The sequence below is a fragment of the Acidovorax sp. FG42 genome (assembly GCF_057809195.1).
The window spans coordinates 1-111,524 of record NZ_JBMDJM010000004.1 but is presented as its reverse complement, the minus strand read 5'-3'; the positions used below and the strand labels follow the sequence as shown (position 1 = coordinate 111,524).

General features: G+C 66.0%; 110 protein-coding genes and 1 tRNA gene. 43 read left to right on the top strand and 68 right to left on the bottom strand.

Annotated elements, in window-relative coordinates; all coding sequences use genetic code 11:
* Nucleotides 1-122 precede the first annotated feature (122 nt).
* The 25 genes from ACODSM_RS06380 to ACODSM_RS06260 form a co-directional block, all read right to left on the bottom strand.
* Nucleotides 123-199, bottom strand: a tRNA-Met gene (locus ACODSM_RS06380).
* A gap of 22 nt (nt 200-221) precedes the next feature.
* On the bottom strand, nt 222-614 hold the full coding sequence (rplQ, locus tag ACODSM_RS06375; RefSeq protein ID WP_008906513.1) for a 50S ribosomal protein L17: 393 nt from the start codon (nt 612-614) through the stop codon (nt 222-224).
* Between the two features lie 154 nt (nt 615-768).
* On the bottom strand, nt 769-1,761 hold the full coding sequence (locus ACODSM_RS06370; RefSeq protein WP_005793666.1) for a DNA-directed RNA polymerase subunit alpha: 993 nt from the start codon (nt 1,759-1,761) through the stop codon (nt 769-771).
* Between the two features lie 117 nt (nt 1,762-1,878).
* Nucleotides 1,879-2,502, bottom strand: coding sequence for a 30S ribosomal protein S4 (gene rpsD / locus ACODSM_RS06365; protein ID WP_015016011.1), 624 nt, complete (start codon nt 2,500-2,502; stop codon nt 1,879-1,881).
* Between the two features lie 92 nt (nt 2,503-2,594).
* Nucleotides 2,595-2,999, bottom strand: a complete 405-nt coding sequence (gene rpsK, locus ACODSM_RS06360) for a 30S ribosomal protein S11 (protein ID WP_005793662.1) — start codon at nt 2,997-2,999, stop codon at nt 2,595-2,597.
* Between the two features lie 16 nt (nt 3,000-3,015).
* Entirely contained in the window at nt 3,016-3,381 is a 366-nt protein-coding gene (gene rpsM, locus ACODSM_RS06355) for a 30S ribosomal protein S13 (protein ID WP_008906516.1), read from the bottom strand.
* A gap of 23 nt (nt 3,382-3,404) precedes the next feature.
* Nucleotides 3,405-3,518, bottom strand: a complete 114-nt coding sequence (gene rpmJ, locus ACODSM_RS06350; RefSeq protein WP_005793651.1) for a 50S ribosomal protein L36 — start codon at nt 3,516-3,518, stop codon at nt 3,405-3,407.
* Between the two features lie 137 nt (nt 3,519-3,655).
* A complete protein-coding gene (gene secY / locus ACODSM_RS06345; RefSeq protein ID WP_015016012.1) occupies nt 3,656-4,975 on the bottom strand; it encodes a preprotein translocase subunit SecY in 1,320 nt (439 codons plus the stop codon).
* 24 nt (nt 4,976-4,999) lie between these two features.
* The gene (gene rplO, locus ACODSM_RS06340) at nt 5,000-5,431 is read right to left on the bottom strand and encodes a 50S ribosomal protein L15 (RefSeq protein ID WP_015016013.1); all 432 of its coding nucleotides are present in this window, start codon (nt 5,429-5,431) and stop codon (nt 5,000-5,002) included.
* Nucleotides 5,432-5,441: 10 nt separating this feature from the next.
* On the bottom strand, nt 5,442-5,624 hold the full coding sequence (gene rpmD, locus ACODSM_RS06335) for a 50S ribosomal protein L30 (RefSeq protein WP_005793644.1): 183 nt from the start codon (nt 5,622-5,624) through the stop codon (nt 5,442-5,444).
* A 14-nt stretch (nt 5,625-5,638) separates the two neighbouring features.
* Nucleotides 5,639-6,157: a 30S ribosomal protein S5 gene (gene rpsE / locus ACODSM_RS06330; protein WP_015016014.1), complete on the bottom strand. Its 519-nt coding sequence runs from the start codon at nt 6,155-6,157 to the stop codon at nt 5,639-5,641.
* A gap of 17 nt (nt 6,158-6,174) precedes the next feature.
* Nucleotides 6,175-6,540 carry a 50S ribosomal protein L18 gene (gene rplR / locus ACODSM_RS06325; protein WP_015016015.1) on the bottom strand — a complete coding sequence of 122 codons (366 nt, stop codon included), beginning with the start codon at nt 6,538-6,540 and terminating at the stop codon, nt 6,175-6,177.
* Nucleotides 6,541-6,551: 11 nt separating this feature from the next.
* Nucleotides 6,552-7,085 carry a 50S ribosomal protein L6 gene (gene rplF / locus ACODSM_RS06320; protein WP_015016016.1) on the bottom strand — a complete coding sequence of 178 codons (534 nt, stop codon included), beginning with the start codon at nt 7,083-7,085 and terminating at the stop codon, nt 6,552-6,554.
* Nucleotides 7,086-7,110: 25 nt separating this feature from the next.
* Nucleotides 7,111-7,506, bottom strand: coding sequence for a 30S ribosomal protein S8 (gene rpsH, locus ACODSM_RS06315; RefSeq protein ID WP_005793636.1), 396 nt, complete (start codon nt 7,504-7,506; stop codon nt 7,111-7,113).
* Between the two features lie 20 nt (nt 7,507-7,526).
* Complete coding sequence (gene rpsN / locus ACODSM_RS06310) at nt 7,527-7,832, bottom strand: 30S ribosomal protein S14 (protein WP_015016017.1); 306 nt, start codon at nt 7,830-7,832, stop codon at nt 7,527-7,529.
* A gap of 8 nt (nt 7,833-7,840) precedes the next feature.
* A complete protein-coding gene (gene rplE, locus ACODSM_RS06305) occupies nt 7,841-8,380 on the bottom strand; it encodes a 50S ribosomal protein L5 (protein WP_015016018.1) in 540 nt (179 codons plus the stop codon).
* Between the two features lie 9 nt (nt 8,381-8,389).
* A complete protein-coding gene (rplX, locus tag ACODSM_RS06300) occupies nt 8,390-8,710 on the bottom strand; it encodes a 50S ribosomal protein L24 (protein WP_060987447.1) in 321 nt (106 codons plus the stop codon).
* Nucleotides 8,711-8,719: 9 nt separating this feature from the next.
* Nucleotides 8,720-9,088 carry a 50S ribosomal protein L14 gene (gene rplN, locus ACODSM_RS06295; RefSeq protein ID WP_007861702.1) on the bottom strand — a complete coding sequence of 123 codons (369 nt, stop codon included), beginning with the start codon at nt 9,086-9,088 and terminating at the stop codon, nt 8,720-8,722.
* 194 nt (nt 9,089-9,282) lie between these two features.
* On the bottom strand, nt 9,283-10,875 hold the full coding sequence (locus tag ACODSM_RS06290) for a glycerol-3-phosphate dehydrogenase/oxidase (protein ID WP_291444286.1): 1,593 nt from the start codon (nt 10,873-10,875) through the stop codon (nt 9,283-9,285).
* A 186-nt stretch (nt 10,876-11,061) separates the two neighbouring features.
* On the bottom strand, nt 11,062-12,795 hold the full coding sequence (locus ACODSM_RS06285; protein WP_015016021.1) for an ABC transporter substrate-binding protein: 1,734 nt from the start codon (nt 12,793-12,795) through the stop codon (nt 11,062-11,064).
* A 135-nt stretch (nt 12,796-12,930) separates the two neighbouring features.
* Nucleotides 12,931-13,239 (bottom strand): DUF2160 domain-containing protein, encoded by a 309-nt coding sequence (locus tag ACODSM_RS06280; RefSeq protein ID WP_015016022.1) that lies wholly within the window; start codon nt 13,237-13,239, stop codon nt 12,931-12,933.
* Nucleotides 13,240-13,388: 149 nt separating this feature from the next.
* Nucleotides 13,389-14,201, bottom strand: a complete 813-nt coding sequence (locus ACODSM_RS06275; RefSeq protein WP_015016023.1) for a carbohydrate ABC transporter permease — start codon at nt 14,199-14,201, stop codon at nt 13,389-13,391.
* Nucleotides 14,194-15,090 (bottom strand): carbohydrate ABC transporter permease, encoded by an 897-nt coding sequence (locus ACODSM_RS06270; RefSeq protein ID WP_015016024.1) that lies wholly within the window; start codon nt 15,088-15,090, stop codon nt 14,194-14,196. The genes ACODSM_RS06275 and ACODSM_RS06270 overlap by 8 nt, the downstream gene beginning before the upstream one ends.
* Nucleotides 15,087-16,163, bottom strand: coding sequence for an ABC transporter ATP-binding protein (locus ACODSM_RS06265; RefSeq protein WP_488804698.1), 1,077 nt, complete (start codon nt 16,161-16,163; stop codon nt 15,087-15,089). Before ACODSM_RS06265 ends, ACODSM_RS06270 begins: the two co-directional genes overlap by 4 nt.
* Before the next feature lies 1 nt (nt 16,164).
* Nucleotides 16,165-17,256, bottom strand: coding sequence for an ABC transporter ATP-binding protein (locus tag ACODSM_RS06260; RefSeq protein WP_015016026.1), 1,092 nt, complete (start codon nt 17,254-17,256; stop codon nt 16,165-16,167).
* A gap of 235 nt (nt 17,257-17,491) precedes the next feature.
* Here ACODSM_RS06260 and ACODSM_RS06255 point away from each other — a divergent pair, with 235 nt between their 5' ends.
* The 3 genes from ACODSM_RS06255 (at nt 17,492) to proC (ending at nt 20,812) form a co-directional block, all read left to right on the top strand.
* Nucleotides 17,492-18,256: a DeoR/GlpR family DNA-binding transcription regulator gene (locus ACODSM_RS06255; RefSeq protein ID WP_056648352.1), complete on the top strand. Its 765-nt coding sequence runs from the start codon at nt 17,492-17,494 to the stop codon at nt 18,254-18,256.
* A gap of 20 nt (nt 18,257-18,276) precedes the next feature.
* A complete protein-coding gene (glpK, locus tag ACODSM_RS06250; protein ID WP_488804697.1) occupies nt 18,277-19,770 on the top strand; it encodes a glycerol kinase GlpK in 1,494 nt (497 codons plus the stop codon).
* A 196-nt stretch (nt 19,771-19,966) separates the two neighbouring features.
* A complete protein-coding gene (proC, locus tag ACODSM_RS06245) occupies nt 19,967-20,812 on the top strand; it encodes a pyrroline-5-carboxylate reductase (RefSeq protein ID WP_488804696.1) in 846 nt (281 codons plus the stop codon).
* 43 nt (nt 20,813-20,855) lie between these two features.
* Here the strand turns inward: proC and ubiA are convergent, their stop codons facing one another.
* The gene (ubiA, locus tag ACODSM_RS06240; RefSeq protein WP_488804695.1) at nt 20,856-21,749 is read right to left on the bottom strand and encodes a 4-hydroxybenzoate octaprenyltransferase; all 894 of its coding nucleotides are present in this window, start codon (nt 21,747-21,749) and stop codon (nt 20,856-20,858) included.
* Between the two features lie 206 nt (nt 21,750-21,955).
* Here ubiA and ACODSM_RS06235 point away from each other — a divergent pair, with 206 nt between their 5' ends.
* The 4 genes from ACODSM_RS06235 to ACODSM_RS06220 are packed head-to-tail and all read left to right on the top strand — an operon-like array spanning nt 21,956 to nt 28,041.
* A complete protein-coding gene (locus tag ACODSM_RS06235) occupies nt 21,956-25,399 on the top strand; it encodes a response regulator (protein ID WP_488804694.1) in 3,444 nt (1,147 codons plus the stop codon).
* 8 nt (nt 25,400-25,407) lie between these two features.
* Nucleotides 25,408-26,244 carry a CheR family methyltransferase gene (locus ACODSM_RS06230; RefSeq protein WP_116750181.1) on the top strand — a complete coding sequence of 279 codons (837 nt, stop codon included), beginning with the start codon at nt 25,408-25,410 and terminating at the stop codon, nt 26,242-26,244.
* The gene (locus ACODSM_RS06225) at nt 26,241-26,864 is read left to right on the top strand and encodes a chemotaxis protein CheB (protein WP_343735677.1); all 624 of its coding nucleotides are present in this window, start codon (nt 26,241-26,243) and stop codon (nt 26,862-26,864) included. Before ACODSM_RS06230 ends, ACODSM_RS06225 begins: the two co-directional genes overlap by 4 nt.
* Nucleotides 26,865-26,916: 52 nt before the next feature.
* On the top strand, nt 26,917-28,041 hold the full coding sequence (locus tag ACODSM_RS06220) for a hybrid sensor histidine kinase/response regulator (protein ID WP_343735678.1): 1,125 nt from the start codon (nt 26,917-26,919) through the stop codon (nt 28,039-28,041).
* Nucleotides 28,042-28,265: 224 nt separating this feature from the next.
* Here ACODSM_RS06220 and ACODSM_RS06215 read toward each other — a convergent pair whose 3' ends face one another.
* The 5 genes from ACODSM_RS06215 to recG form a co-directional block, all read right to left on the bottom strand.
* Nucleotides 28,266-28,634 (bottom strand): response regulator, encoded by a 369-nt coding sequence (locus ACODSM_RS06215; RefSeq protein WP_343735679.1) that lies wholly within the window; start codon nt 28,632-28,634, stop codon nt 28,266-28,268.
* Between the two features lie 190 nt (nt 28,635-28,824).
* Nucleotides 28,825-29,343 carry a Dps family protein gene (locus tag ACODSM_RS06210; RefSeq protein WP_488804693.1) on the bottom strand — a complete coding sequence of 173 codons (519 nt, stop codon included), beginning with the start codon at nt 29,341-29,343 and terminating at the stop codon, nt 28,825-28,827.
* 159 nt (nt 29,344-29,502) lie between these two features.
* Nucleotides 29,503-31,239, bottom strand: a complete 1,737-nt coding sequence (locus tag ACODSM_RS06205; RefSeq protein WP_488804692.1) for a dipeptidase — start codon at nt 31,237-31,239, stop codon at nt 29,503-29,505.
* Nucleotides 31,240-31,388: 149 nt separating this feature from the next.
* Nucleotides 31,389-32,354 carry a LysR substrate-binding domain-containing protein gene (locus ACODSM_RS06200; RefSeq protein ID WP_488804691.1) on the bottom strand — a complete coding sequence of 322 codons (966 nt, stop codon included), beginning with the start codon at nt 32,352-32,354 and terminating at the stop codon, nt 31,389-31,391.
* Between the two features lie 4 nt (nt 32,355-32,358).
* Nucleotides 32,359-34,518 (bottom strand): ATP-dependent DNA helicase RecG, encoded by a 2,160-nt coding sequence (gene recG, locus ACODSM_RS06195; protein WP_488804690.1) that lies wholly within the window; start codon nt 34,516-34,518, stop codon nt 32,359-32,361.
* A 111-nt stretch (nt 34,519-34,629) separates the two neighbouring features.
* On the opposite strand from recG, the gene ACODSM_RS06190 reads away from it, so the two are divergent.
* The 4 genes from ACODSM_RS06190 (at nt 34,630) to ACODSM_RS06175 (ending at nt 39,029) form a co-directional block, all read left to right on the top strand.
* A complete protein-coding gene (locus ACODSM_RS06190) occupies nt 34,630-35,910 on the top strand; it encodes a cyclic di-GMP phosphodiesterase (RefSeq protein ID WP_488804689.1) in 1,281 nt (426 codons plus the stop codon).
* A 3-nt stretch (nt 35,911-35,913) separates the two neighbouring features.
* Nucleotides 35,914-36,879: a 1-phosphofructokinase family hexose kinase gene (locus ACODSM_RS06185; RefSeq protein ID WP_488804688.1), complete on the top strand. Its 966-nt coding sequence runs from the start codon at nt 35,914-35,916 to the stop codon at nt 36,877-36,879.
* A gap of 90 nt (nt 36,880-36,969) precedes the next feature.
* The gene (queA, locus tag ACODSM_RS06180) at nt 36,970-38,127 is read left to right on the top strand and encodes a tRNA preQ1(34) S-adenosylmethionine ribosyltransferase-isomerase QueA (RefSeq protein WP_488804687.1); all 1,158 of its coding nucleotides are present in this window, start codon (nt 36,970-36,972) and stop codon (nt 38,125-38,127) included.
* Nucleotides 38,124-39,029, top strand: a complete 906-nt coding sequence (locus ACODSM_RS06175) for a DMT family transporter (protein WP_488804686.1) — start codon at nt 38,124-38,126, stop codon at nt 39,027-39,029. The genes queA and ACODSM_RS06175 overlap by 4 nt, the downstream gene beginning before the upstream one ends.
* Nucleotides 39,030-39,113: 84 nt before the next feature.
* On the opposite strand, the gene ACODSM_RS06170 is transcribed toward ACODSM_RS06175, so the two are convergent.
* Together ACODSM_RS06170 and ACODSM_RS06165 are read right to left on the bottom strand one after the other, a co-directional pair.
* Complete coding sequence (locus tag ACODSM_RS06170) at nt 39,114-40,715, bottom strand: gamma-glutamyltransferase family protein (RefSeq protein WP_488804685.1); 1,602 nt, start codon at nt 40,713-40,715, stop codon at nt 39,114-39,116.
* Between the two features lie 168 nt (nt 40,716-40,883).
* Nucleotides 40,884-41,867 carry a Bug family tripartite tricarboxylate transporter substrate binding protein gene (locus tag ACODSM_RS06165; RefSeq protein ID WP_488804684.1) on the bottom strand — a complete coding sequence of 328 codons (984 nt, stop codon included), beginning with the start codon at nt 41,865-41,867 and terminating at the stop codon, nt 40,884-40,886.
* Between the two features lie 152 nt (nt 41,868-42,019).
* Between ACODSM_RS06165 and ACODSM_RS06160 the strand changes: the two genes are divergently transcribed.
* Nucleotides 42,020-42,931 (top strand): LysR family transcriptional regulator, encoded by a 912-nt coding sequence (locus tag ACODSM_RS06160; RefSeq protein ID WP_015016046.1) that lies wholly within the window; start codon nt 42,020-42,022, stop codon nt 42,929-42,931.
* 13 nt (nt 42,932-42,944) lie between these two features.
* On the opposite strand, the gene ACODSM_RS06155 is transcribed toward ACODSM_RS06160, so the two are convergent.
* The 9 genes from ACODSM_RS06155 to trpE all read right to left on the bottom strand — a co-directional run bounded on the left by ACODSM_RS06155 (nt 42,945) and on the right by trpE (nt 49,146).
* Nucleotides 42,945-43,214, bottom strand: a complete 270-nt coding sequence (locus tag ACODSM_RS06155; RefSeq protein ID WP_488804683.1) for a DUF3253 domain-containing protein — start codon at nt 43,212-43,214, stop codon at nt 42,945-42,947.
* 28 nt (nt 43,215-43,242) lie between these two features.
* Nucleotides 43,243-43,959 (bottom strand): uracil-DNA glycosylase, encoded by a 717-nt coding sequence (locus ACODSM_RS06150; protein WP_108497474.1) that lies wholly within the window; start codon nt 43,957-43,959, stop codon nt 43,243-43,245.
* 70 nt (nt 43,960-44,029) lie between these two features.
* Nucleotides 44,030-44,833 carry an indole-3-glycerol phosphate synthase TrpC gene (trpC, locus tag ACODSM_RS06145; protein ID WP_099731942.1) on the bottom strand — a complete coding sequence of 268 codons (804 nt, stop codon included), beginning with the start codon at nt 44,831-44,833 and terminating at the stop codon, nt 44,030-44,032.
* The gene (locus tag ACODSM_RS06140; protein ID WP_488804682.1) at nt 44,826-44,975 is read right to left on the bottom strand and encodes a hypothetical protein; all 150 of its coding nucleotides are present in this window, start codon (nt 44,973-44,975) and stop codon (nt 44,826-44,828) included. The genes trpC and ACODSM_RS06140 overlap by 8 nt, the downstream gene beginning before the upstream one ends.
* Before the next feature lie 20 nt (nt 44,976-44,995).
* A complete protein-coding gene (trpD, locus tag ACODSM_RS06135) occupies nt 44,996-46,033 on the bottom strand; it encodes an anthranilate phosphoribosyltransferase (RefSeq protein ID WP_488804681.1) in 1,038 nt (345 codons plus the stop codon).
* 17 nt (nt 46,034-46,050) lie between these two features.
* Nucleotides 46,051-46,722 (bottom strand): LysE family translocator, encoded by a 672-nt coding sequence (locus ACODSM_RS06130; protein WP_488804680.1) that lies wholly within the window; start codon nt 46,720-46,722, stop codon nt 46,051-46,053.
* Nucleotides 46,719-47,306 carry an aminodeoxychorismate/anthranilate synthase component II gene (locus tag ACODSM_RS06125; protein WP_488804679.1) on the bottom strand — a complete coding sequence of 196 codons (588 nt, stop codon included), beginning with the start codon at nt 47,304-47,306 and terminating at the stop codon, nt 46,719-46,721. The genes ACODSM_RS06130 and ACODSM_RS06125 overlap by 4 nt, the downstream gene beginning before the upstream one ends.
* Complete coding sequence (locus ACODSM_RS06120) at nt 47,303-47,650, bottom strand: chorismate mutase (RefSeq protein ID WP_488804678.1); 348 nt, start codon at nt 47,648-47,650, stop codon at nt 47,303-47,305. Before ACODSM_RS06120 ends, ACODSM_RS06125 begins: the two co-directional genes overlap by 4 nt.
* Entirely contained in the window at nt 47,647-49,146 is a 1,500-nt protein-coding gene (trpE, locus tag ACODSM_RS06115) for an anthranilate synthase component I (RefSeq protein WP_488804677.1), read from the bottom strand. Before trpE ends, ACODSM_RS06120 begins: the two co-directional genes overlap by 4 nt.
* A gap of 361 nt (nt 49,147-49,507) precedes the next feature.
* Here trpE and ACODSM_RS06110 point away from each other — a divergent pair, with 361 nt between their 5' ends.
* Nucleotides 49,508-50,107 (top strand): chalcone isomerase family protein, encoded by a 600-nt coding sequence (locus ACODSM_RS06110; protein WP_060986298.1) that lies wholly within the window; start codon nt 49,508-49,510, stop codon nt 50,105-50,107.
* A gap of 289 nt (nt 50,108-50,396) precedes the next feature.
* Nucleotides 50,397-52,046 carry a methyl-accepting chemotaxis protein gene (locus ACODSM_RS06105; RefSeq protein WP_488804676.1) on the top strand — a complete coding sequence of 550 codons (1,650 nt, stop codon included), beginning with the start codon at nt 50,397-50,399 and terminating at the stop codon, nt 52,044-52,046.
* A 32-nt stretch (nt 52,047-52,078) separates the two neighbouring features.
* Here ACODSM_RS06105 and gph read toward each other — a convergent pair whose 3' ends face one another.
* The 3 genes from gph to ACODSM_RS06090 form a co-directional block, all read right to left on the bottom strand.
* The gene (gene gph, locus ACODSM_RS06100) at nt 52,079-52,789 is read right to left on the bottom strand and encodes a phosphoglycolate phosphatase (RefSeq protein WP_488804675.1); all 711 of its coding nucleotides are present in this window, start codon (nt 52,787-52,789) and stop codon (nt 52,079-52,081) included.
* A gap of 78 nt (nt 52,790-52,867) precedes the next feature.
* Nucleotides 52,868-54,388, bottom strand: coding sequence for a hypothetical protein (locus ACODSM_RS06095; RefSeq protein ID WP_488804674.1), 1,521 nt, complete (start codon nt 54,386-54,388; stop codon nt 52,868-52,870).
* A 2-nt stretch (nt 54,389-54,390) separates the two neighbouring features.
* Entirely contained in the window at nt 54,391-55,737 is a 1,347-nt protein-coding gene (locus ACODSM_RS06090; RefSeq protein ID WP_488804673.1) for an SPFH domain-containing protein, read from the bottom strand.
* 226 nt (nt 55,738-55,963) lie between these two features.
* Between ACODSM_RS06090 and ACODSM_RS06085 the strand changes: the two genes are divergently transcribed.
* The 3 genes from ACODSM_RS06085 (at nt 55,964) to ACODSM_RS06075 (ending at nt 59,569) form a co-directional block, all read left to right on the top strand.
* A complete protein-coding gene (locus ACODSM_RS06085) occupies nt 55,964-56,662 on the top strand; it encodes a response regulator transcription factor (RefSeq protein ID WP_488804672.1) in 699 nt (232 codons plus the stop codon).
* A 166-nt stretch (nt 56,663-56,828) separates the two neighbouring features.
* Nucleotides 56,829-59,042, top strand: a complete 2,214-nt coding sequence (locus tag ACODSM_RS06080; protein ID WP_488804671.1) for a sensor histidine kinase — start codon at nt 56,829-56,831, stop codon at nt 59,040-59,042.
* 128 nt (nt 59,043-59,170) lie between these two features.
* The gene (locus tag ACODSM_RS06075; RefSeq protein WP_488804670.1) at nt 59,171-59,569 is read left to right on the top strand and encodes a hypothetical protein; all 399 of its coding nucleotides are present in this window, start codon (nt 59,171-59,173) and stop codon (nt 59,567-59,569) included.
* Nucleotides 59,570-59,705: 136 nt separating this feature from the next.
* On the opposite strand, the gene rpe is transcribed toward ACODSM_RS06075, so the two are convergent.
* On the bottom strand, nt 59,706-60,386 hold the full coding sequence (gene rpe / locus ACODSM_RS06070) for a ribulose-phosphate 3-epimerase (RefSeq protein ID WP_295942999.1): 681 nt from the start codon (nt 60,384-60,386) through the stop codon (nt 59,706-59,708).
* An 89-nt stretch (nt 60,387-60,475) separates the two neighbouring features.
* Here rpe and apaG point away from each other — a divergent pair, with 89 nt between their 5' ends.
* The 4 genes from apaG to ACODSM_RS06050 all read left to right on the top strand — a co-directional run bounded on the left by apaG (nt 60,476) and on the right by ACODSM_RS06050 (nt 65,523).
* Complete coding sequence (gene apaG, locus ACODSM_RS06065) at nt 60,476-60,883, top strand: Co2+/Mg2+ efflux protein ApaG (RefSeq protein WP_015016065.1); 408 nt, start codon at nt 60,476-60,478, stop codon at nt 60,881-60,883.
* 88 nt (nt 60,884-60,971) lie between these two features.
* On the top strand, nt 60,972-62,990 hold the full coding sequence (locus ACODSM_RS06060) for a site-specific recombinase (RefSeq protein ID WP_488804669.1): 2,019 nt from the start codon (nt 60,972-60,974) through the stop codon (nt 62,988-62,990).
* A gap of 159 nt (nt 62,991-63,149) precedes the next feature.
* Nucleotides 63,150-64,409 carry a cation:proton antiporter gene (locus tag ACODSM_RS06055; RefSeq protein WP_488804668.1) on the top strand — a complete coding sequence of 420 codons (1,260 nt, stop codon included), beginning with the start codon at nt 63,150-63,152 and terminating at the stop codon, nt 64,407-64,409.
* The gene (locus ACODSM_RS06050) at nt 64,399-65,523 is read left to right on the top strand and encodes a YbdK family carboxylate-amine ligase (protein ID WP_488804667.1); all 1,125 of its coding nucleotides are present in this window, start codon (nt 64,399-64,401) and stop codon (nt 65,521-65,523) included. The genes ACODSM_RS06055 and ACODSM_RS06050 overlap by 11 nt, the downstream gene beginning before the upstream one ends.
* 40 nt (nt 65,524-65,563) lie before the next feature.
* Here ACODSM_RS06050 and ACODSM_RS06045 read toward each other — a convergent pair whose 3' ends face one another.
* Nucleotides 65,564-65,962: a tautomerase family protein gene (locus ACODSM_RS06045; RefSeq protein WP_488804666.1), complete on the bottom strand. Its 399-nt coding sequence runs from the start codon at nt 65,960-65,962 to the stop codon at nt 65,564-65,566.
* Between the two features lie 491 nt (nt 65,963-66,453).
* On the opposite strand from ACODSM_RS06045, the gene ACODSM_RS06040 reads away from it, so the two are divergent.
* The 4 genes from ACODSM_RS06040 (at nt 66,454) to ACODSM_RS06025 (ending at nt 69,267) form a co-directional block, all read left to right on the top strand.
* On the top strand, nt 66,454-67,371 hold the full coding sequence (locus ACODSM_RS06040) for a LysR family transcriptional regulator (RefSeq protein WP_488804665.1): 918 nt from the start codon (nt 66,454-66,456) through the stop codon (nt 67,369-67,371).
* Between the two features lie 36 nt (nt 67,372-67,407).
* Entirely contained in the window at nt 67,408-68,382 is a 975-nt protein-coding gene (thiL, locus tag ACODSM_RS06035; RefSeq protein WP_488804664.1) for a thiamine-phosphate kinase, read from the top strand.
* A gap of 119 nt (nt 68,383-68,501) precedes the next feature.
* Nucleotides 68,502-68,705, top strand: a complete 204-nt coding sequence (locus ACODSM_RS06030) for a YgaP family membrane protein (protein WP_015016070.1) — start codon at nt 68,502-68,504, stop codon at nt 68,703-68,705.
* A gap of 10 nt (nt 68,706-68,715) precedes the next feature.
* On the top strand, nt 68,716-69,267 hold the full coding sequence (locus ACODSM_RS06025) for an RNA polymerase sigma factor (protein ID WP_488804663.1): 552 nt from the start codon (nt 68,716-68,718) through the stop codon (nt 69,265-69,267).
* Nucleotides 69,268-69,295: 28 nt separating this feature from the next.
* On the opposite strand, the gene ACODSM_RS06020 is transcribed toward ACODSM_RS06025, so the two are convergent.
* From ACODSM_RS06020 to ACODSM_RS06010, 3 genes are all read right to left on the bottom strand, one after another.
* Nucleotides 69,296-70,558, bottom strand: a complete 1,263-nt coding sequence (locus ACODSM_RS06020) for a ferredoxin reductase family protein (protein WP_488804662.1) — start codon at nt 70,556-70,558, stop codon at nt 69,296-69,298.
* Nucleotides 70,559-70,764: 206 nt separating this feature from the next.
* A complete protein-coding gene (locus ACODSM_RS06015; RefSeq protein WP_488804661.1) occupies nt 70,765-71,952 on the bottom strand; it encodes an Acg family FMN-binding oxidoreductase in 1,188 nt (395 codons plus the stop codon).
* A gap of 17 nt (nt 71,953-71,969) precedes the next feature.
* Nucleotides 71,970-73,025 (bottom strand): NAD-dependent epimerase/dehydratase family protein, encoded by a 1,056-nt coding sequence (locus ACODSM_RS06010; RefSeq protein ID WP_488804660.1) that lies wholly within the window; start codon nt 73,023-73,025, stop codon nt 71,970-71,972.
* Between the two features lie 142 nt (nt 73,026-73,167).
* On the opposite strand from ACODSM_RS06010, the gene ACODSM_RS06005 reads away from it, so the two are divergent.
* The 8 genes from ACODSM_RS06005 to ACODSM_RS05970 all read left to right on the top strand — a co-directional run bounded on the left by ACODSM_RS06005 (nt 73,168) and on the right by ACODSM_RS05970 (nt 81,163).
* Nucleotides 73,168-74,052 carry a LysR family transcriptional regulator gene (locus ACODSM_RS06005; protein ID WP_488804659.1) on the top strand — a complete coding sequence of 295 codons (885 nt, stop codon included), beginning with the start codon at nt 73,168-73,170 and terminating at the stop codon, nt 74,050-74,052.
* 68 nt (nt 74,053-74,120) lie between these two features.
* The gene (locus tag ACODSM_RS06000) at nt 74,121-75,803 is read left to right on the top strand and encodes a DUF4139 domain-containing protein (protein ID WP_488804658.1); all 1,683 of its coding nucleotides are present in this window, start codon (nt 74,121-74,123) and stop codon (nt 75,801-75,803) included.
* Between the two features lie 110 nt (nt 75,804-75,913).
* The gene (locus ACODSM_RS05995) at nt 75,914-76,411 is read left to right on the top strand and encodes a universal stress protein (protein ID WP_488804657.1); all 498 of its coding nucleotides are present in this window, start codon (nt 75,914-75,916) and stop codon (nt 76,409-76,411) included.
* An 18-nt stretch (nt 76,412-76,429) separates the two neighbouring features.
* Nucleotides 76,430-76,954: a phosphatidylglycerophosphatase A family protein gene (locus ACODSM_RS05990; RefSeq protein ID WP_295943787.1), complete on the top strand. Its 525-nt coding sequence runs from the start codon at nt 76,430-76,432 to the stop codon at nt 76,952-76,954.
* Nucleotides 76,954-77,481 carry a CinA family protein gene (locus ACODSM_RS05985; protein ID WP_488804656.1) on the top strand — a complete coding sequence of 176 codons (528 nt, stop codon included), beginning with the start codon at nt 76,954-76,956 and terminating at the stop codon, nt 77,479-77,481. The genes ACODSM_RS05990 and ACODSM_RS05985 overlap by 1 nt, the downstream gene beginning before the upstream one ends.
* 92 nt (nt 77,482-77,573) lie before the next feature.
* A complete protein-coding gene (locus tag ACODSM_RS05980; protein ID WP_488804655.1) occupies nt 77,574-78,479 on the top strand; it encodes an alpha/beta fold hydrolase in 906 nt (301 codons plus the stop codon).
* 218 nt (nt 78,480-78,697) lie between these two features.
* Nucleotides 78,698-80,587, top strand: a complete 1,890-nt coding sequence (locus ACODSM_RS05975) for a cyclic nucleotide-binding and patatin-like phospholipase domain-containing protein (protein WP_488804654.1) — start codon at nt 78,698-78,700, stop codon at nt 80,585-80,587.
* Between the two features lie 84 nt (nt 80,588-80,671).
* Nucleotides 80,672-81,163, top strand: a complete 492-nt coding sequence (locus ACODSM_RS05970; protein ID WP_488804653.1) for a nuclear transport factor 2 family protein — start codon at nt 80,672-80,674, stop codon at nt 81,161-81,163.
* Between the two features lie 12 nt (nt 81,164-81,175).
* On the opposite strand, the gene ACODSM_RS05965 is transcribed toward ACODSM_RS05970, so the two are convergent.
* Nucleotides 81,176-82,672, bottom strand: coding sequence for a SulP family inorganic anion transporter (locus ACODSM_RS05965; protein ID WP_488804652.1), 1,497 nt, complete (start codon nt 82,670-82,672; stop codon nt 81,176-81,178).
* Nucleotides 82,673-82,978: 306 nt separating this feature from the next.
* Nucleotides 82,979-83,833 carry a YecA/YgfB family protein gene (locus tag ACODSM_RS05960; protein WP_110961742.1) on the bottom strand — a complete coding sequence of 285 codons (855 nt, stop codon included), beginning with the start codon at nt 83,831-83,833 and terminating at the stop codon, nt 82,979-82,981.
* A gap of 216 nt (nt 83,834-84,049) precedes the next feature.
* Between ACODSM_RS05960 and ACODSM_RS05955 the strand changes: the two genes are divergently transcribed.
* Nucleotides 84,050-85,792 carry an FMN-binding glutamate synthase family protein gene (locus ACODSM_RS05955; RefSeq protein WP_488804651.1) on the top strand — a complete coding sequence of 581 codons (1,743 nt, stop codon included), beginning with the start codon at nt 84,050-84,052 and terminating at the stop codon, nt 85,790-85,792.
* 8 nt (nt 85,793-85,800) lie between these two features.
* Entirely contained in the window at nt 85,801-86,607 is an 807-nt protein-coding gene (locus ACODSM_RS05950; RefSeq protein WP_488804650.1) for a hypothetical protein, read from the top strand.
* A 15-nt stretch (nt 86,608-86,622) separates the two neighbouring features.
* On the opposite strand, the gene ACODSM_RS05945 is transcribed toward ACODSM_RS05950, so the two are convergent.
* From ACODSM_RS05945 to argS, 11 genes are all read right to left on the bottom strand, one after another.
* Entirely contained in the window at nt 86,623-86,937 is a 315-nt protein-coding gene (locus ACODSM_RS05945; protein WP_488804649.1) for a CcdB family protein, read from the bottom strand.
* A gap of 3 nt (nt 86,938-86,940) precedes the next feature.
* Nucleotides 86,941-87,180, bottom strand: coding sequence for a type II toxin-antitoxin system CcdA family antitoxin (locus tag ACODSM_RS05940; protein ID WP_060986243.1), 240 nt, complete (start codon nt 87,178-87,180; stop codon nt 86,941-86,943).
* 33 nt (nt 87,181-87,213) lie between these two features.
* Nucleotides 87,214-87,693, bottom strand: a complete 480-nt coding sequence (locus ACODSM_RS05935) for a putative toxin-antitoxin system toxin component, PIN family (protein ID WP_488804648.1) — start codon at nt 87,691-87,693, stop codon at nt 87,214-87,216.
* The gene (locus ACODSM_RS05930; protein ID WP_488804647.1) at nt 87,683-88,975 is read right to left on the bottom strand and encodes a THUMP domain-containing class I SAM-dependent RNA methyltransferase; all 1,293 of its coding nucleotides are present in this window, start codon (nt 88,973-88,975) and stop codon (nt 87,683-87,685) included. The genes ACODSM_RS05935 and ACODSM_RS05930 overlap by 11 nt, the downstream gene beginning before the upstream one ends.
* Nucleotides 88,972-89,454 (bottom strand): acyl-CoA thioesterase, encoded by a 483-nt coding sequence (locus ACODSM_RS05925; protein WP_488804646.1) that lies wholly within the window; start codon nt 89,452-89,454, stop codon nt 88,972-88,974. The genes ACODSM_RS05930 and ACODSM_RS05925 overlap by 4 nt, the downstream gene beginning before the upstream one ends.
* A gap of 80 nt (nt 89,455-89,534) precedes the next feature.
* The gene (locus ACODSM_RS05920; RefSeq protein WP_488804645.1) at nt 89,535-91,133 is read right to left on the bottom strand and encodes an RNA polymerase factor sigma-54; all 1,599 of its coding nucleotides are present in this window, start codon (nt 91,131-91,133) and stop codon (nt 89,535-89,537) included.
* Nucleotides 91,133-91,894: an LPS export ABC transporter ATP-binding protein gene (gene lptB, locus ACODSM_RS05915; protein ID WP_110961889.1), complete on the bottom strand. Its 762-nt coding sequence runs from the start codon at nt 91,892-91,894 to the stop codon at nt 91,133-91,135. The genes ACODSM_RS05920 and lptB overlap by 1 nt, the downstream gene beginning before the upstream one ends.
* 56 nt (nt 91,895-91,950) lie before the next feature.
* On the bottom strand, nt 91,951-92,610 hold the full coding sequence (gene lptA, locus ACODSM_RS05910) for a lipopolysaccharide transport periplasmic protein LptA (protein WP_295943751.1): 660 nt from the start codon (nt 92,608-92,610) through the stop codon (nt 91,951-91,953).
* Between the two features lie 108 nt (nt 92,611-92,718).
* A complete protein-coding gene (locus ACODSM_RS05905) occupies nt 92,719-93,375 on the bottom strand; it encodes a thiol:disulfide interchange protein DsbA/DsbL (RefSeq protein ID WP_110961734.1) in 657 nt (218 codons plus the stop codon).
* 92 nt (nt 93,376-93,467) lie between these two features.
* Nucleotides 93,468-94,124, bottom strand: a complete 657-nt coding sequence (locus ACODSM_RS05900) for an SPOR domain-containing protein (RefSeq protein ID WP_192422344.1) — start codon at nt 94,122-94,124, stop codon at nt 93,468-93,470.
* Between the two features lie 15 nt (nt 94,125-94,139).
* Nucleotides 94,140-95,849, bottom strand: a complete 1,710-nt coding sequence (argS, locus tag ACODSM_RS05895) for an arginine--tRNA ligase (RefSeq protein ID WP_488804644.1) — start codon at nt 95,847-95,849, stop codon at nt 94,140-94,142.
* Nucleotides 95,850-95,960: 111 nt separating this feature from the next.
* Here argS and ACODSM_RS05890 point away from each other — a divergent pair, with 111 nt between their 5' ends.
* Nucleotides 95,961-96,488, top strand: coding sequence for a hypothetical protein (locus tag ACODSM_RS05890; RefSeq protein ID WP_343735728.1), 528 nt, complete (start codon nt 95,961-95,963; stop codon nt 96,486-96,488).
* A gap of 81 nt (nt 96,489-96,569) precedes the next feature.
* Complete coding sequence (locus ACODSM_RS05885) at nt 96,570-96,863, top strand: PsiF family protein (RefSeq protein ID WP_488804643.1); 294 nt, start codon at nt 96,570-96,572, stop codon at nt 96,861-96,863.
* Between the two features lie 96 nt (nt 96,864-96,959).
* Here ACODSM_RS05885 and ACODSM_RS05880 read toward each other — a convergent pair whose 3' ends face one another.
* A complete protein-coding gene (locus ACODSM_RS05880; RefSeq protein WP_015016099.1) occupies nt 96,960-97,406 on the bottom strand; it encodes a DUF2214 family protein in 447 nt (148 codons plus the stop codon).
* A 172-nt stretch (nt 97,407-97,578) separates the two neighbouring features.
* On the bottom strand, nt 97,579-98,949 hold the full coding sequence (locus ACODSM_RS05875) for a dicarboxylate/amino acid:cation symporter (RefSeq protein ID WP_488804642.1): 1,371 nt from the start codon (nt 98,947-98,949) through the stop codon (nt 97,579-97,581).
* A 239-nt stretch (nt 98,950-99,188) separates the two neighbouring features.
* On the opposite strand from ACODSM_RS05875, the gene ACODSM_RS05870 reads away from it, so the two are divergent.
* Nucleotides 99,189-101,861 carry a hybrid sensor histidine kinase/response regulator gene (locus tag ACODSM_RS05870; protein ID WP_488804641.1) on the top strand — a complete coding sequence of 891 codons (2,673 nt, stop codon included), beginning with the start codon at nt 99,189-99,191 and terminating at the stop codon, nt 101,859-101,861.
* A gap of 99 nt (nt 101,862-101,960) precedes the next feature.
* Here ACODSM_RS05870 and ACODSM_RS05865 read toward each other — a convergent pair whose 3' ends face one another.
* From ACODSM_RS05865 to ACODSM_RS05855, 3 genes are all read right to left on the bottom strand, one after another.
* The gene (locus tag ACODSM_RS05865) at nt 101,961-102,608 is read right to left on the bottom strand and encodes a LuxR C-terminal-related transcriptional regulator (RefSeq protein ID WP_056648324.1); all 648 of its coding nucleotides are present in this window, start codon (nt 102,606-102,608) and stop codon (nt 101,961-101,963) included.
* A gap of 29 nt (nt 102,609-102,637) precedes the next feature.
* Nucleotides 102,638-103,573 carry a LysR family transcriptional regulator gene (locus tag ACODSM_RS05860; RefSeq protein ID WP_015016104.1) on the bottom strand — a complete coding sequence of 312 codons (936 nt, stop codon included), beginning with the start codon at nt 103,571-103,573 and terminating at the stop codon, nt 102,638-102,640.
* A 152-nt stretch (nt 103,574-103,725) separates the two neighbouring features.
* Nucleotides 103,726-105,651: an acyl CoA:acetate/3-ketoacid CoA transferase gene (locus tag ACODSM_RS05855; RefSeq protein ID WP_488804640.1), complete on the bottom strand. Its 1,926-nt coding sequence runs from the start codon at nt 105,649-105,651 to the stop codon at nt 103,726-103,728.
* 230 nt (nt 105,652-105,881) lie between these two features.
* On the opposite strand from ACODSM_RS05855, the gene ACODSM_RS05850 reads away from it, so the two are divergent.
* The 5 genes from ACODSM_RS05850 (at nt 105,882) to ACODSM_RS05830 (ending at nt 111,153) form a co-directional block, all read left to right on the top strand.
* Nucleotides 105,882-108,092: a malate synthase G gene (locus ACODSM_RS05850; protein WP_488804639.1), complete on the top strand. Its 2,211-nt coding sequence runs from the start codon at nt 105,882-105,884 to the stop codon at nt 108,090-108,092.
* A gap of 21 nt (nt 108,093-108,113) precedes the next feature.
* A complete protein-coding gene (locus ACODSM_RS05845) occupies nt 108,114-108,545 on the top strand; it encodes a cysteine-rich CWC family protein (protein ID WP_488804638.1) in 432 nt (143 codons plus the stop codon).
* A gap of 13 nt (nt 108,546-108,558) precedes the next feature.
* The gene (locus tag ACODSM_RS05840) at nt 108,559-108,780 is read left to right on the top strand and encodes a 4-oxalocrotonate tautomerase (protein ID WP_255356291.1); all 222 of its coding nucleotides are present in this window, start codon (nt 108,559-108,561) and stop codon (nt 108,778-108,780) included.
* Nucleotides 108,781-108,836: 56 nt separating this feature from the next.
* Nucleotides 108,837-110,294: a DHA2 family efflux MFS transporter permease subunit gene (locus tag ACODSM_RS05835; RefSeq protein WP_488804637.1), complete on the top strand. Its 1,458-nt coding sequence runs from the start codon at nt 108,837-108,839 to the stop codon at nt 110,292-110,294.
* Between the two features lie 91 nt (nt 110,295-110,385).
* Complete coding sequence (locus ACODSM_RS05830; protein ID WP_291444450.1) at nt 110,386-111,153, top strand: class II glutamine amidotransferase; 768 nt, start codon at nt 110,386-110,388, stop codon at nt 111,151-111,153.
* Nucleotides 111,154-111,524 lie beyond the last annotated feature (371 nt).

Sequence of the window (111,524 nt, the reverse complement as noted above, 5' to 3'; positions counted from 1 at the left end):
TGAACAGGAGACCGCGAAGGCAATCCACCCTTGGCAGCGCCTAGCGCGTCAACCATCGGGCGCACAAACAAAAACGCCCACTGGGTAGTGGGCGTTTTGCTTTAGCAAGGATTGCTCTATTTTGGTTGCGCGAGAAGGATTTGAACCTCCGACCTTTGGGTTATGAGCCCAACGAGCTACCAGACTGCTCCATCGCGCGGTAAGAAATAAATTATACCCTATTATTCAGCTGCTGCCGAATTATTTTCGGTTTCTGCAGCACGGTCGACCAGTTCGACCAGGGCCATAGGCGCATTGTCGCCCACGCGGAAGCCCATCTTCAGGATGCGAGTGTAGCCACCAGGACGCACCTTGAAACGGGGGCCGAGGTCGTTGAACAGCTTGGTCACGCTGTCGCGGTCGCGCAGACGGTTGAAAGCCAGGCGGCGGTTGGCCACGGAGTCTTCCTTGGCCAGAGTGATCATGGGCTCGATCACGCGGCGCAGTTCCTTGGCCTTGGGAACGGTGGTCTTGATGACTTCGTGCTCGATGAGCGAGTTCATCATGTTCTGCAGCATCGCGAGGCGGTGCGAGCTGGTGCGGTTGAGTTTGCGAAGGCCGTGTCCGTGGCGCATGGTGCTTTCTTTCTACTGTCTATGTAATTAAATCGGGCAGCCGGATCAGGTACTGTCCGAGGCACTGTTCCCCGTGGGGAACGAAAAGTCCCCTTTGCGGGGGACATCAAACCGGGCGCCCAAACTTTGGGCAGCCTTCGATTATAGCTTTGGCTTAACGCTTGTCCAGACCTGCTGGAGGCCAGTTCTCAAGCTTCATGCCCAAGGTGAGGCCACGCGATGCCAGCACTTCCTTGATTTCGTTGAGCGACTTGCGGCCCAGGTTAGGCGTCTTGAGCAGCTCGTTCTCGGTGCGCTGGATCAGGTCACCGATGTAGTAAATGTTCTCCGCCTTCAGGCAGTTGGCAGAACGCACGGTCAGTTCCAGCTCGTCCACGGGACGCAGCAGGATCGGATCAAACGTCGCATTGCCACGTGGGCCTGCGGGTGCATCGAACGCAGCGAGTTCGCCGCCTTCGAGCTGCGCAAATACCGCCAGCTGTTCCACCAGGATTTTGGCCGATGCGCGCACAGCGTCTTCGGCAGTGATCGCACCGTTGGTTTCGATCTCGACCACCAGCTTGTCCAGGTCGGTACGCTGCTCCACACGGGCGCTTTCCACGGTGTAGCTCACGCGCTTCACAGGGGAGAACGAAGCGTCCAGCACAATGCGGCCAATCGACTTGGTCGATTCGTCGGCATAGCGGCGCAGGTTACCGGGCACGTAGCCGCGACCCTTCTCTACCTTGATCTGCATGTCCAGCTTCCCGCCGGCAGACAGGTTGGCGATCACGTGATCAGGGTTGACGATTTCCACGTCGTGAGGGGTCTGGATATCACGGGCAGTGACCACACCTTCGCCATCTTTGCGCAAGCTCAGTGTCACTTCGTCACGGTTGTGGAGCTTGAACACCACGCCCTTGAGGTTCAACAGGATGTTGACCACGTCCTCTTGAACGCCGTCGATGGACGAATACTCGTGCAGAACACCTGCAATCGTGACTTCCGTCGCTGCGTAACCCACCATGGACGAGAGCAGGACGCGCCGGATGGCATTGCCCAGCGTGTGGCCGTACCCACGCTCGAACGGCTCCAGTGCGACCTTGGCACGGTTGTGGCCAAGCTGCTCGACATTGATCGCCTTGGGTTTCAGCAAATTGGTTTGCATTCAGACTTCCTCTCAATACCCCCAGCTCGTTACACCGGTAAGGCTGGTGAAGCACCTAAACCGCGATGCCTCGCGGTTCAGGGACGGTTTGCTTGAAATACTTCCGTACTCTACGGATTAACGCGAGTACAACTCAACGATCAGCGATTCGTTGATGTCGGCGCCGAACTCGTCGCGGTCAGGCACCTTCTTGAACACGCCTTCAGCCTTGTCGGCGTTCACTTCCACCCAGGCAGGCATGCCCACTTGGGCTGCCAGTTGCAGAGCCTCGACCACGCGGGCTTGCTTCTTGGACTTTTCGCGGACAGCCACCACGTCGCCCACCTTGACAAGGTACGAAGCGATGTTCACCGACTTGCCGTTCACCGTGATCGCCTTGTGGGACACCAGCTGGCGCGCTTCAGCGCGGGTGGAGCCGAAACCCATGCGGTACACGACGTTGTCCAGACGCGATTCCAGCAGGAACAGCAGGTTGGCGCCGGTGTTGCCCTTCTTGCCGTCGGCAGCTTCGAAGTAACGGCGGAACTGCTTTTCCAGCACGCCGTACATGCGCTTGACCTTCTGCTTTTCACGCAGTTGCAGACCGTAGTCAGAGGTGCGGGCGCCCGAAGTGCGGCCGTGTTGGCCGGGCTTGGAGTCGAACTTGGACTTGTCCGCGATAGAGCGACGTGCGCTCTTCAAGAACAGGTCGGTGCCTTCACGGCGGGAGAGTTTGGCCTTGGGGCCGAGGTAACGTGCCACTTGAGCTTCCTTTGTGTCATCTGCCGCAAACCATTGCGGGAGCCGCCTGAGGCGCTTGCGCGTTCACAGGCGGCGGTGGGCTTAGAGAGAAATTAGATACGACGGCGCTTTTGAGGGCGGCAGCCGTTGTGAGGCACCGGGGTCACATCGGAGATCGACGTGATGCGGATGCCCAGTGCGCCCAGTGCGCGCACCGACGACTCACGGCCAGGACCTGGGCCCTTGATTTCCACGTCAAGATTCTTGATACCTTGATCGATGGCAGCGCGGCCAGCCACTTCGGAGGCCACCTGGGCTGCGAAGGGGGTGGACTTGCGCGAGCCCTTGAAACCTTGGCCACCGGAGGAAGCCCACGACAGAGCGTTGCCCTGGCGATCAGTGATCGTGATGATGGTGTTGTTGAACGAGGCGTGCACGTGGGCAATGCCGTCCGAAACGTTCTTCCGGACCTTCTTGCGGACGCGCTGAGCTGCGTTATTGGCAGGAGACTTAGCCATGATGATCTTTCAATCTTTATTTCTTCAGTGCAGCAGCACCCTTGCGCGGACCCTTGCGAGTGCGTGCATTGGTACGAGTGCGCTGACCACGCATTGGCAGACCGCGGCGATGGCGGAAGCCACGATAGCAGCCGATGTCCATCAAACGCTTGATGTTCATCGTGGTTTCGCGGCGCAGGTCACCTTCAATGGTGAACTGCTCGATTTGCTCGCGAATTTTTTCCAGATCGCCGTCCGTCAGATCTTTGATCTTCTTGGAGTAAGCGATACCAGTTGCTTCGCAGATCTTGCGAGCGCGGGTGCGACCAATGCCAAAAATGGCGGTCAAACCGATTTCCGCGTGCTTGTGCGGCGGAATGTTAATGCCAGCGATACGTGCCATATGCGTCCTCTAATACTTTCCAATCAACCTTGGCGCTGCTTGTGACGCAGATCCGTGCAGATCACACGCACCACACCCTTGCGGCGGATGATCTTGCAGTTGCGGCAGATTTTTTTGACCGAAGCCGAAACTCTCATTGCATTCTCCTAAAACTTTTCCATCCGTCCCGGCTGCTTCGCACGGAACACAATTTGTGCCCGCGAAAAATCGTGGGGCGCCAATTCAACCGATATCCAATTCTTTGCAGACAGCGCTGTGCGCTGCCTTGATGCTATCAACCGCCTGCACCGCCCTTGAAGTTCGCCTTCTTGAGCAGCGATTCGTACTGTTGCGACATCATGTAGTTCTGGACCTGGGCCATGAAGTCCATGGTCACCACCACAATGATCAGCAGCGAGGTTCCACCAAAGTAAAACGGAACGTTGTACTTCAGGATCAGGAACTCGGGCAGCAGACACACAAAAGTGATATATACCGCGCCCGCCAACGTCAGGCGAACCAGGATCTTGTCGATGTAGCGTGCAGTTTGCTCACCTGGACGAATGCCCGGAATGAACGCGCCGCTCTTTTTCAGGTTATCTGCTGTCTCGCGGCTGTTGAACACCAAAGCCGTGTAGAAGAAGCAGAAGAAGACGATCGCCGCAGCGTAGAACATCACATAGATCGGCTGACCTGGCGTCAGTGCACCCGAGATGTCCTTGAGCCAACGCATCGATTCGCCAGCGCTGAACCAGTTCACCACGGTCGCAGGCAGCAGGATGATCGACGATGCAAAGATCGGAGGAATCACACCCGCCATGTTCAGCTTCAAGGGCAAGTGCGACGACTGGCCGCCATACACCTTGTTACCGACTTGTCGTCGTGCGTAATTCACCAGGATCTTGCGCTGTCCACGCTCCACAAACACCACGAAGTAAGTCACGAGACCCACCACGATGACGATGAAGATCGCTGCGAGGATGCTCATTGCACCGGTGCGCACCAATTCCAGAAGACCACCGATCGAGCTGGGCAGACCGGCAGCGATGCCGCCGAAGATCAGGATCGAGATCCCGTTGCCCAGACCACGCTCCGTGATCTGCTCACCCAGCCACATCAGGAACATCGTTCCTGCTGTGAGGCTGACCACTGCCGTCAGGCGGAAGCCAAAACCGGGGCTCAGTACCAGACCTGCAGAGCTTTCAAGGGCTACTGCAATACCCAGCGATTGGAACAGGGCCAAGCCCAGGGTCCCATAGCGGGTGTACTGCGTGATCTTCCGGCGGCCGGCTTCGCCTTCCTTCTTCAACTGCTCGAAGGCGGGCAGCACGTACGTCATCAGCTGCATGATGATCGATGCCGAGATGTACGGCATGATCCCCAGAGCAAACACCGTGAAACGCGACAGCGCGCCACCCGAGAACATGTTGAACAGGTTCAGGATGCCGCCCTGCTGGCCACTGAACAGCTGCTGAAGTTGGGCTGGATCGATGCCCGGCACGGGGATATGCGCCCCGATGCGGTACACGACCAGCGCCAGCAACAGAAAAACCAGACGCCGACGCAGGTCGCCGAATTTTCCGGTCTTTGCAATTTGAGCCGCGCTAGTAGCCACAGATGCCTTCCTTCAGTGCCACACTCAGGCGACGCTGCCGCCAGCAGCTTCGATGGCTGCCTTGGCACCTGCCGTAGCGCCCACGCCAGACAGCTTGACTGCCTTGGTCAGGGAACCGCTCTTGATGACCTTGACCACCTTGGCCAGCTCGCCAACCAGACCAGCTTGCTTCAGTGCCAGAACGTCCACTTCAGCCAGACCCAGCTGGTCCAGGGCTGTCAGCGTGACTTCCGCATTGAACTTGAGCAGGTGCGACTTGAAGCCACGCTTGGGCAAGCGACGTTGCAGAGGCATTTGACCGCCTTCGAAGCCCACCTTGTGGTAGCCACCGGAGCGGGACTTTTGGCCCTTGTGACCACGGCCAGCGGTCTTGCCCAGGCCGGAGCCGATACCACGGCCTACGCGGCGCTTGGCATGCTTGGCGCCGTCTGCGGGCTTGATGCTATTGAGTTCCATGATCTATCTCTCAGACGATTTTGACCAGGTAGCTGATCTTGTTAATCATGCCGCGAACTTCGGGCGAATCCTTCAATTCGCTGACGCTGTTCAGCTTGCGCAGGCCCAGGCCACGAACGGTGGCGCGGTGCGATTCCTTGGTGCCAATCGGGCTGCGCACCAGTTGAATCTTGACGGTTTGTTGCGTTGTCATATTCAGGCTCCGGTTCAGGCGAAGATGTCTTCGACTGTCTTGCCGCGCTTGGCTGCAACGTTCGACGGAGTCGTCGAATTGACGAGCGCGTCAAAGGTAGCACGGACCATGTTGTAGGGGTTGGACGAACCATGGCTCTTGGCCACGATGTCGGTCACACCCAGCACTTCAAAGACTGCGCGCATCGGGCCGCCGGCGATGATACCGGTACCCTTGGGAGCGGGAGCCATCATCACGACAGCCGCGCCATGATGGCCGGTCACGTTGTGATAGATGGTGCCGTTCTTCAGAGACACCTTGACCATGTTGCGGCGAGCTTCTTCCATCGCCTTTTGCACGGCAGCAGGCACTTCCTTGGACTTGCCCTTGCCCATGCCCACGCGGCCGTCACCGTCGCCAACCACGGTCAGTGCAGCGAAACCGAGGATACGGCCACCCTTCACGACTTTGGTCACGCGGTTGACCGCGATCATTTTTTCGCGCAGACCGTCGTCACGACCTTCGTCTTGCACTTTGGGTTGAAATTTAGCCATTTTGTATTCCGCTCCGCTTAGAACTGCAGGCCGGCTTCACGGGCTGCGTCGGCCAGAGCCTTGACGCGACCGTGGTAGGCAAAGCCTGCGCGATCAAATGCAACCTTCTCGACACCTGCAGCCTTCGCCTTTTCAGCGATACGCTTGCCGATGACCTGGGCTGCAGCGGCGTTGCCACCCTTGCCCGAACCGCCGAGCGACTTGCGCACGTCGGCTTCTGCCGTCGAAGCGCTTGCCAGCACCTTGCTGCCGTCGCCGGAAATCACACTGGCGTAGATATGGAGGTTCGTACGGTTCACGGTGAGACGTGCCACGCCTTGCTGTGCAATGCGGATACGGGTCTGACGCGAACGACGAAGACGCTGCTCTTTCTTGGTCAACATGTTGCAGCTCCTTATTTCTTCTTGGTCTCTTTGATCGTGATCTTTTCGTCCGCATAGCGGATGCCCTTGCCCTTGTAGGGCTCGGGTGGACGAACAGCACGGATCTCAGCAGCGATCTGACCGACGCGTTGACGATCGGCACCCTTGATCACCACTTCTGTGGGCGTGGGGGTGGCAACCGTGATACCAGCGGGCATCTCGATGTTGACCGGGTGCGAATAACCGACGGCCAGATTGAGCTTGGAACCGGCTGCAGCAGCCTTGTAACCCACGCCCACCAGGCTCAGCTTCTTTTCAAAGCCCTTGCTGACACCGACCACCATGTTGTTGACCAACTGGCGAATCGTGCCGCTCATGGCATTGGCTTCGCGGGAATCATTGGCAGGCTCAAAGCTGAGCTTGCCGTCATTGCTGGACACCTTCACCAGCGCGTTTTGCGCCAGCGACAGGGTGCCGCCAGAACCCTTCACAGAGATCTGGTCGCTTTTCACGGACACATCCACACCTGCGGGGATGGTCACGGGCATTTTTCCTACTCGGGACATTTCAGTTTCTCCTCAATGCCGCGGGTTAGGCCACGTAGCAGAGCACTTCGCCACCGACACCGGTAGCACGCGCTTTGCGATCGGTCATCACGCCCTTGGGCGTCGTGACAATTGCCACACCCAGACCGTTCATGACTTGTGGAATGGAATCACGGCCTTTGTAGACACGCAGACCAGGGCGGCTGACGCGCTCGATGCGCTCAATCACGGGACGGCCTGCGTAGTACTTCAGGGCAATTTCGAGTTCGGACTTGCCAGCTTCGGTCTTGACCTGGAAGCCGTCGATATAACCTTCGTCCTTCAGCACTTGGGCGATGGCGATCTTCACTTTGGAAGAAGGCACCAGAACCGTGGCCTTGGAGACCATCTGTGCGTTACGGATGCGGGTCAGCAAGTCAGCGATGGGATCACTCATGCTCATGTTTAATCTCTCCTGCCTGCTTACCAGCTGGCCTTGGTGACACCGGGGATGTCGCCATTGAAAGCCAGTTCGCGGATCTTGGCGCGAGCCAGACCGAATTGACGGAAGGTGCCGCGTGGACGACCGGTGATTTCGCAACGGTTGCGCTGACGCGTGGGGTTGGCATTGCGGGGGAGCTTTTGCAGGCCCAGGCGGGCTGCATCACGCTCTTCGTCGCTGCGCTTGGCATCGCCAGCGATTGCCTTCAGTTCCGCATACTTGGTTGCGTACTTGGCTGCCAGTTTTTCGCGCTTCAGTTCGCGCTGGATCAAAGCTACTTTAGCCATGCTTCGCCTCAGTTCTTGAACGGGAAACGGAAACCAGCGAGAAGCGCCTTGGCTTCTTCGTCAGACTTGGCCGTCGTGGTGATGCTGATATTGAGACCGCGCAAAGCGTCAACCTTGTCGTACTCAATTTCAGGGAAGATGATCTGTTCTTTGACGCCGATGTTGTAGTTGCCACGGCCGTCGAAAGCGCGACCGGAGATACCACGGAAGTCACGAACGCGGGGCAGAGCCACGGTCACGAAACGGTCCAGGAACTCATACATCTGCACGCCACGCAGCGTGACCATGCAACCGATGGCCTGGCCTTCGCGGATCTTGAAACCGGCGATAGCCTTCTTGGCCTTGGTCACCACAGGCTTCTGACCGGCAATCTTGGTCAGGTCAGCCACGGCGTTGTCCATCACCTTCTTGTCCGAGACTGCTTCGCTCACGCCCATGTTCAGGGTGATCTTGGTCAGACGGGGAACCTGCATCGGCGAGGTGTAACCGAACTGCTTGGTCAGTTCGGGAGCGATCTTGTCGCGGTAAATGTCTTGGAGTCGTGCCATGTTTACCCCTTAGGCCGCCTTGATTTCAGCGCCGCTGGACTTGAACACGCGAACGCGTGTGCCGTCAGCCTGCACCTTGATGCCCACGCGATCAGCCTTGCCAGTAGCGGCATTGAAGATGGCCACGTTGGACTGGTGAATCGGCATGGCCTTTTCGATGATGCCGCCGGTCGTACCCTTCATGGGGTTCGGCTTGGCGTGCTTCTTGACCAGGTTGATACCGTCGATGACGAGGTGGGAGTCATCCTTGCGCAGCGTGACGGTGCCACGCTTGCCCTTGTCACGGCCGGTCAGCACGATGACTTCGTCGCCCTTGCGAATCTTGTTCATGGCGCGTCCTTAGAGAACTTCAGGAGCCAGGGACACGATCTTCATGAACTTTTCGGTACGCAGTTCACGCGTCACGGGTCCAAAGATGCGGGTGCCGATAGGCTCCAACTTTGCATTCAGCAACACTGCAGCATTGCCGTCGAATTTGACGAGCGAACCGTCGCCGCGACGAATACCCTTCGCCGTGCGAACCACCACTGCGCTGTAAACCTCGCCTTTTTTGACGCGGCCACGTGGAGCGGCTTCTTTGATGCTCACCTTGATGATGTCGCCAACGCTTGCATAGCGACGCTTCGAGCCACCCAGCACCTTGATGCAAAGGACGGACTTGGCGCCGGTATTGTCGGCAACCTCTAACCGAGATTCTGTCTGGATCATTTCAATATTCCCAACTTGCACCAGAAGACAACAGCCCCAGAGAACTTCTCAAGGGCTGCAAATCAGCCAGTCAGTCTTGGGCCCGTCGTCCGCACCGCAAACCATTTGCAGCACTTCCCGCTGGGCAGAAACTTCACGTAGGAAACGCGAAGCCCTCGATTATTGCAAAACACTTTCGGGAAGTCAAGCCCGTGTTATGCAGGTACATGCAGATACTGTGGCGCCAGCGCCAGGAAGGCGTCCAGTTGCGGGTCGGAGCCCAGCTCTTCGCGCAGGATGCGAGCGACGACGGGCGCCAACTCCAGGGCCTTGCGGGCGTCCAGGAACAGCAGGCGCGAACGGCGTGCCAGCACATCTTCCACCGTGCAGGCATATTCAAACCGGGCCGCAAAACGGACCATGGCCTCGGTCAGGCCGCCGCCCAAATCTGTTTGTGCGCCTGGCATCGCCCGCACCTCGGCCGCTTCGCTGCCATAGGAGTGCAACCCCTGGGCGTCGCTGATCCGGTGCTGGACCGGCTCCCGTGGCGTGCCTACCAGCGGCAGCTGGTTCGTCACGCCTGCCGGCTTTTCGGGCAGCAGGCCCGTGGTGAAGCATTTTTGCAACACATCTTCGGCCATGGCCCGGTAGGTGGTCCACTTTCCGCCGGTCACGGTGATCAGGCCGCTGCGGCTGGCCAGCACCGTGTGCTCCCGGCTGATCTTCTTGGTGTTGTCACCGTCGTCGTCTTGCGGCTTGACCAGCGGGCGCAAGCCCACCCAGATGCTGCGGATGTCCTCGACGCGGGGCGCGCGGGTCAGGTAGCGCGCGGACTCCTCCAGGATGAAGCGCACTTCCTCCCGAAACGGTTCGGGCTCCCGTACCACGTCCTGGCGCGGGCTGTCGGTGGTGCCAAGAATGAGTTTGCCCAGCCAGGGCACGGCAAACAGCACGCGGCCATCGGCCGTTTTGGGCACCATCAAGGCGTGGTCGGACGGCAAGAACTCCCGGTCCACCACAATGTGTACGCCCTGACTGGGCGCCACCATGGGCTTGACGGGCCGCCCGATGGCTTCGCCGTCCATCTGGCGCAGGGTGTCCACCCACACGCCCGTGGCGTTGACCACCGACCGGGCGCGCACGGTGAACTGTTGGCCGCTGTCCGCGTCCTCGCAGACAAAGCCCACGACCTTTCCGGCCTCGTGGACCAGCGACTTGGCCGGACAGTAATTGACCACCAAGGCGCCCAGGCTGGCCGCCGTGCGCGCCAGCGCCAGCGCCAGGCGCGCATCGTCAAACTGGCCATCCCAGTATTTGACCCCGCCTTTCAGGCCCTCGGTACGGGCGGTGGGCAAGCACCGCAGGGTGCTCTCGCGCCCCAGGAACTGGGTGGCGCCCAGGCCCGCCTTGCCTGCCAGCGCGTCGTACATCATCAGTCCGACGCCGTAAAAGGGGGTCTCCCAGAAACGGTACGACGGCATCACGAAAGGCAATGGCTGCGCCAGATGGGGCGCGTTGTGCAGCAGCGTGGTGCGCTCGTGCAGCGCCTCGCGCACCAGGGCGATATTGCCCTGCGCCAGGTAACGGACTCCGCCATGCACCAGCTTCGTGGCGCGGGACGACGTCCCTTTGGCGAAATCGTGGGAATCCACCAGCACCACGCTGAAGCCGCGTGCCGCAGCATCGAGCGCCACCCCCAGGCCCGTCGCGCCCCCGCCGATCACGGCGAGGTCATATTGGTGCGGCTGGGCCAGGCGGGCCAGGAGGTCGGCGCGCCGTGTGGGGAGGGGAGCGGTGGCAATGGTCATGGGGTGATTGTCCATGGGCGGAGTAAAAACCAAGGGTTTACCCTTGAATTCCTGACACTCCCGGGGTGAGAACCCGCCCCAAGCCCTATGGAGGCCGGGGCGGTATGGAGCAAAAAAGGCAGCCAGAGACCTTGTGAGCCCTGGCTGCCGATCAATGGTGGTTACAAGAACCCCTTGATCTGTGGGTCAGCGCGTCTTGCCGTCCTTCCACGCCTGCAGCAGCGTGTTGTAGGCAATCGTCTGGCCCTTGGGCTTCTCATTGGCGAGCTTGGCCCAAGGTGCCTGCTTGTCGCTCAGCCATTTGGAAGGATCGCTCTTGGGGTTCAGCTTGGGCGCGCAGTGGGCCATGCCGGCACGCTCCAGGCGGGCCATCACCTGGTCCATTTCGTCAGCCAGGGTGTCCATGGCGCCCTGGGGCGTCTTTTCACCCGTCACCGCCTGGGCCACGTTCTTCCACCACAGCTGGGCCAGCTTGGGGTAGTCAGGCACGTTGGTGCCGGTGGGCGACCATGCCACGCGGGCAGGGCTGCGGTAGAACTCCACCAGGCCACCCAGCTTGGGTGCCATGTCGGTCATGGCCTTGGACTGGATGTCCGACTCGCGGATCGGGGTCAGGCCCACCATGGTCTTCTTCAGCGACGTGGTCTTGGCGGTCACGAACTGGGCGTAGAGCCAGGCGGCAGCCGTCTTGTTGGCATCGTGGTCCTTGAAGAAGGTCCAGCTGCCCACGTCCTGGTAGCCGTTCTGCATGCCCTGCTTCCAATAGGGGCCGTTGGGGCCGGGGGCCATGCGCCACTTGGGCGTGCCGTCGGCGTTCACCACGGGCAGGCCGGGCTTGGTCATGTCGGCCGTGAAGGCGGTGTACCAGAAGATCTGCTGGGCGATCTGGCCCTGGGCGGGCACGGGGCCGGCTTCGCCGAAGGTCATGCCCGTGGCTTCCTTGGGCGCGTACTTCTTCATCCAGTCCACGTACTTGGTGAGGGCGTAGACGGCGGCGGGCGAGTTGGTCGCACCGCCACGGGCCACGCTGGCGCCCACGGGGGTGCACTTGTCGTCGGCCACGCGGATACCCCACTCGTCGATCGGCAGGCCGTTGGGCGTGCCAATGTCGGCAGAACCTGCCATGGACAGCCAGGCATCGGTAAAGCGCCAGCCCAGCGACGGATCCTTCTTGCCGTAGTCCATGTGACCATAGATCGGCTTGCCGTCGATGTTCTTCACGTCGTTGGTGAAGAACTCGGCGATGTCTTCATAGGCCGACCAGTTCAGTGGCACGCCCAGGTCGTAGCCGTACTTGGCCTTGAACTTGTCCTTCAGGTCCTTGCGGTCGAACAGGTCGGCGCGGAACCAGTACAGGTTGGCAAACTGCTGGTCGGGCAGCTGGTACAGCTTGCCATCGGGCGCCGTGGTGAACTTGGTGCCGATGTAGTCCTTGATGTCGATGCCGGGGTTGGTCCACTCCTTGCCTGCGCCGCCCATGTAGTCGGTCAGGTTCATGATCTTGCCGTAGCGGTAGTGCGTGCCGATCAGGTCCGAGTCCGAAATCCAGCCGTCATAGATGGACTTGCCCGACTGCATGGAGGTCTGCAGCTTCTCGACCACGTCACCTTCCTGGATCAGGTCGTGCTTGACCTTGATGCCGGTGATTTCTTCAAACGCCTTGGCGAGCGTCTTGGATTCGTACTCGTGCGTGGTGATGGTTTCGGAAACGACCGAAATCTCCTTCACGCCCTTGGCCTGGAGTTTTTTGGCTGCGTCGATGAACCACTTCATCTCGGCCATCTGCTGGTCTTTGCTCAGCGTGGATGGCTGAAATTCGCTGTCGATCCACTTCTTGGCCTCGGCCTCGCCGGCCCAGGCAGCCTGCCCCATCGCCAGAGCCGCGGCGGCGAAAGCGATCGCCTTGAACTGCATCTTCATTGCTGTCTCCTCTCAGATTGAGACCCCCATTGGTAGACCGGCACCAACCCGGGGGGGAACCAGGCCAGGCCTTCGACACTACAAAATCAATAGCTAGCAGCGCATATTTCTCTGGCGCTACCGGCTGTTTTTGCTTCAACCCTTGCGCAGGATCAGCACCAAGAGCGCCATCGACGCCACAAAGCTGATCCACACCGACGGCTCGGCCGACAGGCTGAACCACTGGACCAGCTTGCCGCTGATGCCCACAAAAATCAGGTTCACGTAGGCCGCTGACAGCAGGCCGATAAAGAGGCGGTCGCCGCGCGTGGTCTCCAGCGGCAAGAAGCCCTTGCGCATCGTCGTGGGCGACTTGATCTCCCACACCGTCATGCCGATCAGCATCAGCACGATGCACGTGAAGAACACCGCCACCGGCAACGTCCAGGCCATCCAGTCAAACATGGGTACCCCCCTGAGCGCCTGCGGCGCTTCCCCCCAGGGGGACGCAGCCCGCGGCCGGGCAAAGCCCGCTCCGCGGCTGCCGCTGGCTTGGGAAGCAGAGCGCGCTCTGCTGCGGGTTGTTGTGGTTCATTGGTCGGCTTCCCCTCATATCAAACCCGGCCCATCGCAAAGCCTTTTGCGATGTAGTGCCGCACAAACCAGATCACGATGGCGCCCGGCACAATGGTCAGCACCCCGGCAGCGGCCAGCGTCGCCCAGTCCATGCCGCTCGCGCTCACCGTGCGTGTCATCGTGGCCACGATGGGCTTGGCGTTCACGCTGGTCAGCGTGCGGGCCAGCAGCAGCTCCACCCAGCTGAACATGAAGCAGAAGAACGCCGCCACACCCACGCCCGCCTTGATCAGCGGCAGGAAGATGGTCACGAAAAAGCGCGGAAAGCTGTAGCCGTCGATGTAGGCCGTCTCGTCGATCTCGCGCGGGATGCCGCTCATGAAGCCTTCGAGAATCCACACCGCCAGCGGCACGTTGAAGAGCAGGTGCGCCAGCGCCACCGCGATGTGCGTGTCCATGAGCCCCACGGTGGTGTACAGCTGAAAGAACGGCAGCAAAAACACGGCCGGCGGCGTCATGCGGTTGGTCAGCAGCCAGAAGAACACATGCTTGTCGCCCAGGAACTGGTAGCGGCTGAAGGCATAGGCCGCAGGCAGCGCCACGGTGAGCGAAATCACCGTGTTGATGCCCACGTAGATCAGGCTGTTGATGTAGCCCGAGTACCAGGACTCGTCCGTGAAGATGGTCTTGTAGTTGGCCCAGGTGAAGTGCTGAGGGAAGAACGTGAAGGTCGACAGGATCTCCTCGTTCGTCTTGAAGCTCATGTTGACCATCCAGTAGATGGGCAACAGCGCGAACAGCAGGTAGACCACCAGAAAGATCGACCGCTTCTGGAAGCGCTTTTCATTCATGGCCGGCTCCTTCGTTGCTGGCGGTGCCCACGCGCTGCATCCAGTTGTAGAGGATGAAGCACAGCAGCAAGATGATGAAGAAATAGATCAGCGAGAACGCTGCGGCAGGCCCCAGGTCGAACTGGCCCACGGCCTTGGTCGTGAGGTACTGGCTCAGGAAAGTGGTGGCATTGCCCGGTCCGCCACCGGTGAGCACGAAGGGCTCGGTGTAGATCATGAAGCTGTCCATGAAGCGCAGCAGCACCGCAATCATCAGCACACCACGCATCTTGGGCAGCTGGATGTAGCGGAACACTGCGAACTTGCTCGCGCCGTCAATACGGGCCGCCTGGTAGTACGCGTCGGGGATGGAGCGCAGACCGGCAAACGCCAACAGCGCGACCAGCGGCGTCCAGTGCCACACGTCCATCAGCAGCACCGTGAGCCAGGCCTGCGTGGCGTTGCCGGTGTAGCTGTATTCGATGCCCATCTCCTGCAGCAGCCGGCCCATGAGGCCGATGTCGGCACGGCCATAGATCTGCCAGATGGTGCCCACCACGTTCCACGGAATCAGCAGCGACAGCGCCACCACCACCAGTACGGCGGACGACTTCCAGCCCTGCGCGGGCATGGACAGCGCCAGCAGGATGCCCAAGGGAATCTCCACCGCCAGCACGGCCAGCGAGAAGGTGAGCTGGCGCAACAGCGCGGCGTGCAGCTCCTCGTCGCGCATCACCTGCACGAACCACTCGGTACCCACAAACACGCGGCGCTCGGGGCTGATGATGTCCTGCACCGAGTAGTTCACCACCGTCATCAGCGGCAGGATGGCCGAGAAGGCCACACACAGAATCACGGGCAGGATCAGGAACCAGGCTTTCTGGTTGACGGGTTTGGTGGTTGCGCTCATGCCAGCAACTCCTCATTTTTGTAAAAGCAGGTGTGCTCACCCAGCACCTGCAGCCAGGCCGTGTCACCGGCCGATGGCAGGCGCGTCTCGGGCGTGAAACGCGCCTTGACGGTGTGCTCGCCCACCTTGGCGGTCAGCATCTGGTAGGTGCCAATGTCCTGCACCTGCACCACCGTGCCGGGCAGTGCACCGGCCTGTTGCGGCTGGGCCAGCGCCAGGTATTCGGGGCGAATGCCGACCTGAAGGGCGCCAGCGGGCAGCGCGCGGCCCACGGGGCTGACCAGGCGGTTGCCGGCCACGGTGAGGCTGTCACCCTCGCTGTGCGCCGGCAGGAAGTTCATGCCCGGCGAACCAATGAAGTGCCCCACAAAGGTGTGCGCAGGTCGCTCGAACAAGGCGTCTGCCGAGCCGACCTGCACGGCCTTGCCGCGCGTCATCACCACCACCTGGTCGGCAAAGGTCAGCGCCTCCACCTGGTCGTGGGTCACATAGATCAGCGTGAGCTTGAGTTCGTGGTGGATCTGCTTGAGCTTGCGCCGCAGCTGCCACTTGAGGTGCGGGTCGATCACCGTGAGCGGTTCGTCGAACAGCACGGCGGCCACGTCCGCGCGCACCAAGCCACGGCCCAGCGAGATCTTCTGCTTGGCATCGGCTGCCAGGCCTGCAGCGCGCTGGTTGAGCTGGCCGCTCATCTCCAGCATCTCGGCGATCACGCCCACACGCTGCTTGATCTGGTCCTCGGGCACCTTGCGGTTGCGCAGCGGAAAAGCCAGGTTCTCGGCCACCGTCATGGTGTCGTAGATCACGGGGAACTGGAACACCTGCGCAATGTTGCGCTCCTGCGGGCTGGCGCGCGTCACGTCGCGGCCGTCGAACAGCACCTTGCCATGCGAGGGCACAAGCAGGCCCGACATGATGTTGAGCATGGTGGTCTTGCCGCAGCCCGAGGGGCCGAGCAGCGCATAGGCGCCGCCGTCCTCGAACTCCATCTTGAGCGGCAGCAGCGCGTAGTCGCTGTCCTGCTGCGGGTTGGGCTTGTACGAATGCGCCAAGTCCAGGCTGATGCGGGCCATGTCAGCGCCCTCCTTGTGCGGTAGCAGGCCGGGCGGGCGCCCAGGCCAGTCGGCCGTCGGCACCAAACACGTAGGCCTGGGCGGGGTCCAGGTGCAGCGTGATGGGCGTGCCCAGTTCAAAGTAATGCACGCCGGTCAGCTGCGCCACCAGGTCGCCCCAGGGCGTGGCCGCGTGCACAAAGGTGTCGGAGCCCGAAATCTCGGCCAGCTCCACCACCCCCGCCACGCTGACGTCGCCCGGGCGGGCCGCAACCCGCAGCGCACTGGCGCGCACGCCCACGGTGAGGCCGGCGGCTGCCGCCACGCCTTGTGGCAGCGGCACGCTCAGCTCCAGGCCGCCCTGCAAGCGCACCCCGGCAGGGGTTGCCGAGGCGGCAATCAGATTCATCGGCGGGTCGCTGAAAGCGCGCGCCACGCGCAGCGAATTGGGCGCATGGAACACCTCGGCCGTGGGGCCGTACTGCAGCAGCTGGCCTTCGTCCAGCACCGCCGTGTAGCCGCCCAGCAGCAGGGCCTCGCCCGGCTCGGTGGTGGCGTAGACCACGGTGGACTGACCGGCAGCAAACAGCTGGGTCAGCTCCTCGCGCAGTTCTTCACGCAGCTTGTAGTCCAGGTTCACCAGGGGTTCGTCCAGCAGCATCAGCGGCGCACCCTTGGCCAGGGCGCGGGCCAAGGCCACGCGCTGCTGCTGCCCGCCAGACAGCTCGGCCGGGTAGCGGTCCAGGAACATGTCGATGTGCAGGCGGCTGGCGATTTCGCGCACACGGGCGTCAATGTTCTTTTCGCCGCGCAGCTTCAGGGGCGATGCGATGTTGGCCGCCACCTTCATCGAGGGGTAGTTGATGAACTGCTGGTAGACCATGGCCACATTGCGGTCGCGCACGGGGGTGCCCGTCACGTCCTTGCCATCCACCAACACGCGCCCGTGGGTGGGCACATCCAGCCCCGCCATGATGCGCATCAGGCTGGTCTTGCCCGCCTGGGTCGCCCCCAGCAACACCGTCACGGCATTGGGCTGCAGCGACAGGTTCATGTCGTACAGCCAGGTCTGCGCCCCGACTTTTTTGCTGATGCTGTCCAACGCCAGCTGCATGAAGCATCCTCTTCCGGCCCTGCGGCCTGTGTGAAAGGGCTGCACACACGCACGGCAGCCCTCAAATTTCGATCTTTTTCATTTTTGTTCCTTTTTGTTCGAATCGAATCAAGGTTTACCCTTAATCAATTCGTTTTTGTTCGATTTACAGTCTTTAGCGTGCCACCGGGCGCCCAAGCGGATGTTTCAGATTCGTTACGATTCGGTGACAAACCACTGCGCACCACACCCCACCGTGAACACCAATCCCCGCCAACTCCAACTCCTCGAAGAAGTGCGCGCGCGCAAGTCCGCCACGGTGGAACAACTTGCCGACACCCTGGGGGTCACGCTGCAGACGGTGCGCCGCGACGTGCAGCGCCTGGCGGAGTCGGGACTGCTCACGCGCTTTCATGGCGGCGTGCGCGTGCCCAGCTCTACGGTGGAGAACCTGGCACACACCCAGCGCGAAAACCTGCATGCCGAAGGCAAGGCACGCATTGCGCGCGCCGTGGCCGAACAGGTGCCCAACGACTGCTCGCTGATCCTGAACATCGGCACCACCACCGAGGCCATTGCCAAGGCGCTGCTGCACCACCGGGGCCTGCGCGTGATCACCAACAACCTGAATGTGGCCGCCATCCTGAGCGGCAACCCCGAGTGCGAGGTCATCGTGGCGGGCGGCGTGGTGCGCGCGCGCGACCGGGGCATCGTAGGCGAAGCGGCGGTGGATTTCATCCGCCAGTTCAAGGTGGACATTGCGCTCATCGGCATTTCGGGTATTGAGCCGGACGGGTCGCTGCGCGACTTCGACTACCGCGAGGTGAAGGTGGCGCAAACCATCATCGAACACGCGCGCGAGGTCTGGCTGGCAGCCGACTTCAGCAAGTTCAACCGCCCGGCCATGGTGCAACTGGCCACGCTGGCACAGATCGACCGCCTGTTCACCGATGCACCGCCGCCTGAGCCGTTTCCTGCCCTATTGCAAGACGCCGAAGTCCTCTGCACAGTCGCCGCCTGAATTCCTGAATCTTCCTCACCATGACCTACTTGCTCGCCCTCGACCAAGGCACCTCCAGCTCCCGCAGCATCGTTTTTGACGAAGGCGGCCACATCGTGGCGCAGGCGCAGCTGGAGCTGCCGCAGATCTACCCCCAGCCCGGCTGGGTGGAGCACGACCCGCTGGAGATCTGGCGCACCCAGCTCGCCACCGCGCGCGATGCGCTGGCCAAAGCGGGCATTGCGGCCCGCGACATCCGTGCCGTCGGCATCACCAACCAGCGCGAAACCACGGTGCTGTGGAACCGCAAAACCGGCCAGCCCGTGCACCACGCCATCGTGTGGCAAGACCGGCGCGCCGAGCCCGCCTGCGCCCAGCTGCGAAGCCAAGGCCACGCCGCCACCATCCAGGCCAAGACGGGGCTGCTGGTGGATGCGTATTTCTCGGGCACCAAGCTGCAATGGATGCTGGACCACGTGCCCGGCGCGCGCGATGCGGCCGAGCGCGGTGAGCTGGCCTTTGGCACGGTGGACAGCTGGCTGATGTGGAAGCTCACCCATGGCAAAGTGCATGTGACGGACGTGAGCAACGCCTCGCGCACCATGCTGTTCAATGTGCACACTAACCAGTGGGACGACGAGCTGCTGGCACTGCTGCGCATCCCCAAGGCACTGATGCCCGAGGTGTTGCCGTCCAGCGCCCACTTTGGCGACACGGCGGCCGACCTGCTGGGCCACGCCATCCGCATCGGCGGCGTGGCGGGCGACCAGCAAAGCGCGCTGTTCGGCCAGGCCTGCTTCACGGCCGGTATGGCCAAGAACACCTATGGCACCGGCTGCTTCATGCTCATGCACACGGGCGGCACGTTCCAGACCTCGCAGAACGGGCTGCTCACTACCAGTGCGGCACAGGCATCGACCCAGCCTGAATTCGCCATGGAAGGCTCGGTCTTTGTGGGCGGCGCCGTGGTGCAGTGGCTGCGCGACGGCCTGCGCGCCATCTCCACCAGCGGCGAGGTCGAGTCGCTGGCCCAAAGCGTGCCCGATTCGGGCGGCGTGATGATGGTGCCCGCCTTCACCGGTCTGGGCGCCCCGTATTGGAAGCCCGACGCACGCGGCACCATCACCGGCCTGACGCGCGGCACCACACTGGGCCACATTGCGCGCGCGGCGCTCGAAAGCATCGCCTACCAGAGCGCCGCCCTGCTGCTGGCCATGAGCCGCGACGCCGTGGCCGCCGGCGGCGCCCCGGTGAGCGAGCTGCGCGTGGACGGCGGCGCGTGCATCAACGACTTGCTGATGCAGTTCCAAGCCGACCTGCTGGGCATCCCAGTGGTCCGGCCCGCGGTCATCGAGACCACCGCTTTGGGCGCGGCCTACCTGGCAGGGCTGTCGAGCGGCGTGTACCGCAGCACGGATGAACTCTCGCGGCTGTGGCGCGCCGACCGCCGCTTTGTGCCCACGCTCAGCAGCGCGCGTGCACAGGAGCTGATGGCGAACTGGGAACACGCTGTTCGCCAAACTATTGCAGAGTAGCCCCCCTGAGTCGCCTTCGGCGCCTTCCCCCCGCTCTCGCATCGCTGCGCGTTGCGGGCGGGGGGACGCTCCCAGCGCGGCGGGGCGGCCCTTGCGCGGGAGCACTGGCATGGGCCGCGCCAGTTGCGCAGGCCATTCGGACAATCACAGGTCTCCGGCGCTACCATGGCGCCTCCCTTTCTCGCCTGACCGTAGCATGACCTCCTCCGCTTCCGCCGCAGCAAATTCCCAACTCCCCACCATCGCCTTCATCGGCGGCGGCAACATGGCCAGCGCCATCATTGGCGGGCTGATCCGCCAGGGCCACCCGGCCAGCCAGATCGAGGTGGTCGAGCCCTACGCCCCCACGCGCGAGGCGCTGCTCAAGAACTTCGGCCTCATCGCGCAACCCGAGGCTGGCCCCGCACTGCAGCGCGCCAGCATCGTGGTCTGGGCGGTCAAGCCCCAGACCTTCAAGGACGCTGCGGCACAGGCCAAGGCCCACACGCAGCAGGCCCTGCACCTGAGCGTGGCGGCGGGCATTCGCTCTGACAGCATCGCCCAGTGGCTCTCCACCGAGCGCATCGTGCGCACCATGCCCAACACGCCTGCGCTGGTGGGCAAGGGCATGAGCGCGATCTACGCGCGCCCCGCCGTGACCGCGGCCGAGCGCCAGAGCGTGGAGGCCATCATGGCGTCCACCGGCGAATTCCTGTGGGTGGAGAACGAGACCCAGCTCGACGCGGTCACCGCCCTGTCGGGCTCGGGCCCGGCCTATGTTTTCTACTTCCTTGAAGCCATGACACGCGCGGGCGTGGGCATGGGCCTGACCGAAGCGCAGGCGCACCAGCTGGCCGTGGGCACGTTTGTGGGCGCGTCCGAGCTGGCCCGCCGTTCCGACGAATCCCCCGCCGTGCTGCGCGAACGCGTCACCTCCAAGGGCGGCACGACCTATGCTGCCCTGCAGTCGATGGAAGCCAGCGGCGTATCGCAGGCGTTCGAGGCCGCCATGCGCGCGGCCGAAAAACGTGCCAACGAATTGGGCAACGAGTTCGGATCTTGATGTTTTGGGGCGGTAGCGCTAGTCGATCAAGCGCTGACCGCTATCAATTGGTGAGCATTGCGCGCACGAGGTAACTGCCCGCAATGCCCGCAAACACCGTGGCGCCCAGCCAGTGGTTGATGCGGAACGCCTTGAAGCAGCCCTCGCGGGTGCGGGTGCGGATGAGCGTGAAGTGCCACACGGCCTGGGCTAACGCCACCGCAAGCGCTACATAAAAAATAGCACCCAGGGCATATGGTTGTAGCGCTACCGCCCAAATTCCCAAAAAAAGCAGATAGAACACCACGATGGCGGCCACATCCAGCCGCCCCAGGGTGATGGCCGAGGTCTTGATGCCGATCTTGAGGTCGTCGTCGCGGTCCACCATCGCGTATTCGGTGTCGTAGGCCAGCACCCAGAACATGTTGCCCAGCCACATCCACCACGCGACTGCGGGCACGCTGCCCTGCACAGCGGCAAACGCGATGACGATGCCAAAGTTGAACGCAATGCCCAGCACTGCTTGCGGCATGGAGATGATGCGCTTGGTGAACGGGTAGGCAATGGCCACCAGCACGGCGGGTACCGACCACGCGATGGCGGCAGCGTTGGTAGTGAGCACCAGGCCAAAAGACACCAGCGCCAGCACCGCGCCCAGGCCCAGCGCCTCCTTCACCGACACCGCACCGGTGGTCACCGGGCGTTGCGCCGTGCGCTTGACGTGCTTGTCAAAGTCGCGGTCGGCCACGTCGTTCACGCAGCAGCCTGCGCTGCGCATAAGAAAGGTTCCAAGAACAAACACTGCCAGCAGGTGCCAGCCCGGAAACCCGTCGGCCGCAATCCACAACGCGCTCAGCGTGGGCCACAGGCACACCAGCCAGCCCGCAGGGCGGTCCCAGCGGATCAGGTCGAGGTAAAGCGAAAAACGGCTGCGGGCAGGGACAGATTGCGGCGACATGGCGGGACGATCAAATGCGAAAAAAGCAGGCCCGGCAGCAAGGCGCTGCGGCGGGTGGCAAACCACGGGCGCACCGAATGTAGCAGCTGCGCCGCAGCCCGCTGGCGCAGCGCGCGCAAGCCGCGTAACAGCGCCCTACTGGCGCGTAAAACCCGTTACAGTCTCCGGTCCTCCCCCAACGCACCCGCCCTTTGGGGCACCAACGCATGCCCCATACATCGACCTCCCAGGCCGCCACGCGTTTTGCTGTCCCCCGCGGAATGCTGGTGGGATTTGTGATTGCCGCCCTCGCCACCGTGCTCATCGCGCTGGTGAACTTCCGCACCGCCCAGGTGCGCGCGCAAGCGGTGGAAGCCATGGACGAGACCACGGTGACCATGCGCCACCTCAACCTTTTCGTGTCCTCACTGAAGGATGCCGAGACCGGGCAGCGCGGCTACCTGCTGACGGGGGACGACACCTACCTGCAGCCCTACAACCTGTCGCTGAGCGCCATGGAGCGCAACATGACGCGCCTGAAGGAACTGACGGACGACAGCGCCGTGCAGCGGCGCCTGGTGCTGCAGATCGACGACCTGCGCCACGAAAAGCTGCGCGAGCTGGGCGAGACCATTGAACTGCGCCGCTCCAAGGGCCAGGAAGCCGCCGTGGCCGTGACCCGCAATGATGCCGGCCGCGTGCTGATGGACCGCATCCGCGACCTGGCGTCGGACCTGTCCACGCTGCTGAACCAGCAGCTGGAGAGCGACCGCAAGCAATGGGTGGAGGCTGCGGCCATGTCCACCTACTACTCCTGGGGCGGCTCGTTCGTGCTGCTGGTGCTCATCTGCCTGTCGGCCGCCGCCAATACGCGGGAATACCGCCTCAAGGCGCAGCAGTCCTGGGTGGCGGCCGGCCTCAACGGGCTGAGCCAGCGCATCCAGGGCGACCACCGGCTGGAAGACCTGGGCCAGCTCACACTCGAATACCTGGCGCAGTACCTGCGCGCCGCCGTGGGGGCGGGCTACGTGGCCGACTGCAATGGCGCACTCACCCTGTTTGGGGGCTACGCCCTGCCCCGCGAGCGGCTGGAGCAGCGCCTGCTGCCGGGCGAGGGCCTGGTGGGACAGGTCGCGCGCTCGCGCCAGATACTGCATGTGCGCGATGTGCCCGCAGGGCACCTGATGGTGTCGTCCAGCACCGGCCAGTCCGCACCGACCGAACTGCTGCTGGCGCCCGCCATCGAAAACGGCGAAGTCTTTGCCGTGATCGAGCTGGGCTTTCATCGCCCGCTGACGGAGCCCGAGCGCACCCTGATGGAACGCGCCTCGGGCATCCTGGCGGTGGCGATTCGCGCGGGCATTGACCGCAACCGTCTGGAGGCCTTGCTCGAAGAAACCCAGCGCCAGTCCGAAGAGCTGCAGACCCAGCAAGAAGAACTGCGCGTGAGCAACGAGGAGCTAGAGCAGCAAAGCCGCATCCTGCAAGAGTCGCAGGCCCAGATGGAGGTGCAGCAGACCGAGCTGGAGCAGACCAACGCCCACCTGGAGGCGCAGACACAGCAACTGGAATACCAGCGCGAACAACTGCTTCGCGCCCAAAGTGCCATGACGGACAAGGCCCGCGAGCTGGAGCTAGCCAGCCAGTACAAGAGCGAGTTCCTGGCCAATATGAGCCACGAGCTGCGCACGCCGCTCAACTCCACCCTGATCCTGGCCAAGCTGCTGTCTGACAACAAGCCGGGCAACCTGAGCGCCGAGCAGGTGAAGTACGCGCAGACCATCTACGCGGCAGGCAACGACCTGCTGGCCCTCATCAACGACATCCTCGACCTGTCCAAGATCGAGGCCGGCCAGGCCACCGTGTCGGTGGAAACGGTGACGCTGTCCAAGGCCCTGCAAACCCTCATCGACCCGCTGCGCCCGCTGGCCCAGGAGAAGGGCCTGACGCTCACGGCCACCGTTGCGCCCGACGCCCCCGCCACGCTGGACACCGACCCGCAGCGCCTGGGCCAAGTGCTGAAGAACCTGCTGTCCAATGCGCTCAAGTTCACCGAGAAGGGCTCGGTGGCGCTGCATGTCTCGCGCAACCCGGACGACACCCTGTCGTTTGCCGTGAAGGACACGGGCATCGGCATCCCGGCGCACCAGCAGGAACTGATCTTCGAAGCCTTCCGCCAGGCCGATGGCAGCACGCACCGCAAATACGGCGGCACAGGCCTGGGCCTGTCGATCTCGCGCGACCTGGCGCAGCTGCTGGGCGGATCGATCCACGTGCACAGCACGCCGGGTGAAGGCAGCGTCTTCACCCTGGTGCTGCCCCAGAAGCTGGTGCCACCGTCGCCGGAAGCGGCGCCCGCAGCGCCGCTGGCGGCACCTGCTCCAGCCCACGCGGCGGCACCGGTCGTCGCACCGATTCCTACAGCCCCCGCGTTGCCACTCGTGGCGGCTCCAGTCGCACCCGCAGCCCCCCGCCGTGCGGGCGCGCGCAGCATTCTGGTGATCGAAGACGACGTGCGCTTTGCGCAGATCCTGAGCGACCTGGCGCGGGAGATGGACTTTGACTGCCACCTGGCCCACAACGCAGCCGACGGCCTGGCCTATGCGATACACAGCCTGCCCAGCGCCATCGTGCTAGACGTGAACCTGCCCGACTTCTCGGGCCTGGGCGTGCTCGACCAGCTCAAGCGCAACCCGGCCACGCGCCACATCCCGGTGCACGTGGTCTCGGTGGCCGACTACTCCCAAGAGGCCCTGGGCCGGGGCGCCGTGGGCTACGCCCTCAAGCCCGTCAAGCGCGACGAACTGGTGCATGCCCTGCAGCGGCTCGAAGCCAAGTTCACCCAGAACCTGCGGCGCGTGCTGGTGGTGGAAGACGACGAGCGCCAGCGCGAGAGCGTGCGCCACCTGCTCACCAACGACGACGTGGAGATCGTGGGCGCCGGCACGGCGGCTGAGGCGCTGGCGCACCTGCGCGGCTCCACCTTCGACTGCATGGTGATGGACCTGAACCTGCCCGACCTGAGCGGCTACGAGCTGCTGCAGCAGATGACGGAGCAGGACGGCGTCTCCTTCCCGCCCGTCATTGTGTACACGGGCCGTGCCCTGTCGCGCGACGAGGAGCAGCAACTGCGCCGGTTCTCCAAGTCCATCATCATCAAGGACGCGCGCTCCCCCGAGCGGCTGCTCGACGAAGTCACACTGTTCCTGCACCAGGTGGAGTCGGAGCTGTCGGCCGAGCACCGCCAGATGCTGCAGGTGGCCCGCAACCGCGAGACCGCCCTGGAAGGCCGCAACGTGCTGGTGGTGGAGGACGATGTGCGCAACGTGTTCGCGCTCTCCAGCATCCTGGAGCCCACCGGCATCCGCGTGGAGATTGCGCGCAACGGCCTGGAGGCACTGCAGGCGCTGGAGCGCGCAGGCAGCGGCGGCCAGCCCGCCATCGACCTGGTGCTGATGGACATCATGATGCCGGAGATGGATGGCTACACCGCCATGCGCGAGATCCGCAGCCGCCCCGAGTGGCGCCGCCTGCCCATCATTGCGCTAACCGCCAAGGCCATGAAGGACGACCAGGAAAAATGCCTGGCCGCCGGGGCCAATGACTACATCGCCAAGCCGCTGGACGTGGAAAAGCTGCTGTCCCTGGTGCGGGTGTGGATGCCCAAGTAGGCCCCGCCATGCCGCACCGCAAGGCCCGCACCGCCGACATCGAGCAGCGCCTGCTGATCGATGCGATCTACCACCGCTACCACTACGACTTCCGGGGCTACGCGCAGGCGTCGCTCAAGCGGCGGTTGGCGTCGGCGCTGGTGCAGTTTGACTGCAAGACGCTGTCGCAGCTGCAGGACCGCGTGCTGCACGAGCCCGCCGTGTTCCCTGCGCTGCTCGAATACCTCACCGTGCAGGTGAGCGACATGTTCCGCGACCCGAGTTACTTCCAGGCGCTGCGCCAGGAGGTGGTGCCGCTGCTGCGCACCTACCCATCGCTCAAGGTCTGGGTGGCCGGATGCAGCGCGGGGGAGGAGGTGTATTCGCTGGCCATCCTGCTGCAGGAAGAAGGCCTGCTGGACCGCACCCTGATCTACGCTACCGACATCAACCCGCACGCGCTGCGCGCCGCCGAGTCGGGCGTGTTCGACGTGTCGCGGGTGGCGGCGTTCACCGAGAACCATGCGCGCTCCGGCGCCCGCAGCTCGTTGTCGGACTACTACGCCGCTGCCTATGGCCGCGTGGTGTTCGACAAGGGTCTGCGTGAGCACATGGTGTTCTCCGACCACAGCCTGGCCACCGACAGCGTGTTTGCCGAAGTCCATCTGGTGTCGTGCCGCAATGTGCTCATCTACTTCGAGCGCGACCTGCAGGACCGCGCCCTGGGGCTGTTCCGCGAGTCGCTGTGCCACCGGGGGTTTCTGGGCCTGGGCTCCAAGGAGTCGCTGCGGTTTTCGGCGCACACCGACGCGTTCGACGACTTCGTGCTGCAGGACCGCATCTACCGCAAGAAGGCCGGGCTGTGAGCAGCGCCGACCGCGCACCCAGGCCAGTGCCCCCCGGGGGCTACGCCGCCATCGTGGTGGGCGGGTCTTCGGGCGGTATTGACGCCCTAATGGAACTGCTGCCCGCGCTGCCCGCCACGCTGCAGGCGGCGGTGCTGGTGGTGCTGCACCTGCCCCGGGACCGGCGCAGCCTGCTGGTGGAGATTTTTCAGCCCCGCTGCGCCCTGCCGCTGCGCGAGGCGCAGGACAAGGATGCCATCACGCCTGGATCGGCAAGCTTTGCGCCACCGGACTACCACCTGCTGGTTGATGCGGGGCCCCAGGGCCCGCATGTGGGGCTATCGGTGGACCCTCCCCTGCATTTTTCGCGCCCCGCCATCGACGTGCTGTTCGAGTCGGCGGCGGACCACTATGGCCCGCGGCTGGTGGGCATTCTGCTGTCGGGCGCCAACGAAGACGGCGTGCACGGACTGCAAGCCATTCAGGCGGCGGGCGGCCTCACCATCGTGCAAGACCCTGCCAGCGCCAGCATGCCCACCATGCCGCAGGCGGCCCTCGCGGCCGTGGCGGTGGACCACATCTTGCCCCCTGAAGGCATTGCAAGGCTGCTGGCGGACCTGCACCGGCGCCAGCAGCTTTGATCCGGGCGCATGCGTCCCTTTTTGAGAACCCCACCCACCCTCCCCACCGCCCATGCCCCAGACCGACCGCACCAAATGCCTGCTCGTTGACGATGTCGAGGAAAACCTCATCGCCCTGGAGGCGCTGCTGCAGCGTGACGGGGTGGACATCCTCAAGGCCCAGTCGGGCCCCGAGGCCCTGGAACTGCTGCTGGCCCACGACGATGTGGCCCTGGCCTTGCTGGACGTGCAGATGCCCGAGATGAACGGCTTTGAACTGGCGGAGCTGATCCGGGGCAGCGAACGCACCCGGCACATTCCGCTCATCTTCATGACGGCGGGATCGCGCGAGCAGAACTGGCAATTCCGGGGGTACGAGAGCGGTGCGGTGGACTTTCTGTACAAACCCATCGACCCGCACATGCTCACCAACAAGGCGAGCGTGTTCTTTGAACTGCACCGGCGTAAGCAGGCGCTGGCGCACGAGCTGCGCGCGCGCACCGAAGCGTTGCGCATCAACGAGATGTTCATGGCCGTGCTGAGCCATGACCTGCGCACCCCCCTGCAGTCCATCGTCGCAGCAGCCACCGTGCTCAAGCGCCAGCCGCCGCCCGACAAGGCCGCACTGATGGCCGACCGGGTGCTGGGCGCGAGCCAGCGCATGGGCCACATGATCGAAGACCTGCTGGACGTGACCCGCATCCGCCAGGCGGGCGGGCTGGCCCTGCAACTGGGCCCTGCCCACATGCAAACGCTGGTGCAGCGCACGCTGGACGAGGTGGCGACCAGCCACCCGGAGCGCCCCATCGACTCCACGCTCGCGGGGGACCTGGCCGGCACCTGGGACGCCGAGCGCCTGTGCCAGGTGGTCACCAACCTGGTGGGCAACGCCCTGCACCACGGCAGCGTCGACCACCCGGTGCGCATTGCGGTGGACGGCACCCGCCCCGAGGAGGTGAGCATCACGGTGTCCAACGGCGGCACCATTCCCGCCGGGCTGCTGCCACATCTGTTTGATCCGTTCCGGGGCGGAGAGCGCGAGCCGGGCCGCCACCAGGGGCTGGGGCTGGGATTGTTCATTGCGCACCAGATCGTGCGGGCCCACCATGGAACCATCGAGGCCCGGTCACACAACGATGTGACGAGCTTTCGGGTGACGTTGCCACGCCACGCGCCCGCACGCAGCCCCCGCAGTTGACGCAGCGCAGCCCCATCACACGCCCCAGACCCTCAGGGTCTAGGGAGGCGCGATGGGGAAAAAAGGAAAGAGGGAGGCAGGAAACGCGAGCGGGGGCCGCCCGCCAGACTTAGAGCGGCCAACAAAACGCAGCGAAGCGGTTCTGGCCAGGCGCTGTGTCGCAGGCAGTACGAGCAGTACGGCAAGACACAGCAACGACGCCAGAAGAGTTTTGTGAGCCGCTCTTAGCCGGCGGCTGCAGCCAGCGCGGTATGAATGGCGTTCAGGAGTTGCTCCAGCTCTTCGAGCTCAAAAGGCTTGAGCAAGACGCGCACATTCGGCCCCCATTGGGTTGGATGACTGCCAAGTTCGTAGCCGGAGCACAGCACTACCCAGCGCTGCGGGTCGTCTGCCAGCAGCTGGCGGGCCAAGTCCGTGCCCGAGAGGCCGGGCAGGCTGACATCGGTCACCAGCACGTCAAAGGGGTCGCCGGCATCCAGGGCCAGCGCCTCCTCGGCAGAGGCGCAGGGCGTGACCGTCCGGCCTTCACCTTCCATGAGCATGCCAATGGTCTCGCGCAGCTCCGGATGGTCTTCAACGTACAGGATTCGCATACATCAGAGGGGGGTTGAGCCGCCATGCCACCCAGCGAAGAGAGGACATGGCCCAAACCCGCATCATGCGCAGGCGGCCGTGCCGCGCCGTGTAGGACAAGGCGCCTTTTTTCACGCTTGAGCCCCTTGCGCCCGCGCTGGCCACGCCAGACTTCGGGCGACGCAGGCGGGTGCAACTGGCCTTTTCTTTTTATTCTTCCAGCAGCGAACGCAGCATCCATGCCGTCTGCTCGTGCACCGTGAGGCGCTGCGTCAGCAGGTCGGCCGTGGGCTCGTCGCTGGCCTTGTCGGCCAGGGGAAACAGGCTGCGCGCCGTGCGGGCCACGGCCTCATGGCCCTCGACCAGCACGCGCACCATGTCCATCGCCTTGGGCGGCTTGGCGGGGGCGTCAGGCACGGTGGTCAGCTTGCCAAACTCGGCATAAGAGCCCGGGGCCACATGGCCCAGCGAGCGGATGCGCTCGGCAATCGGGTCCACCGCGTTCCACAGTTCGGTGTACTGCGCCATGAACATGGTGTGCAGGGTGTTGAACATCGGACCCGTCACGTTCCAGTGGAAGTTGTGGGTCGTCAAGTACAGCGTGTAGGTGTCGGCCAGCAGGCGCGACAGGCCTTGGGCGATGGCAGCGCGGTCTTTGTCGCTGATGCCGATGTTGATGCTGGGGGCAGAGGTTTTGCCGGATGCGGCTTTGCCAGGAGCTTTGGCCATGGGGGAGGTTCCTTCCGTGCGGAAAACATGAAACACCCCGCGCCGTGCGGGGTCCTCAAACACTGTAGCGCAAGCCGCAGCGCCCCTGTGTCAGCCAAGGCCGATGCCTTGGACCAGGGTCAAGAAACCAGCGCGGGCGCCCCCCCCCGGTCGGCTGGTTTATTGCATCTTCGGCAAGTTGCCGATGCGCACCAGCATCTCGGTGAACATCTGTATGTCGGCATCCAGGTCCACCACTTCCTTGAACTCCTTGGCGTTGTGGGCCGTGTACTTCTTGCCAGGCATGGCAGGGCCGAAGTTGATGGCGTTAGGCATCAGCTTGGCGGTGGTGCTGCCGGCCGTGGGCACGGGCTTGGCTTCGAGCCCGGTGGTGTCGCCAAAGGTGTTGAGCAGCGTGGCCAGCCAGGCGCCCTTGGGGTCGCGCGCCATCCAGTTGCCCTGCTGGTGGTCCACTTCCACCGCCACACCGGCCTGGGCGCCCCAGGCCTTGATCTTGGCCGACGTGGCCTGCGTGAGCGCCTCGGGCGTGCTGCCACGGGGCATGCGCACGTTCACCAGCACATCGACCTTGCCGTCCTTTTCACGGATGAGGTTGGGCGACATCGTGAGCGGGCCCATGAAGTCATCGCTGTAGGCCAGGCCCAGCGTGCGGCCCAGGTAGTCCACGCCGTACAGGTCGGTGAGGTAACGCACGGCCTGCGCGTAGCCGTTGGGTGCCAGCGCAAGGCCCGACTCCTTCAGGAACAGCGCCAGGCGCGGCAGGGGGTTCACGCCTTCTTCGGGGCGCGATCCGTGGGCCGAAGCGCCCGTGACCTTCACCACCACCGCGCCGCCGTCCTGCGCCACGTCGATGCTGAATGCGCCGCCTTGCGGCTGGTACTTGGCGACAAAGGCGCCCTTCGCCGCGTTCAGCCGCGCAGCCACGTCGGCCAGGTTGCCGCCCTGCAGGCGGGCGGTGGCCGTCTGGGGCACAGCGTTGGCCGATGCAGCACCCGCCATGGCGGTGATGGCCGTAGCGCCCGGGTTGGCAGTCGGTGGCAGCGGGAAGGAGGCGCGCAGTGCGCCCGATCCCTTTTCGGCCACGACGGCAGGGTACTTGCTGTCGAGCACGATGTTGTACTCGGGCAGCGCGGTCTTGGCGCGGTAGTACTTCATCGCGTCGCCGCCGGTTTCCTCGGTGGTCTCGATCATCAGGCGGATGGTGCGCGCCAGCGGCAGGCCACTGTCCTTCACGGCCTTCATCGCAAACAGCACGGTGGCGATGGAGCCTTTGTCGTCGATGGAGCCCCGGCCATACAAGTTACCGCCCACGCGGGTCAGCTTGAAGGGGTCGAGCCGGGTGCCGTCGTCCAGCACCCATTCGTCGGCCGCCACGGGCACCACGTCGGCGTGCGTGAGGATGCCGAACTCCTCAGGGCCGCTTCCGGGCAGCTTCACTTCAAAGATGCGGTTGTCCACGTTGCGGTACTGCAGGCCAAAGTCCTTGGCCATGCCCTCTACCAGGGCACCAAACGCAATGATGTGTTTGTCTTCGTGCGGCGGCACCTTGTCGGCGCGCACGGTGGGAATGGCCACCATCTTCGCCGTGGCGTCGATCACCGCCGCCTGGTTGCGCAGCCGGTTGTGCAGGCCCAGCAGGCGGCTGATGTTGACCAGGTCATCGCCCGCCAGGGGCTTGTGGGCCAGATACGCCGACACGCCAGTTTGCAACTGCGGCTGCATCTGCGCGGCCCGCGCCAGGAACTGGCGGAAGTCCGCCGCAGTTGCTGCCGCAGGCGCCGCCGCAATGCGGTCGAGTGCGGGTTTCTTCAGCGTCTGAGTGGCAGGCGGAGTGGCGGGGGTGGAGCATGCCGTCAGGGCAGCGGCCAGCGTGGCGGTGAGCCAAAGCGTCTTCATGGGAACCTCTTGTGGGGGCAAAGGCACCGACCGCCGATGGGCGGAGGGTGCCGTGGAGGGAGCATCGCCTGCCCAGGCCGGGTGGACCTGCGCAGGGGCGGCGCGAGTGTAGCGCCGATCCCCCGCCGCGAATTGGAGTCCTGACGCGGTCAGGACAGTCGGGTCACGCCCGGAAGTTCACACGCATAGATGGCATTGCGCAGGGCCGCAATGGCCTCATAGCGCGTAAAGCTGCGACGCCAGGCCAGCACCACGCGGCGCATGGGCGGCGGGCCGCCGTCTTCCTCGCGGATGGGCAGGTAGCGGATATAGGTCTCGTCGCTCTTGCGGCGGCGCGACACGGTGAGCAGCGCATCGCGTGGCACCGACAGGCGGGGCACCAGCGTCACGCCCATGCCTGCGGCCACCATGTGTTTGATGGTCTCCAGTGACGAGCCCTCGAACGACTTGCGGATGCCCTCGGCGTTGCTCGCAAAACGCGCGAACTCGGGGCACACCTCCAGCACATGGTCGCGAAAGCAGTGGCCTGCGCCCAGCAGCAGCATGGTTTCGTTCTTCAACTCGGCCGCCGTGACGGACTTCTTGGATGCCAGCGGGTGCGTGCTGGGCACAGCCGCCATGAAAGGCTCGTCATACAGCGACGCCATGGCCAGGCCAGTGTCGGGGAAGGGCTCGGCCAGGATGGCGCAGTCGATCTCGCCCGTGCGCAGCATCTCCAGCAGCTTCACGGTGAAGTTCTCCTGCAGCATCAGCGGCATTTGCGGCGTGCGCGTGATGGACTGGCGCACCAGCTCAGGCAGCAGATAGGGGCCGATGGTGTAGATCACGCCCAGTGTGAGCGGCCCGGCCAGCGGGTCTTTGCCGCGCTTGGCGATTTCCTTGATGGCCGCTGCCTGCTCCAGCACGCTTTGCGCCTGGCGCACGATGTCTTCGCCCAGCGGCGTCACCGTCACCTCGCCCGCGCTGCGCTCGAACAGCTTCACGTCCAGCTCTTCTTCCAGCTTCTTGATGGCCACCGAGAGCGTGGGTTGCGACACATAGCAGGCATCGGCCGCATGGCCGAAGTGCTTCTCGCGGGCCACCGCAACGATGTACTTGAGTTCGGTGAGGGTCATGGTGTCATGCCTTGAGATAGTCCGATTTTCCACCCAACCAGCGCGCCACGTGTTTGGCGGCCAGGTCAGGATACCGGTCCAGCATCTGCGGCGCCAGTTCGCGCGCCCATTCCAGCAGATGGGTGTCGGTGGCCAGGTCGGCAAAACGCAGCAGCGCATCGCCCGACTGGCGCGCGCCCAGAAACTCGCCGGGGCCGCGGATTTCCAGGTCGCGCCGGGCGATCTCGAAGCCGTCGTTGGTCTCGGCCATGGCGCGCAGGCGCTCTTTAGCCGTTTCGCCCACGCGGCCGCTGTCGTTGGTGGCGTACAGCAGCACACAGGCCGATGCCGCCGCGCCGCGCCCCACCCGGCCGCGCAGCTGGTGCAGCTGGGAGAGGCCAAAACGCTCGGCATGCTCGATGACCATGAGCGATGCGTTGGGCACATCCACCCCCACTTCGATCACGGTGGTGCTGACCAGCACGCCCATCTGGCCGCTGGTGAACAGCGCCATCACGGCCTTCTTCTCGGCCGTGGGCATGCGCGAGTGCAGCAGGCCGACCATCACGCCGGGCAGCGCCTCGCTCAGGTCGGCGTGCGTGGCGGTGGCGTTGGAGAGGTCCAGCGCCTCGCTCTCTTCGATCAGCGGGCAGACCCAGTACACCTGCCGCCCGGCCTCCACCTGCGCGCCGATGCGCTCGATCACCTCGTCCTTGCGGCTGTCGGCGATCAGCTTGGTGACGATGGGGGTGCGGCCGGGGGGCAGCTCGTCGATGACGGACACATCGAGGTCGGCGTAGTAGCTCATCGCCAGGGTGCGCGGGATGGGCGTGGCGCTCATCATCAGCATGTGCGGCTCCATACCGTGCGCTGCGAGCTTCTGGCGCAAGGCCAGCCGCTGCGCCACGCCAAAGCGGTGCTGCTCGTCAATGATGGCCAGTGCCAGGTTCTTGAACTGCACCTGCTCCTGGATGACGGCGTGCGTGCCCACCACCAGCGCGGCCTCACCGCTGGCCACCAGGGCCAGCATGGCGGTGCGGTCCTTCTTTTTCTGCCCGCCCACCAGCCAGGCCACCTTGCGGCCGTGCTGCGCCAGCAGCGGCTCCAGCCAGCCGATCATCTTGGCGAAGTGCTGCTCGGCCAGGATTTCGGTGGGTGCCATCAGCGCACATTGCCATCCCGCATCCATGGCCAGGCAGGCGGCCAGGGCCGACACCACCGTCTTGCCCGATCCCACATCGCCCTGCAGCAGACGGTGCATGGGGATCTTGCGGGCCAGGTCGGCCGCAATCTCTTCCCCCACCCGGCGCTGGGCGGCCGTCAGGTCGAACGGCAGCACGGCCATCAGCTGTTCGTGCAAGGGCAAGGCGCCCTGGGCGCTGGGCCGGGGCCGCAGCACGGGGGCTCGCAGCATGTCGCGTTCGCGCCGCGACTGCTGTTGGGACAGCTGCTGGGCCAGTAGTTCTTCGGCCTTCAGGCGCTGCCAGGCGGGGTGGCTGTGGTCCTCCAGCGTGGACAGCGCCACATCGGGTGCGGGGTGGTGTAAAAAAGTGAGCGCCTCGCGCAAGCTGAATGCGCGGTGCAGGCCATTTGGACCATAAAAGCGCGCCCAGGGCGGCTCGGCACCCGGCGGCAGCGTGTCTGACAAGTCCACCCGGGTCAGGGCACTGACCACGGCGCGGCGCAGGTACGGCTGGGGCAGCCCGGCGGTGGTGGGGTACACAGGCGTGAGCGCGGCGGGCAACTCCCCCCCGGCCAGGCGAAACGCCGGGTGCAGCATCTGCCGCCCCCAGAAGCCGCCCTTGACCTCGCCCCGGATGCGCAGCCGGTTTCCCACGGCCAGGGTCTTCTGGTGTGACGGGTAAAAGCTGAAGAAGCGCAGCTCGCAGCTGCCGGTGTCGTCCTCCACCTGCACCAGCAGCTGGCGGCGGGGGCGCAGTTGCACCTCGCAGGCCGTGACCGTGGCCTCGATCTGCACCGTCTGCCCGTCCCGCGCGTTGGCCAACGGGGTGATGCGGGTTTCGTCCTCGTAGCGCAGGGGCAGGTGCAGGGCCAGGTCAATGTCGCGGCGCAGGCCCAGCTTTTGCAACGCCTTCTGCGCGACCGAGGCCGCGCCCTGGCCCCGCGCTGCCGGGGCGGCGGTGCGTGCAGGGGCTTTGGCGGGGGCTGGGGCGGCAGCGGGCATGGAGAGCAATTTGCTAGGGAAAACGAGCGGAGATGGCAGCCCGAAAAGGCTACCATGGTTACTATTGCTCACGCCTGACCAGGGCGTGTTTTCGAGTCCCGGGTTTCTGCCATGCTCAAGCGCATCCACATCCAACACCTCACCCTGGGCATGTACCTGCACGAGTTTTGTGGCTCGTGGATGGATCACCCCTTCTGGCGGGCCAAGTTCCTGCTCAAGGACCCCAAGGACCTCGCCCGCATCCAGGCCACGGCCATCCAGGAAATCTGGATCGATACCGACAAAGGCCTGGACGTGGCAGCAGGCACCGCATCGATGTCCCGCGAAGAGGTGGATGCGCAGATCGAAACCGACTTCAGCCGCCTGGAAGAGCTGCCCCCGGTCAAGGTCAAGCTGCCGTCGCCCCCCCCGCCCCCCAAGCGCGACCGCAAACCGGTCGACATGCACAGCGAACTCAAGATGGCCGCCGCCATCTGCGTGAAATCCAAAGAAGCCGTGGTGTCCATGTTCAACGAGGCCCGCATGGGCCGGGCGGTGGATTCTGCGGGCGCCCAAAGCCTGGTGGAGGAGATTTCGGACTCCGTCACCCGCAACCCCGGCGCGCTCATCAGCCTGGCGCGGCTCAAGACAGCCGACGACTACACCTATATGCACTCGGTGGCCGTGTGTGCACTCATGGTGGCGCTGGCCAAGCAGCTCAAGCTCAAGGAAGACCAGCAGCGGCTCGCCGGCATGGCGGGCCTGCTGCACGACCTGGGCAAAGCGGCCATTCCGCTGGCCGTGCTCAACAAGCCCGGCAAGCTCACCGACCAGGAGTTCACCGTGGTGCGCAGCCACCCGGTGGAGGGCTTTCACATGCTCAAGGAGGGTGGCAACGTGCCCGATGCGGTGCTGGACGCCTGCCTGCACCACCACGAAAAGGTGGACGGATCGGGCTACCCCGACAAGCTGGCGGGCGAAGGCATCAGCGTGATCGCGCGCATGACCGCCATCTGCGACGTGTACGACGCCATCACCTCCGACCGGCCCTACAAGCGCGGCTGGGACCCGGCCGAGTCGCTGCGCCGCATGGCTGAGTGGACCAAGGACCACTTCGACGCGCGCATCTTCCAGGCGTTTGTCAAGAGCATCGGCATCTACCCCGTGGGCTCGCTGGTGCGGCTGACCTCGGGCCGCATCGGGATCGTGACGGAACAATCGCCTACCGCACTGACCACCCCCATCGTCAAGGTGTTCTTCTCGACCAAGTCCGACCTGCGCATTCCGCCCGAGGTGGTGAACCTGGCCGCCCCGGACTGCAACGAGAAGATCGTGGCACGCGAAGACCCCGAGAAGTGGCGCTTTCCCGACCTGGACGAGCTGTGGTCCGGCCTCTCCGACAAGGTCTGGTAGCCCATGCCCGCACTGATCACGCTGACGCTCAACCCCGCCCTCGACCTGGCGACCACCACCGACCACGTGGCCCCCACGCACAAGCTGCGCTGCGGCCCGGTGCGGCGGTTTGCGGGCGGCGGTGGCATCAACGTGGCGCGGGTGCTGCACCGCCTGGGCGCGGACGTGTGCGCCTGGGCACTGGCGGGCGGTGCGGCGGGCACCCAGGTGCAACAGCTGCTGGCCGACGAGGGCGTGCCCACGCAGCTGCAGCGCATTGCGGGCGACACGCGCGAGAACTTTTCAGTGGTCGAAACCACCACGGGCCAGGAGTTTCGGTTTGTGCTACCCGGCCCCACGCTGCAGGCCAGCGAGTGGCAGGCCTGCCTGGATGCGCTGGCAACCCACGCCCCACCACCCCGCTGGCTCATTGCCAGCGGCAGCCTGCCGCCCGGCACGCCCGACGACTTCTATGCCCAGCTGGTACGCGCTGTATCCGCTGTATCTGGCCAAGGCGTGCGGGTGGCCGTTGACACGTCGGGCCCGCCGCTGGCGGCGGCCTTGCAAGCCGGGGTGGCGCTGGTCAAACCCAGCCTGCGTGAGCTGCGCGACCTGTTGCAACAGCCGCTGGAGCACGCCGCCGACTGGTGCACGGCCGCCCAGTCGCTGGTGCATAGCGGCGCGGCCGACACCGTGGCCTTGTCAATAGGCGAACAAGGCGCGGTGCTGGCCACGCGGGAGGGGGTATGGCAAGCCCCCGCACTCAACGTGCCCGCCACCACCGGCACCACGGGCGCGGGCGACTGCTTTCTGGCCGCGCTGGTCTGGGCGCTGGACCGGGGCGCTGCGCCTGCCGAGGCGCTGCGCTGGGGCGTGGCCGCAGGCGCCGCCGCGCTGCTGCACCCGGGCACCACATTGGCCCAGGCTGATGATGTGCAACGGCTGGTGCGCAGCGTGCCCGCACCGGTGGCATTCAACATCCAGCCATAGCACCCCGCCTGCAGGGGCTGCAGCCCCGTGGGACAATCGCGCCTTCCGCAATTTTTACCTTGGCACGGGCCCGTTCGGCCCTCAAGCACGATGACTGATCTTTCCTCCGGCGCAGCCAGCGCGCCCCACGCTCCCCGCGTGTTCACCCTCAGCGACTTCGACTTTTCGCTGCCCCCCGAACTCATTGCCCAGCACCCCGCGCCCGAACGCAGCGCCTCGCGCCTGCTCGACGGCCGCGCCATGCAGCCGGTGGACCGCATCTTTCGCGAACTGCCCGGCCTGTTGCGCGAAGGCGATTTGCTGGTCTTCAACGACACGCGCGTGGTCAAGGCACGCATCTTTGGCGAGAAGGCCAGCGGCGGCAAGCTGGAGCTGCTGATCGAACGTGTGCTGCCCGCCGAAGCCGGTGGAGACTCAGGCGGTAGGGGCAACGAAGTCGTGGCCCACATGAAGGTCAGCAAGAAGCCCCTGCCCGGCAGCGTGGTGCACATGGCCGGCGGCCGCCAGGCGGGCGGCTTTGACGCGCAGCTGCTGGGCCGCTGGCCCACCGAAGACGGCCCGCTGTTCCGCTTTGCGCTGCACGGCCCGGCGGGCGAGTCGCCCTGGGAGCTGATGGACCGCCACGGCCACCTGCCGCTGCCGCCCTACATCGAGCGCCACCAGAACAGCGACCACGATCCCGACGAGGCCGAGGACAGCCAGCGCTACCAGACCGTGTTTGCCCGCAACCCCGGCGCCGTGGCAGCGCCCACGGCCGCGCTGCATTTTGACGAAGGCGTGCTGGCCGACCTGGCCGCACGCGGCATCGAACGCGCCAGCGTCACGTTGCACGTGGGCGCAGGCACCTTCCAACCCTGCAAGACCGAGAACCTGGCCGAGCACCAGATGCACAGCGAGTGGTACGAGATCCCGCTGGCCACGCTGGCCGCGCTGGAGCGCTGCCGCCAGCACGGCGGCCGCGTGGTGGCCGTGGGCACCACCACCGTGCGCACACTCGAATCCTGGGCGAAGACGGGCCAGGCCTCTGGCGACACCAACATCTTCATCACACCGGGCTTTGCGTTCCAGGTGGTGGATGTGCTGATCACCAACTTCCACTTGCCCAAGAGCACGCTGATGATGCTGGTGAGCGCGTTTGCGGGTTATGCCCACATCATGGGCCTGTACCGGCACGCCATTGCGCATCAGTACCGCTTCTTCAGTTATGGCGACGCCATGCTGCTGGAGCGTGCGCGCGGCACGCCGTGAGTCCCCCCGGCCCTGCGCCGTCGACCAGCCCTGCAGCCCGCCGGCGTGCGGCGCTGGCAGGCATCGCGCTGGCCGTGGTGGCCTGCGCTTTCTTTGCCTTGCTGGACACCGCAAGCAAGCTGGTCAGCATGGGCGCGCCCATCGTCATGGCGTTGTGGATGCGCTACGTGTTCCAGTCGCTGCTGACCACAGCCTTTGTGCTGCAGCGCGCGGGGCGCTCGGCGCTGCGCACCACACAACCCCGCTTCCAGGCCTTGCGCGGCGCGCTGTTCGCCATGACCAGCCTGTTCGGCTTCATCAGCCTCACGGCCCTGCCGCTGGCGGAGTTCACGGCCATCGTGGCGACGGTGCCGCTGTGTGTGACGGTGGTGGCAGCCCTGTGGCTGCACCAGCCTGTAAGCCCTTTGCGCTGGCTACTGGTGGTGACGGGCCTCGCGGGCACGCTGGCCATCATCCGGCCCGGCGGTGATGCCTTCACCTGGGCGCTGCTGTGGCCGCTGTGCATGCTGGCTGCGGGCACGGGCTACCAAGTGCTGAGCAGCAAGATGGCCGGGCACGAGAGCCCCGCCACCACGCAGCTCTATACCAGCTGGATCGCCACAGCGCTGGTGTCGCTGGGCGTGCCGTTCTTCTGGCAGCCGGTGAGCGACCCGTGGCTGTGGGCCGGCATGTTCACCATGGGCCTGTCGAGCGCAGTGGGCCACATGCTGCTGCTCAACGCCTATGCCCGCACCACGCCGGTGACGATTGCGCCGTTCCTGTATTCACAGATCGGGTTTGCCATGCTGGCGGGCTGGCTGGTGTACCGCCATGTGCCCGATGCGTGGTCGATGGCGGGTATCGCGGCCATCGTGCTCAGCGGCGCGGCCAGCGCCTGGCTGACCGTGCGCGAGACACGTTAAGCACCAAAACAGCCGGTAGCGCTAGTGCAATAAGCCTGAGCAGCTATATATTCAATAGCATCAAGCCCGCCACCTGGGCATGGATCAGAACGCCACCGCGTGCCCGTCCTTGCGTGGGTCGGAGCCCGCGATGTAGCTGTTGCCGTTCTTCAGCACCAGCTGCGCGCCGCCAAAGGCGAACACGCCGTTGCCCTCTTCCACCGTCACCTCGTGCCCGCGCGCGCGCAGCGCGGCGACCACGGCGGGGTCAAAGCCTGGCTCCACCGCCACACCCTTGCCGCCGGTGATGCGCCAGCGGGGTGCATCGGCAGCTGCCTGTGGGTTCTGGCCGTAGCGCAGCACGCGCAGCGCCATCTGGGTGTGGCCCTGGCTTTGCATGGGGCCGCCCATCACGCCGAAAGCCATCTGCGGCGTGCCGTCGACATGCATGGCAAAGGCCGGGATGATGGTGTGCGAGGGGCGCTTGCGCGGCGCCACCTGGTTGGCGTGGCCCGGGATCAGGTTGAAGCCATGGCCCCGGTTCTGCAGGCTGATGCCCGTGCCCGGCACCACCACGCCCGAGCCAAAGCCCATGTAGTTGGACTGGATGAACGAGACCATCATGCCGGACGCGTCGGCCGCCGCCAGATACACCGTGCCGCCGGGGCGCGGCGCGCCGTAGCCGGGGTCGCCAGCGCGCGTGGTGTCGATCAGCGCGGCGCGGCTGCGCAGGTAGTCGGGGTTCAGCAGCGCATCCGGTTTCACCGGCATGGCGTCGATGTCGGCGTTGTACTGGTGCAGGTCGGCAAACGCGAGCTTCATGGCCTCAATGCTGGCGTGCACGGTTTCCACGTCGTCCAGCGGGTGCTTGCCAATGCCATGCGCGTCGAGCATGCCCAGCGCCATCAGCGCGGCAATGCCTTGGCCGTTAGGCGGAATCTCGTGAATGACCGAGTCGCCAAACCGCTGCTGGATGGTGCCCACCCAGTCGGCCTGGTGTGCGGCCAGGTCGGCCATCGTCATCGCGCCGCCGTTGGCTTGCGCATGGGCGGCAATGCGTTCGGCAATCACGCCCCGGTAGAAGGCCTCGCCCTCGGTTTCGGCAATCAGCTCCAGCGTGCGCGCATGGGCTTCACTGCGAAAGATTTCACCTGCCTTAGGCACCCGACCATTCGGCATGAAGCACTCGGCAAACCCGGGCTGCGTGCCCAGCTTGGCCGCGCCCAGCGCCCACAGGCGGGCGATGGTGGGCGACACCGGAAAGCCATTGCGCGCGTAGTCGATGGCGGGCTGCGCCAGCTGCGCAAACGGCAGCTTGCCCAGGCGCTTGGACAGCGCCACCCAGGCCGACACGGCGCCCGGCACGGTAACGGCGTTCCAGCCGGTTTCGGGGATGCCGCCCAGCTTCTCGAAGTATTCAGGCGTCCACGCCGCAGGCGAGCGCCCCGAGGCGTTCAGGCCGTGCAGCTCCTTGCCATCCCACACAATGGCAAACCCGTCACTGCCCAGACCGCAGCCCGTGGGCTCCACCACCGTGAGCGCCATGGCGGCGGCAATGGCAGCATCCACCGCGTTGCCACCCGCCAGCAGCATGCGCAGGCCCGCCTGCGCGGCCAGCGGCTGCGAAGTGGAAACCACGTTGCGGCCCATGACCGCGCTGCGGTGTGAAGAATAAGGAAGGGACCAGTCGAGGGATGGGGTGTTCATGGCGTTCTGACTCTGTTGCCCCGCACAGGGCGGGCTGCATGAAACCGGCGCGGCGCAAAGCGAGGGACGCCGAGGAAGGGCCGCCCCGCACCGAGGGCGTCGTCCCCCTTCCCGAATGGCAACGCCATTCGAGAGAAGGGGGAAGCGGCAAAGCCGCTCAGGGGGATGTCACTCCAGGGCTATTTTGTGCTGGCGAATCACCGTCGCCCAGCGGTTGCTGTCGGCCTGCACCATGCTGGCGAACTGCGCGGGCGTGCGCGGCGCAGCGGGCTCCACGCCCAGCTTGGCCAGGCTCTCGGCCACTTCGGGCGCCTGCACGGCCTTGGCGAAGGCCTTGTGCACCTTCTCGACCAGCGCGGGCGATGCGCCTGCAGGCAGGTACACACCGAACCAGGTCACCGACGAATAACCGGGCAGGCCGGACTCAGCCAACGTGGGCAGCTCGGGCGCCAGGGTGCTGCGCTTTTCGCTGGTCACGGCCAGCGCGCGCAGGCGGCCGGCCTTGGCGTGCGGCATGCCGGTGGGCAGCGAGTCAAACAGCACATGCGTCTGCCCGGCAATCAGGTCGGGGATGGCCAGGGCCGTGCCCTTGTAGGGGATGTGCGTCATCTCCACACCCGCCTGGGCGCTTAAGGCGGCCGTGTTCAGGTGCACGATGGTGCCATTACCGCTGGTGGCGTAGTTGAGCTTGCCGGGGTGGGCCTTGGCGTAGGCAATCAGTTCGCCCACGGTCTTGACCGGCAGCGAGTTGGTGACCAGCAGCACGCTGGGTGCGTCGGCCACATGGGCCACAGGTGTGAAGTCTTTGCGCGGGTCGTAGGCCAGCTTGGGCATCAGGTGCGGCGAGATGGCGTGCGTGCTGCTGGTGGTCAGCAGCAGCGTGTAGCCGTCGGGTGCGGCCTTGGCCGCCTCGGCCGTGCCCAGGGTGCCGCCCGCGCCGGGCTTGTTGTCCACCACCAGTTGCTGGCCCAGGTCGGCCGCCACACGCTGCGTGACCACGCGCGCCACCAGGTCGGTCGCGCCGCTGGCCGGGAAGGGCACGATCACCCGCACAGGGCGGTCCGGCCAGTTGGCTTGTGCCTGCGCGGCAGACGCCAGCACCAGCAGGCCGGCCAGGCCCCAGACACCACGGCCCCAGGAAAGTAGACGCATACAGAGCACTCCCGCAAAGAAATCGGACACAACAAAGGATGGAACCATCTTAGGAAGCTGCGCCTTGCTTGACCACCAGCATTTCAGCAAGCTGCTTTGCCACCACGGCAAACCGGCGCATACTGAACACCTCCCTCTCCGCCCCTTCCTCCATGCGTCCCCACCTGCTGCAAGACACCACCCTGCGCTACTTTCTGGCCGTGGCGCAGAGTGGATCGCTCACCGAGGCTTCGGCCCGGCTGCATGTGGCCGCCTCGGCACTGAGCCGCCAGATCGCGGGGCTGGAGGCCCAGCTGGGCACGCCCCTCTTTGAGCGCCACCCGCGCGGCATGGTGCTGACGGCGGCGGGCGAGATCCTGGCGGTGCACGCGCGCCGCACGTTGCTGGACGCCGAGCGCGCGCTGGGCGAGATCGGCGCGCTGCAGGGCCTGCGTGCGGGGCAGGTGCGCCTGGCCACATCGGATGCGTTTGCGAACGAGCTGGTGCCGCGCCTGTGCGTAGAGTTCCAGCGCACGTACGCAGGGGTGCAGTTCAGCGTGATCGCCTTGCCCACGGCCCAGGTGCCCGACGCCGTGCGCAGCGGCGCCGCCGACATCGGCCTGTGCTTCAGCCGCGCACCGCACAAAGACATCGACGTGGCCTACCGCCAGAGCGCGCCGGTGCTGGCCCTGCTGCCCCCGGGCCACCCACTGGCCAGCGCAGGCAGCGTGACCCTGGCGCAGATGGCCGGGTACCCGCTGGCCCTGCCCCCGGCCGAAACCACGGTGCGCCAGATGATCGACATCGTCTGCAGCCGCCAGGGCCTGCAGCTCGAAGCCGTGCTCATCAGCAACCACGCCAAGACGGTGGTCAACTTTGTACAGTTGGGCGGCGGCCTGTCCGTGGCCAGCGAGATCGCCGTGCGCCACCTGGTGGCCGAAGGCGCCATCGTTGCCCTGCCCATCAGCGACCCTGGCATGGACCTGCGCGACATCGAGATCCAGACCCTGGCCGGGCGCAGCCTGCCGGTGGCGGCGCAGGCGTTTCTGGAACTGCTCAAGGAGCGGCTACCGCAGCCGTGGTAGCCCTTGGCGTGGGCTAGGCGCGGGGCTGGTCATCCATCGGCAGGCCGAGGCGAATCGGGCCGCCGGGCGCCGTGGCATCCACCAGCACCCCGCCGCGCGTGACGCGCAGGCGTTGCTGATGTGCCAAAACCTGCGCCACCTGCCTGACTTGAGGCATGTAGTGGCGCCAGTCACCGCCCTCTGGCACCAACGCCCGAGCGACCTCTGACGGGCAGATCGTCGTGTGCGGCTTGCGCTGCGCCAGCAAGGCGAAGATTTGCGCCTCCACGTCTGCGTCGGTCATGGCGCGCTCGCGGTGTTGCGAACCCTGCTCAGTACCCGTGCTGCGCGCGAAAATCCCGCGCCTTGCCAAAGTGCCCGTTGCCAATGAAGGGCACGGGCGGGCGCAGCGCCGACAACGGCGAGGGGTGGTTGGACGTGAGCACCAGGTGCCCCCGGTCTGCGGGAATCCACGCGCGCTTTCCCTGCGCGTGCGAGCCCCAGAGCATGAACACCACCGGACGCGGGCCCTCGGCCACGTGGCGGATGACGGTGTCGGTCAGCTCTTCCCAGCCCTTGCCCGCATGGCTGGCGGCCTGGCCCTCTTCCACCGTGAGGCAGGTGTTGAGCAGCAGCACGCCATTCTTTGCCCACTTGACCAGGCTACCGCCGGGGTTCGGGAACGGGGGAAACGCCACCCCCAGGTCGCGCTGCATTTCCTTGAAGATGTTCTGCAGCGAGGGCGGCAGCCGCACGCCCGGCGCCACCGAAAATGCCAGCCCCTCGGCCTGGCCCCGGCCGTGGTACGGGTCCTGCCCCAGGATGACCACGCGCACGTCTTCGGGTGGCGTCAGGTCCAGCGCGCGCAACGGCTGGGGCGGAAAGATCGCTGCTCCCGCCTGCAGCCGCGCCTGCAAGTGAGCGAGCAACGCCTGCCCACGCGCGCCTGCAAAAAAGGCGTCCACCAAGGGCTGCCAGCCAGGGGCCACCGGCCAGTCGGCGGGTTGGGCCGTCTGGAGTTGCGTGGCGGGCATTTCAGAGGGATTCATGGCGAAATGGGCTGGTAGCGCTAGTTACATATGCTCCAGCAGCTATCAAAAACATAGTGATCGATCACTATCAAGCGAACAGCTTGGCCAGCGCCAGGCCAGGGTCATCCGCCCGCATGAAGGCCTCGCCCACCAGAAAGGCGTGCACACCCGCGTCGCGCATGGTCTTCACATCGGCAGGCTTGAGGATGCCGGACTCGGTGACCAGCAAACGGTCCGCAGGCACATCCTTGAGCATGCCCAGGGTGGTGTCCAGCGTGACTTCAAACGTGCGCAGGTTGCGGTTGTTGATGCCGACCAGCGGGGTCTTGAGCTTGAGCGCCCGCTCCAGCTCGGGGCGGTCGTGAACCTCCACCAGCACGGCCATGTCCAGGCTGCGGGCAATGGCCTCGAAGTCAGCCATCTGCGCGTCATCCAGGCAGGCAGCGATCAGCAGGATGGCATCGGCGCCCATGGCGCGGGATTCGTAGATCTGGTACGCATCCACCATGAAGTCCTTGCGCAGCACGGGCAGCAAGGTGCTGGCACGGGCCTGCTTCAGGTAGTCGGGCTGGCCCTGAAAGAACTGCCGGTCGGTCAGCACCGACAGGCAGGCCGCGCTGACCTTGCCATCGCCTTCCATATAGCTTTGCGCAATGTCAGCGGGCTCGAAGTCAGCGCGCAGCACGCCCTTGCTGGGGCTGGCTTTCTTGACCTCGGCAATCACCGCCGCCTGGCCCTTGGCGATCTTGGCCCGCAGCGCGCCTTCAAAGTCGCGCGTGAGCACGCGGCTCTCCGCATCGGCGCGCATGGCGTCGAACGGCAGGCGCTTCTTGGCGGCGGCCACTTCTTCGTGCTTGACGGCCACGATTTTGTTGAGGATGTCACTACTCATGGTTGGCTGCCTTGTCGGTTTCAGTGGGCTCGGCGGAGCCCTGTTTCAGAATGCGGGTGAACACGCGGTGCATCACGACCCCGGCCACGATGAACAGGACGGAGACGCCCAGTGCGATCCAGGTGCCGGGGTCGTGCCACATGGCGGGGTCAGGCCACCGTATCAGACCGCTGTGGCCAGCGCATGCGTGCGGGTGACCACCTGCTCCAGCTTGGCCAGCGCGGCGCCGGAGGCAATCGCAGCGCGTGCCTTGGCAATGCCCGTCTGGATGGACTCGGCCACGTTGGCGGCGTACAGGGCCACGCCTGCGTTCAGGCAAACAATGTCCTGCGCAGCGCCGGGCTCGCCCTTGAGCACGCCGATCAGCATCTCACGCGATTGCTCAGGCGTTTCGACCTTCAGCGCGCGGTTGCTCGCCATCGGCAGGCCAAAGTCCTCGGGGTGGATTTCGTACTCGGTGATCTGGCCGTTTTTCAGCTCACCCACCAGTGTGGCAGCGCCCAGGCTCACTTCGTCCATACCGTCGCGGCCGTACACCACCAGCGCATGCTCGGCGCCCAGGCGCTGCAGTGCGCGCACCTGGATACCGACGAGATCGGGGTGGAACACGCCCATCAGGATGTTGGGTGCGCCGGCCGGGTTGGTGAGCGGGCCCAGGATGTTGAAGATGGTGCGCACGCCCAGCTCCTTGCGCACCGGGGCCACGTTCTTCATGGCGGGGTGGTGGTTGGGTGCGAACATGAAGCCGATGCCGACGTCGGCAATGCACTGGGCGATCTGCTCGGGCTTGAGGTTGATGTGGATGCCCAGGGCTTCCATCACATCAGCGCTGCCGCTTTTGCTCGACACGCCGCGCCCGCCATGTTTGCTGACCTTGGCGCCTGCGGCGGCGGCCACGAACATCGAGCAGGTGGAGATGTTGAAAGTGTTGGCACCGTCGCCGCCCGTTCCCACGATGTCCACCATGTGGGTCGCGTCCTTGACGTGCACCTTGGTGCTGAACTCGCGCATCACCTGCGCGGCGGCGGTGATCTCGCCGATGGTTTCCTTCTTCACACGCAGGCCGGTGATGATGGACGCCGTCATGACCGGCGAGAGTTCGCCATTCATGATGAGACGCATCAGGTGCAGCATCTCGTCGTGGAAGATTTCGCGGTGCTCGATGGTGCGCTGCAGCGCTTCCTGGGGGGTAATGGGCATGGAATGTCTCCTGGTATTTATGCAGAGGGCTGGTCTGTGAAGGCCAGCTTGAGCCCGAAGCCGACGAACATGGCACCCGCCACGCGGTCCAGCCAGTGCATGCCACGCTGGATCACCCCGGCGCGGCGCGCCATCCAAGACGCAGCCAGCGCCCAGCCCACGTTGACGGGGATGGCGTTGACGTTGAACAGCACGCCCAGCAGCACAAAGGCCAGCGCCTTGTTGTCCGCACCCGGCGCGATGAACTGCGGCACAAAGGCCAGGAAGAAAATCGCCACCTTGGGGTTGAGCACATTGGTCCAGAAGCCACCGAGGAACACTTTGCGCAGCGGCGTGTGCTGCGCAGGGGCCGCCTGCGCAGCCGCCAGTGCAGCCGTGTTGCCGTTGTCGGCGCCGGGCTTGGACAGCAGCATGCGCACGCCCATCCACATGAGGTACGCCGCACCGATCCACTTGAGCACGGTGAACGCGGTGGCCGATGCGGCCAGCAGTGCGCCCACGCCCACGGCGGCGGCAAAGATGTGCACAAAGCACCCGGCCGTGATGCCCAGCCCCGCCACGATGCCAGCACGCGTGCCAGACTTGAGCGCGTTGGTCACAATGTAGAGCACATCAGGCCCGGGCGTGAGGTTGAGCAACCAGCCTGCGGCGATGAACATCACCAACTGGTGGGCGTCGATGAAGTTCATGCGCGCTGCTCCAGAAAGTTCTTCAGCATGGCGTGGCCGTGTTCGGTGAGGATGCTTTCGGGGTGGAACTGCACGCCTTCGATCGGCAGCGTCTTGTGGCGCACGCCCATGATTTCGCCGTCATCCGTCCACGCCGTCACCTCCAGCACCTCAGGGCACGAGGCGCGCTCGATGGCCAAGGAGTGGTAGCGGTTGACCGTGAACTTTTCGGGCAAGCCCGCAAACACGCCCTTTTGCGTGGTGGAGATAACGCTGGTCTTACCGTGCATCAGCTCCTGCGCGCGGATGATGGAGCCGCCAAAGGCTGCGCCAATGGCCTGGTGGCCCAGGCACACGCCCAGGATGGGCAGCTTGCCGGCAAAGTGCTGGATCGCGGCGACCGAGATACCGGCCTCGGCGGGGGAACAAGGACCGGGCGAAATCACCAGACGATCGAGCTGGCCTGCGTTCAGGCGTGCGTCGATCTCGGCCACGGTGATCTCGTCGTTGCGAAACACCTCCACCTCGGCGCCCAGTTCACCAAAGTACTGGACGATGTTGTAGGTGAAGCTGTCGTAGTTATCGACCATCAAGAGTTTTGTCATGCGGCGCTCCCGGCAAGGGCGGGCTCGCGCAGGCGGGCGAACTCGCGGTGTTCATAGGCAATGCAGGCTTCCATGAGGCTGCGGTAGATGGCTTCGATCACGCCGGCGTCGCCGCCTTCGGCCTGGGCGCGTTCGCGCACGCGGGCCACGATCGCCTGGATGCGCGCTTCATCGCGCACCTGTTCCACGCCTTGCTTGATGCGTGCGGCCTGGGTCATGTAGCCCACGCGCTCTACCAGCAGGGGCACCAGCACGTCGTCCAGCGCGTTCACTTCGCGGCGCACGTCCTGCATGGTGGTGCAGTCCTTCACTTTGGCAATGGCCTTGGTTTCAGAGGACGTCATTCCAGCCCCTCCTCGACCAGCTCGGCGGCACGCAGCAGTGCGCGGGCTTTGTGCTCGGTTTCCTTCCACTCCAGCTCGGGCACCGAATCGGCCACCACGCCCGCAGCGGCCTGCACGTAGAGCGTGCCGTTCTTGATGATGCCGGTGCGGATGGCAATGGCCACATCCATGTCGCCCGCGTAGCTCAGGTAGCCGCAGGCGCCGCCGTACAGGCCGCGCTTGGTGGGTTCGAGCTGGTCGATGAGTTCCATGGCGTGTACCTTGGGCGCACCGGTGAGCGTGCCGGCGGGGAAGGTGGCCTTGAGCACATCCATGCTGGTCATGCCGTCGTGCAGGATGCCTTCCACGTTGCTCACGATGTGCATCACGTGGCTGTAGCGCTCCACCGCAAAGGCCTCGGTCACCTTCACGGTGCCGGTCTTGGCGATGCGGCCGATGTCGTTGCGCGCCAGGTCGATCAGCATCACGTGCTCGGCACGTTCCTTGGGGTCGTTGATGAGTTCGACCTCGGTGGCCTTGTCCTTCTCGGGCGTGGCGCCGCGCGGGCGGGTGCCGGCCAGGGGGCGGATGGTGACCTTGGTGCCTTCGTCGGTCTTTTCCTGCCGCACCAGGATCTCTGGGCTGGCGCCCACCACATGGAAGTCGCCAAAGTCGTAGAAGTACATGTACGGCGACGGGTTCAGCGAACGCAGGGCGCGGTACAGCGACAGGGGCGATTCGGTGTAGCGCTTGTGGATGCGCTGGCCGACCTGCACCTGCATGAAGTCACCGGCGGCAATCAGCTCCTTGGCGCGATCGATAGCGGCCAGGTAATCGGCCTTGGCAAAGTCGCGCTGGGCGGGGTGGCTTTCGGTGGGCTTCACAACAGGCGCGCTTACCGAATATTTGAGCTGCTCCTTCAGGTCGCGCAGGCGCTTCTTGGCCTTGGCATACGCCTCGGGCTGGGCCGGGTCGGCGTAGACGATGAGATAGAGCTTGCCCGAGAGGTTGTCGATGACAGCCAGCTCCTCGCACTGCAGCAGCAGGATGTCGGGGCATCCCAGAGTGTCGGGCGGGCAAGTGGTTTCGAGCTTTTTCTCGATATAGCGCACCGCGTCGTAGCCAAAGTAACCCGCCAAACCGCCGCAAAAGCGCGGCAGGCCGGGGCGCAGGGCCACCTTGAAACGTTTTTGGTAAGCCTCGATGAAATCGAGCGGGTTGCCTTGCGCGGTCTCGACCACTTGGCCATCGGTGACGACTTCGGTGCGCGCTGCGGCCCCGAAGCCGCTGGCCCGCAGCAAGGTGCGTGCAGGCAGGCCGATGAAGCTGTAACGCCCGAAGCGCTCACCGCCCACCACCGATTCGAGCAGAAAGCTGTGCTTGCCGCCGTCCTTGGTGTGCGCCAGCTTCAAATAGAGCGAGAGCGGGGTTTCCAGGTCCGCAAAGGCCTCGGCCATGAGCGGAATGCGGTTGTAGCCTTCGCTGGCCAGGCTTTTGAATTCAAGTTCTGTGATCACAGGGAGGGCTCCCAGCTGTCGCAGCGCGTGTCCCTGTGCAATGAAAAAGGGGCGCTGCGGTCCATTCAATCGGCCTCACCGCATCGGGGTGGGGCCACGGGTGCACGCTGGGGCGATTGCCCAGGTGCCATCAGGCGTTCAAAGCGACAGGCTGACGCCAGGGCCAGGCTCCCCGGTCGCTGCAACCTGTGATGAACACGTGGTGAATGAACATGGGCCAAAGTGTAGCAAAGCTTTTTTGGCGGGCCGATTTGACCGACTCACCGCGAGATCGCACAACCGCTCGAAAACCCTGTTGCGGCCCGAAGGGAGCGCTGCAACAATTTGAAACGAACGACCGTTCTTTTTTTAGGAGCTGCGCATGAAATTCCTGACGCGATGGGCTGTGATGGCCGGTGCATGCCTGCTGGCAGCCAGCGCCGTTGCCCAGCCCATGACCGTGGCCGACGTGAAATACGAAGAAACCGCCAGCGTGAGCGGCAGCACCCTGCAGCTCAATGGCGCCGGGGTGCGCTACAAGGCGGTTTTCAAGGTGTACACGGCAGGGCTGTATCTTGAAAAGAAAGCCGGCACACCTGCCGACGTCATGGCCCAGAAAGGCCCCAAGCGCATGAGCATCACCATGCTGCGCGACATCGACTCCACCGAGCTGGGCAAGCTGTTCTCGCGGGGCATGGAGGACAACATGGACCGCGCTGCGTTCTCCAAGCTCATCCCGGGCGTGCTGCGCATGAGCCAGATCTTCTCGGACCACAAGAAGCTGGTGGCGGGCGACCAGTTCCAGATCGACTGGATTCCCGGGACCGGCACCATCATCACCGTCAAGGGCAAGCCGCAGGGTGAGCCTTTCAAGGAGCCCGAGTTCTTCAACGCGTTGCTGGGTATCTGGCTGGGCAATGCACCAGCGGACTGGAAGCTCAAGGACGCCTTGCTGGGCAAGACCGCCCAGTCCCCGTCCTAAAGAGCCCTGGTTGCCTTAGGGCAAACACCCACGCTCTCCCGGCCCCAGTTGTCGCGCGTCCGACAGACGCACCCTCTACCCGGGAGTAGCCTGCCTCTTACTTATTTCGCCACAGCCATTTCCCATCTTCTTGAGACTTCCGACGACGCGACAACCGGCCTCCCGCTGCGCACACCCGCAGCGTCCGAGGCCACGGCCTGAACCGAGTTTTATGCGCTACCCGCGCCCCGCAACGAGCCGTCTGTAACGCCCCTTGTGATCCCTGCCCTCCTTCGCGCCAGACACCACCATGAAACTCAGCAACCTTTCCGTCGGCTTGCGCCTGAGCGCATCCTTCGGCGCCATCTTGCTCATCACAGCCCTCATCGCGGCCACCGGAATGTGGCGCATCGCCAGCCTGCAAAGTGCCAGTGAGCGCGTCGCCACGCAGGAGATCGAGCAGCAGACCCTGGTGGAAGACTGGGCGTCGGACATCCGCCTGAACTGGGTGCGTACCGAAGCGTTCCTCAAGGCCATTGACCGCGACTACATGGACAAGCTCACCGCCGACACGCAGGCGACGGCCAAGGGCATGGAAGCCAAGGTCAAGCGCATTGAGGCGCTGGTGCAAGGCGACAAGGCCAAGGGCCTTTTGGCTGCGATTGCCACGGCCCGTCAGGCCTACAACGACAAGCTCAACGAAATCCGGGAACTGCACCGCGGCGGCGAGCCCAACGTGCCCGCCCTGGTGGACAAGGACCTGCGCCCGCTGGCCGACAAATACCTCCAGTCCCTCGACGACCTGCGCAAGACGATGGCCGCCCAGCTGGCCGAAAGCCAGGCCGACACCTCCACCATGGCCAAAGCCAGCCAGGTGCTGCTGGGTGTGGGCACGCTGGTGGCTGTTGCGCTGGGCGCGCTGATGGGCCTGACCGTCACGCGCTCCATCGTCCGCCCCTTGCAGCAAGGCCAGCAAGCCGCCGAAAGCATTGCCGATGGCGACCTGACCCACCCCATCACCGCCAAGGGCAACGATGAAACCGGCCAGCTGCTGCAGGCGTTGTCGACCATGCAATCACGCCTGGCTACCATCGTGGGGAACGTGCGCTACAGCGCTGAGGGCGTGGCCACGGCCAGTGCCGAGATTGCATCGGGCAACAATGACCTGAGTGCCCGCACCGAACAGCAGGCCAGCGCCCTGGAAGAAACCGCCGCCTCCATGGAAGAGCTGGGCTCCACCGTGCGCCAGAACGCCGACAACGCCCGCACCGCCAACCAGCTGGCCATGAGCGCATCCACCGTCGCCCAGCAGGGCGGCGACGTGGTGGCCGAGGTGGTGGACACCATGAAGGGCATCAACGACAGCAGCCGCAAGATCGCCGACATCATCAGCGTGATCGACGGCATCGCCTTCCAGACCAACATCCTGGCGCTGAACGCCGCCGTGGAGGCTGCGCGCGCAGGCGAACAGGGCCGCGGCTTTGCGGTGGTGGCGGGCGAAGTACGCAGCCTGGCGCAACGCAGCGCCGAAGCCGCCAAGGAGATCAAGGGCCTGATTGGCACCAGCGTGGAACGCGTGGAGCGTGGCACGGCCCTGGTGGACAAGGCTGGCGCCACCATGACCGAGGTGGTCAGCGCCATCCGCCGCGTGACCGACATCATGGGTGAGATCAGCGCAGCCAGCAGCGAACAGAGCCAGGGCGTCTCACAAGTCGGCGAAGCCATCACGCAGATGGACCAGGCCACGCAGCAAAACGCCGCCCTGGTGGAACAAAGTGCCGCAGCCGCCGACAGCCTCAAAACCCAGGCCGGCCAGCTGGTGGATGCCGTGGCGGTGTTCCGCCTTTCGGACAACGCCACGCGCCACAACAGCTCCGCGCCCGCCCTAGTGCGCAGCAGCGCCCCCGCAGCGTCGCGTCTGGACTACCGCAACGTGGCGCCGCGCCAGCTCACCGCCTGAACGCCAGCGCCCCGCTGACCGAACCGGCAGGCTCAGGTCAGTTGAGCCAGCGAATCCACAAAACCATCGGCATCCACGGCCCGCACGGGCTGGCCGTGGTTGTAGCCGTAGGTGACCAGCACCACCGGGCACCCGGCCGCCCGCGCGGCCTGCGCATCGTTGCTGGAGTCGCCCACCACGAGCGTGCGCGCGGGATCGGTACCCAAGGCTTCGCAGGTCTTGAGCAATGGCAACGGGTCAGGCTTTTTGCGCTCGAACGAGTCGCCACCGAAGACCTTCTCGAAATACCCGTCAAGGCCCTTGGACTGCAGCAGGGGCAGCGCAAAGTCCCGAGGCTTGTTGGTCAGGCACGCCAGCCGCAGGCCCCGGTCTTGCAAAACCTGCAGCCCCGCCTTCACACCGTCATACACCCCCGCGTACTGGCCATTGATGGCGAGGTAGTGGCGCTGGTAGCTGGCCCATGCCGACGGATAGAGCGCTTCAATTTCCGTAGCAATAGAGGCTTGATTGACCTGCGCCAGGACGTGATTCAGCACTGAGCGCAACAGATGCTCCGACCCCTTGCCCACCATGTGCTCGATCGTCTGGGCTGCAATCGACGGCAGCTCCAGCTCACGCAGCATGCGGTTCAGGGCCTCGTTGAAATCACCCATGGTGTCCACCATGGTTCCGTCCAGGTCGATGATGGCGGCGTCCACACGGGTGAGCAAGATGGACAGCGAAGGCGTAACGGCAGCGGGCATGAAGCAGGCATTCAGTGAAAAAGACGGGGCCAAGTTTACGGACCCCGCCAAATCCTCCCCCGACCTAGCTTGCTTCGTTCAACGCAAGCTCAGCGTTTCGCGCTTCCATGCCGGGTCTTGCCAGCGCTGGAACAGGGGCAGCGCGGCAACATCGCCGGTCACGCGCTCCGTGGTCAGGCCCTCCAGCCGCACCACTTCAAAGCTCTTGCGGTAGCGGCCCTGGCCCCGGGCTTCGCGGGCCACCAGCATTTGCTGGCCGCCGGGTACCCAGCCCGCCCATTCGGCCACGCCGGTCTCGGGAGTGGCGGCGGCGGGTGGCAGCACATCGGCCAGCCAGCCGCCTTCGGTTTTGCGCAGCACCCACAGCTCGCGCCAGCCTTCCATCGGCTGCACCGCCAGGGCCACGGCCGTGCCTTCGCGGTTGGTGCTGGCCGATGCGGCCCATACCACGCCGTAGGTGCAGCGGCGCAGCAGCGGGGCCTTGGCGCTATGTTGCGCGTCCACCAGCAGCACGCAGGTTTCGCCGGGGGCGCCAGGCTCGGTCAGCAGTGTGGGACGAGTGCCGGCAGCAACCGCGGGCGCGGCGGCGGGCACCAAGGCCCAGCGCACAGCACTCACGCGCATGGCGGCGTCGTTGTAAGCGGCCAGGTCTTCGTCGGGCAGTTCGGCCTTGCTCACGCCGCTGAGTTCCGTCAATGCACGGGCAGCGGCAGCGGCCACCGCTGGGTCACTCGCATTCTTGCGCGCCTGCTGAAAGGCGGCGGCGCCCCACACGCTGGCGCGGCGCATTTGCACGCGGTTGCGCAGATAGCCGGGCAGGTTGGCCACCTCCACGCGCTCCAGCACGTCGGCCTGCCAGGTGGTGACCTTCGCACGCTCGTGCGCGGGCAGGTCGGGGTTGATGCACTCGGGGCGGGTCAGCGCCAGGGCGGCGCGGGCGCGCTGCTCGGCATCGGCCACGGGCATGGCCAGCAGGCGGCGAAAGGCCTCGCCCTCGTAGCAGACCTGCATACGACCTTCGACCTCGTAGGTGGCAAAGCGCACGCCGTAGCCGTTGGCCACATCCAGGTGCGCGGACAGCGTGGCGCCTGACGCCTTGCCCGGCACGGCCACCGAGGCGCGGCGGGCCAGCCGGTCGGCAAAGGTGCCCAGCGCATCGAAGGCCTGCGCGCCCTCCACGCCAGCCAAAGCCTTTGCAGGCGCGGCTTGCAGGTAGGCGGCCGTCAGACCAATGCCCAGCGCCTCGGCGCCGGGCGTATCTTGCACAAAGCGCATGACGGCCAGCAGCGCAGGGCCTTCGGCCTCGGTCAGTGCCACGCGGCGCACGTCGCTGGCGCGGATGAAGCCACCCCGCTCGCGCTTGTGGTCCCACACCTGCAGGTAGTCGAGGCGCTCGCCGCGCACTTCCAGCACTTCGCCCTGCCACAGGCTGGCCTGCTGCTGGGCACCGTCACGGGGGGCTGCGCGCAGGCTGGCCTGGTCTTGCACCACGATGGCGCTGCCCTGGGCGCTGGAAGATGGCTGTGGGGCGGCCTCGGCCGCCACGGTCACTGCGGCGCTGGCGACGGCGGCCAGCAAGGTAGCGAGGGTGGCGTTCATGTTCATTGCTCCACAGCTTGGGTGGTGGTGGCGTCGTCGGCCACTGCCGCAGCCTGGGCTGCACTGGCCTGAGCATTGCGTTGGCCGCCCAGTAGCGCGGCACCGATGAAGTCACCATTGGTGGGCGGGGGCGCGATGATGACCTGGATCTTGTCCGAGAGCTTGTCGGCCAGCGTCTTCTGGATGAGCAGCGGGTGCTTGGTCACCAGCGCGCCTTCGCGGGCCATTTGCTCGGCATTGACCTTGCCCACGCGGTCCATGCGGTAGGCCTCGGCCTCGGCCAGCTTCTGGCGGGCGTCGGCCTCGCCATTGGCTTCGATGCGGCGGGCCTGGGCGGCGCCTTCGGCGGCCTTCACACGGGCCACACGCTCGGCTTCGGCTTCCAGCTGGCGCTGCTCGATCTGGCGCTGCTTGAAGGGCAGCACATGCTTCATGGCTTCTTCCTGGGCCTTGGCGGCAATGACCTGCTCGCGGGCGGCGGCTTCGGCGGCCACTTCGCGGCGCACCTTGTCTGCGTTGGCGTCCAGCTCGGTTTCCTTCACGCGCTTGTCCTTCAGTTCCAGTGTGTAGCGCATTTTTTCGGAGGCCAACTCTTCGGCCAGCAGGCTATCCATGCCCCGGCGGTACTCGGCGGGCAAATCCACCTTGCCGATCTGCAGGCTGCGCAGCGTGACGCCATCGGTCGCCAGGCGGGTACGCAGTTCGGTTTCGATAATCTGCGCGATCTCGGCCCGTTTGGACGAAAAGATTTCCCGCACCGTGTAGCGGGCAAACACCTTGTAGACCAGGCCCTGCACGGCAGGCTCGACGATGTCAGCGCCCACGTTGTCGGGAAGGTTGCCCGCCTTCACAGCGGGCGAGTTGGGGTCCAGCGCATAGCGCACGCTCAGGTCCAGCCCCAGCGACAGGCCTTCGACCGACTGCAGCGGCGCGCTGCCCGTGGCCTGGCGCATGGCTTCGGGGCGGTAGCTCTGATCGCGCAGAGAGAACACGCGCACCGTGTGCAGGCCGGGCACCACCCACACGCTACCATCGCGCCACAGGCTCACCGCGCCGGTGAACTGGTTCAGGCGCACACCCAGGTCACCTTGCGCCAGGTGTTGTACCGGGGGATTGCGATACACCATCAAGCCCGCTGCGGCCACCACGGTGCAAACGGCCAGCCAGCGCACGGTGCGGGCGGTGGGCAGCAGGTAGGACCAGTTCAACGGGGCTGCCGACACGGGGTCTGCCGTGGGGGTGATGTCTTGCAGATCAGCGCCCAGCACCGGTTCCGTGCCCGCTTCGGGCAAGGGAGTGGAGCGACGGCCCTTCAGGGTCTGCACGATGCGGTTCCAGGTGGCTTTCATGGTGTTTCTCTCTCGGTTGGTTCGGTGTTGTTGTCGGTTCTGAGCCGCCAAAGTGGCTGGCTCATTGAGGACCGATTGTTCGAATCCATCCCGGAAGCAACAATGCAGCGCAGCCCCCAATGCGCTCACGCAGTCCGCACGAACCTTCCGGCCCCGGAAGAAAAACTCACACCGCCCGGCGCGGGCCGCCGGGATAATCCGCCCACCCCTTACTGCCCGCCTGCCTATGACCCGCATTGCCGTGATCGAAGACGACCTGCCCACCAGCAACCAGTTGGCCGGGTGGATACGCAGCGCCAAGAGCGGCATCGTCATCGACCAGTGGTTCACCCGCGACGAGGCCGAGGCCGCGCTGGCCCGTGAGCACTACGACGCCGTGGTGCTGGACATCGAACTGGGCCGCGAGCGCCATGCGGGCGTGGCCCTCATCAACGCCATCAACAAGCTGCGCCAGGGCACGCCGGTGCTGGTGGTGTCGGCCATGCCAGCGGCCATTTACCGCAGCATCATGAAGGCGCTCGATGCGTGGGACTACCTGCAGAAAACCACGTTTGAAGAGGCCGATTTCATCGAGACTTTTCTCGACATCCTGCGCACCACGCAGGTGCAGGCCCCGGCCAGCACAGCCGCTTCATCGGTGGGCGATGCGCTGGTGCTGGACCCGCTGTGGCAACGCACCCCCACCTGGCGCGGCGAGCGCATCAACCTGCCGCTCACAGCCCAGCGCATCCTAGCCACGCTGCACCAGCGCAGTGGCGAAGTGGTGTCGTACGACGAACTGTTCGAGGTGGTGAAAAGCGGCCGCAACCGCGACAACGTGCGCAAGCATGTGAGCACCATTCGCGAGGCGCTGCGTGAAGTGGACCCCAGTTTTGAAGGCATTGAAAACGTGCCCATGCGCGGTTTCCGCTGGACGGGAAGGTGAACACCCCCCTGAGGCCCTGCGGGCCTTCCCCCCGCTCTCGCATTGCTGCGCAATGCGGGCAGGGGGACGCAGCCAGCGCGGCGGGGCGGCCCTTGCGCGGCAGCCCTGGCCTGGGCGGCGCCAGTTTTGGCCGCCCTGCACGGTACTTTCACGAGAGAGGAATGGAGTGAAACGCCTACTGCACCCCGCACTTGAAATATCGCGCCTGGAAATGCCCCGCCTAGGCCTGCCAGCATTCCGCCTGCGCATCTTGGTGCGCGGCGTGTTTGTGCTGCTGGCCCTGGCCACGGTGGCGCTGAGCGTGGTGGTGCTCAAAGACGAAAAGGAACGCGCCTGGCAGGCCTACCAGCACGGCTTTGTGCGCAGCCAGGCCGAGGTCATGGCGCGGCTGCGCCACCCCTCGGGTCAGTTGGCGCTGCTCAACGCCAGCCACCTGGGCCAGGGCGTGACGCCGCTGGCACCGCTGCTGCTGCCCTACGCAGCCATCGACTTTGACGACCCGCAAAAATCGCAGCAGGCGGTGGAGATGGCGGGCTGCGCGGTGCAGTATCCCGACGGGGCCTCGGTGTGCGCGGCGATTGGCAACAACCCGTACGCGGGCGGCTTCATTTACCTGGTGGGCAGCTTTTATGCGGGCGAGCTGACGCCCCGCGAGCGCGGCGCACTGGTGCCCGCCGAGGCGCACCGTGCGCGCATCAGCCTGGACATGCGCGGCGCCACCTACCGCTGGATTGCGCCGTACGAGGCCATGCCCGCGCAGGGAAGCGCTGCCGTGCGCGGGCGCCTGACGGGATTTGTGGACAACGGCGCGCCGCAGCTCGACGCGCGTGCACGGCCCGTGCGCGACTTTCGCGGCTGGCTGTGGCAAAACGGCCAGTGCCGCGATCTGCCGCCTAAGCCCACCAACCAAGCCTCCACTGGCACCTCTGCTGGCGCCCTCACTGGCGAGGCTTCAGCGACGGACTGCCTGCGCCGCACCCACTACTCGATCCGCCTGCCCGTCGAGCTGTTCCGCGAAGCGCTGTTTCGCAAGGACGAGCCCCTGGTCTGGCCGCCCGAAGACCTGGGGCAAATGCGTGTGCGGGTCGAGATGCTGGCGCCGGGCGAAGACGCCAGGCCGCTGTTTGACAGCAACGCGCCCGGTGCGCAATTGGCCGCATCGCTGGGCGACCTCTCGCGCAGCCTGCTGCCGGGCGAACGGGTGCAGATCCGCAAAATGGGCAGCGACGAGGCCAGTGCCCTCACCCTCAAGGGCGTCGAGGTGCAGGCCGAGCCCTCAGCGCCCTGGCTGTTGCGGCTGATCCGCTGGCTGCCGCTGGAGGCAGCAGGCGTGGGCCCGGCAGCTACGCCACCAGAGGCCCCCACAGGCCTGGACATTCTGGACACGCCGACCGGCAACTACGTGGTGAACTTCACCGGCCATCTGCGCGGGGTGGAGCAAGGCCTGGCCGCCGTGGCCACGCGCCTGTCGTGGTACCTGGGCGCCATGCTGGGCGCCATTGCGCTGGCCTGGCTGGTGGTGGAGGTGGGCCTGATCCGCCGCGTGACAGCCCTCACCCGCCGCGCCGCAGCGGTGTCGTACAACGTGCAGCCTGGCCACACGGGCCCCAGGCTGGGTGATCTGGACGTGTCCGACCTGCGCGGATCGGACGAGCTGGGCATTCTGGCCGGGGGCCTGGCCGACCTGCTGCAGCGCGTGAAGGACGACCTGCAGCGTGAGCAACTGCGCGCCCAGCAAGAGCGCGACATGTGGCACGCCGTAGGGCACGAAATCATGTCGCCCCTGCAGTCGCTGATGGCGCTGAACGGCCCGCAAGACCCCGGCCACCGCTATGTGCAGCGCATGCAGCAGGCCATCCATGTGCTCTATGGCACGGCATCGCCCGCCGAGGCGCTGCAGGCCGCCGACGTGCCCGAGGGGCGGCTGGACCTGGATGCCTTCTTGCGCAACGTGGCCGACAACGCACACTTTGCAGGCATTCTGGATGTGGTGTACGCGCCGAGCACCAGCCAACCTGGCCCGGTCATCGTGCGCGCCGACGAGTTTGCACTCGAAGACGTGGTGACCCACATCCTGCGCAACGCCGACCGCTACCGGCCCGCAGGCAGCCCGATCACGTTGACGCTCAGCGCGTCAGAATCCACCGCCAGTGCCACGCTGCACAACCAGGGATCGACGATTGCCGAAGACCTGCTGGAGCGGATTTTTGAACTGGGTGTGTCCGACCCCGGCAGCCCCACCCCGCTGGGCGAGGGCGAACACCGGGGCCAGGGCCTGTTCGTAGCCAAGACCTACATGGCCAAGATGGGCGGCACCATCAACGCCCGCAACACCGAGGGGGGTGTGGCATTCGTGCTCACCTTCCAGCGGCTGGGCTGACGCGGGGCGCCGAAAAACACACCCCAGGCGGACAGGGAGGCTGCGCGCCGTCCGACACGGCATTGCAGGGATGGAGCGCTACGCTGCGGTCACGCCTTCGGGCAATGACGACAACAAGGAGCCCTCCCATGAAACGTCCCGGCTTTTTTCCCTCCGCACCAATGTCTTTGGCACTGGCCAGCGCTTTGTTCGCCGCCAGTACCCTGGCCATGGCACAGCCATCACCCGCCACGGATGCCCACGCACGCTACGAGCAGGAACGTCAGAAATGCATGACCAACAATACCCAGGATTCGCTCGCCACCTGCCTGCGCGAGGCGGGAGCTGCCCAGGACGCAGCACGCAAGGGCCAGCTCAGCAACCCGGGGCCACAGGCAGCTGACAACGCCACGCAGCGTTGCTCCGCCTTTCAGAATGCCGACGAGCAGGCCGAGTGCGTGCGCCGTGTACAGGGCCCCGCCAGCGGATCAGTATCTGAAGGCGGTGTGCTGCGCGAGTCCGTCACCACCACCGTGTTGCCGCAGTAAGAGCGGCTAACAAAACTCTTCTGGCGTCGTTGCTGTGTCTTGTCGTACTGCTCGTACTGCCTGCGACACAGCGCCTTGCCAGAACCGCTTCGCTGAGTTTTGTTAGCCGCTCTAAGCAGACTCCCTGGGCTCGTGATCAGCCCAGTTGCGCGCGCATGGCGTTGATCACGCCCTGGTAGTCGGGCTTGCCGAAGATGGCGCTGCCCGCCACAAACGTATCGGCGCCGGCATCGGCCACGCGGCGGATGTTGTCGGTCTTGATGCCGCCGTCCACTTCCAGGCGGATGTCTTTGCCCGAGGCGTCTATGCGCTTGCGCACGGCTTCGATCTTGCGCAGGGCTGAGTCAATGAAGCTCTGGCCGCCAAAGCCGGGGTTCACGCTCATGATCAGGATGAGGTCGATGTCGTCGATCACCCAGTCCAGCACATCCAGAGGCTCAGCCGGGTTGAACACCAGGCCGGGCTTGACGCCCTTGGAGCGGATGGCCTGGATGCTGCGATGCACGTGGCCCGAGGCATCGGGGTGAAAGCTGATGTAGTCCGCCCCCGCGTCGGCAAACGCAGCGGCCAGAGCGTCCACCGGCTGGATCATCAGGTGCACATCAATCGGCACGGCCGCACCCGCAGGCGTTTTGGCGTGGGGCTTCAGGGCTTGGCAGACCATGGGGCCAAACGTCAGGTTGGGCACGTAATGGTTGTCCATCACGTCGAAATGGATCCAGTCGGCGCCAGCGGCAATGACGTTGCGCACTTCTTCGCCCAGGCGGGCAAAGTCGGCAGAGAGGATGGAGGGTGCGATTCGGAATGTGCGGCTCATCCCCCGATTGTCGCAAAGCGCAGAACCCCTGGGGTTTTTGGCGCCCGGCAGTGACCCACATGCAGGGCCGCACGGTTACCATGCGGCCCATGCCAAAGTACCAGTTTGACGTGGAAGTGCTGCCCGAATACCTGCCCGAGCAGTCCGCGCCGGACACGGGGGTGTTCAGCTTCGCATACACCATCACCATCACCAACGCGGGGGACGCACCCGGCCAGCTGATCTCGCGGCACTGGATCATCAGTGACGCGCGCGGCCACACCGAAGAGGTTAAGGGCCTGGGCGTGGTGGGACAGCAGCCCCTGCTCAAGCCCGGGGAGTCGTTCCAGTACACCAGCGGCTGCCGCCTGCGTACATCCAGCGGCACCATGCACGGCACCTTCCATTGCGTTGCCGAGGACGGCGAGCCGTTTGACACGCCCGTGCCCCTGTTTGTGCTGGAGGCGATTAGCCACGGCCCATCGGGCGAACCCCTGAGTGGCCGGGTGCTGCATTGAAGAACCATTCCCACAGCCCCCACGCTCATCCTTCCGTGGGGCCGCTTCCCATTGGAGGAGCTGCTTTGCTGCTGAGAGCAGTCCGACCATGAAAAATTCCGCCGAGCCCAAAGACCTCGCCGACCTGCTGGCCGCACTGGACCCCACCGCCGATCTAGCCCATCGCCATCTGTGGCTGATCTACCTGCTGAACTGGGTGCGCGGCAAGCGGGATTCCGTCCCTGCCGCTGTGGGGCGGGTGCAGCTGTTCGTGGAGGCGGTTGCAGCGCGCCCTGATATTCAGGTGCGGCTGCGTGCCTGGTGGGCGACGCTGGTAGACCAGGTGGACATCACCACATTGCTCGCAGACTTTGGCTTTGCGCCCCGCACCGCCCTGGTGAGCGAGATCGCCGAGCGCCTGCGCACCAAGCTGTTGCCCGGCAGCCCCGAGACCATCGATGCGTCCGAACTGTTCATGCTGGCCTTGCCCAGCGCGTTCGACGCGCAATGGTTGGCCGCACTGGATGAAGCCACCCTGAATCGCCTGGTGATGCTGCTGGCCCAGGACAACGCCGACGAGCGCGCTGGCGGCGCCACGCGCTGGCACCGGGCGCTGCTCGATGCCATCACCTATTGTGCGGGGCAGATTCTCTCGACCGGTTTTGCACCCGAACTGCGGCTGCGCATGAGCGAATCCGCGCGCGACGCACAGCCCTTCCATGCGCTCATCCGCGATGTGGAAAGCCTGCGCGTGGAAGTGCTGCACGCCCTGCGCACCCCCGACTGGCTCAACGAAACCGCCCAGCGCCTGCGCGAGCGGCTGGAGTCGTGCCGTGCCGCAGCCGCCACGGTGTACACGCACTTCGAGGACAACGGCATCTCGGTGGGCCTGGTCTTTCGCCTGCGCCAGCTTCGCGAGCGCATCTTGCGCGTGCGCGTGCTGCTCGACTGCCTGCTGTCCGCGCAGCCCGCTGTCACTGCGGCGCAGCTCATGGCACAGCTGGTGATGGTGGGGCAGGAGCGGCGCAGCCTGCGCGCGCTGCTGGCCTCCAACTCCTCGTTGCTGGCAGCCAAGGTGGCCGAGCGCAGCGCCGAAACGGGCGAGCACTACATCACCCGCACCAGCGCCGAATACCGTTCCATGCTGCGCAAGGCGGCGGGGGGCGGGGCGCTGATGGCCTTCACCACCCTGATCAAGTTTGGCCTGTATGCGCTGGCGCTCTCGGCCTTTTGGGGCGGCTTCATGGCGGGCATCAACTATGCCGTGAGCTTTGTGCTGATCCAGTTGCTGCACTTCACGGTGGCCACCAAACAACCGGCCATGACCGCGCCCGCCATGGCGGCCAAGCTCAAGGAGCTGGGCACCGGCGACGCCATCGAGTCGTTCGTGGACGAGATCACGCACCTGGTGCGCTCGCAGGTCGCCGCGGTGCTGGGCAACGTACTGGTGGTGTTCCCGGCAGTGCTGGGGCTGGCCGCGTTGATTGCACTGGCCACCGGCCACCCGGCCATCAGCGAGAAGCAGGCCGAGCATGTGTTCGAGTCCCTGCACCTGCTGGGGCCGTCGCTGTTCTTTGCCGCGTTCACCGGGGTACTGCTGTTCGCGTCCAGCATCATCGCGGGCTGGACGGAGAACTGGTTTGTGCTGCACCGCATGGACTCGGCCCTGCACTACAACCCCCGCATCACCGGGCTGCTGGGCGCCGAGCGCGCTGCGCGCTGGGCGCGCTTCCTGCGCGAGAACCTGTCGGGCTTTGCGGCCAACATCTCGCTGGGCTTCATGCTCGGCCTGGTACCCGCGTTTGCTGCGTTCTTCGGGCTGGGGCTGGATGTGCGTCACGTCACCCTGTCCACCGGGCAGATGGCGGCCGCCAGCGCCACACTGGGGCTGCAGGTGCTGCAGATGCCAGCGTTCTGGTGGGCCATGGCCTCGCTGCCTTTCCTGGGTGCGTTGAACGTGTCGGTGAGCTTCTACCTGGCCTTCAGCCTGGCACTGCGCGCGCAGAACGTGAGCGGTGTGGACCGCGCACGCATCTATGCCGCCATCCGCGCCCGCCTGCGCACCGCGCCCCTGAGTTTTTTTGTACCCGAGCGACAGCGCCCGGTGCCCACACCGGCACAGGGTTGACGCGCCAACCGCCGCCTCTGTCCTACAAGGGCGGAGTGTTTCCGCCTGTAAATTCGGGGCACCAACGCTCCGGCCCACACCGTCCCGCCTGCGGACGGCACTTGTGCTGGAGTCTCCACAGCGACGGGCTCCGCCCGTCTGACGCAGAGGTCTGATGACATGAATGAAATCCTGAGCTTTTGGGCGCAGTGGCTGCGCCCGTCGGCCGGGCTGCCCACGGTGCAATGGTCACTGCTGCTGGCGGTGGCGGCCATGGCGGGTTATCTCACCCAGCGCCACACAGGCCTGCCCAAGGTGGTGGGTTATTCGCTCGTCGGCACGGCAGCGGGCCTGGCGGGCTTCAGCGGCGCGGTCTGGCCGCTGCAGGGCATTGGCCTGTTCCTGCTGGAGCTGGGCGTGGCCATCGTGCTGTTTGAATGCGGCGGTCGCATTCCGCTGCGCTGGTTCCGCCACAACCCCATGGTGCTGGTGCAGAGCATTGCCGAGTCGGTGCTGACCTACTTTGCCGTGTACTGGGTGCTGGTGTGGCTGCAGCTGCCGCCCCAGGCGGCTGGCCCGCTGGCGCTGGTGGCGCTGGCTGCATCGCCCGCCGTGCTCACCCGCGTGGTGGCCGACACCCGCGCGGCCGGGCCAGTGACGGAACGCGCCATCGTGCTCACCACGCTGTCCACGCTGTATGCCCTGACGCTGGGCAGCGCCAAGGCCGAACTCATCAACCGGCAGAGCCTCACGCTGCTCGAAACCATCTCGCCTGTGGTGGTGGTGCTGGGCGTATCGATTGTGGTGGCCGCCGTGCTGGCCCTGGTGCTGCGCATGGCGCTGCGCTTCATGAGTCCCACCAGCGAAAACACCTCCATGCTGTTCCTGGCCCTGGTGGCTGCAGGCACGGCAGTGGCCGCTCACATGGGGGGCTCGGCACCACTGGCCGCGCTGCTGGGGGGCATGCTGCTCAAGCAGCTCAACCCGCGCCCCTGGGCCTGGCCACGGCAGCTGGGCAATGCATCGTCGCTGCTCACCATGCTGATGTTCGTGCTGGTTTCCACCGTGGCGGCCCAGGCCGACTGGAGCGCGCCCGTGGCCGGTGTGGTGCTGGCCCTGATTGCCGTGCGCCTGTTGGCCAAGGCGCTGGGCGTGGCATTGGGCAATGTGGGCAGCGGCGCCAGCTGGAAGCAAGCCCTGTGGGTGGGCTGCGCGATGACGCCCATGTCCTCCATCGCCCTGCTGATTGCCTCGCAGTTCGTGCTCGCATCCCCTTCCACCGGCCATGTGATTGCGGGCGTGGCCCTGCCTGCCATCTTGCTGATGGAAGTGTTCGGCGCCGTCATTGCCACCGTGGCCATTTACCGTGCGGGCGAAAGCTCCAAACCCTGGGCGCCCCTGACGCGCAGCAACAATGGAGAGAACCACCGTGAGTCTTGAAGCCTTCAACCATTCCGAGCCGCTGACGCTGGGCGTCGAGCTGGAGCTGCAGCTGGTCAACACCAACGACTACGACCTCGCGCCCTATGCCGAGGACATGCTGCGCCTCATGAAGAAAACCCCGCTGCCCGGCAGCGTGGTGCCCGAGATGACGAACAGCATGATCGAAATCTCCACCGGCATCTGCCACTCGGCCAGCGAGGTGCTGGGCCAGCTCACCCCCATCCGCGATGCGCTGGTCAAAAGCGCCGACAAGCTCAACATCGCCGTGGTGGGCGGTGGCACGCACCCTTTCCAGCAGTGGCACGAGCGCCGCATCTACGACAAGCCACGCTTTCGCGAGCTGTCCGAGCTGTACGGCTACCTGTCCAAGCAGTTCACCATCTTCGGCCAGCACGTGCACATTGGCTGCCCCGATGCCGATGCCGCGCTGCTGATGCTGCACCGCATGTCGCGCTACATCCCGCACTTCATTGCGCTGTCGGCGTCCAGCCCGTACGTGCAGGGGCAGGACACGGCGTTTGACTCGGCCCGGCTCAACTCGGTGTTTGCATTCCCCCTGTCAGGCCGCGCCCCGATGGCGCTGACCTGGGACGACTTCACGACCTACTTCAACAAGATGACCCGCACGGGCGTGGTCAAGAGCATGAAGGACTTCTACTGGGACATCCGCCCCAAGCCCGAGTTCGGCACCATCGAGATCCGCGTGTTCGACACGCCGCTCACCATCGAGCGCGCTGCGGCCCTCGCAGGCTACGTGCAGTCGCTGGGCGCGTGGTTCCTGGCCGACCAGCCCTTCATGCCCGAAGAGGACGACTACCTCGTGTACACCTACAACCGCTTCCAGGCCTGCCGGTTTGGCATGGACGCGGTGTATGTGGACCCGGCCACGGGCGACCACATGCCGCTGCGCGAGCACATCCTGCGCACCATGGGCAAGATCGCAGGCCACGCGGCCGTACAGGGCGCATCAAGCGCCATGCACATGCTGCGCACCGAGGTCGAGGCGGGGCAGAACGATGCCCGCTGGCTGCGCCAGCGCCAGAGCGAAGAGCAGCTGCTGGCCGAGGTAAGCCGCCAGGCAGCGCAGCGCTTTCGCGGCGCGGCGGCCTGACCCGCACGCCAGGCGCCAGCCACCTCACGCGACTCTGACCTCAAGCAGCGAGCGCCAATCTGCGCGCCTGCTGCGTACGCCCGCCATAGCCCCAGTCGCTGGCGGGCAGCTCCCGCACCACCACGTAGCTCGCAGCGGCCAGGGCGCCATCACCCGCCAGCTGGCGCTGCAGCTCGGCAAACGCGGCAGCGATGAAGGCGACCTTCTCCTCCTCGGAGTTCGTGCCCTCGGTGATGCTGATCTCCAGCAAGGCCGTGGGCTGCGCCACGGGCGCACCGCCGATGTGCCAGCGCGCGGCAGGCAGGTCGTCGATGACCACGGCCGTCACCTCGCGGCGTTTGCCCAATAGCTGGACCGTGAGGTCCGTCAGCGCACTGGCCAACGCCTCGTAGCGCTCGGGGTTTTGCAGCGGGGTCAGTTTCAGGACAAGGGTGGGCATAGCGTATTCGCTTCCAGGGTGGATGGGTGGGAGGGTGCGGATGGGGTCCGCATTGCATGAAGAACCCGTCGGGTCAGGCGCACAAGCCCCCGGGCCACCCAGGCATGGGCTTCGCGGATCGCCTCCTGGCGCAACTGCAGAGCGTGACACCTGGCTGCATCGCGCAGGCGCTGGTAGTCGTCGGTGTGCAAGTCGGGAGACAGATACGGACTCATGGCATTCCTTTCGGGGTGGAGCCACTGTAGGCAGCACAGGGCGCGGCGGAAACGGCCTGCGGGGCAATACCGTTTTGCGCGGAGTGCAAGGGATGCCCTGCATCACCCTCGCGAGTTGGTGGTAGTGCGGATCGGGAGGGGCGCAAGGCGTCTTTTTGCAGCCAATAGCGGGGCTATTGGCAAAAAAAGCAACGCAGCGGACCGCCCGAGGCCGCGCTATCACCGACCGCAGGGAGTGATGCAGGACATCCCAAGCCCACCCGTTACCATTGCCCGATGCGCGACATCCGCTTTGAAGACATGCACCTGTTTGCCCGCGTGGCCGACCTGGGCTCGCTGTCGGCCGTGGCGCGCGAGCGCGATGCCCCGGTGAGCCAGGTCTCGCGCGCGCTGGCGCGCATCGAGCAATCCTGCGGTGCGCGGCTGGTCCACCGCAGCACGCACGGCCTCACGCTCACAGCCGAGGGGCAGACCTTTCTGGACTACTGCCGCCGCATCACCGGTGCACTCGACGAGCTCGAAGGCGAGTTCGCCCAGCAAAGCAGCCAGCCCAGCGGCTGGGTGCGCGTGGCCTCCAGTTCGGTGGTGGCCGAATACCTGCTGATCCCCAGCTTTGACAGCCTGCAACAGCAACACCCGCAGCTGCGCGTGGAGCTGGTGGTGGACGACCGCATGGCCGACATGGCGCGCGACGGCATCGACATCGCTATCCGCACCGGCCCGCCACTGACCGATACCGTGGTGGCGCGCCCGCTGGGCACGCTGGCCCGTGCGTTGTACGCCACGCCCGGCTACCTGCAAGCCCACGGGGTGCCGCGGCAGCCGGGTGACCTGCGCCAGCACCGGCTCATCACCAACAGCGCGGTGACCTTTCTGAACCACTGGCCCTTTTTGGTCGATGGCGTGCCCGAGGTGCTGGTGGCCGAAGGCCATTGGCGATCGGGCAGCACGGCCATCACCGCGCGGCTGGCGTTGCAGGGCCTGGGCATTGCGCGACTGGCCACCGTGGTGGCCGATCCCCTCGTGCGCCAGGGCCTGCTGGCGCCCGTGTTGGCCCACTGCGTGGACCTGCAGCCCACGCCCATCCACGCCATCACCCTTACGCGCAGGCACAGGTTGCCCAAAATTCAGGCCTGCATCGACCACTGGGCGACGTGGTTTTCTGCACAAGCCAGCAGTGCTGGATACCCATGACGCCTTTTGACCTTTTCTGGATTACCAACCACTGCCATGGGTGAATTCGACCTGATTGCCCGTTACTTCACCCGCCCTGTGCGCAAGGCGGCCCTGGGTGTGGGCGACGACTGCGCACTGCTGGCACCCGCGCCCGGCATGCAACTGGCCATCTCCAGCGACATGCTGGTGGAGGGCCGCCACTTTTTTGCCGACGTGGCCCCCGAAGCCCTGGGCCACAAGGCGCTGGCTGTGAACCTGTCGGACTTGGCGGCCTGTGGCGCCAAGCCGCTCGCATTCACCCTGGCCCTGTCGCTGCCCCGGGTGAATGAAGCGTGGCTCGCAGGTTTTTCGCGCGGGCTGCTGGCGCTGGCCGATGCCCATGGCTGCGAGCTGGTAGGCGGCGACACCACGCAGGGCCCGCTCAACATTTGCATCACGGTGTTTGGCGAGGTGCCCACTGGCCAGGCCCTGCTGCGCAGCGGTGCGCGGCCCGGTGACGACATCTATGTGAGCGGCACGCTGGGCGACGCCCGGCTGGCGTTGGAGGCGCTGCTCGGGCACATTGCCCTGCCCGCCGAGGTGCTGGCCCGCGCGCGCCAGCGGCTGGAGCGCCCCACCCCGCGCGTGGCCCTGGGCCTGGCGCTGCGCGGTGTGGCCAGCAGCGCGATGGATGTGAGCGATGGCCTGCTGGGCGACCTGTCGCACATCCTGAAAGCCTCTGGCGTGGGGGCCCGCATCGACACCTCATTGACTACTGATTTGATAGCAGAAAAGGCATATTCGACTAGCGCATCTGGCGTATTCGACGCCAAACTGCTCCACCAATGCACGTTGGCTGGCGGTGACGACTACGAACTGGCCTTCACCGCCCCACCCGCGCGGCGCGATGCCATGGCTGCCGCGTCGCAAGCCAGCGGCACGCCCGTCACCCGCATTGGCACGGTGCTGGCCGAGCCCGGCCTGCAGTTGGTGGATGCACTGGGGCACATGGTGGAAAACCGCTATGCCTCGTTCGACCATTTCGGGTGATGGGTGGTGGACGGCAAAAATTTTTTCAACCCATGAATCCTTTTGCGCAAATAGTGGCTCTTGGTGGTGAAGGCGCCCTGTGCTGGCACCTTCGTCACCCCACCAAGGAGCTTTTCACCATGCTGTACCGCAAGAACATTACCCGCCCCGAAAGCCTGCTGCGCGTTGTCGGTGGGATCGCCCTCATCGCCGCCGGGCTGTGGTGGATGTCCGCATCGCCCCTGGGCCTGGTGCTGGCCGCCTCGGGCGTGGGCAGCATCCTGAGCGGGGCGTTCGGCTACTGCCCCGCCTGCGCCATGGTGGGCCGCAAGCCGGTCGAGTGAGCGGCGCCCCATGACAGCAACGTCCCCGCCCCTCACCGTGGCCCAGCTGCTGCCCGCCGCACGCAGCGGCGATGCCGTGGCGATGGAGCAGCTGCTGCGCCTCACCCGTCCTGACATCCGCCGCTATGCGCTGCGCCACTGCGCAGCCACCACCGCGACGGACGACGTGGTGCAGGAGGCCCTCATCATCGTCTACCGCCGCGTGGGCGCGCTGCGCGAGGTGGCGGCGTTTGGCGGCTGGGTGGTGCGCATCGTGCAGCGGCTGTGCATGCGGCCCATGCTGGCCTGGCTCAAGGGCGAGCCGCTGGCGCAGGTAGAGGACAGCCTCGCCTGGTCCCACCGCCCCGACCACGAACTGCGCCACGACCTGGCCCTGGCCATCGACTCGCTGCCGCCCCTTTACCGCGAAGCCCTGCTGCTGCGCGACTTCGAGGAGCTGACTATCGAAGAAATGGCGCAGCGGCTGGGCGTGACACGCGAGGCCGCCAAAAGTCGCCTGCACCGCGCGCGGGCCCTGGTGCGCGAATACCTGGTGCCCACGGACCAGCACCCGACAAGCTAGGCCACGGACAGGTGCAGGGCCTCTGCCCTCAACGCATCTGGAACAACTCCTGATGAAAGCGCGCAGGCGAGCGCCCCAGCTGCTGCATGCCCTGCCGCACGGCTTCGGCAAAGCCCTGCGGCCCGCAGAACCACACATTGGCCGCCGGGCTGGTGCCTGCCAGCAGCGTGGCCGGAGTCACGGGCCCGGCATCGTCGCTGTAGTGGATCTCCAGCGTCACGCTAGGCAGACGCGCGCACAGCGCGGCCATGCGCTCGGCAAACACGGCCTCGCCCGCATGGCGCACACAGTAGTGCAGGTGCACCCGGGGCGCCAGCGCGGGCGTGGACTGCAAGGATTCAAGCCAGGCCATGAACGGCGTGGCGCCGATGCCCGCAGCCACCCACACCTGCTCGGGCGCGCTGTCGCTGCGGAAGTCGAAGCAACCATACGGCCCCTCGATGTCCACCCGCTGGCCCGGCTGCACCTGCAAAGGCAACTGTGCCGTGTGATCGCCCAGCGCCTTGATCGCAAAGCGCAGCGTGCCGTCGCCCTGGTCGGCGTTCAGCAGGGTGAACGGGTGCGCGCCTTCTGCCTTGCCAAACGTGACAAACGCAAACTGCCCTGCCGTATGCCGCCAGGCACTGGCAGGGCTGACCTGGCAGGTCACCTCCAGCACGCGGGCCCCTTGAGGCGCCACGCTCACCACGTGGGCCGCATGGCGGCGGCTGCGCCCGATGGCCCCGGCCAGCGAGCGCACGGCGCACAACACCCCCACCAGCGTGCACAGGCCCACCAGCACGCCCGCAGGCTGCGCCCACCAGGCGGGTGGCGTGAGCACCACGGCATGAAACGCCAGCACCAAGTACACCCCGGCCAGCAGCTTGTGCAGGTAGCGCCAGACGTGGTACGGGAAGCGCTGCCACAGGGTGATGACCAGCATGGCCGCGAGGAACCACACGGCCCATTCCCCCATCTCCTCGGCCAGGTGGCGAAAGGTGTTGAGCCACCAGTCCGCACGCGGCGTACGCACCGGGCGACCCACCCAGGCGGCCAGCAGGCTGCGTGACAACTGCAGCCCGTAGTGCAGCAATGCCAGCACGATGGCCCCGATGCCCGCCCACTTGTGCAGGCGGTAGCTCTTGTCCAGGCCGCCAAGCGGCTTTTCCAGCCACGCGGGGCGCACGGCCAGCACCATAATCAACGACATCAGCGCCCAGGCCGCCACCCCGGTGAGCAGGATCAGCTGGTTGCGCCACCACCAGACATCGCCCCACGCGGGCGGCGCTGGCTGCGGCCCCCACAGTGCCATCAACCATGCTCCACATGCCAGCGCCAGGGAGCCCCCCAAAACCTTCTTCCACATCGCCAATCCACCATTTGTTGCAATGCAGCAACTGTAGAAATCTGCGATGAACGCCACCTGAACGGTGTGTGAAGCGGCGGCAAAGCGCCGTCCCCTGTGGCCGAAAGTTGATCTGCATCAGCCCTCGGCGCAGAGGGCGGCCAGGCTCGAACTCAGGCCCGCACAAAGCGCGCCAACGGCCTGCGCGGCGTGGCGGGCGCCGGGTCGGGTGCGTAGCCCATGCGGCAGAACATCTGCACCGTGGCATCGTGCGGCGTGCGCGGCGCGGGCCGGCCCAGCACCAGCTGGTGCACACGCTCGTAGTGCGGCTCCATCTCGGCAAACTCCTGCAGGGCCTGGCTCATGGGGTGCATGCCTACGCCCAGCGCGGTGGCCTGCAGCTGCAGACGCACATACGCACGCCCGGCCTGGACCTGATCGTTGCGCGTGTTGGGGCCGGTGATCCACACAAACCCCATGGCCGTGCGGCTATGGCCCTCAAAACGCCCCATGGCGCTTTTGTAGGCGGTGCTGCCCTCAGCCGGGGGCTGGGTGCGGTCGAACAGGCCCAGCGCGGCCACGGCGCGCACAAAGGGCGAGTTGATCGAGATGCCGTCGCGGTGCTGCAGGATCTCCGCCGGGCCCACGCGGGTGAGGTGGATGCTTTCCATCATGGTGCGCGGCGTGAGCAGCTCGACCTGGGCAGACTCCCAGCACAGCGCGCGCAATGCGGGCAACTGTTCGGCCGCCACGGTGCCGCCCACGCGCAATGCGGTCTGCCCGGAGGCGGGGGCGCTGGCCAGCAGGCGGGCCAGCAGTTCGGGCGCCACGGGGCGGGTGGTGTCGAAATCGGTCTTGGGCGTGCGGCGCTGCAGCACCTGGGCAAACAGCGGGTCGGGCTGGCCGCCGGGCTGCAGCGTGATGCGCGCCACCGGGCGCTCGTCCCAGTCTTTCAGCGCCGTGGGCAGCTCGCCCTGCGGCCACAGCTGCACCTGACTGGCCACGCCCTGCTGGGCCAGCGCCATCACCAGCAGTTCCAGAAACGCGCCGTGGCCAATGAGAATCTGGCGGCCCAGCGGGTCGGTATGGGGCAGCACGCGCTCGCGGTCGGTGCACAGGGTGATCACGCCCTGCTCGCGCAGGTCCACCAGCCAGGGCTGCAGGTTGTGCGGGTTGGGCGCGGTGATGGCGTAGGCCACGGCGCGGCGGCGCAGGTCGGTCTCGCCCACCGGGCCGTTCCAGGCCTCCACCGCCTCGGCGGGATAGTGCGAGCCTGCCGTGCCGCAGGCGGTGATCGAACCTGCCGTGGCAGCGGCAATGGTGCCGCCACCGGCCAGGCGAATGAAGTTGCGACGGTTCATGAGAGTGCTCCAAGGGGTCAAAGTGGGTGAGGCCCGGCCAGCGTGGCACGGGGCGGATAGCTGGCAACGAGCCCCAAATCCGCGAGCGCCTGGCGCACGGCCTGGTCGAACGGGGTGTGGGGTTCGTCGCCGATCAGGGCGCGCAGGCGGGTGTTGTCCATCCGGTGCGGCGTAGTCCACAGGTAGCGCATGGCCGCCAGTGCGGCAAACGTGGGTGCCACCACGCCGGCCAAGCGCAGCAAGGGCCAAGGCAACTGCCCCACCCGCAGCGCGCCCGTTGCGGGCAGCCAGCCCTGCTCTGCCGCAATGGCTGTGAAGCTGTGCAGCCACTGCTGCGCGGTGACGTGGTGGCCCGCGAAGTGCAGGCACTCGAACGCGGCCAGCCGGTGCCGCTCCTGCGCCACGCGCACCAGCGTGCGGGCCAGATCGGGCAGGTACGCCCAGGGCGTGGCCACGTCCCGCGGGCCGGGCCAGGTGATGCGGCCCCGGGGCAAGTCCTTGGCGATGGCCTGGTCGATCCAGCTGCCCGTGCCGCTGCCAAAGAAGTCCCCGGCGCGCAGCACCACCGCGCGCATCTCGCCCCCTTGCGTGGCGGCCTGCAGGCGCTGCTCCAGTTGCACCCGCATGCGGCCCTTGAAGCCCTTGGCGGCCTGGGGCGTGTCTTCGCGCAATACGGGCGGCATGGCTTCGCCAAAGTTGTAGACATTGCCCGGCAGCATCAGCGTGGCGCGCAGCTGGCGGGTGACGGCAATGGCTGCCTCCATCAATGCAGGGGCCTCTTCGCGCCAGGCCTTGTGGGTGTAGGCAGGGTTGAGCGCATGCACCACCACCTGCGCGCCCTGCGCTTGGGCGGCCAGCGCGGCGGTCTCATGGACCGCCACAGGCATCCACCACACCCCGGCAATGGCAGGCAAGGTGGCGCGCTGCGCGCCGGGCCGCACCTGGGCCAGCACCTGCCAGCCCGCCTGGGCAAACGCACGGGTGGCGGCCAGGCCCAGGCGGCCGCGGGCGCCCAGGATCAGCACGGTGGGCGGCTGCTCGCCAGCGGTGGGGGAGAAGGGTTGAGGGGTCATGCCAGGGCTCCATTCACAAGGGATGGAGCGATTGTGAAAACGCAGGCACCGTTACACAATTGGCTAAGCATTCATACCAGCAATGCAAATATGAATGCCACCAACCACCCCGCTGTGGCCCTTTCGCAGGCACGCTATCGCCATGAATCAGACCTTTGACTGGAGCCTCGTGCAGTCCTTCCTGGCCGCGCTCGACCAGGGCAGCCTGCTGGGCGCCGCACGCGCGCTCAACGCCAGCCAGCCCACCATCGGCCGCCACATTGCCGAACTGGAATCGCAGCTGGGCGTGGTGCTGTTCGAGCGCACCGGGCGCGGCCTGCTGCCCACGGCCACGGCGCTGCGGCTGGCCGAATCGGCCCGCGCCATGGAGACGGGCGCCCACCAGCTGGCACGCAGCGTGTCGGGCGCGGAGGAAGGCGTGAGCGGCACCGTGCGCATCACCGCCAGCCAACCCGTGGCCTGCGTGCTGTTGCCGCCCGTGCTGGCGCGCATGCGCCAGGCGCTGCCCGAGGTGCAGGTGGAGCTGGTAGCCAGCAACCAGGTCACCAACCTGCTGCGGCGCGAGGCCGACATTGCGCTGCGCATGGTGCGCCCCGACCAGGCCAGCCTGGTGGCCAAGCGCATCGGCGCCGTCACGCTGGGCGCCTACGCCCACCGCGACTACCTGCGCCGCAAGGGCACGCCCCGCCAGCCGCCCGACCTGCTGCAGCACGAGCTGGTGGGCAACGACCGGCACGAAGACATCCAGCAAGGTTTTGCCGCCATGGGCTACCCCGTGGAACGCCAGCACTTTGCGTTTCGCACCGACGACCTCATGGCCTACTGGGAGGCCGTACGCGCCGGGCTGGGCATTGGCTTTGTGGGCAACTACATGGCCCGCACCGACCCGAACGTGGTGGCCGTGCTGCCCCAGTTGCCGCTTCCTGATCTGCCCATCTGGCTGACAGTGCACCGCGAGATACGCACCAGCCGCAAGATCAGGGCGGTGTATGACTTTTTGGCGTCAGAGGTGCCCCTGGTGCTGTGAAACCCCGTCAATCCAGTGCGCGGCTGCTAGCATGCCAGTCCCTTTGTCTCTCGCGCCCAAGGAGCTCCATGCGCCCCGTGAGCCCACCATTCCCCGTCCCCTTCCTGCGTCTTGCAAAGCACCCTGCCCTGCTGGCCCTGGGACTGACCATCCTGGCCCCGCTGCCCGCAGCGGCCCAGGACACCTCCCGCATCGCCCGCGTCACCGTCTACCCTGGCAGCGCCACGGTGGAGCGTCTGGCCAAAGTGCCAGCTGGCGCACGCAGCCTCACGCTGGCCTGCCTGCCCGCATCGCTGGATGTGCAAAGCCTGCAGATCAACGCCGACCCCGCCGTGCGCGTGGGCGAGTTCAATGTGCTCACCGAAGACCGCGATGTGGCGGCAGGCTGCGCCAGTCCGCTGGACGGCCGCATCCGTGAGCTGGAGGATCAGATCGCCGGGGTGAAGGCCGAGGCCTCGGCCCTGCAGCTGGTGGATGGCTATCTGCGCAGCGTGGCGCAAGCCGGCGCGGGCCCGGAGGCAGCTGCGTCTGCCAACACCGCCCCCCGTGCCGCCACGCCAACGCCCGCACAGATCATCGCCACCGCCGAGGTGCTGCGCAAGTCTGGGCAGGACAGCGCTGCACGCGCGCACCAGCTCCAGCGCAAGCAGGAGGCATTGGAACTGGCCCTCAAACCCCTGGTGGCCGAGCGCGACCGCGTGGCCAGCCAGCGTGCGCGGGTGGTGTCGGTCACCATCAACCTGGCTGCCGAACGCGAGGCCGAACTGCGCCTGTCCTACCAGGTGCGCGGCCCGGGCTGGCAGCCCAGCTACCGCGCCACGCTGGATGCGGACAAATCCACCGTGCTGATCGAGCGCCAGGCGCTGGTGGCGCAAAACAGCGGTGAAGACTGGAGCAATGTGCAGCTGACGCTGTCCACCGGCCAACCAGGGCGCGCCACCCAGGGCCGCCTGCCGCGCGAGTGGACGCTGGATGTGGCCCCGCCGCCGCGCCCGGTGGCCGCCGCCGCGCCCGCGATGGCCATGGCTGCCCCCGCTGCGGCAGCGCCGCTGGCCCGGTCTCGCAATGCCGCCGAGGAGGCCATGCCCACGTTTGACGTGAGCACCCTCGACAAGGGCTTTGCCACCGAATTCGCCGTGCCCCAGCGCATCACCGTGCCTTCCAGCGGCCAGCGCGTGACGCTGGCGCTGGGCCGCCACAGCGCCCCCGCCACGCTGATCACCCGCACGGCACCCGCCGTGGAAGAAGCCGCCTACCTGGTGGCGCAGATCGCCCAGCCATCCGGCGTGTGGCCTGCGGGCGCAGCGGGCCTGTACCGCGACGGCGCCTTTGTGGGCAACGGCCGCATCGACTTTGGCACGCCCAGTGCGGGTGCCCCGGCCGGCAGCACCAGCCTGTCGTTTGGCCGCGATGAACTGGTCACCGTGCGGGCCGAGCCCGCGCAGGATCTGACGGGCAGCAGCGGCTTCACCGGCTCGCGCGTGGAGCGCAAGACGCGCCGGGCTTACAGCGTGGAGAACCGCCACAAGACAGCCATCACACTGCAGGTGCTGCATGCCGCACCGGTCTCGCGTAATGAAAAAATCGAGGTCGAATCGCGCTACCAGCCCCAACCAGCAGACACGGCCTGGAACCGCACGCCCGGCACTGTGGCCTGGCAGCAGCCCGTGGCCGCAGGGGCCACGGCACAGTTCAGTGCCGAGCACACCATCCGTTACCCCAAGGACGTGGAGCTGATCGAACGCCAGTGACCTTGGAGACACGGTGACTGGCCCTCTGAACGCCCCGCGCAACAGCGGGTCGGTCACAATCCGTCGCAGCGCCCGCCAAGGCGCCACCGAGCCCCCAGGAGCCCGCCACCATGAGTTACCAACACCTCCTCGTTGCCGTTGACGGCAGCCCCACCGCCGACCACGCCGTGAACGAAGCCACGGGCCTGGCCAAGGCCACGGGCGGACGCATTCGCCTGCTGAACGTGATGGACCCTTTGGCCCACATCAGCGGTTTTGAGCGGCCCGATGTGTACAGCCAGGAGGTGCTGCCCCGCCTGCGCCAGGCGGGCGAGGCCTTGCTGCGCCGCGCCCAGGAGCGCGTGGCGCAAAGCGGCGTGCCGGTGGACACCGTGCTGATCGAAAACCTGGACGCCCGGGTGGCTGACCTGGTGGTGGAACACGCCCAGGCCTGGGGCGCCGACCTGATCGTGCTGGGCACCCACGGGCGCCGTGGCCTCGCCCGCGTGCTGATGGGCAGCGATGCCGAGCAGATCGCGCGCACCGCCCCTGTGCCCGTGCTGCTGGTGCGCCTGCCCGTCGGGGCAGACGGCAGTGCCGCCAATGCCGCCAGCGCCGCCAGCGCCTGACCCTTTTTCTTCCGTGCCATGACCGTTTCCGAGCCCCAGCCCAGCCTTGTCCCCCTGCGCCCCAGCGTGCGCTTCATGCTGTCCCACCCGGCCCACTTCATGGCGCTGGGCTTTGGTGCCGGCCTGGCCCCCAAGGCACCGGGCACCGTGGGCACGCTGTGGGCCTGGCTGGCCTACCTGGTGCTGCAGCAGTGGCTGAACCCGCGGCAGATGGGCCTGCTGATCGCGATCAGCACCGTGGTGGGCTGGTGGGCCTGCACCACCACGGCACGCCACATGCGCGTGGCCGACCCCGGCAGCATCGTGTGGGACGAGGTGGTGGCCTTCTGGCTGGTGCTGTGGCTGGCCATGCCCATGGGGCTGTGGGGGCAGGTGGTGGCGTTTGGGCTGTTCCGCTTTTTTGACGCCGCCAAACCCGGCCCGGTGGGCTGGGCCGACAGCCTGTTCAAAGGCTTTGGCTGGCGCGGGGGCTGGGGTATCTTGTGGGACGACTTTGTGGCAGCCTTCTGTACCTTGCTGGTCATTGCACTGTGGAGGTTCTGATGGCACCCACATCACTATCAAAAAGTGAGCTGCTAGCGCAAGAAGTACTAGCGCTTGAGGCCAATTTGACGCAAATATCGCTGCGTTTGCTGGCCCACCGCCACCTACTGGCCACTGCCGAAAGCTGCACCGGCGGCATGATCGCCGCCGCCTGCACCGACCTGTCGGGCTCCAGCCAGTGGTTTGAACGCGGATTTGTGACCTATTCCAACGAGGCCAAGGCCGAGATGCTGGGGGTGCCCCCCGGCCTGATCGAGCAGCACGGTGCGGTGAGCGAGCCTGTGGCACGCGCCATGGCCGACGGCGCCCTTGCCCACTCGCGCGCGCAGGTCAGCCTGGCCGTGACTGGCGTCGCGGGCCCCACTGGCGGCACCGAGGCCAAACCGGTGGGCACCGTGTGGTTTGCCTGGTGCGTGGGCGGCGAAACCCACAGCGAGATGCAGCACTTTGCCGGGGACCGCGCCGCCGTGCGCACGGCCACGCTGCGGTACGCGCTGAAGCGGCTGCTGAGCCTGCTGCCTGCCTGACCTTTCCGGGTCACCATGCCCAGGCCTAGCCTGCGTAGCCGTTGTCGTCCACAAGACAGGGCTTCCCCCGCCCCTTGCCACACCATAAGGCCATGACAACGACACCCTCCTGGTTTGACGGCTTTGCCACTCGGCGCATCACCACCTCGGGCGCGGAGATCTTGGTGCGCACCGGCGGCACCGTGGGCGCGCCCCCGCTGCTGTTGCTGCACGGCTTTCCGCAAACGCATGCGCTGTGGCACCGCGTGGCGCAGCAATTGGCACGCGACTACTGTCTGGTGCTGCCGGACTTGCGCGGTTATGGCGACTCATCCCACGCGCCCGGCCTGCCCGACCACAGCAACTACAGCAAACGCGCCCTGGCGCAGGACATGGCCGAGGTGATGACCACCCTGGGCCACGACACGTTCTACCTGTGCGGCCACGACCGGGGCGGCCGTGTGGCCCACCGCCTGGCGCTGGACCACGCCGCGCGTGTGAAGAAGCTGTGCGTGATCGACATCGCCCCCACGCTCGACATGTACGCACGCACCGACATGGAGTTTGCGCGCGCCTATTACCACTGGTTCCACCTGATCCAGCCCGCGCCGCTGCCCGAGACCATGATCGGCGGCAACGCCCGCGCCTACCTGCACGCCAAGCTGGGCGGCTGGGGCAGCGCGGGCCTGGCCCACATCGAGCCCCAGGCCCTGGCCGATTACGAACGCTGCTTTTGCACACCCGAAGCCATCCACACCGCCTGCGAGGACTACCGCGCCAGCGCGGGCATCGACCTGGACCACGACCGTGACAGCCGCGCGCGCGGCGAGAAGATCACCTGTGACACCCTGGTGATCTGGGGCGCGCACGGCGTGGTGCACCGGCTGTTCGATCCGCTGGCACTGTGGCAGGCGCAGTGTGCAGGCGTGGTCACGGGCCAGGCCGTGCCGGCGGGGCACTTCATTCCTGAACAATTGCCCGGCGAAACCGCCGAGGCACTTCGCAGCTTCATGCGCTGACGGCCCGGTCCCATTCGGCCCGAAGGGGCAATCGAAAGGGCCTGCCGTGCATTTGTTCACGCGCTGCGCAGGCGCCATGCTCCGTGCAGTGCGCACAGGGGCCTTCGCGTTCCTAGAATCCGCCGCTTCGCACGCTGCGGAACACTTGGCCAGCACCGGTGGCTGGCCAGCCATCACCTTTCGCAGCGCCTTCACTGTGCCTTGCCCATTGCGTGACCATGCCTCCCTTTACCGCGACCCAGAACCAACTGCTCACCGAGCACCTGCGCAACTTTCTGCCAGGCATCGAGCCCGAGGCGCTGGAGCTGCTGCGCGCCCAGCTGGAATGGGTGGAGGTGCCCGGCGGCAGCACGCTGATGACCCAGGGCGAGCCCGGCGAATCGATGTACCTCACCGTCAGCGGCCGCCTGCGCGCCTATGTGCGCAGTGACGACGGCCATAGTGGCACGCAGCGCCGCGTCGCCGACATGGGCCGGGGCCAGGTGATTGGTGAGATCAGCCTGTTCACCGACGCCCCCCGCGCCGCAACCGTGGTCGCAGTGCGCGACTCGGTGCTGGTGCGCCTGACCAAGGACGTGTTCAAGACCCTGCTGGCCAGCAGCGCCCAGGTGTCGATTGCCCTCACACGCCAGATCATCCAGCGCCTGCAGTCAGGCACCGCCGCCCACACGGCCGCGCAGGAGCGCCCTGTGGCCATGGGCCTGCTGCCCGTGAGCAGCGGCGTGGACCTGCAGGCCTTTGGCCATCGCCTGGCGCGCCACCTCGGCACGGTGGGCCGCGTGCGGGTGGTGGACTCGACCACCGTGGATGCCGAGTTGCACGAGCCCGGCATTGCCCAGCGTGAAGGTGCCGACGCCACGGCCAACCGGCGCATCGCCATGCTGCTCGACGAGATCGAGGCGCGCAACGACTTCGTGCTGCTGCTGGCCGACCCCGAGCCCACGCCCTGGACGCGCCGCGTGAGCCGCCACTGCGACGAGTTGCTGCTGCTGGCCGACGCACAGGCCGAGCCCGCCATCCACCCGATTGAAGAAAACTGCTTGCTGCGCCGCGCGCCCCTGGCCGAGGCCGCCGAGATTTTGGTGCTGCTGCACCCGGAAGGCACCCAGTGCCCGCGCGGCACCCAGCAATGGCTGGACCGCCGCCCCGTGGCCGACCACGTGCACGTGCGCCCTGCCCTCGACCGCGACATGGCGCGCCTGGCCCGCATCCAGAGCCGCACCGCCGTGGGCCTGGTGCTGGCCGGTGGCGGCGCGCGCGGGTTTGCGCACCTGGGCATCTACCGCGCGCTGCAGGAAGAAGGCGTGGAGATCGACTGCGTGGGCGGCACCAGCATCGGCTCGGTGATGGCCGCGTATGTGGCGTCCGACCAGCCCCTGACCACGGTGATGGACAACGCCCGCGAGGCGTTCCGCACCAACCCCACGGGCGACTGGAGCCTGCTGCCGCTGATGTCGCTCATCAAGGGCCGCCGCCTGCGCCACATCCTGCACGACGCAGTGGGCCAGCTGGTGGGCTTTCCGGCGCAGGTCGAGGACCTGTGGAAGAACTACTACTGCGTGGCCACCAACTACTCGCGCGCCAGTGAACAGGTGGTGCGCCGGGGCAGCCTGGTGAAGTCGCTGCTGGCCAGCATCTCCATCCCCGGCGCACTGCCGCCCGTGGTGCACGAGGGCGACCTGCTGTGCGACGGCGGTACGTTCAACAACTTTCCCGTGGACGTGATGCGCAGCAGCATGCGCGGCGTGGGCACGGTGATTGGCGTGGACCTGAACTTCCGCAAACCGCGCCGCATCGAGCTGGACGACATCCCCAGCCGCTGGGCCCTGTTGCGCGACAAGCTGCGGCCGCGCGCCCAGCGCCGCTACAAGCTGCCCTCGCTGGCCAGCTACCTCATGCAGGTCACCATCCTGTACAGCATGTCGCGGCAGCGCCAGTCGCAGCAGCTCACCGACCTGTACTTCAACCCGCCCATGGACCGCGTGGGCATGCTGCAGTGGAACCGGTTCGAGCAGATCGTGCAGCAAGGGTATGCGCACGGCATCCAGGTGCTGGACGCCTTGGACGACACCCAGCGGCGGCGCATCGGCGGGCTGCGCACCAGCTGAAAGCACGTTGCCGCGCCGGTCCCGCAGGGGGCAGGCAGCGCAACGGCCCCGGTGTAGCATGGGCGCCCTTGAGGAGGAGAACCCATGCACCCCAACGCCCAGACCCTGCAACGCTTCTACACCGCGTTTGCGCAACTGGACCATGCCACCATGGCCGCCTGCTATGCCCCCAACGCCACGTTTGACGACGAAGCCTTTTCCCTGAAAGGCCGCGAGCAGGTGGCCGGCATGTGGCGCATGCTGTGCACCGCAACGAAAAAGCCCGGCGCCGCCGAGCACTGGAAGCTGGAGTTCAGCGGCATCGACGCCGATGCGCAGGGCGGCAAGGTCCACTGGGAGGCGCACTACCTCTTCAGCGCCACGGGGCGCAAGGTGCACAACATCATCGACGGCACCTTCACCTTCACGCCCGAAGGGCTGATCGCCACCCACCGCGACCGTTTCAACTTCTGGCGCTGGGCGCGGCAGGCACTGGGCGCACCGGGGCTGCTGCTGGGCTGGTCGCCCTCGCTCAAGCGCAAGGTGCGCAGCACGGCGGCGGGGAATCTGAAGAAGTTTCTGGCGCAGGGCGGCTAGGGAGCGAGCGGGCTATTGGGCCAGCGCTGCATCGCCCGCCAGGCGGTCGATCAGCACCGCACTGGCTTCGTTCAGCCCCAGCACCTGCACCGTGCAGCCGTGGTGGCGCAGGCGCTCCACCACCTTGTCGAGCGCGGCGACGGCGGTGATGTCCCAGAAGTGGGCATGCTTGACGTCGATGACCACCGGGCGGCCCTCGGCGCCCAGCACATCGAAGGCCTCGATGAATGCATCGGCCGAGGCAAAGAACACCTGGCCGGACACCTGCCAGGTGCGTTGGCCAGTCTGGGCATCGTCGTGCACACGCACATCGAGCATGCGCGAGACCTTGAACGCAAAGAACACCCCGCTGAGCACCACGCCCACGGCCACGCCGGCGGCCAGGTTGTGCGTGGCGATGGTGACGGCCACGGTGGCCAGCATGGCGGCGCTGGACAGGCGCGGGTGGCGCACCAGGGCTCCGAGCGATTTCCAGTCGAACGTCTCGGCTGACACCATGACCATGATGGCCACCAGCGCGATCACCGGCACCTGCGACACCCAGGGCTTGAGCGCCACCATCAGGATGAGCAGAAACACCCCCGCGAACAGCGTGGACAGGCGCCCGCGCCCGCCGTATTTCACGTTGCCCACGGCCTGGCCGATCATTCCGCAGCCAGCAATGCCACCAAAGCAGCTGGCTGCAATGTTGGCCACGCCCAGCCCGGCGCATTCGCGGTTTTTGTTGCTGGGGGTGTCGGTCAGTTCATCGACCACGGCGGCGGTGAGCACCGATTCGAGCAGGCCCACCATGGCAATCGCCAGCGCGGGCAGCAGGATGATGCGCAGCGTGTCCAGCGACACGGGCACCTGCGGCAGCGCAAACATGGGCAGCGCATCGGGCAACTGGCCCAGGTCTCCCACGGTGGGTAACTTCAGCCCCAGTGCGGACGCCAGCACGGTGAGCACCACCACGCAGATCAGCGGTGACGGGATCACGGACAGTGCAGGCCACGCCAACCGCTGGCCCAGCCACGGCAGGCCGTAGATAAGCGCCAGCCCCAACGCCAAAGCACCCCAGGTGGCTGTAGTGGCCCCATGCAGATGCGGCAGCTGCGCGGCAAAGATCAGGATGGCCAGTGCATTCACAAACCCGGTGCGTACCGAGCTGGACACAAAGCGCATCAGCACGCCCAGCTTCATCAGCCCAAACGCCACCTGCACCACACCGGCCAGCAACCCGGCTGCCAGCAGGTAGCCCAGCCCATGCGACTGCACCAGCGGCGCGGCCACCAGCGCCACCGAGCCCGCCGCAGCAGACACCATGGCCGGCCGCCCGCCGGTGAAAGCAATCACCAAACTGATGACAAACGAGGCAAAGAGCCCCACCGAAGGGTCCACGCCCGCCACGAAGGAGAAAGCGATGACCTCGGGGATGAGCGCAAACGTGGCCACCGCGCCCGCCAGCAGTTCGCGCGGAATGCTGGGCGCCCATTCGGCGCGCAGGCGAGTCAAGGTGGAAGAGTTCATGCGGTGTGCCCTGCAAAAAGCAAAGCGCGTCCAAAGGCGCGCTGCGATGTTTTTCAGATCAAAAAAGGTTCTGACGCCTATCCATCAAGCGTCAATAGCTACAAATGTAATAGCATTCGAATGCAAACGATATGACCGGCGCTGGAGGCCAAGCGCTCGAACCGATTCCGATCTTTTCAGTGCGCGCAGCCCTACCAGCGGCCACCGCGCAAGGGCCGCCCCGCCGCGCTGGTGGCGTCCCCCTTCCCGAATCGCATAGCGATTCGAGAGAAGGGGGAAGGCCCGCAGGGCCTCAGGGGGTTGTACTCAACCTCCGTGGCACTTCTTGTACTTCTTGCCGCTGCCGCAGTGGCAAGGGTCATTGCGCCCTGGCTCGGGCGCCTTGCGCACCGTCTCCACGCGTGGGCCCATGCTCTTCCACAGCTGGCGCAGGTCGTACACGGCCCAGATGGCTTCGCCGAAGGCTTCCACGCGCGCCTGGCTGGTGCTGGGCGGGCCGTCTTCGTCGTACATGCAGACTTCGGGCTTGCCGGTGTCGTCTTCGGTCAGGGCCACGATGCGCTCCAGCGCATCGTCCAGCCACTTGGCGGCTTCCTTGTCGCGCGGGGCGGCCCAGTCCTCGGGCCAGTTCTCCACGGCGAACATGAAGCCCAGTGCCCACACCTGGCCAAAGGATGGGATCTCCTGGTCGTCGCCCATCTCCGCGCGCTGCTCGTCGGTTAGGCTGGCCACGGCACCGCGCATGTCCATGGCTTCGGGCTGGAAGGTGCGGTCGTCGTCCAGCGTCTTCACGTCGGTGTCGAGCTGGGCCACGATCTCGTTCCAGCGGCGCATCCACAGGTCCATGAAACGGGCTTGCTGGGCAGCGTCGGCAAACGCGGGCAGCAGGGGCAGCGGCTCGCCCTCGGCCACGTCCAGCTCGGCGCCGTCGCCCAGCAGCATGGGCAGGTATTCGGCCGGGCCGATGGGGCGGCGGCTGCAGATCAGCGCGGTCATGAAGCCGTCGCAGAACTCCCACTGCGGGATTTCCTCGCCGCGCGCGCGCAGGTCGTCGAGGATGTTGTCCATCTCCTCCAGCTCGTCGGGGCCCAGTGCGGCAGCGGGCGCAGCGGAGGCGTCGAGGTCGTCGTGAGCGGGAGTGGGCGATGTGGGTTCGGTCATGGGAGGCTCCGGTCGTCAAGCGAGAAAGCGGGGGCAGTAAAGCGATGTTTTACTTTTATGATGCGCTGGCCTTGTGCTGTGGCGCTCGTCAGCGGCAGATGCAAGGCGGCCCAGGCAAGGCCAGGGCGTGAAAAAAGAGCCGCGCGCAACATGGCAACCCGATAAAAAGGCGGTCAGTGTAGCCCTCCCGCGCCACCGCCCAGAACCAGGACCCCCATGATCCACCAACTGAACTCCCTGTACCCGGTGCGCTACACGGCCTTTGCGCTGTGCGTATTCGGGCTGCTGCTGTCGCTGTTCGCGCTGGTGGCGTTTGGCGTGGGCCTGCCCGTGGTGCTGGTGTTTGCAGCGCTGGTGGCCCTGGGCGTGTACGACCTGCAGCAGACGCGCCACGCCATCCTGCGCAACTACCCGGTCATCGGCCACATCCGCTTCATGCTCGAATATGTGCGGCCCGAGGTGCGCCAGTATTTCATCGAAAGCGACAGCGAGGCCGCGCCCTTTTCGCGCGCCCAGCGCTCGCTGGTCTACCAGCGCGCCAAGGGCGACCCGGACAACCGCCCCTTTGGCACGCACCTGGACGTGGGGGCGCAGGGCTACGAATGGGTGAACCACTCGCTCGCGCCCACGCAGCTGCCGTCACACGACTTCCGCGTATGGATCGGGGGCAGCCCCGATACGCCGTCACCGTCCGCATCGCCCTGCACCCAGCCCTACCACGCGAGCGTGTTCAACATCTCGGCCATGAGCTTTGGTGCGCTGTCGGCCAATGCGATCCTGGCGCTCAACCAGGGCGCGAAGAAAGGCGGCTTTGCGCACGACACGGGCGAGGGCAGCATCAGCCAGCACCACAGGGTGCATGGTGGTGACCTGATCTGGGAGATTGGCTCGGGCTACTTTGGCTGCCGCAACCCCGATGGCACGTTCAGCGAAGAGCGTTTTGCGGCCAATGCCACCGACCCGCAGGTCAAGATGATCGAGCTGAAGCTCAGCCAGGGCGCCAAGCCCGGTCACGGCGGCGTGCTGCCCGGCGCCAAGGTCACAGCCGAGATCGCGGCCGCACGCGGCGTGAAAGAGGGCGAGGCCTGCATCTCGCCCGCCAGCCACAGCGCGTTTCACACACCAGTGGAGATGATGCAGTTCATCGCCAAACTGCGCACCCTGTCGGGCGGCAAGCCCACGGGCTTCAAGTTCTGCCTGGGCCACCCGTGGGAGTGGTTTGCCATCGTCAAGGCCATGCTGGTCACGGGTATCACGCCGGATTTCATCGTGGTCGATGGCGCTGAGGGCGGCACGGGCGCGGCGCCGGTGGAGTTCAGCGACCATGTGGGCGCGCCGCTGCAAGAGGGCCTGCTGCTGGTGCACAACACCCTGGTGGGCGTGAACCTGCGCGACCGCGTGCGCATTGGCTGCGCGGGCAAGGTCATCAGCGCCTTCGACATCGCGCGCATGATGGCGCTGGGTGCCGACTGGTGCAACGCGGGGCGCGGCTTCATGATGGCGCTGGGCTGCATCCAGGCGCAAAGCTGCCACACTGGCCACTGCCCCACCGGCGTGACCACCCAAGACCCGCTGCGCCAGCAGGCCCTGGTGGTGCCCGACAAGGCCACGCGCGTGGCGCAGTTCCACCGCAGCACGCTGCACGCACTGCAAGAGCTGGTGCAGGCCGCCGGGCTGCGCCACCCTAAGGAGATCACGGCCCACCACATCGTGCGCCGCATCACCGACACCGAGGTGCGCCTGCTGTCCAACCTCATCACCCGCATGCAACCAGGCGCGCTGCTGGGCCCGCTCGATGCGCAGCACAACGTGTTTCGCCTGTACTGGCCGCTGGCCAATGCCCACAGCTTCCAGGCCAGCGAGCCTGCGCTGGAGCCCTCTGTGCCCCACCATGTCGAGCTGGCGCAGGCCGCCGCCGTCGGCACCGCCGCAGCAGTGGCTGGGGATGCCCCCGTATGACTTTGCCGATGGACAGCACCACCGCCACCCCAGACTACGCCGCCTTTTTGCAGCAGCAACTCGCCACCCAGCCGCACAACGTGATGGCCCATGTGCTGGGCCACGAACAGATCTGGATCAAGCGCGCGGGCGCGCCCCACGGCACGGGCCGCTACCGCACCATGGCCGTACTGGCCGCCCTGCTGAGGCTGGACGCCCTGCGCCCCGTGCCCAACCCCGGCGGCCCTGCGGCCATTGCCACCGAAGTGCAGCGCCTGCGCGACCTGGCAGCGCGCGGCATCCGCGTGCCCGTGGTGCTGGCCGCAGCGACCAACGGCTTTGCCATGCGCCACCTGGGCCACACGGGTGAAGAAATCCATTCGCTGGGCAACGAGATCGACCACGCGGTGCAAGCGGGCGACACCGCCACCGTGCTGGCGCTGTGGCAGCAGGGGCTGGACACGCTCACCCAGGTGCACCGCCAGGGCACCTGCCTGAGCCAGGCCTTTGCGCGCAACCTGGTGCGCTGCCCTGATGGCGAGGTGGCCTGCATCGACTTTGAAGACGACCCCGCTGCCGTGCTGCCCCTGGCGGTGTGCCATGTGCGTGATGCGCTGTGTTACGCGCACTCCACCGCAATCTACCTGCACACCAGCGGCACGCTGACCGAGGGGCGCGCGCGCTGGGCGGCGTGGGTAGCGCAGGGCAGCGCAGAGATGCGGGAGGTGCTGGCGACCAGCGTGCGGCGGATGGGGTGGATGCGGCGATTGCCTGCGAGCCGAAGGCTGGGGCGGGATTTGCAGCGGGTGCGGGCGGCGTATGACTTGCTGGCCTGATTGAACGGCTGAGCGTCAATAGGCGCCGAACAGTGCGTCCAGGGCGCTGATGATCAGATCGGCCTGAGCGCGGAGATTACCGACGGGGCTCTTCAGCATGGACAAGGGCACGGCACCGATGGCCGCCGCGTCCAAGATGACCGCAACGCCTTCCACTTCCAGCGCAGGATTGAGGTCACGAAGCGGTATCGCCACACACTCGGCGCTGCGCAACGGCAGCACTACGCGTGTCTGTAAACCGCTGATGTACTCGTTCTGAACATCCAGCAAGAAGGGGGTGGCGACACGCTGTTTGGCGTCGGGGTGCCGATAAACGTCAAACCGCGCCATCGCTCAGAAGCTCCTGTACTGGGCCAACGGCAGGCCTTCGCTCTCGATGCGCGCGTTGTAGGCTGCAATGGCCTCTTGGTTGGCGGCGTTCCAGCGCTCCCAGTACCGGCGCTGGACTTCGGCAGCGAGCAGTTCGTCCACGGTTTGGGAAATGTTCATGCCCATATCGCGTGCGGCTTCCAGCACCTTGCTGTTGAGCGACAGGTTGGTGGACTTCTTGGGGGCGTTGTCAAAGCGAAGCATGGCGGTGTCTCCAGCAGAGCATATGCGCATATTTTATGCGCATACCACATCGACACCCAGTACGACTTCCGTCGCCACATCCGCCCCCAGGTTCGCCAGCCGCTTTCGCATGCAAATCACCGCCTTGTCCTTGCTCAGCAAGATCGCCCGGTGCGCCGCCGCCAAGTCGATGAACTTCTGGTCGTCCGCGTCCTTGCACACATAGGCCACCTTGGGAGCGATCTCCACCAGGCGCGCCTGCGCGTCAAACGCCGTCAGCACCTGCGCGGCACTTACGCGGTAGTAGTCCATGCGCTCAACGATGTGCGGGTAGGCCAGCACGCGCTCCAGCTCGTCGCGCATGACTTGGGTGGCGATCCAGGCCAGGCGCCCTTGGGCCAGCAGCGCGCGCAGGGGGGCGGTGCGCGGGTCGCTGAAGATCAGCAGGTCGAGCGCGACGTTGGTGTCCACCACCACGGGGCGCGCGGGCTCGTTCGCTGGCGCCTCGGCGGGCAGGCGCAGTTCAACCTTCATGGCGCGGGCCGCCGTCGGGGGCAGGCTTGGCAGCCCGGTCGCGCACGGCGCCCTTGATCATGTCAAAGCGGAACATGCGGCATTCGATGGGGCCGTTCCACATGGGCACGCGGCGCGATTCCTTCAGGCGCATCTTGCCGGGCAGTTTCAGGTCGGGCGTGAGCATCCAGGCCGTCCAGCCGCTGTAGTTCTTCTTCCAGTGCGTAGCCAGCTGGCTGAAGAACTCGCCGCCGTCTTCGGTCTGCGCCTCTTCGCGGCCCACAGCCAGGCCCTGGGCGCGGTCGGCCGCGCGTTCGCTGGCATTGCGGCCTGCGGTACCGGCTGCGGCAATGCGCTCGCCGTAGGGCGGGTTCAGCAGCATCACGCCGGGCTGCTCGCAGGGCGGCATGCGCTGCAGGGCGTCGCCACCGCGCAGCTGCACGGCCTGGGCCACACCTGCGCGCTCGGCGTTGCGCTGCGCAAAATCGACCATACGGAAGGCCACATCACTGCCAAATATGGGTACAGCGCTAGTACATATTGCGCCTTCAGCTTCGTTTTTGATAGCAGACCAAACGTGCGCCTGGAAGGGCAGCAGCTTTTCAAACGCGAAGCGACGCAGCATGCCCGCCGGGATGCGGCAGGCGATCTGCGCAGCCTCGACCACGATGGTGCCGCTGCCGCAGCAGGGGTCGTACAGGGGCTGGGGGTTGTCGCCGTGCGGGTCCCAGCCGCTGGCGGCGATCATGGCGGCGGCCAGGGTTTCCTTGAGCGGGGCGTCGCCCTTGTCTTCGCGCCAGCCGCGCTTGAACAGCGGCTCGCCGGAGGTGTCGATGTAGATCGTGGCTTCGTCGGTGGTCAGGTGCAGGTGGATGCGCACGTCGGGCCACTGGGTGTTCACATCGGGGCGCACGCCGCTTTTGTGGCGGAAGCGGTCGGCCACGGCGTCTTTCACCTTGAGGCCCGCGAAGTTCAGGCTCTGCAGCGGGCTGTGCTGGGCCGTCACTTCGACCTTGAAGGTCTGGCGCGTGGTGAACCAGATCTCCCAGGCCACATCGCTGGCCATGTTGTAGAGGTCGTTCTCAGACCGGTACGGGCGGTGGGCCAATTGCACCAGTACGCGCTGGGCCAAGCGGCTGTGCAGGTTGAGCTGCATGGCCTGGCGCCACGAGGCGCGCAGCAGCACACCACCCCGGCCCACCAGCAGGTCTTGCCCCGTGAGGCCGGTGATGCCATGCACCTCGTCGGCCAGAAAGCCCTCGACGCCTGCGGCGCAGGGGAGAAAAAGTTGGAGTTGGTTCATGTCAATGGGGAGGATACGCGCTCAGACAATGCGTGGGAATCCGGCGTTCCCGCGCAGGCCAGCAGCAGCTGGCGGATGGAGTCCGGGATGGGGGCGACCTTGCGGCTGGCCTTACCGATGAAGACGATGCCAATCTTGCCGCGCGCCACTTCACGGCCGGAGGCCTTTTCGGTCATGCAGAACACCAAGTCAAAGCCGTAGCGGTTGAAGTCTGCGGGCGCCATCTCCACCCGCATGGTTTCGCCATGGAAGCCTTCGGACTTGTACTGCGCCACGATGTCGCCCACCACGATGGACAGGCCGCCCACATCGGCCTCGGGGTAGCCCAGCGACTGGAAGAAGCGCACGCGCGCTTCGGACACCAGGCTGAGCAACTGCGCGTTGTCCAGGTGCCCGCCCTGGTTCACGTGGCTGATGTAGATCTGCAGCTCGGTGGCAAAGCCGAAGTGCGCGGGGAGGTCAAAGACGATGCGGGCCATGGTGGGCTGCGGTAGGTAATACGGAAACAACAGAAAAGGTACGGCATCGCAGGCGCGCCGTGCGCCAGCTGCCGAGGCGGCTACAACGCCTTGCGCAGATTCGCTGGCGCGATCTTGAGCGCCTCGCGGTACTTGGCCACGGTGCGGCGGGCGCATTCGATGCCCTGCTCCTTGAGCATCTCGGCGATCTGGCTGTCGGACAGCGGCTTGGCGGGGTTCTCCGCCGACACGAACTGCTTGATCAGTGCGCGCACCGCCGTGCTGGACGCGTTGCCGCCCGTTTCGGTGCCCAGGCCCGAGCCAAAGAAATACTTCAGCTCGTAGGTGCCGATCGGCGTGGCCATGTACTTGGCGGTGGTGACGCGGCTGATGGTGGACTCGTGCAGGCCCAGTTCGTCGGCAATGTCGCGCAGCACCAGCGGGCGCATGGCCAGTTCGCCGTGGGTGAAGAAGTTCTTTTGCCGCTCGACGATGGCGCGCGAGACGCGCAGGATGGTGTCAAAGCGCTGCTGGATGTTCTTGATGAACCAGCGCGCCTCCTGCAGGCGCTGCTGCATGCCCTGGTGGCCTTCGCCGCCCTTGTGGCCGCGCAGGGCGCCTGCGTAGATGTCGTGCACGCGCAGGCGGGGCATCACGTCGGGGTTGAGCTGCACGATGAAGTTCTGCTGGCCGCTGCCATTGGCGCGACCGGCTTTGCGCACGATGACGTCGGGCACGATGATGTTGCGCTCCACGTCGGCAAACTTGCGGCCCGGGCGTGGTTCCAGGCGGGCGATGAGTGCCATGGCAGCGCGGGTGCGCTCTTCTCCAGCCACGCCGCCTTCGCTGCACAGCTGCGTCAGGCGGCGGATGTCCCGGCGCGCCAGCATCTCCAGCGGCTGCTGGCAGATGCGCAGAGCGGTCTGCACGGTCTCGGGGTCGGCGTCGCTGTCTTCGTCGGCCGCCAACGCCGCGAGCTGCAGCGTCAGGCATTCGGACAGATTGCGCGCGCCCACGCCCACAGGCTCCAGACTTTGCAGCAGGCGCTGGGCCACCGTGAAGCGGTGCACCAGCTCTTCGATCTGTTCCAGGTCGTCGGGCCCGGCGAGGCTGATGGCGAGTTCTTCCAGCGGCTCTTCGAGGTAGCCGTCGTCGTTCAGCGATTCGATGAGAAAACGCAGCGCGGCCGTGTCTACTTCGGACAGGCGCAGCGACAGCGCCTGGCGGTGCAAAAAGGCCGTCAGCGACTCGTGCGATCGGGCCAGCTCGGTGGCATCGGCCTCGTCGCCTTCCGCGTCGTTGCGGGTGCGCGCTGGGGCGTCGCCGCCCCACTCGGCATCGTTGGGCGCCATCTCGACGGTGCCGTCGCCGCTCCAGTCGGGCTCGTCCGAGCCCCCCCCGGAGATTTCAGCGTCGTTTTGGCTGTCAGCGCCAGTACTGCTTGCGCCAGAAGCTCCTGAAAACATAGCATCATCTGCGCTGTAGTCGTCGGCCTGGGCGGGCGTGTCGGCGGCTTCCAGGCCAAATTCCTCGCGCGGGGCTTCGTCCGCATTGCGTTCGAGGAACGGGTTTTCGTCGAGCATCTGCTCGACTTCCTGCGAGAGTTCGAGCGTGGACAACTGCAGCAGTCGGATGGACTGCTGGAGCTGAGGGGTCAATGCAAGGTGCTGCGAGACGCGCAGCGACAGTCCAGGCTTCATCACATGCGGAAATGCTCGCCCAGGTACACGCGGCGTACTTCGGCGTTGTCCACGATCTCGGACGGCGTACCCTGCGCCAGCACACGGCCGTCGCTGATGATGAAGGCGTGGTCGCAAATGCCCAGGGTCTCGCGCACGTTGTGGTCGGTGATGAGCACGCCGATGCCGCGCGCCTTCAAGAAGCCAATGATGCGCTGGATCTCGATCACGGCGATGGGGTCGATGCCCGCAAAGGGCTCGTCCAGCAGGATGAAACGCGGCTGGGTGGCCAGGGCACGCGCAATCTCGACGCGGCGGCGCTCGCCGCCAGACAGCGCCAGTGCAGGTGAAGCCCGCAGGTGGTCCACGCGCAGCTCTTGCAGCAGGGCCGTCAGGCGCTCTTCGATGGCATCGCGCGACAGCGGCTGGCCGTCATCGGCGCGCTGCAGTTCCAGCACGGCGCGCACGTTTTCTTCGACGGTGAGCTTGCGGAAGATGGAGGCTTCTTGCGGCAGGTACGACAGCCCCAGGCGCGACCGGCGATGGATGGGCATGTGGGCCACGGACTGGCCGTCGATACGGATGTCACCCGCATCGCTGCGCACCAGGCCCACGATCATGTAGAACGAAGTGGTCTTGCCCGCGCCATTGGGGCCCAGCAAACCCACGACTTCGCCTTTTTGCACCTCCAGGGACACGTCCTTGACGACCTTGCGGCTGCCATAGGACTTGGCCAGGTGCTGCACCTCCAGGCGGCTGCCCGACTGCGAATCGGGCCCCAGGCGGCTGTTCGCAGGGGTCGCCGGGGTCTCGGGACCAGTACTCACCACGGGCCCGCTCACTTGGCGCCGCCGCCAAGGGTGTTGCTGGGGCGCAGCGCCGGTGCGGGCGACTCGGGCGCCTTGGCGGGGGCTGCAGCGCCGGGCGGCGGGTCCTTGGGTGCCAGCACGGCACGCACACGGCCACCGGGCGCAGGGGTGTCGCCGGCCGCAGCCGAAGACGCAGGCGCCTTCTGGCCATCGACGGTGAACACGTCGGTGAGGTTGTTGTAGACGATCACGGCGCCGGTGATCTCGTCGTTCAGTACCGATCCACGGTAGCGGCGCAGTTCGGCGCGGGTGATGAAGCGCACGTTGTCGGCCTTGCCGTCGTATTCGATGACTTCGCTTTCGCCTTCGATGAACTCGTCAGGCGCTCCGGCCACGGTGTCGCGCTTCTGTCGGAAGAACGCCCGTTTGCCTGCCTCGGCCGTGACCACGCCGTACTGGTAGCCGTCGGCGTCCTGGCGCACATCCAGCCGCGCGCCGCGCAGCACGATGGTGCCCTTGGTCATCACCACGCGGCCCGAGAACACGCTGGTCTGCTTGAGTTCATCGTGCCGCAGGGCGTCGGCCTCGATGTTCATGGGCTTGGCACGGTCTGCCTTTTCGGCATGTGCCATGCCCGCAAGGCCGGTCAGGGCTGCGAGCACAAGGAGGGGGAGTAGGCGGTGGGTCATAGGGCACGAATCTTGCAATGATTGTAGCCACCCGATGGTACCCACCCCGAAAAAAAAGCCCGCATCCGCGGGCCTTTGGGACAGCTTGCCGACAGGGTCGGCCGCTGGTCAGGCTTTGCGTGCCGTAGCGGCCAGGTATTCGACCACCTGCAGCACGGTCTGCATGCTGCCGGCCATCGTGCCGTCGGTGTAGTACTTGCCCGCCACACCCATGGATGGCACGCCTTCGACACCGTACGAATCCTGCAGCTGAGAGGCGCGACGCACCTGATTGGCCACGCTGAAGGAGCCGTAGACCTCCTTGAACTTGGCCACGTCCACGCCCTGCTGGGTCACCCAGGCCAGGATTTCGTCGTCCTTGGCGAGCTTGGCCTTTTCCACATGGATGGCACGGAAGACCTTGGCATGCAGGGCTTCGAGCTTGCCCATGCCTTCAAGCGTATAGAACAGCTTTTGCTGGGGCACGAAGCTGGCGTTGAATGCCACGGGCACACGGCGGATGGAGAGGTCCTTGGGCGCGGCCTTGACCCAAGCGTCCAGTGTGGGCTCGAAGGCGTTGCAGTGGGGGCAGCTGTACCAGAAGAACTCGATCACATCGACCTTGCCAGCGGGGGCGTCTGGGGCGACGGGCTTGTCCAGCCGCTTGAAGTCCTTGCCCTCCTTGAACTGGCGGGCTTGCGCCATGGCGGGGTTGGCCACTGGCAGCGTCAGGGCAGAAGCGGCAACCGCCGAGGCGGCGGACAAAGAAAACTCACGGCGTTTCATGACAAAGACTCTCCTGGTTCAGGTATGCGGGATGTGAGACATCCCTTTACAAAAAGTTCAGCCCTGGCGGTGGCGCCGTTTTTGCAAGCGCTTCAGCGCTGCACGCGCACGAGCGCCGATTCCAGCCCGGCGCCGTCGAGTTTCTCTTTGAGCACCTCGGCATCGTCCCGTTTGGTGAAGGGGCCGATGCGCACCCGGAACACCGCCCGGCCATTTTGCTCACGCTCGCTCACCCGGGCCTCCCAGCCCAGCATGGCCAGCTTGGCGCGCTGGGCGTCGGCGTCGGCCTGGGTGCGGAAGGCACCAGCCTGCACAAAGTAGTCAAACGGGTCCACGCTGCCCTTGGCGGCTGCCTTGGCCACGGCCAAGTCGCCCAGCGGGTCGGCACCCGGCTTGCTCTCTGCCTTGGCCTCGGCTTTAGCGTCTGGCTTGCTCGCGGCAGGCTTGGCCGAAGAGGCTGCGGCGCGCACCTCAGGGGCGGGAGCCGATGCAGGGGCTGACGCGGCTGCCGCCACCGCTGGCGCCGCAGGGCGGGCCGGGTTCTTGCCATACAGCGGCGAGTTCGGGTCCCAGTTCTTGTTTTTCTGGGACTCCGCTGCGTCCAGGTCGGCACCGCGGCCATTGCCCTTGTTCAGGAAGGGCACCGGCACCTTGGTCACGTACACGGCCACGGCAAGCGCCGCGCCCAGGCCCACGATGACCCCGACGATGAAGCCGACAATGGTCCCGCCAGTCTGTTGCTTTTTCATATTGGTAGTAACTGCTTACATTCTGGCTGGGGCCGACACGCCCAGCACGGCCAGGCCATTGTGCAATACCTGGGCGGTGGCAGCGACCAGCGCCAGGCGCGCCTTCTTCACGGCCTCGTCGTCCACGAGGATGCGCTCGGCATCGTAATAGCTGTGGTAGCTGGCGGCCAGGTCGCGCAGGTAGAAGGTCACATCGTGTGGCGCCTCACCGTCGGCGGCGGCGGTGAGCATCTCGGGGTACTTAGCCAGTTGCAGCATCAGCGCCTGGGCCTGCGGGCCTTCGAGGGCGGACAGGTCCACATCCTTGAGCGAAGCCACATCACCACCGCCCGCCTCTTGCCACGCACGCAGCACCGACTGGATGCGGGCATGCGCGTACTGCACGTAGTACACGGGGTTGTCGTTGTTCTGTGCCACGGCCAGGTCCACGTCGAAGGTGTACTCGGTGTCGGGCTTGCGAGACAGCAGGAAGAAGCGCACCGCATCCTTGCTGGTCCACTCGATCAGATCGCGCAGCGTAACGTAGCTGCCCGCGCGCTTGCTGATCTTGACCTCTTCGCCGCCCTTGACCACGCGCACCATGGTGTGCAGCACGTAGTCGGGGTAGCCCTTGGGGATGCCCACATCGGCCGCCTGCAGGCCGGCGCGCACGCGTGCAATGGTGCCGTGGTGGTCTGTGCCCTGGATGTTGACGACCTTGGTGAAGCCCCGCTCCCACTTGGCAATGTGGTAGGCCACGTCGGGCACGAAGTAGGTGTAGGTGCCGTCCTGCTTGCGCATGACGCGGTCCTTGTCGTCGCCGTAGTCCGTGCTCTTGAGCCACAGCGCGCCGTCCTGCTCGTAGGTCTTGCCGTTGGCGATGAGCTTGTTCACCGTGGCCTCGACGCGGCCGCTGGTGTACAGGCTGGATTCGAGGTAGTACTCGTCGAACTGGAGGTTGAAGGCCTGCAGGTCCTTGTCCTGCTCGTTGCGCAGGTAGGCCACGGCAAACTGGCGGATATTGTCGTAGTCCTCCACATCGCCGTTGGCCGTGAACTCGCGGTCGTCAGCCTTCACGGTGGCCTTGGCCTTGAAGGCCTCGGCAATGTCGGCGATGTAGTCGCCGTTGTAGAAGTTCTTGGCCAGCGGGTTGTCGCTGTCGGTGGGCCAGCAGTCGTCGCCGGGCTTGAAACCCTTGGCGCGCAGCTGCGTGCTCTTGGTCAGCGTGTCGATCTGTACGCCCGCATCGTTGTAATAGAACTCGCGGTGCACCTTCCAGCCCTGGGTGCTGAACAGGTTGCAAATCGCATCGCCCAGCGCGGCCTGGCGGCCGTGGCCCACGTGCAGCGGACCCGTGGGGTTGGCCGACACGAACTCGACCAGCACCTGCTGGCCGTTGCTGGCCTGATAGCCGAAATGTTCACCGGCCGTCAGCACCTCACGCACCACTTGTTGCTTGGCGGCAGGTTGGAGGCGGATGTTCAGAAAGCCCGGACCCGCAATTTCAATGGCGGACACCCAGCGTTGAAAAGCAGGCGTGGCTTCGAGCGCGGCCTTGAGCTGCTCGCCCAGAGCGCGGGGGTTGAGCTTGAGCGGCTTGGCCAGCTGCATGGCCGCAGTGCAGGCGAAGTCGCCATGGGCCGCCACCTTGGGAGATTCAAAGGCTGCCTTGGCGCCAGCGCCGGGGGACAGGTTTTCCAGCTCGGCTGCGAGCGCAGCGAGCAATTCATTTTTGGCTGTGAGCATCGGCGGATTTTACGGGCCCGCCAACAGCGGGGCGCCAGACGCACCACCGGGGTGGCGTCCCACAGCCAAAGGCACAATAAGTTGCTGTGCCCTTTCAACCGGAGATTGCACATGCCACCCCAACCCATCCTGCTCTACCGGCGCCGCTGGACCCTGGTGTTTCAGGTGCCTTTTGTGTTGCTGATGGCGATATGCCTGGCGTTCTCGCTGTATGGGGCTTTGGCATCGAACGACCGGCTGCTCACGATCCTCTTTCTGTGTGCCGCGTTCGTCTCCTTCTGTGTGGGCGGAACCCTGGGCCGGCCCGCTCTGGAGGCCTACCGGGAGCAAGACCCGGCAATCGTCATTGATGCCACCGGCATCACCGACCTGCGCCAGGACGACCCGCACACCGTGCCCTGGGAGGCCATGGAACGTGTTCACCTGGACGACTACGAAGGCGTGATCCTGGTCAAGTTGCGACCCGGCCACAAGGACTCTGCGCTGGGCGTGATCATCAAGACACTCAAACGCTGGCAGCAACGGGGTGATGTGGTGTTTGCCCTCGGCGGGCTGGCGCACGACCCCCGGCAAATCCAGACGGCACTGAAAGCCTTTCACGCGGCAGCGGCCACCAAGCCCCGTACAAGGTTGTCATGACTTGTGCGCGTTGTCGCACGCCATGTTCTATGGTGCAATGCCGTCGGGACCCCCCATAACGCATTCACACCAGGAGATTCCATGAAAAAGCTTCTTTCCCTGACTGCACTCGGCCTGGCCCTCACACTGTGCGCGGGCGCTCACGCCGCCGAAGACGCCAAGGCCCCTACCAAACAGCAATCGAAGATGGCGACCTGCAACAAGGACGCCGGAGACATGAAGGGCGACGAGCGAAAGGCCTTCATGAAGACCTGCCTGAGCAACAAGCCTGCCACCCAGCAGGACAAGATGAAAACCTGCAACGCCGACGCCAAGGCCAAGACGCTCAAGGGCGACGAGCGCAAGGCCTTCATGAGCGAGTGCCTGAAGAAGTGAAGTAAGTTCACACCCGGTGCACCATCACCGGGTTCGATAAGGAAAAGCCCGCCGGAATCCAGCCAGGCGGGCTTTTTTAATAGGGGATATGTCCGCTTACCAGCCGCGCGCCCAGAACACTGCAATCACGGCCACCACGGGCAGCACATGCGACTGGATCATCACCAGACGGCGCACCCGCGCGACTTCTGCGGCGGGCGGCAGGGCGCCAGTGCTGCGCAGGTTCTGGCGCCAGCGGCGAAACGCGGCCGAGGGCACAAACGACAGCACGACCATGGCCAGCACCAGGGTGATCTTGATGTGAAACAGGGGCTGCGACAGGTACCACGAGGCGCCCTTCACGCCCCAGATCAACCGGGCCAGGCCGCTGCCAATCATCACGGCCCCGGCCACACCGTAGATCACATCCAAGCGGGCCAGGCGCTCGACCACGGCAGCATTGAGCCACTCGATACGGCACAGCGCCGCCTGGCTGGACAAAAAAACCACAAAGGTCAGGATGGCCAGAAGGTGAAAGGCGGCCAAGATGGCTTCGAGGGTCATGGTGCGGATTCCTTGTAGCGCCCGAGGCCACTGCGCTGCGCCAAGCGCTCACAGTGCCATCCGGCAGGGCCACCATTGTGCGCGATGGCGCGGGCCAGACCGCTGCTAAAAAAAGCGGCGCGGACCCGAAAGCCCGCGCCGCTGGCAGCGCTGATTCAGCAAGTACCCGCCATCAAGCCACGGTGCGCGCCACCGTCGCCACAGGCACATCCGCCGACACCACGGGGGCCGGGGCCGCAGACACTGCAAGCGGCAGCGGATGGCCGTTCATCGCCGCGTCCAGGCGGTCCTGGTCCAGCGCGTTCTCCCAGCGGGAGACGACCACCGTGGCCACGGCGTTGCCGATGAAGTTGGTCAGCGAGCGGCATTCGCTCATGAAACGGTCCACGCCCAGAATCAACGCCATGCCGGCCACGGGCACTTCGGGCACCACGGCCAGGGTGGCGGCCAAGGTGATGAAGCCCGCGCCCGTCACGCCCGCCGCGCCCTTGGACGACAGCATGGCGACGAGCAGCAGCGCCACCTGGTGGCCCAGCGTCAGTTCGGTGTTGGTCGCCTGGGCGATGAACAGCGCGGCCAGCGTCATGTAGATGTTGGTGCCGTCCAGGTTGAACGAGTAGCCCGTGGGCACCACAAGACCCACCACCGACTTGCTGCAACCCGCCTTTTCCATCTTTTCCATCAGCGATGGCAGGGCGGATTCCGACGAAGACGTGCCCAGCACCAGCATCAGCTCGGCCTTGAGGTAGCGGATCAGCTTGAACACCGAGAAGCCACACAGACGCGCCACCAAGCCCAGGATCACCACCACAAACAGCAGCGAGGTGACATAGAACGAGCCCACCAGCCACGCCAGGTTGACCAGCGAGCCCAGGCCAAACTTGCCAATGGTGAACGCCATGGCACCAAACGCACCCAGGGGCGCGGCCTTCATCACGATGCCCACCACCTTGAACACAGGCGTCGTCAGCGCGTCCAGAAAGTTCAGCACCGGACGGCCTGCCTCACCCACCATGGCCAGGCCAATGCCAAACAGCACGGCCACCAGCAGCACCTGCAGGATGTTGTCGCCCACGAACGGGCTCACCAGCGTCTTGGGGATGATGTCCATCGCAAAGCCCGTGAGCGTCATCTCATGCGACTTGGCCACGTAGCCCTTCACAGCCGTCTGGTCCAGGTCGGCCACATTGATGTTCATGCCCGCGCCGGGCTGCACCACGTTGGCCACCACCAGGCCCACCACCAGGGCCAGCGTGGAGAAGAACAGGAAGTACGCCATGGCCTTGCCGAACACGCGGCCCACGGTGGAGAGCTGCGACATGCCAGCGATGCCGGTCACGATGGTCAGGAAGATCACCGGAGCGATGATCATCTTGACCAGCTTGATGAACGCGTCACCCAGCGGCTTGAGCGCCTCGCCGTAGGACGGCTCGAAATGGCCCAGCAGAACGCCCAGGACGATGGCGAACACCACCTGGAAGTACAGTTGCCGATAGAAAGGCAGCTTCAAGGTCGAGGCTGCGGGAGCGGAATGGTTGTGCATGGAACGAGTCTCCTGGGATCTTGGGACTGCACCACCGGAGTGCACCGGTGCGCTGTCAGGGTGCCGTTTGTACCGCTGCACTTTGTTTCAGCCGATAACCTATTGGTATTAGTCGCCCAACGCCCCAGAGGAGAACATCGGCGCACCATAAGGGTAACTACCTAGACCTTGGAGCCCCCTGGAACCGGTGCGGCACACTCCCCACCTGCACCAGACTGGTTTCAGAACTCCGTTTTTCTATGCCCACGCCCCGCCTTCGCCAGTTCTGGACGCTGCTTATCCTGATTGCAGGCACGGCGGCCAGCATGTTTGCCGCCGGCCAGTGGGCCTGGCACCGGTCCTTGCTGGATGAAAGCGACAGCGTGCAGCGCCAGCTGGCCCTGTACGGCCAGACGCTGGCCCAGCGCATCGACCGCTACCGCACCCTGCCCGAGGTGCTGGCCCTGGACGCGCAACTGCAAGAAGCCCTGCGCCGCCCCCTGAGCCCGGACGAGGTGGCGCAGCTCAACCGCAAGCTGGAGCAGGCCAACGGCGCCAGCCAGTCGTCCACCCTCACCCTGCTCAACCGCGACGGCCTGGCCGTGGCAGCGAGCAACTGGCGCACGGCCACCAGCAATGTGGGTGTGGACTACAGCTTTCGCCCCTACGTGCAGCAGGCGCTGGCGCAGGGGCGCGGCAGCTTTTACGGCATTGGCGTGACCACGGGTGAGCCCGGCTACTTCCTGTCGCAGGCCATCCGCGACGACAGCGGCCACATCCTGGGGCTGGTGGCCATCAAGATTGCGCTGCAGGAGCTGGAGCGCGAATGGCTGCAGACACCCGACATCGTGCTGGCGTCGGACGCGCATGGCGTGGTCTTTCTCGCCAGCCAGGACGCCTGGCGCTACCGGCTGCTGGAGCCGCTGGACGACGAAGAGCGCCGCGAGCTGAACGCCACACGCCAATACTCCGACCAGCCGCTGCGCCCGCTCGACGTCCGCGTGGACGACCGCCTGGACAACGGCGGGCGTCTGGTGCGCGTGCAGGCCTTGCCCGACATGCCCGCCCCACCCGGCCGCATGCTGTGGCTGACCCAGCCCCTGCCCGGCACGCCCTGGCAACTGCACCTGGTGCACACCACCCACAGCAGCATTGCAGACAGCCGCTGGGCAGCCGCAGCCGGGGGCGGCGGCTGGCTGGCCCTGTCGCTGCTGGTGCTGTTTGTGCGCCAGCGCCAGCGCCTGGCCCGCCTGCGCCAGCGCAGCCGCCAGGAGCTGGAGACCGTGCTGCAACAGCACGCGCAGGAGTTGCGCACCGCGCAGGACGGCATCGTGCAGGCCGCGCAGCAAGCCGCGCAACAAACGGACACGGGTCTCTCCCGCAGCCTGGAGCACCTGCCCCAGGGCGTGGTCATCATCGACGCCGACCTGAAGCTGGTGGCCTGGAACTCGCGCTACGTGCAGCTGTTCCGCTACCCCACCGACCTGATGCAGGTCGGCCGCCCCATCGAAGACCTGATGCGCCACAACGCACGCCGGGGCCTGCTGGGCCCGGGCCCGGTGGAAGAAGCCATCGAACGCCGCCTGGCCCACCTGCGCAGCGGCACTCCGCACCTGCACGAAAGCGCCAAGGACGACGGCACCGTGCTGGAGATCCGGGGCAACCCCCTGCCCGAAGGCGGCTTTGTGACCAGCTACGCCGACATCACCAGCTACAAGAACGCCGCGCGCGAGCTGCGATCGTTGGCCGATGCACTGGAGCAGCGCGTGGCCGACCGCACCCGCGACCTGGACGCTGCGCGGCGCGAGGCCGAGCAGGCCAACCGCTCCAAAACCCGCTTTGTGGCCGCCGCTGTGCACGACCTGCTGCAGCCCCTGAACGCTGCGCGCATGTTCACCTCGCTCTTGCGCAGCCACCTGCCGGGCGATGCCGAACGGCACGCGGTGGACAGCATCGACGGCGCCCTGGCCGCGCAGGACGCCATCCTCAACAGCCTGCTCGACATCTCGCGCATGGAATCGGGCCAGTTCGACGTGCACATCCACGACGTGGCGCTGGGCCCGCTGCTGCAGGTGCTGGGCCACAACTTCGGCGTGCTGGCCGAAAGCCAGGGGTTAAAGCTGCGCTGCGTGCCCACACGCGCCGTGGTGCGCACCGATGAAAACCTGCTGCGCCGCATCCTGCAGAACTTTGTCTCCAACGCCATCCGCTACAGCCGACGCGGGCGCATCGTGGTGGGCTGCCGCAGGATGGGCGACCACCTGCGCATCGAGGTGCACGACCAGGGCCCCGGCATCCCCGAAGCCTTGCAACGCGAGATTTTTGAAGAATTCCGCCGCCTGGACGAAGGCCGCGCCGACGACCGTGGCGCAGGCCTGGGCCTGGCCATCGTCGAACGCCTGGGCCGCCTGCTGGGGCACGAGATCGGCCTGCGCTCGCAGCTGGGGCGCGGCAGCGTGTTCTGGGTGTGTGTGCCGCTGGGCAACCCCGCCGCCGCACAGCAGGCTGCGCCCCCCGCCACCACGCTACAGCCCAGTGACGACGCGCCCCTGCAAGGCAGCAGCGCCTGGGTCATTGACGACGACGGCCCCACCTGCGCTGCCACGCAGGCCCTGCTGCAGCGCTGGGGCTGTACGGTGCCGCTGGCCGCTGGCGCACCCGAGGCCCTGGCCGCCGCCCAGCCCGGCCAAGCACCACAGCTGGTGCTGCTGGACGTTCACCTGGGGGCGGGCCTCCACGGCCCCGAAGTGTTCGCGCAGCTGTGCCAGCGCTGGGGCCAGACGCCCGCAGTGATCCTGGTCACCGCCGAGCGCGACGCCACCCTGCGCCGCCAGGCCGCCGAGCGCGGCTGGGGCTTTCTCGCCAAGCCGGTGCGCGCGCCTGCGCTGCGGGCGCTGGTGAGCCAGACGCTGCTGCGCTGGCGCGAGAAATAGCCGCGGCGATTCAGCGCCTCATCACTAAAAAAATGATAGCTGCAAACGCATGATGGACTGGCACCTGAGACCTATTTCGCACCAACTCCCAACACTGCCTCAGCCCGAAGCCCCGTCCTCTGTCTCCAGACTCTTCACCAGCACCGCTGCCTGCGTGCGGCTGTAGCACTCCAGCTTTTTCAGAATGGCGGTGACATGCACCTTCACCGTGTTCTCGGCCAGCCCCAGCGTGGCCGCGATCTGTTTGTTGAGCAAACCATCGGCCAGGCACAGCAGCACGCGGAACTGCTGGGGCGTGAGCTGCGCCAGCCGGGCGGCCAGCTCCGCATCGGCCTCGGAGCGTTCGGCCGCCATGGGCGGGAACCAGCTGCCGCCGTCCAGCACGGCCTGGATGGCGTCGCCCATGGCATCGGCGGGGGCGGACTTGGGGATGAAGCCGGCCGCGCCAAACTGCTGGGCGCGGCGGATGACGCGGGGGTGGTCGTTGGACGAGATGATGACCACGGGCAGCTCGGGGTATTCGCCGCGCACATGCAGCAGGGCCGAGAAGCCGCGCGTGCCGGGCATGCTCAGGTCCAGCAGCACCAGCTCAACCTCGGGGTGGTCCTGCAACGCCTGGCCCAGCGTGGCGGCGCTGGCGGCTTCCAGCGTGCGGAACTGGGGCAGCCGCTCGCGCAGCACGTGCAGCACGGCCGCACGGAACAGCGGGTGGTCGTCAGCGACAAGGAGCGTGGGCGCGGTGGACATGGAGTGTGTGCAGTCTGCCACGGGGGCCGTCAGCCGCCGGCCTGCGGGCCTTTCCAGAACGCGGGCTGTGCGTACTGGTGCTTGAGGTGCTCGATCCACAGCCGCACCCGCAGCGGCATGTGCTTGCGCTGCGGGAACACCACATAGATGCCGTTGGGCGGTGCGGCAAAGTCGTGCAGCACCTCCACCAGGCGGCCAGCGGCGATCTCGGCCTCGACCTCCCAGGTGCTGCGCCAGGCGATGCCGTAGCCCGCCAGGCACCAGTCGTGCAGCACCTGCCCGTCCGAGCAATCGAGCGGACCGCCGGGCTTGAGGTGGATGACCTCGGTGCCACCGCCCTCGACCGGCATGCGGAACGCCCAGCCGCGTGTTTGCGAGGCCTCGCTCGACAGCGTGAGGCAGTCGTGTTGCACCAGCTCGCTGGGGTGGCGCGGCGTGCCGTGGCGCTGCAGGTAGGCGGGTGTGGCCACGCACAGGCGGCGGTTGTCGGCGATGCGCACGCTCACCAGCGATGAGTCGGGCAGGTCGCCCACGCGCACTGCACAGTCATAGCCCTCGCCCGCCAGGTCCACCACACGGTCGCTGAGGTTGAGCGAGATGGTCACATCGGGGTGCGCCGTGCGAAAACGCGGCACCAGCGGCGCCACATGGCGGCGGCCAAAACCGGCGGGCGCGGTGATGCGCAAATGGCCCGTGGCCTTGACCCCCCCTTCGGACACGCTGGCCTCGGCATTGGCCACATCGGACAGCAGGCGCTGGCAGTCTTCCAGAAACGCGCTGCCCTCGTGCGTCAGGCTGATGCGGCGCGTGGTGCGCACCAGCAGCTTCACGCCCAGGTGTTCTTCCAGCGCATCGAGCCGCCGGCCCATGATGGCCGGGGCCACGCCCTCGGCCTTGGCCGCAGCGGTGAGGCTGCCGCGCGTTGCCACCGACACAAACGATTCGAAGGCCTTGAGTTTGTCCATGGGCGCTGATTATGGGGATAAAGCGGCAAAGGGCCTGGTGGCGGACCCGGGCGCGGCCTGTGATCGGTTTTGAAGCCAAACAGGCCGCTTGCGCTAGTGCAACATGCCTGAGAAGCTACATAAATGATAGTAAACCAGCATCACACCCCACGTTACACCAGGCGCGACTTGAGGAACCCCACGGTGCCATAGCGCTTGACCTCGGTGTAAAGGTCGCGCGTGAGGCCCTGCACCATGACGGTGTAGGCGTCGGCCAGGTCGGGGGCGATGGTGAAGTGGTCGTAGTTCACGATCACGCCCACGCGCTCGCCCTGTGCGGCCAGCGGGGCGAGCAGGCGGCGCACCTCCTGCTCGATGGCGTCGATGGTGCTGGCGGTGTTGATCTGCAGGCCCGAGAAGTCGATGTGCAGCAGCTGGCGCGCGGCGTCCAGCTCAAAGCGCTGGACCAGCGGGCGGTTGAGCAGTTGCTCGCGCAGGCCCAGCGGGCCGGGCTCGAACAGGCGCAGGTCCATGGTCTGCAGGCCGGGGCTGATGCGCGGCGTGAACGCCATGTGGGCGAGCACGTCGCGCTGCAGATCGATGCCGGGCGCCAGCTCGATCAGCTCTAGCGCGCCACCGCCGTCGGCATCACCCGAGGGCACCAGGCGGAACACGCAGCGCTCGGTCACATACAGCACGCGCTGACCGCGCCGCAGCGCCTCGGCGCCGCTGAAGGTGCGGTGCTCGACCTCGCGCACCAGCTTGCGCGCGCCACCCTCGTGCAGGATGTGCAGGTGGCCGTCCACCGCCTCGACCTGCAGCGCGCCAGCGGTGAAGGTGCCGACAAACACCACCGTCTTGGCGTTCTGGCTGATGTTGATGAAGCCGCCCGCGCCCGCCAGGCGGGGCCCGAACTTGCTCACGTTGAGGTTGCCGTGCTGGTCGGCCTGCGCCAGGCCCAGGATGGCGATGTCCAGGCCCCCGCCGTCGTAGAAGTCGAACTGGTTGGGCTGGTCGATGATGGCCTGCGGGTTCACCGCCGCGCCAAAGTTCAGGCCGCCGGCGGGGATGCCGCCGATCACGCCGGGCTCGGCCGTGAGCGTGACCAGGTCGATGATGCGCTCTTCGGCCGCCACATTGGCCACGCCCTCGGGCATGCCGATGCCCAGGTTGACCACCTGGTGCGGGCGCAGCTCCAGCGCCGCGCGGCGGGCAATGATCTTGCGCTCGGTGAGTGGCATCGCCTCCAGCGTGTCCATGGGCACGCGCAGCTCGCCAGCAAACGCGGCGCTGTAGGGCTCGGCAAAGGTCTGGTGGTGGTGCGCAGGCTCGGTGGCCAGCACCACGGCGTCGACCAGGACGCCCGGCACCTTGACCTGGCGGGGGTTGAGCGACCCACGCTCGGCGATGCGCTCGACCTGCGCAATGACCACGCCGCCCGAGTTGCGCGCGGCCATGGCAATGGCCAGCGCTTCGAGCGTGAGCGCCTCGCGCTCCATAGTGAGGTTGCCGTCCGCGTCGGCTGTGGTCGCGCGGATGATGCCCACATGGATCGGGAAGGCCTTGTAGAACAGGTAGTCCTGCCCGTCGATGGGCAGCACGCGCACCAGGTCTTCAGTGGTGCGCGCGTTGAGCTTGCCGCCGCCGTGGCGCGGGTCTACGAAGGTGTCGAGGCCCACGCGCGTGAGCGTGCCGGGCTTGCCCGCAGCGATGTCGCGGAACAGGTGCGTGATCACGCCCTGGGGCAGGTTCCAGGCCTCGATCTGGTTGTCTACCGCCAGCTTCTGGATGCGCGGCACCAGGCTCCAGTGCCCGCCGATCACGCGCTTGAGCAGGCCCGCATGGCCCAGGTGGTTGAGGCCGCGCTGCTTGCCGTCGCCCTGGCCTGCGGCATAGACCAGCGTGAGGCCCTGCGGGGTTTGTGTGGACTCCCAGCGCTGGGCCAGCGCCACTGCAATGCTCTCGGCAAAACCGATGCCCACAAAGCCGCCCGTCGCCACGGTGTCGCCGTCGTGGATGAGCTGCACGGCATCGGCGGCGCTCACGATCTTGTTCTTGTGGGCCGCGTTGAGCGCGCTGGCGTCCAGGGGTGCCTGCATGGGTTTGTCTCCCGGTGGGTTTGTTGTGCGCGCAGCGTAGTGGGTAACGGGCCAAAGCACCATTCAGGGTGACTACGGGCCACTCTCAGTTTTGCGTAAAAGTCACTGGTTTAGAGATTTTCAGCGTATTTATGTGGGCAAACATTTGCAATACAGTGTGCCCATTGCCTGCTGCTGCGGGCACCGTTTTTCATTGATCCCCTTTTCCACAACTCTTCTCTAGGCACCTCATGACCGATCGCACCCAAGTCCACGGCCTGCAAGTGGCCACCTCCCTGTACCGCTTTGTCGAAGACAAGGTGCTGCCCGGCACGGGGGTGGATGCCGCCGCCTTCTGGAAGGGCTTTGACGCCATCGTGGCCGACCTGGCCCCGCGCAACATTGCCCTGCTGGCCGAGCGCGACCGCCTGCAGACCGAGCTGGACACCTGGCACAAGGCCAACCCCGGCCCCATCAAGGACATGGTGGCTTACCGCGGCTTCCTGGAGAAGATCGGCTACCTGGTGCCCCAGCCTGCCGATGTGAAGGCCACCACCGCCAACGTGGACGACGAGTTGGCGACCCAGGCAGGCCCGCAGTTGGTGGTACCCATCCTGAATGCACGCTATGCACTGAACGCCGCCAACGCGCGCTGGGGCAGCCTGTATGACGCGCTGTATGGCACGGACGCGATCAGCGAAGAAGGTGGCGCCGAGAAGGGCAAGGGCTACAACCCGGTGCGCGGCGCCAAGGTGATTGCGTTTGCACGCCAGGTGTTGGACGACACCGCACCGCTGGCCAGCGGCTCGCACAAGGATTCGACCGGCTATCGTGTGGAAGGCGGCCAGCTGGTGGTGTCGCTTGCCAACGGCACCACCACGGGTTTGAAGGACGCCTCGCAGTTCAGGGGCTACCAGGGCAATGCCGCCGCACCGTCGTCGGTGCTACTGCAGCACAACGGCCTGCACCTGGACATCCAGATCGACCGCAGCACGCCCATCGGCCAGTCCGATGCCGCGGGCGTGAGCGACCTGGTGCTGGAAGCGGCCCTGTCCACCATCCTGGACCTGGAAGACTCCGTGGCCGCCGTGGACGCCGAAGACAAGGTGCTGGGCTACAGCAACTGGCTGGGCATCATCCAGGCCACGCTGACCGAGCAGGTCGCCAAGGGCGGCAAGACCTTCACGCGCGGGCTGAACCCTGACCGTGTTTACACGGCCCCCCAAGGCGGCGAAGTACGCCTGCATGGCCGCTCGCTGATGTTCCTGCGCAATGTGGGCCACCTGATGACCAACCCGGCCATCCTGTGGAAGGACGCGCAGGGCCAGGTGCGCGAGATTCCTGAAGGCATCATGGACGCAGTCGTGACCACCGCCATTGCCCTGCACGACCTGCAAGGCCATGGCGCCAACGGAATCCGCAACTCCCGCAAGGGCAGCGTCTACATCGTCAAGCCCAAGATGCACGGCCCCGCCGAAGTCGGCTTTGCCGCTGAACTCTTCGGCCGCGTCGAGAAGCTGCTGGGCCTGCCCGACAGCACCGTCAAGCTGGGCATCATGGACGAAGAGCGCCGCACGTCCGTCAACCTCAAGGCCTGCATCGCTGCCGCATCGAGCCGCGTCGCCTTCATCAACACCGGCTTCCTGGACCGCACGGGCGACGAGATGCACACGGCCATGCACGCCGGCCCCATGGTGCGCAAGGGCGACATGAAGACCAGCGCCTGGATCCAGTCATACGAGAAGAACAACGTGCTCGTGGGCCTGTCATGTGGCCTGCGCGGCAAGGCGCAGATCGGCAAGGGCATGTGGGCCATGCCCGACCTGATGGCAGAAATGCTCAAGCAGAAGATCGCCCACCCCAAGGCCGGCGCCAACACCGCCTGGGTGCCCAGCCCCACGGGTGCCACGCTGCACGCGCTGCACTATCACCAGGTGAAGGTGAGCGACATCCAGATCGAGCTGGAAAAAACCGATGTGAACGCCGAGCGCGACAACCTGCTGACCGGTCTGCTCACCGTGCCCGTGGCCGCCAGCCCGAACTGGAGCGACGCCGAAAAGCAGCAGGAGCTGGACAACAACGCCCAGGGCATCCTGGGCTATGTGGTGCGCTGGATCGACCAAGGCGTGGGCTGCTCCAAGGTGCCCGACATCCACAACGTGGGCCTGATGGAAGACCGCGCGACGCTGCGCATCAGCAGCCAGCACATGGCCAACTGGCTGCACCACGGCGTGGTGACCGAGGCGCAGGTGCGCGAGACCTTCGAGCGCATGGCCGCGGTGGTGGACCAGCAAAACGCGGGGGACCCGCTGTACCAGCCGATGGCCGGCCACTTTGACACCAGCATGGCCTACAAGGCAGCCTGTGACCTGGTCTTCAAGGGCCTGGAGCAGCCCAGCGGCTACACCGAGCCGCTGCTGCATGCCTGGCGCCTGAAGCTCAAGGCCGCGCAAGCAGCCTAATTCCCGATAGCAGTCGGGGCCATGTTCGTGGCGTCGCCCGCTCCAATTTTGATAGCTGCTAGCGCAATCAATATATGCGCTGGCGGCTATTTTTGTTTGGACGGCACTGTAGCTTGCCTCATTGGCGTGGATGGGACGCAGCGGCCGCGCGCGGGCAGCGCCGCGCCGTACACTGGCACCCGCGCCCACGCGTTTCTCCCCATGCCTGCAGCACTGTCCACCCCTCTCATCCCCTCTGTCTGCCCGCTGTGTGGGCAGCCCAATCAGTGCGCTATCGCGGCGGGTCTCCCAGCAGAAAGCTGCTGGTGCGTGACGCAGACCATCGACCCTGCGGCCTTGGCCGCTTTGGCACAGGAGGCACGCGGCAAGGTCTGTATCTGCGCGGCTTGCGGCGCGCCGGCGCCAGACGCACAGCAACCCTCCGCCGCAGGCCACCCGCCTTCGCCGATATGATTTGGGCTTTTCGCTGTCTTCACAGCGCGCGAAGGAACAAGACATGCCCACGTACCACATCGAAATGATGGAAGGCCGCACGGTCGAGCAGAAGAAGAAGCTGGTGGAAGAGATCACCCGCGTATCCGTCGAGATCCTGGGCGGCTCGCCCGAATCGGTGGACATCCTGATCACCGATGTGAAGCGCGAAAACTGGGCCACGGGCGGCAAGTTGTGGCTGGAGCGCACGTCCTGAGTGATGCGCCCCGTCCTCACTGACCCCGTGGTGTTGCTTCAGCATTTGATCGCTTCATGAGCGCCGCCTCGGGGTCTTTGGCTGTATTGCGCGAGCGCTATGGCGAGCGCTACCGGTGGCTGCTGCTGCTGTCCGTCATGGTCGGGACCATGGCCTCCATCATGTCTTCCACCATCGTCAACGTGGCGATCCCGGACATGAGCCACTACTTTGCACTGGGCCAGGAGCGCGCCCAGTGGGTCACCTCCGGCTTCATGGTGGCCACCACCGTGTCCATGCTCACCACCCCCTGGCTACTGTCGCGGTACGGTTACCGCGCGACCTATGTGGGCGCGATGTTGCTGCTGCTCATTGGCGGCGTGGGGGGCGGTCTGGCGCGCGACTTCGGTCTGGTGCTGGCCGCACGTGTCGCCGAGGGACTGGCAGCGGGTGTCGTGCAGCCCATCCCGGCCGTCATCATCCTGTATGCCTTCCAGCCCCATGAGCAGGGGCGCGCGAGCGGCATCTTCGGCATGGGCGTCGTGCTGGCGCCGGCCATTGGCCCGAGCATGGGCGGCTTGCTGGTGGATTGGTTTGGCTGGCGCTCCATCTTTTTCATGGTGGTGCCGCTGTGCCTGGCCTCACTCTGGCTGGCCTACAAGTTTGTGCCGGTCACCGCCCCCGGAGGGGTCGAGGCCAACCGGCAAGGCCAGGCGCTGGACTGGCGAGGCCTTCTGCTGGGCACGGTCGGAACGCTGTGCCTGCTGAACGGGCTGGTATCGCTGCATGGTGGCTCTCACGTCGAGGCGGCGGGCCTGCTGATCGGTGCGGTGGTGGCCGTCGCGTGTTTCATTGCCTGGCAACGCAGGCTGCTGCGCATCGGGCGCAAGCCCCTCATGGACCTGCGCCTTTTTCAATACCGCCAGTTCGCCATGGGCAGTGTGGTGGCCTTCATTTACGGCACAGCCTTGTTCGGCTCCACGTATCTGTTGCCGGTGTTCATGCAACTGGGGCTGGAACTTTCGGCATCGCACGTCGGCACCCTCATGCTGCCAGCGGGGTTTGTATTGGCCGCCACCATTGCCGTGGTGGGCCGCCTCGCGGACCGGCGGCCGACCCATTTGTTAGTGAGCATTGGACTCGGTCTGCTGGCCTTGTCTTTCGGGCTGATGGTGTTTGTGGGCCTTGGCTCGTCGCTATGGATGCTGGTCGCTTTTGCGATCCTCGGGCGCATCGGACTCGGTTTCATTCTGCCGTCGCTGAATCTGGGCTCCATGCGCCCGCTGGACAAATCGCTGATCTCGCAAGGCTCCAGCGCCATCGGTTTTTTGCGCATGTTGGGCGGTGCCGCCGGGGTGAGCCTGTGCGGTATCGTGCTTGAATGGCGCCTCGGCGCACATAGCGCCTCGTTGACTGCCGGAGCCAGCAACCCGGCGCGCATCGCAGCGTTCGGTGAAACCTTTTTGATGCTGACTTTTCTGTGCGGTCTGGCGCTGGTGGCTGCCTGGCAGCTGCGCGAGCGGAAGCCTGATTGACGGCGGTCAGACCTTGTCCTGTTGCTTGAAGGGGCAGGTACGCACAGTAGCCCCGTCACTTTCAAGAATTTGAAGAAACGGAATCTCCGCCATGTGCCAACTGCTCGGCATGAACTGCAATGTGCCCACGGATGTGACCTTCAGCTTTACGGGTTTTGCGCAACGCGGCGGAAAGACCGACCACCATACCGACGGCTGGGGCATCGCGTTTTTTGAGGACAAGGGGCTTCGCCACTTCGTGGACCATCTGGCGGCTGTGGACTCTCCAGTGGCCGAACTCATTCGCCGTTACCCCATCAAGAGCCGGAACGTCATCGCCCACATCCGCAAGGCCACCCAGGGCGTGGTGAGCCTGCAGAACTGCCACCCGTTCGTGCGGGAGCTGTGGGGCCGCTACTGGGTCTTTGCCCACAACGGGGACCTGAAAGATTTCCGCCCTCGCCTGCATTCGCATTTCCGACCCGTAGGAGATACCGATAGCGAACACGCGTTTTGCTGGATCATGCAAGAGTTGGCCAAATCACACGCCAGCGTGCCCTCCGTTCCAGAACTGACGCTAACGCTCAAGGAACTCGCTGCGCGCATTGCGCCCCACGGCACATTCAACTTCCTGCTTTCCAACGGTCAGGCCTTGTGGGCACACGCCTCCACCCACCTCCACTACATTGAGCGCCGCCACCCCTTCGGCGCCGCGCATCTGAGTGACGAAGACCTTCAGCTGGATTTTTCGAAGGAAACTGGGGAGAACGATCAGGTGGCAGTGATCGTGACCAGTCCTCTCACCACCAACGAAACGTGGACCGCCTTCGGCAAAGGAGAACTGCTGGTGTTTGAGCAAGGTCGGCGGCTGCCTATCTGATGCAGGCGATGCATCGGCACGGGGGAAGCGGCAAATTGCACGCGCCATAGGAATGAACGCCGCCTCTCGCGAGGTTCTCCTGTCCAGTTCACGCTATGTTCAATGGGAGCGAATGGGTCTGTCCCAACTCGTCGGCGCTGATCTAAGCGGCCCGAGTAACTTAGGTATGCGCGCGCGTCTTGCAGCCCGATGAGGCAGAGGCCCCATCGAATAGAGTATGTCCCCCTTGGTGCTGATTAGCGCATACTGCAGTTGACGCATTTTTGTGTTCTGCAAAGCAAAAAACCCCAGTCTTTATGAGACTGGGGTTTTCTGGGCTGTAAGAGCCTGACGATGACCTACTTTCACACGGGAACCCGCACTATCATCGG

Coding starts and splice junctions, on each gene's coding strand:
- rpsM (WP_008906516.1), bottom strand. CDS start 3,381: ATGGCACGTATCGCTGGCATTAACATTCCGCCGCACAAGCACGCGGAA.
- recG (WP_488804690.1), bottom strand. CDS start 34,518: ATGCCCGCTGCCGCCCCAGCCCCCGCCAAAGCCCCTGCACGCACCGCC.
- ACODSM_RS06130 (WP_488804680.1), bottom strand. CDS start 46,722: ATGAACTTCATCGACGCCCACCAGTTGGTGATGTTCATCGCCGCAGGC.
- rplO (WP_015016013.1), bottom strand. CDS start 5,431: ATGGAACTCAATAGCATCAAGCCCGCAGACGGCGCCAAGCATGCCAAG.
- argS (WP_488804644.1), bottom strand. CDS start 95,849: ATGCTCACAGCCAAAAATGAATTGCTCGCTGCGCTCGCAGCCGAGCTG.
- ACODSM_RS05935 (WP_488804648.1), bottom strand. CDS start 87,693: ATGAAGGTTGAACTGCGCCTGCCCGCCGAGGCGCCAGCGAACGAGCCC.
- ACODSM_RS05870 (WP_488804641.1), top strand. CDS start 99,189: ATGCCCACGCCCCGCCTTCGCCAGTTCTGGACGCTGCTTATCCTGATT.
- ACODSM_RS06220 (WP_343735678.1), top strand. CDS start 26,917: ATGCCCCAGACCGACCGCACCAAATGCCTGCTCGTTGACGATGTCGAG.
- ubiA (WP_488804695.1), bottom strand. CDS start 21,749: ATGTCGCCGCAATCTGTCCCTGCCCGCAGCCGTTTTTCGCTTTACCTC.
- rpsN (WP_015016017.1), bottom strand. CDS start 7,832: ATGGCTAAAGTAGCTTTGATCCAGCGCGAACTGAAGCGCGAAAAACTG.
- lptA (WP_295943751.1), bottom strand. CDS start 92,610: ATGACCCACCGCCTACTCCCCCTCCTTGTGCTCGCAGCCCTGACCGGC.
- ACODSM_RS05940 (WP_060986243.1), bottom strand. CDS start 87,180: ATGCTTCGCTTTGACAACGCCCCCAAGAAGTCCACCAACCTGTCGCTC.
- rpmD (WP_005793644.1), bottom strand. CDS start 5,624: ATGACAACGCAACAAACCGTCAAGATTCAACTGGTGCGCAGCCCGATT.
- ACODSM_RS06170 (WP_488804685.1), bottom strand. CDS start 40,715: ATGAACACCCCATCCCTCGACTGGTCCCTTCCTTATTCTTCACACCGC.
- ACODSM_RS06110 (WP_060986298.1), top strand. CDS start 49,508: ATGAAATTCCTGACGCGATGGGCTGTGATGGCCGGTGCATGCCTGCTG.
- ACODSM_RS05875 (WP_488804642.1), bottom strand. CDS start 98,949: ATGCACAACCATTCCGCTCCCGCAGCCTCGACCTTGAAGCTGCCTTTC.
- ACODSM_RS05890 (WP_343735728.1), top strand. CDS start 95,961: ATGCCACCCCAACCCATCCTGCTCTACCGGCGCCGCTGGACCCTGGTG.
- ACODSM_RS06190 (WP_488804689.1), top strand. CDS start 34,630: ATGCTCAAGCGCATCCACATCCAACACCTCACCCTGGGCATGTACCTG.
- trpD (WP_488804681.1), bottom strand. CDS start 46,033: ATGCCCATTACCCCCCAGGAAGCGCTGCAGCGCACCATCGAGCACCGC.
- ACODSM_RS06185 (WP_488804688.1), top strand. CDS start 35,914: ATGCCCGCACTGATCACGCTGACGCTCAACCCCGCCCTCGACCTGGCG.
- ACODSM_RS05925 (WP_488804646.1), bottom strand. CDS start 89,454: ATGGCCCGCATCGTCTTTGACCTCCCCGCGCACTTCGGCTTTGCCACC.
- ACODSM_RS06025 (WP_488804663.1), top strand. CDS start 68,716: ATGACAGCAACGTCCCCGCCCCTCACCGTGGCCCAGCTGCTGCCCGCC.
- ACODSM_RS06265 (WP_488804698.1), bottom strand. CDS start 16,163: ATGGCCCGCATCAGCCTGGACTTGGCGCATTCGTACAAGCCCAACCCG.
- ACODSM_RS06045 (WP_488804666.1), bottom strand. CDS start 65,962: ATGCCCACCCTTGTCCTGAAACTGACCCCGCTGCAAAACCCCGAGCGC.
- ACODSM_RS05855 (WP_488804640.1), bottom strand. CDS start 105,651: ATGCAGGCACCCCTGGACGCCAGCGCGCTCAACGCGGCCCACAAGAAC.
- ACODSM_RS05885 (WP_488804643.1), top strand. CDS start 96,570: ATGAAAAAGCTTCTTTCCCTGACTGCACTCGGCCTGGCCCTCACACTG.
- ACODSM_RS06150 (WP_108497474.1), bottom strand. CDS start 43,959: ATGAATCCCTCTGAAATGCCCGCCACGCAACTCCAGACGGCCCAACCC.
- ACODSM_RS06055 (WP_488804668.1), top strand. CDS start 63,150: ATGAATGAAATCCTGAGCTTTTGGGCGCAGTGGCTGCGCCCGTCGGCC.
- rplQ (WP_008906513.1), bottom strand. CDS start 614: ATGCGCCACGGACACGGCCTTCGCAAACTCAACCGCACCAGCTCGCAC.
- ACODSM_RS06285 (WP_015016021.1), bottom strand. CDS start 12,795: ATGAAGATGCAGTTCAAGGCGATCGCTTTCGCCGCCGCGGCTCTGGCG.
- ACODSM_RS06140 (WP_488804682.1), bottom strand. CDS start 44,975: ATGTGGCACGACCCCGGCACCTGGATCGCACTGGGCGTCTCCGTCCTG.
- ACODSM_RS06095 (WP_488804674.1), bottom strand. CDS start 54,388: ATGAACGCCACCCTCGCTACCTTGCTGGCCGCCGTCGCCAGCGCCGCA.
- ACODSM_RS05985 (WP_488804656.1), top strand. CDS start 76,954: ATGGCACCCACATCACTATCAAAAAGTGAGCTGCTAGCGCAAGAAGTA.
- ACODSM_RS05900 (WP_192422344.1), bottom strand. CDS start 94,124: ATGAAAAAGCAACAGACTGGCGGGACCATTGTCGGCTTCATCGTCGGG.
- ACODSM_RS06030 (WP_015016070.1), top strand. CDS start 68,502: ATGCTGTACCGCAAGAACATTACCCGCCCCGAAAGCCTGCTGCGCGTT.
- glpK (WP_488804697.1), top strand. CDS start 18,277: ATGACCTACTTGCTCGCCCTCGACCAAGGCACCTCCAGCTCCCGCAGC.
- ACODSM_RS06010 (WP_488804660.1), bottom strand. CDS start 73,025: ATGACCCCTCAACCCTTCTCCCCCACCGCTGGCGAGCAGCCGCCCACC.
- rpe (WP_295942999.1), bottom strand. CDS start 60,386: ATGAGCCGCACATTCCGAATCGCACCCTCCATCCTCTCTGCCGACTTT.
- proC (WP_488804696.1), top strand. CDS start 19,967: ATGACCTCCTCCGCTTCCGCCGCAGCAAATTCCCAACTCCCCACCATC.
- ACODSM_RS06215 (WP_343735679.1), bottom strand. CDS start 28,634: ATGCGAATCCTGTACGTTGAAGACCATCCGGAGCTGCGCGAGACCATT.
- ACODSM_RS05860 (WP_015016104.1), bottom strand. CDS start 103,573: ATGGACAAACTCAAGGCCTTCGAATCGTTTGTGTCGGTGGCAACGCGC.
- rplR (WP_015016015.1), bottom strand. CDS start 6,540: ATGTTGACCAAGAAAGAGCAGCGTCTTCGTCGTTCGCGTCAGACCCGT.
- ACODSM_RS05950 (WP_488804650.1), top strand. CDS start 85,801: ATGGACAGCACCACCGCCACCCCAGACTACGCCGCCTTTTTGCAGCAG.
- ACODSM_RS05955 (WP_488804651.1), top strand. CDS start 84,050: ATGATCCACCAACTGAACTCCCTGTACCCGGTGCGCTACACGGCCTTT.
- rplF (WP_015016016.1), bottom strand. CDS start 7,085: ATGTCCCGAGTAGGAAAAATGCCCGTGACCATCCCCGCAGGTGTGGAT.
- ACODSM_RS06060 (WP_488804669.1), top strand. CDS start 60,972: ATGAAAAATTCCGCCGAGCCCAAAGACCTCGCCGACCTGCTGGCCGCA.
- ACODSM_RS05835 (WP_488804637.1), top strand. CDS start 108,837: ATGAGCGCCGCCTCGGGGTCTTTGGCTGTATTGCGCGAGCGCTATGGC.
- rpsH (WP_005793636.1), bottom strand. CDS start 7,506: ATGAGCATGAGTGATCCCATCGCTGACTTGCTGACCCGCATCCGTAAC.
- ACODSM_RS05945 (WP_488804649.1), bottom strand. CDS start 86,937: ATGGCGCGGTTTGACGTTTATCGGCACCCCGACGCCAAACAGCGTGTC.
- ACODSM_RS06275 (WP_015016023.1), bottom strand. CDS start 14,201: ATGAATGAAAAGCGCTTCCAGAAGCGGTCGATCTTTCTGGTGGTCTAC.
- ACODSM_RS06020 (WP_488804662.1), bottom strand. CDS start 70,558: ATGGCACTGTGGGGGCCGCAGCCAGCGCCGCCCGCGTGGGGCGATGTC.
- rplX (WP_060987447.1), bottom strand. CDS start 8,710: ATGAACAAGATTCGCAAGGGCGACGAAGTCATCGTGCTGACCGGCCGT.
- ACODSM_RS06000 (WP_488804658.1), top strand. CDS start 74,121: ATGCGCCCCGTGAGCCCACCATTCCCCGTCCCCTTCCTGCGTCTTGCA.
- ACODSM_RS05965 (WP_488804652.1), bottom strand. CDS start 82,672: ATGAACTCTTCCACCTTGACTCGCCTGCGCGCCGAATGGGCGCCCAGC.
- thiL (WP_488804664.1), top strand. CDS start 67,408: ATGGGTGAATTCGACCTGATTGCCCGTTACTTCACCCGCCCTGTGCGC.
- ACODSM_RS06120 (WP_488804678.1), bottom strand. CDS start 47,650: ATGACGTCCTCTGAAACCAAGGCCATTGCCAAAGTGAAGGACTGCACC.
- ACODSM_RS06230 (WP_116750181.1), top strand. CDS start 25,408: ATGCCGCACCGCAAGGCCCGCACCGCCGACATCGAGCAGCGCCTGCTG.
- ACODSM_RS05970 (WP_488804653.1), top strand. CDS start 80,672: ATGCACCCCAACGCCCAGACCCTGCAACGCTTCTACACCGCGTTTGCG.
- ACODSM_RS06205 (WP_488804692.1), bottom strand. CDS start 31,239: ATGAAGACGCTTTGGCTCACCGCCACGCTGGCCGCTGCCCTGACGGCA.
- ACODSM_RS06200 (WP_488804691.1), bottom strand. CDS start 32,354: ATGACCCTCACCGAACTCAAGTACATCGTTGCGGTGGCCCGCGAGAAG.
- ACODSM_RS05880 (WP_015016099.1), bottom strand. CDS start 97,406: ATGACCCTCGAAGCCATCTTGGCCGCCTTTCACCTTCTGGCCATCCTG.
- ACODSM_RS06280 (WP_015016022.1), bottom strand. CDS start 13,239: ATGTTTGACTGGATGGCCTGGACGTTGCCGGTGGCGGTGTTCTTCACG.
- ACODSM_RS05980 (WP_488804655.1), top strand. CDS start 77,574: ATGACAACGACACCCTCCTGGTTTGACGGCTTTGCCACTCGGCGCATC.
- ACODSM_RS06125 (WP_488804679.1), bottom strand. CDS start 47,306: ATGACAAAACTCTTGATGGTCGATAACTACGACAGCTTCACCTACAAC.
- ACODSM_RS06370 (WP_005793666.1), bottom strand. CDS start 1,761: ATGCAAACCAATTTGCTGAAACCCAAGGCGATCAATGTCGAGCAGCTT.
- ACODSM_RS05990 (WP_295943787.1), top strand. CDS start 76,430: ATGACCGTTTCCGAGCCCCAGCCCAGCCTTGTCCCCCTGCGCCCCAGC.
- ACODSM_RS06160 (WP_015016046.1), top strand. CDS start 42,020: ATGCGTCCCCACCTGCTGCAAGACACCACCCTGCGCTACTTTCTGGCC.
- ACODSM_RS05930 (WP_488804647.1), bottom strand. CDS start 88,975: ATGAACCAACTCCAACTTTTTCTCCCCTGCGCCGCAGGCGTCGAGGGC.
- ACODSM_RS06090 (WP_488804673.1), bottom strand. CDS start 55,737: ATGAAAGCCACCTGGAACCGCATCGTGCAGACCCTGAAGGGCCGTCGC.
- ACODSM_RS06085 (WP_488804672.1), top strand. CDS start 55,964: ATGACCCGCATTGCCGTGATCGAAGACGACCTGCCCACCAGCAACCAG.
- rplN (WP_007861702.1), bottom strand. CDS start 9,088: ATGATCCAGACAGAATCTCGGTTAGAGGTTGCCGACAATACCGGCGCC.
- ACODSM_RS05865 (WP_056648324.1), bottom strand. CDS start 102,608: ATGTCCACCGCGCCCACGCTCCTTGTCGCTGACGACCACCCGCTGTTC.
- ACODSM_RS06165 (WP_488804684.1), bottom strand. CDS start 41,867: ATGCGTCTACTTTCCTGGGGCCGTGGTGTCTGGGGCCTGGCCGGCCTG.
- ACODSM_RS06015 (WP_488804661.1), bottom strand. CDS start 71,952: ATGAACCGTCGCAACTTCATTCGCCTGGCCGGTGGCGGCACCATTGCC.
- ACODSM_RS06105 (WP_488804676.1), top strand. CDS start 50,397: ATGAAACTCAGCAACCTTTCCGTCGGCTTGCGCCTGAGCGCATCCTTC.
- ACODSM_RS05995 (WP_488804657.1), top strand. CDS start 75,914: ATGAGTTACCAACACCTCCTCGTTGCCGTTGACGGCAGCCCCACCGCC.
- ACODSM_RS05845 (WP_488804638.1), top strand. CDS start 108,114: ATGTTCGTGGCGTCGCCCGCTCCAATTTTGATAGCTGCTAGCGCAATC.
- ACODSM_RS06040 (WP_488804665.1), top strand. CDS start 66,454: ATGCGCGACATCCGCTTTGAAGACATGCACCTGTTTGCCCGCGTGGCC.
- queA (WP_488804687.1), top strand. CDS start 36,970: ATGACTGATCTTTCCTCCGGCGCAGCCAGCGCGCCCCACGCTCCCCGC.
- ACODSM_RS05905 (WP_110961734.1), bottom strand. CDS start 93,375: ATGAAACGCCGTGAGTTTTCTTTGTCCGCCGCCTCGGCGGTTGCCGCT.
- ACODSM_RS06075 (WP_488804670.1), top strand. CDS start 59,171: ATGAAACGTCCCGGCTTTTTTCCCTCCGCACCAATGTCTTTGGCACTG.
- ACODSM_RS05975 (WP_488804654.1), top strand. CDS start 78,698: ATGCCTCCCTTTACCGCGACCCAGAACCAACTGCTCACCGAGCACCTG.
- ACODSM_RS06235 (WP_488804694.1), top strand. CDS start 21,956: ATGCCCCATACATCGACCTCCCAGGCCGCCACGCGTTTTGCTGTCCCC.
- ACODSM_RS06290 (WP_291444286.1), bottom strand. CDS start 10,875: ATGACCATTGCCACCGCTCCCCTCCCCACACGGCGCGCCGACCTCCTG.
- ACODSM_RS06155 (WP_488804683.1), bottom strand. CDS start 43,214: ATGACCGACGCAGACGTGGAGGCGCAAATCTTCGCCTTGCTGGCGCAG.
- trpC (WP_099731942.1), bottom strand. CDS start 44,833: ATGAGTAGTGACATCCTCAACAAAATCGTGGCCGTCAAGCACGAAGAA.
- gph (WP_488804675.1), bottom strand. CDS start 52,789: ATGCCCGCTGCCGTTACGCCTTCGCTGTCCATCTTGCTCACCCGTGTG.
- ACODSM_RS05920 (WP_488804645.1), bottom strand. CDS start 91,133: ATGAAGCCTGGACTGTCGCTGCGCGTCTCGCAGCACCTTGCATTGACC.
- rpsE (WP_015016014.1), bottom strand. CDS start 6,157: ATGGCTAAATTTCAACCCAAAGTGCAAGACGAAGGTCGTGACGACGGT.
- ACODSM_RS05830 (WP_291444450.1), top strand. CDS start 110,386: ATGTGCCAACTGCTCGGCATGAACTGCAATGTGCCCACGGATGTGACC.
- ACODSM_RS06270 (WP_015016024.1), bottom strand. CDS start 15,090: ATGAGCGCAACCACCAAACCCGTCAACCAGAAAGCCTGGTTCCTGATC.
- rpmJ (WP_005793651.1), bottom strand. CDS start 3,518: ATGAGAGTTTCGGCTTCGGTCAAAAAAATCTGCCGCAACTGCAAGATC.
- ACODSM_RS05850 (WP_488804639.1), top strand. CDS start 105,882: ATGACCGATCGCACCCAAGTCCACGGCCTGCAAGTGGCCACCTCCCTG.
- ACODSM_RS06210 (WP_488804693.1), bottom strand. CDS start 29,343: ATGGCCAAAGCTCCTGGCAAAGCCGCATCCGGCAAAACCTCTGCCCCC.
- ACODSM_RS06005 (WP_488804659.1), top strand. CDS start 73,168: ATGAATCAGACCTTTGACTGGAGCCTCGTGCAGTCCTTCCTGGCCGCG.
- rplE (WP_015016018.1), bottom strand. CDS start 8,380: ATGGCACGACTCCAAGACATTTACCGCGACAAGATCGCTCCCGAACTG.
- ACODSM_RS06260 (WP_015016026.1), bottom strand. CDS start 17,256: ATGCAGCTGGCGTTGGACAGCATCAGCAAAAAAGTCGGGGCGCAGACC.
- rpsK (WP_005793662.1), bottom strand. CDS start 2,999: ATGGCTAAGTCTCCTGCCAATAACGCAGCTCAGCGCGTCCGCAAGAAG.
- ACODSM_RS05960 (WP_110961742.1), bottom strand. CDS start 83,833: ATGACCGAACCCACATCGCCCACTCCCGCTCACGACGACCTCGACGCC.
- apaG (WP_015016065.1), top strand. CDS start 60,476: ATGCCAAAGTACCAGTTTGACGTGGAAGTGCTGCCCGAATACCTGCCC.